109 protein-coding genes and 2 tRNA genes (1 of these 111 running past the window's edge) are annotated in these 113,531 nt (G+C 66.5%); 65 read left to right on the top strand and 46 right to left on the bottom strand.

Translation table 11 applies throughout. From position 1 onward, the window contains the following. The 3 genes from AU197_RS21560 to AU197_RS21550 form a co-directional block, all read left to right on the top strand. Positions 1-716, top strand: partial view of an enoyl-CoA hydratase/isomerase family protein gene (locus tag AU197_RS21560; protein WP_082696803.1) — the 3' portion only. It extends 79 nt beyond the left edge of the window; 716 of the gene's 795 nt are visible here — the last part of the coding sequence; its start codon lies beyond the left edge, outside the window; it ends in the stop codon at positions 714-716. After that, positions 709-1,854: a thiolase family protein gene (locus AU197_RS21555; RefSeq protein ID WP_064405283.1), complete on the top strand. Its 1,146-nt coding sequence runs from the start codon at positions 709-711 to the stop codon at positions 1,852-1,854. Before AU197_RS21560 ends, AU197_RS21555 begins: the two co-directional genes overlap by 8 nt. Positions 1,855-1,921: 67 nt before the next feature. Then, a complete protein-coding gene (locus AU197_RS21550; RefSeq protein ID WP_064405281.1) occupies positions 1,922-3,070 on the top strand; it encodes an acyl-CoA dehydrogenase family protein in 1,149 nt (382 codons plus the stop codon). A 4-nt stretch (positions 3,071-3,074) separates the two neighbouring features. Here AU197_RS21550 and AU197_RS21545 read toward each other — a convergent pair whose 3' ends face one another. The 3 genes from AU197_RS21545 to AU197_RS21535 all read right to left on the bottom strand — a co-directional run bounded on the left by AU197_RS21545 (position 3,075) and on the right by AU197_RS21535 (position 5,700). Continuing rightward, on the bottom strand, positions 3,075-3,995 hold the full coding sequence (locus AU197_RS21545) for a TIGR03619 family F420-dependent LLM class oxidoreductase (protein ID WP_064405279.1): 921 nt from the start codon (positions 3,993-3,995) through the stop codon (positions 3,075-3,077). 73 nt (positions 3,996-4,068) lie between these two features. Further along, entirely contained in the window at positions 4,069-4,908 is an 840-nt protein-coding gene (locus AU197_RS21540) for a mycofactocin-coupled SDR family oxidoreductase (RefSeq protein ID WP_064405278.1), read from the bottom strand. A gap of 135 nt (positions 4,909-5,043) precedes the next feature. Then, a complete protein-coding gene (locus AU197_RS21535) occupies positions 5,044-5,700 on the bottom strand; it encodes a TetR/AcrR family transcriptional regulator (RefSeq protein WP_082696793.1) in 657 nt (218 codons plus the stop codon). A 70-nt stretch (positions 5,701-5,770) separates the two neighbouring features. Between AU197_RS21535 and AU197_RS21530 the strand changes: the two genes are divergently transcribed. The 3 genes from AU197_RS21530 (at position 5,771) to AU197_RS21520 (ending at position 8,330) form a co-directional block, all read left to right on the top strand. Next, entirely contained in the window at positions 5,771-7,060 is a 1,290-nt protein-coding gene (locus tag AU197_RS21530; protein WP_064405276.1) for a cytochrome P450, read from the top strand. Positions 7,061-7,212: 152 nt separating this feature from the next. Beyond that, positions 7,213-7,830, top strand: coding sequence for a TetR/AcrR family transcriptional regulator (locus AU197_RS21525; protein WP_064405274.1), 618 nt, complete (start codon positions 7,213-7,215; stop codon positions 7,828-7,830). Next, complete coding sequence (locus tag AU197_RS21520; RefSeq protein ID WP_064405270.1) at positions 7,827-8,330, top strand: hypothetical protein; 504 nt, start codon at positions 7,827-7,829, stop codon at positions 8,328-8,330. Before AU197_RS21525 ends, AU197_RS21520 begins: the two co-directional genes overlap by 4 nt. 21 nt (positions 8,331-8,351) lie before the next feature. Here the strand turns inward: AU197_RS21520 and AU197_RS21515 are convergent, their stop codons facing one another. The 3 genes from AU197_RS21515 to AU197_RS21505 all read right to left on the bottom strand — a co-directional run bounded on the left by AU197_RS21515 (position 8,352) and on the right by AU197_RS21505 (position 11,323). After that, on the bottom strand, positions 8,352-9,344 hold the full coding sequence (locus AU197_RS21515; RefSeq protein WP_197415629.1) for a phosphotransferase family protein: 993 nt from the start codon (positions 9,342-9,344) through the stop codon (positions 8,352-8,354). 38 nt (positions 9,345-9,382) lie between these two features. Next, positions 9,383-10,684: an acyl-CoA dehydrogenase family protein gene (locus AU197_RS21510; protein WP_064405265.1), complete on the bottom strand. Its 1,302-nt coding sequence runs from the start codon at positions 10,682-10,684 to the stop codon at positions 9,383-9,385. A 69-nt stretch (positions 10,685-10,753) separates the two neighbouring features. After that, complete coding sequence (locus AU197_RS21505; RefSeq protein ID WP_064405582.1) at positions 10,754-11,323, bottom strand: TetR/AcrR family transcriptional regulator; 570 nt, start codon at positions 11,321-11,323, stop codon at positions 10,754-10,756. Positions 11,324-11,479: 156 nt separating this feature from the next. On the opposite strand from AU197_RS21505, the gene AU197_RS21500 reads away from it, so the two are divergent. Beyond that, positions 11,480-12,232, top strand: a complete 753-nt coding sequence (locus tag AU197_RS21500; protein ID WP_064405263.1) for an SDR family NAD(P)-dependent oxidoreductase — start codon at positions 11,480-11,482, stop codon at positions 12,230-12,232. A gap of 19 nt (positions 12,233-12,251) precedes the next feature. Continuing rightward, positions 12,252-12,698 (top strand): VOC family protein, encoded by a 447-nt coding sequence (locus tag AU197_RS21495; protein WP_064405262.1) that lies wholly within the window; start codon positions 12,252-12,254, stop codon positions 12,696-12,698. On the opposite strand, the gene AU197_RS21490 is transcribed toward AU197_RS21495, so the two are convergent. Genes AU197_RS21490 through AU197_RS21480 form a run of 3 tightly spaced genes read right to left on the bottom strand, consistent with a single transcriptional unit; the run spans position 12,650 to position 15,301 of the window. Next, on the bottom strand, positions 12,650-13,618 hold the full coding sequence (locus AU197_RS21490; protein ID WP_064405260.1) for an LLM class F420-dependent oxidoreductase: 969 nt from the start codon (positions 13,616-13,618) through the stop codon (positions 12,650-12,652). The genes AU197_RS21495 and AU197_RS21490 overlap by 49 nt on opposite strands. A 13-nt stretch (positions 13,619-13,631) precedes the next feature. After that, positions 13,632-14,375, bottom strand: coding sequence for a beta/alpha barrel domain-containing protein (locus tag AU197_RS21485; protein ID WP_064405258.1), 744 nt, complete (start codon positions 14,373-14,375; stop codon positions 13,632-13,634). Positions 14,376-14,386: 11 nt separating this feature from the next. Then, complete coding sequence (locus AU197_RS21480; protein WP_064405256.1) at positions 14,387-15,301, bottom strand: NAD-dependent epimerase/dehydratase family protein; 915 nt, start codon at positions 15,299-15,301, stop codon at positions 14,387-14,389. 56 nt (positions 15,302-15,357) lie between these two features. Between AU197_RS21480 and AU197_RS21475 the strand changes: the two genes are divergently transcribed. Then, complete coding sequence (locus AU197_RS21475; protein ID WP_064405253.1) at positions 15,358-16,536, top strand: acyl-CoA dehydrogenase family protein; 1,179 nt, start codon at positions 15,358-15,360, stop codon at positions 16,534-16,536. Here the strand turns inward: AU197_RS21475 and AU197_RS21470 are convergent. The 3 genes from AU197_RS21470 to AU197_RS21460 are packed head-to-tail and all read right to left on the bottom strand — an operon-like array spanning position 16,533 to position 20,207. Further along, the gene (locus AU197_RS21470; RefSeq protein WP_064405251.1) at positions 16,533-18,227 is read right to left on the bottom strand and encodes a nitric oxide reductase activation protein NorD; all 1,695 of its coding nucleotides are present in this window, start codon (positions 18,225-18,227) and stop codon (positions 16,533-16,535) included. The two genes, AU197_RS21475 and AU197_RS21470, sit on opposite strands and share 4 nt — an antisense overlap. Beyond that, the gene (locus AU197_RS21465; RefSeq protein ID WP_064405249.1) at positions 18,224-19,045 is read right to left on the bottom strand and encodes a CbbQ/NirQ/NorQ/GpvN family protein; all 822 of its coding nucleotides are present in this window, start codon (positions 19,043-19,045) and stop codon (positions 18,224-18,226) included. Before AU197_RS21465 ends, AU197_RS21470 begins: the two co-directional genes overlap by 4 nt. Position 19,046: 1 nt before the next feature. Then, on the bottom strand, positions 19,047-20,207 hold the full coding sequence (locus AU197_RS21460; RefSeq protein ID WP_064405247.1) for a spirocyclase AveC family protein: 1,161 nt from the start codon (positions 20,205-20,207) through the stop codon (positions 19,047-19,049). 103 nt (positions 20,208-20,310) lie between these two features. Between AU197_RS21460 and AU197_RS21455 the strand changes: the two genes are divergently transcribed. Beyond that, positions 20,311-20,913: a TetR/AcrR family transcriptional regulator gene (locus AU197_RS21455; RefSeq protein WP_064405245.1), complete on the top strand. Its 603-nt coding sequence runs from the start codon at positions 20,311-20,313 to the stop codon at positions 20,911-20,913. Positions 20,914-20,942: 29 nt separating this feature from the next. On the opposite strand, the gene AU197_RS21450 is transcribed toward AU197_RS21455, so the two are convergent. Continuing rightward, positions 20,943-22,388: an aldehyde dehydrogenase gene (locus AU197_RS21450; RefSeq protein ID WP_064405580.1), complete on the bottom strand. Its 1,446-nt coding sequence runs from the start codon at positions 22,386-22,388 to the stop codon at positions 20,943-20,945. Positions 22,389-22,584: 196 nt separating this feature from the next. On the opposite strand from AU197_RS21450, the gene AU197_RS21445 reads away from it, so the two are divergent. The 4 genes from AU197_RS21445 to AU197_RS21430 are packed head-to-tail and all read left to right on the top strand — an operon-like array spanning position 22,585 to position 25,921. Continuing rightward, positions 22,585-23,850: an aromatic ring-hydroxylating oxygenase subunit alpha gene (locus tag AU197_RS21445; protein ID WP_064405244.1), complete on the top strand. Its 1,266-nt coding sequence runs from the start codon at positions 22,585-22,587 to the stop codon at positions 23,848-23,850. A 1-nt stretch (position 23,851) separates the two neighbouring features. Further along, complete coding sequence (locus tag AU197_RS21440; protein ID WP_064350266.1) at positions 23,852-24,184, top strand: hypothetical protein; 333 nt, start codon at positions 23,852-23,854, stop codon at positions 24,182-24,184. Continuing rightward, on the top strand, positions 24,181-25,446 hold the full coding sequence (locus AU197_RS21435; RefSeq protein ID WP_064405243.1) for a metal-dependent hydrolase family protein: 1,266 nt from the start codon (positions 24,181-24,183) through the stop codon (positions 25,444-25,446). Before AU197_RS21440 ends, AU197_RS21435 begins: the two co-directional genes overlap by 4 nt. A 22-nt stretch (positions 25,447-25,468) precedes the next feature. Continuing rightward, entirely contained in the window at positions 25,469-25,921 is a 453-nt protein-coding gene (locus AU197_RS21430) for a MarR family winged helix-turn-helix transcriptional regulator (RefSeq protein WP_064405241.1), read from the top strand. A 5-nt stretch (positions 25,922-25,926) separates the two neighbouring features. On the opposite strand, the gene AU197_RS21425 is transcribed toward AU197_RS21430, so the two are convergent. Beyond that, positions 25,927-26,997: an NAD(P)H-dependent amine dehydrogenase family protein gene (locus AU197_RS21425; protein WP_064405239.1), complete on the bottom strand. Its 1,071-nt coding sequence runs from the start codon at positions 26,995-26,997 to the stop codon at positions 25,927-25,929. A gap of 80 nt (positions 26,998-27,077) precedes the next feature. On the opposite strand from AU197_RS21425, the gene AU197_RS21420 reads away from it, so the two are divergent. From AU197_RS21420 to AU197_RS21385, 8 genes are all read left to right on the top strand, one after another. Continuing rightward, positions 27,078-28,091, top strand: a complete 1,014-nt coding sequence (locus tag AU197_RS21420) for a ferredoxin--NADP reductase (RefSeq protein WP_064405578.1) — start codon at positions 27,078-27,080, stop codon at positions 28,089-28,091. Positions 28,092-28,106: 15 nt separating this feature from the next. Next, on the top strand, positions 28,107-28,850 hold the full coding sequence (locus AU197_RS21415) for an SDR family NAD(P)-dependent oxidoreductase (RefSeq protein ID WP_064405237.1): 744 nt from the start codon (positions 28,107-28,109) through the stop codon (positions 28,848-28,850). Positions 28,851-28,895: 45 nt separating this feature from the next. After that, the gene (locus tag AU197_RS21410; RefSeq protein ID WP_064405235.1) at positions 28,896-30,167 is read left to right on the top strand and encodes an aromatic ring-hydroxylating oxygenase subunit alpha; all 1,272 of its coding nucleotides are present in this window, start codon (positions 28,896-28,898) and stop codon (positions 30,165-30,167) included. 2 nt (positions 30,168-30,169) lie between these two features. Next, on the top strand, positions 30,170-30,499 hold the full coding sequence (locus AU197_RS21405; protein WP_064405233.1) for a hypothetical protein: 330 nt from the start codon (positions 30,170-30,172) through the stop codon (positions 30,497-30,499). 16 nt (positions 30,500-30,515) lie between these two features. Beyond that, the gene (locus tag AU197_RS21400) at positions 30,516-31,361 is read left to right on the top strand and encodes a TauD/TfdA dioxygenase family protein (protein WP_064405231.1); all 846 of its coding nucleotides are present in this window, start codon (positions 30,516-30,518) and stop codon (positions 31,359-31,361) included. Positions 31,362-31,515: 154 nt separating this feature from the next. Continuing rightward, positions 31,516-32,817 carry a cytochrome P450 gene (locus tag AU197_RS21395; RefSeq protein ID WP_064405230.1) on the top strand — a complete coding sequence of 434 codons (1,302 nt, stop codon included), beginning with the start codon at positions 31,516-31,518 and terminating at the stop codon, positions 32,815-32,817. Beyond that, positions 32,814-33,005, top strand: coding sequence for a ferredoxin (locus AU197_RS21390; protein ID WP_064350274.1), 192 nt, complete (start codon positions 32,814-32,816; stop codon positions 33,003-33,005). The genes AU197_RS21395 and AU197_RS21390 overlap by 4 nt, the downstream gene beginning before the upstream one ends. Before the next feature lie 43 nt (positions 33,006-33,048). Further along, a complete protein-coding gene (locus tag AU197_RS21385; protein ID WP_064405228.1) occupies positions 33,049-33,336 on the top strand; it encodes a DUF1330 domain-containing protein in 288 nt (95 codons plus the stop codon). Positions 33,337-33,437: 101 nt separating this feature from the next. On the opposite strand, the gene AU197_RS21380 is transcribed toward AU197_RS21385, so the two are convergent. From AU197_RS21380 to AU197_RS21335, 10 genes are all read right to left on the bottom strand, one after another. Beyond that, positions 33,438-34,217, bottom strand: coding sequence for an alpha/beta fold hydrolase (locus tag AU197_RS21380; RefSeq protein ID WP_064405226.1), 780 nt, complete (start codon positions 34,215-34,217; stop codon positions 33,438-33,440). Then, positions 34,217-35,422, bottom strand: coding sequence for a cytochrome P450 (locus tag AU197_RS21375; RefSeq protein ID WP_064405225.1), 1,206 nt, complete (start codon positions 35,420-35,422; stop codon positions 34,217-34,219). Before AU197_RS21375 ends, AU197_RS21380 begins: the two co-directional genes overlap by 1 nt. Next, positions 35,419-35,619 carry a ferredoxin gene (locus AU197_RS21370; RefSeq protein WP_064405223.1) on the bottom strand — a complete coding sequence of 67 codons (201 nt, stop codon included), beginning with the start codon at positions 35,617-35,619 and terminating at the stop codon, positions 35,419-35,421. The genes AU197_RS21375 and AU197_RS21370 overlap by 4 nt, the downstream gene beginning before the upstream one ends. Then, positions 35,616-36,818, bottom strand: coding sequence for a cytochrome P450 (locus tag AU197_RS21365; RefSeq protein ID WP_064405221.1), 1,203 nt, complete (start codon positions 36,816-36,818; stop codon positions 35,616-35,618). Before AU197_RS21365 ends, AU197_RS21370 begins: the two co-directional genes overlap by 4 nt. 113 nt (positions 36,819-36,931) lie before the next feature. Continuing rightward, on the bottom strand, positions 36,932-37,726 hold the full coding sequence (locus AU197_RS21360; protein ID WP_064405220.1) for an NAD(P)-dependent oxidoreductase: 795 nt from the start codon (positions 37,724-37,726) through the stop codon (positions 36,932-36,934). Continuing rightward, positions 37,723-38,541 carry an NAD(P)-dependent oxidoreductase gene (locus tag AU197_RS21355; protein ID WP_064405218.1) on the bottom strand — a complete coding sequence of 273 codons (819 nt, stop codon included), beginning with the start codon at positions 38,539-38,541 and terminating at the stop codon, positions 37,723-37,725. The genes AU197_RS21360 and AU197_RS21355 overlap by 4 nt, the downstream gene beginning before the upstream one ends. Beyond that, positions 38,541-39,398 (bottom strand): alpha/beta fold hydrolase, encoded by an 858-nt coding sequence (locus AU197_RS21350; RefSeq protein WP_064405576.1) that lies wholly within the window; start codon positions 39,396-39,398, stop codon positions 38,541-38,543. The genes AU197_RS21355 and AU197_RS21350 overlap by 1 nt, the downstream gene beginning before the upstream one ends. A 137-nt stretch (positions 39,399-39,535) precedes the next feature. Then, positions 39,536-41,179: a thiolase C-terminal domain-containing protein gene (locus tag AU197_RS21345; RefSeq protein ID WP_064405216.1), complete on the bottom strand. Its 1,644-nt coding sequence runs from the start codon at positions 41,177-41,179 to the stop codon at positions 39,536-39,538. Further along, the gene (locus tag AU197_RS21340; protein WP_231745156.1) at positions 41,176-41,475 is read right to left on the bottom strand and encodes a ferredoxin; all 300 of its coding nucleotides are present in this window, start codon (positions 41,473-41,475) and stop codon (positions 41,176-41,178) included. The genes AU197_RS21345 and AU197_RS21340 overlap by 4 nt, the downstream gene beginning before the upstream one ends. A gap of 8 nt (positions 41,476-41,483) precedes the next feature. Further along, the gene (locus AU197_RS21335; RefSeq protein WP_064405211.1) at positions 41,484-42,785 is read right to left on the bottom strand and encodes an NADH-ubiquinone oxidoreductase-F iron-sulfur binding region domain-containing protein; all 1,302 of its coding nucleotides are present in this window, start codon (positions 42,783-42,785) and stop codon (positions 41,484-41,486) included. A gap of 36 nt (positions 42,786-42,821) precedes the next feature. Here AU197_RS21335 and AU197_RS21330 point away from each other — a divergent pair, with 36 nt between their 5' ends. Further along, entirely contained in the window at positions 42,822-43,295 is a 474-nt protein-coding gene (locus tag AU197_RS21330) for a hypothetical protein (protein WP_064405209.1), read from the top strand. A 109-nt stretch (positions 43,296-43,404) separates the two neighbouring features. Here AU197_RS21330 and AU197_RS21325 read toward each other — a convergent pair whose 3' ends face one another. From AU197_RS21325 to AU197_RS21310, 4 genes are all read right to left on the bottom strand, one after another. Beyond that, positions 43,405-44,313: an alpha/beta fold hydrolase gene (locus tag AU197_RS21325; RefSeq protein WP_064405207.1), complete on the bottom strand. Its 909-nt coding sequence runs from the start codon at positions 44,311-44,313 to the stop codon at positions 43,405-43,407. 94 nt (positions 44,314-44,407) lie between these two features. Beyond that, positions 44,408-44,800, bottom strand: a complete 393-nt coding sequence (locus AU197_RS21320; protein WP_064350287.1) for a Rieske (2Fe-2S) protein — start codon at positions 44,798-44,800, stop codon at positions 44,408-44,410. A gap of 1 nt (position 44,801) precedes the next feature. After that, positions 44,802-45,944, bottom strand: a complete 1,143-nt coding sequence (locus AU197_RS21315) for an amidohydrolase family protein (protein ID WP_064405205.1) — start codon at positions 45,942-45,944, stop codon at positions 44,802-44,804. A gap of 37 nt (positions 45,945-45,981) precedes the next feature. Continuing rightward, a complete protein-coding gene (locus AU197_RS21310; RefSeq protein WP_197415627.1) occupies positions 45,982-47,064 on the bottom strand; it encodes an amidohydrolase family protein in 1,083 nt (360 codons plus the stop codon). Between the two features lie 283 nt (positions 47,065-47,347). Here AU197_RS21310 and AU197_RS21305 point away from each other — a divergent pair, with 283 nt between their 5' ends. The 10 genes from AU197_RS21305 (at position 47,348) to AU197_RS21260 (ending at position 58,037) form a co-directional block, all read left to right on the top strand. Then, on the top strand, positions 47,348-48,340 hold the full coding sequence (locus AU197_RS21305; protein WP_064405574.1) for an acyl-CoA dehydrogenase family protein: 993 nt from the start codon (positions 47,348-47,350) through the stop codon (positions 48,338-48,340). Then, a complete protein-coding gene (locus tag AU197_RS21300) occupies positions 48,340-49,515 on the top strand; it encodes an acyl-CoA dehydrogenase family protein (protein ID WP_064405200.1) in 1,176 nt (391 codons plus the stop codon). The genes AU197_RS21305 and AU197_RS21300 overlap by 1 nt, the downstream gene beginning before the upstream one ends. Position 49,516: 1 nt before the next feature. Next, complete coding sequence (locus tag AU197_RS21295) at positions 49,517-50,743, top strand: acetyl-CoA C-acetyltransferase (protein WP_082696791.1); 1,227 nt, start codon at positions 49,517-49,519, stop codon at positions 50,741-50,743. 1 nt (position 50,744) lies between these two features. Then, a complete protein-coding gene (locus AU197_RS21290; RefSeq protein WP_064405197.1) occupies positions 50,745-51,521 on the top strand; it encodes an enoyl-CoA hydratase/isomerase family protein in 777 nt (258 codons plus the stop codon). Positions 51,522-51,542: 21 nt separating this feature from the next. Then, positions 51,543-52,838, top strand: coding sequence for an acyl-CoA dehydrogenase family protein (locus AU197_RS21285; protein WP_064405195.1), 1,296 nt, complete (start codon positions 51,543-51,545; stop codon positions 52,836-52,838). Between the two features lie 17 nt (positions 52,839-52,855). After that, the gene (locus AU197_RS21280) at positions 52,856-53,632 is read left to right on the top strand and encodes an SDR family NAD(P)-dependent oxidoreductase (RefSeq protein WP_064405193.1); all 777 of its coding nucleotides are present in this window, start codon (positions 52,856-52,858) and stop codon (positions 53,630-53,632) included. Between the two features lie 124 nt (positions 53,633-53,756). After that, entirely contained in the window at positions 53,757-54,884 is a 1,128-nt protein-coding gene (locus AU197_RS21275; RefSeq protein ID WP_064405191.1) for an LLM class flavin-dependent oxidoreductase, read from the top strand. Between the two features lie 23 nt (positions 54,885-54,907). Continuing rightward, complete coding sequence (locus tag AU197_RS21270; protein WP_502687899.1) at positions 54,908-56,050, top strand: sulfotransferase family protein; 1,143 nt, start codon at positions 54,908-54,910, stop codon at positions 56,048-56,050. 1 nt (position 56,051) lies between these two features. Continuing rightward, a complete protein-coding gene (locus tag AU197_RS21265; protein ID WP_064405188.1) occupies positions 56,052-56,819 on the top strand; it encodes a sugar phosphate isomerase/epimerase family protein in 768 nt (255 codons plus the stop codon). Positions 56,820-56,828: 9 nt separating this feature from the next. After that, on the top strand, positions 56,829-58,037 hold the full coding sequence (locus tag AU197_RS21260; RefSeq protein ID WP_064405186.1) for a DUF1214 domain-containing protein: 1,209 nt from the start codon (positions 56,829-56,831) through the stop codon (positions 58,035-58,037). 8 nt (positions 58,038-58,045) lie between these two features. Here AU197_RS21260 and AU197_RS21255 read toward each other — a convergent pair whose 3' ends face one another. From AU197_RS21255 to AU197_RS21235, 5 genes are all read right to left on the bottom strand, one after another. After that, on the bottom strand, positions 58,046-58,447 hold the full coding sequence (locus tag AU197_RS21255) for a hypothetical protein (RefSeq protein WP_197415624.1): 402 nt from the start codon (positions 58,445-58,447) through the stop codon (positions 58,046-58,048). 104 nt (positions 58,448-58,551) lie between these two features. Continuing rightward, the gene (locus AU197_RS21250; protein ID WP_231745139.1) at positions 58,552-59,934 is read right to left on the bottom strand and encodes a cytochrome P450; all 1,383 of its coding nucleotides are present in this window, start codon (positions 59,932-59,934) and stop codon (positions 58,552-58,554) included. A 43-nt stretch (positions 59,935-59,977) separates the two neighbouring features. Next, the gene (locus AU197_RS21245) at positions 59,978-60,169 is read right to left on the bottom strand and encodes a ferredoxin (protein WP_064405182.1); all 192 of its coding nucleotides are present in this window, start codon (positions 60,167-60,169) and stop codon (positions 59,978-59,980) included. 17 nt (positions 60,170-60,186) lie between these two features. Beyond that, on the bottom strand, positions 60,187-61,047 hold the full coding sequence (locus AU197_RS21240) for a mycofactocin-coupled SDR family oxidoreductase (protein WP_064405180.1): 861 nt from the start codon (positions 61,045-61,047) through the stop codon (positions 60,187-60,189). A gap of 30 nt (positions 61,048-61,077) precedes the next feature. After that, the gene (locus AU197_RS21235; protein WP_064405178.1) at positions 61,078-61,776 is read right to left on the bottom strand and encodes an SDR family NAD(P)-dependent oxidoreductase; all 699 of its coding nucleotides are present in this window, start codon (positions 61,774-61,776) and stop codon (positions 61,078-61,080) included. Positions 61,777-62,066: 290 nt separating this feature from the next. Here AU197_RS21235 and AU197_RS21230 point away from each other — a divergent pair, with 290 nt between their 5' ends. Genes AU197_RS21230 through AU197_RS21175 form a run of 12 tightly spaced genes read left to right on the top strand, consistent with a single transcriptional unit; the run spans position 62,067 to position 76,652 of the window. After that, positions 62,067-63,563, top strand: a complete 1,497-nt coding sequence (locus AU197_RS21230) for an aldehyde dehydrogenase family protein (RefSeq protein ID WP_064405566.1) — start codon at positions 62,067-62,069, stop codon at positions 63,561-63,563. A gap of 28 nt (positions 63,564-63,591) precedes the next feature. Further along, positions 63,592-64,800 (top strand): CaiB/BaiF CoA transferase family protein, encoded by a 1,209-nt coding sequence (locus AU197_RS21225; RefSeq protein WP_064405176.1) that lies wholly within the window; start codon positions 63,592-63,594, stop codon positions 64,798-64,800. A 19-nt stretch (positions 64,801-64,819) separates the two neighbouring features. After that, positions 64,820-65,995: a Zn-ribbon domain-containing OB-fold protein gene (locus AU197_RS21220; RefSeq protein WP_064405175.1), complete on the top strand. Its 1,176-nt coding sequence runs from the start codon at positions 64,820-64,822 to the stop codon at positions 65,993-65,995. Beyond that, positions 65,992-67,161, top strand: coding sequence for a thiolase C-terminal domain-containing protein (locus AU197_RS21215; RefSeq protein WP_064405173.1), 1,170 nt, complete (start codon positions 65,992-65,994; stop codon positions 67,159-67,161). Before AU197_RS21220 ends, AU197_RS21215 begins: the two co-directional genes overlap by 4 nt. Positions 67,162-67,216: 55 nt before the next feature. Continuing rightward, complete coding sequence (locus tag AU197_RS21210) at positions 67,217-67,960, top strand: MlaE family ABC transporter permease (protein WP_228768705.1); 744 nt, start codon at positions 67,217-67,219, stop codon at positions 67,958-67,960. Positions 67,961-67,973: 13 nt separating this feature from the next. Next, positions 67,974-68,831, top strand: coding sequence for an MlaE family ABC transporter permease (locus AU197_RS21205; protein WP_064350308.1), 858 nt, complete (start codon positions 67,974-67,976; stop codon positions 68,829-68,831). Between the two features lie 8 nt (positions 68,832-68,839). Then, positions 68,840-70,036: an MCE family protein gene (locus tag AU197_RS21200; RefSeq protein ID WP_064405171.1), complete on the top strand. Its 1,197-nt coding sequence runs from the start codon at positions 68,840-68,842 to the stop codon at positions 70,034-70,036. Then, a complete protein-coding gene (locus tag AU197_RS21195) occupies positions 70,033-71,058 on the top strand; it encodes an MCE family protein (RefSeq protein ID WP_064397015.1) in 1,026 nt (341 codons plus the stop codon). The genes AU197_RS21200 and AU197_RS21195 overlap by 4 nt, the downstream gene beginning before the upstream one ends. Next, positions 71,059-72,168 carry an MCE family protein gene (locus AU197_RS21190; protein WP_064405169.1) on the top strand — a complete coding sequence of 370 codons (1,110 nt, stop codon included), beginning with the start codon at positions 71,059-71,061 and terminating at the stop codon, positions 72,166-72,168. Beyond that, positions 72,152-73,633, top strand: a complete 1,482-nt coding sequence (locus AU197_RS21185) for an MCE family protein (RefSeq protein ID WP_064405167.1) — start codon at positions 72,152-72,154, stop codon at positions 73,631-73,633. Before AU197_RS21190 ends, AU197_RS21185 begins: the two co-directional genes overlap by 17 nt. Then, complete coding sequence (locus AU197_RS21180) at positions 73,630-74,961, top strand: MCE family protein (RefSeq protein ID WP_064405165.1); 1,332 nt, start codon at positions 73,630-73,632, stop codon at positions 74,959-74,961. The genes AU197_RS21185 and AU197_RS21180 overlap by 4 nt, the downstream gene beginning before the upstream one ends. Next, the gene (locus AU197_RS21175; RefSeq protein ID WP_064405163.1) at positions 74,961-76,652 is read left to right on the top strand and encodes an MCE family protein; all 1,692 of its coding nucleotides are present in this window, start codon (positions 74,961-74,963) and stop codon (positions 76,650-76,652) included. The genes AU197_RS21180 and AU197_RS21175 overlap by 1 nt, the downstream gene beginning before the upstream one ends. 14 nt (positions 76,653-76,666) lie before the next feature. Here the strand turns inward: AU197_RS21175 and AU197_RS21170 are convergent, their stop codons facing one another. Continuing rightward, on the bottom strand, positions 76,667-77,206 hold the full coding sequence (locus AU197_RS21170; protein ID WP_064397006.1) for an Rv2253/PknI dimerization domain-containing protein: 540 nt from the start codon (positions 77,204-77,206) through the stop codon (positions 76,667-76,669). Between the two features lie 78 nt (positions 77,207-77,284). Between AU197_RS21170 and AU197_RS21165 the strand changes: the two genes are divergently transcribed. Next, the gene (locus AU197_RS21165; protein ID WP_064405162.1) at positions 77,285-77,692 is read left to right on the top strand and encodes a hypothetical protein; all 408 of its coding nucleotides are present in this window, start codon (positions 77,285-77,287) and stop codon (positions 77,690-77,692) included. An 88-nt stretch (positions 77,693-77,780) separates the two neighbouring features. Here AU197_RS21165 and AU197_RS21160 read toward each other — a convergent pair whose 3' ends face one another. Continuing rightward, positions 77,781-79,061: a cytochrome P450 gene (locus AU197_RS21160; RefSeq protein ID WP_064405160.1), complete on the bottom strand. Its 1,281-nt coding sequence runs from the start codon at positions 79,059-79,061 to the stop codon at positions 77,781-77,783. A 182-nt stretch (positions 79,062-79,243) separates the two neighbouring features. Here AU197_RS21160 and AU197_RS21155 point away from each other — a divergent pair, with 182 nt between their 5' ends. Continuing rightward, the gene (locus AU197_RS21155; RefSeq protein WP_064405158.1) at positions 79,244-79,906 is read left to right on the top strand and encodes a TetR/AcrR family transcriptional regulator; all 663 of its coding nucleotides are present in this window, start codon (positions 79,244-79,246) and stop codon (positions 79,904-79,906) included. On the opposite strand, the gene AU197_RS21150 is transcribed toward AU197_RS21155, so the two are convergent. The 3 genes from AU197_RS21150 to AU197_RS21140 are packed head-to-tail and all read right to left on the bottom strand — an operon-like array spanning position 79,864 to position 81,949. Next, a complete protein-coding gene (locus tag AU197_RS21150; protein ID WP_064405156.1) occupies positions 79,864-80,310 on the bottom strand; it encodes an Rv2576c family protein in 447 nt (148 codons plus the stop codon). The genes AU197_RS21155 and AU197_RS21150 overlap by 43 nt on opposite strands. 52 nt (positions 80,311-80,362) lie before the next feature. Further along, on the bottom strand, positions 80,363-81,508 hold the full coding sequence (locus tag AU197_RS21145; protein ID WP_064405153.1) for a thiolase family protein: 1,146 nt from the start codon (positions 81,506-81,508) through the stop codon (positions 80,363-80,365). A gap of 18 nt (positions 81,509-81,526) precedes the next feature. Next, positions 81,527-81,949 (bottom strand): Zn-ribbon domain-containing OB-fold protein, encoded by a 423-nt coding sequence (locus tag AU197_RS21140; protein ID WP_064405151.1) that lies wholly within the window; start codon positions 81,947-81,949, stop codon positions 81,527-81,529. A gap of 84 nt (positions 81,950-82,033) precedes the next feature. Between AU197_RS21140 and AU197_RS21135 the strand changes: the two genes are divergently transcribed. The 3 genes from AU197_RS21135 to AU197_RS21130 are packed head-to-tail and all read left to right on the top strand — an operon-like array spanning position 82,034 to position 83,123. Beyond that, the gene (locus tag AU197_RS21135) at positions 82,034-82,453 is read left to right on the top strand and encodes a nuclear transport factor 2 family protein (RefSeq protein ID WP_064405150.1); all 420 of its coding nucleotides are present in this window, start codon (positions 82,034-82,036) and stop codon (positions 82,451-82,453) included. Next, the gene (locus tag AU197_RS26345) at positions 82,450-82,593 is read left to right on the top strand and encodes a hypothetical protein (RefSeq protein WP_156434512.1); all 144 of its coding nucleotides are present in this window, start codon (positions 82,450-82,452) and stop codon (positions 82,591-82,593) included. Before AU197_RS21135 ends, AU197_RS26345 begins: the two co-directional genes overlap by 4 nt. After that, positions 82,593-83,123, top strand: a complete 531-nt coding sequence (locus AU197_RS21130) for a VOC family protein (protein ID WP_064405148.1) — start codon at positions 82,593-82,595, stop codon at positions 83,121-83,123. Before AU197_RS26345 ends, AU197_RS21130 begins: the two co-directional genes overlap by 1 nt. A 94-nt stretch (positions 83,124-83,217) precedes the next feature. Here the strand turns inward: AU197_RS21130 and AU197_RS21125 are convergent, their stop codons facing one another. Next, on the bottom strand, positions 83,218-83,934 hold the full coding sequence (locus tag AU197_RS21125) for an enoyl-CoA hydratase/isomerase family protein (RefSeq protein ID WP_064405146.1): 717 nt from the start codon (positions 83,932-83,934) through the stop codon (positions 83,218-83,220). A 90-nt stretch (positions 83,935-84,024) separates the two neighbouring features. Here AU197_RS21125 and AU197_RS21120 point away from each other — a divergent pair, with 90 nt between their 5' ends. The 6 genes from AU197_RS21120 (at position 84,025) to AU197_RS21095 (ending at position 90,962) form a co-directional block, all read left to right on the top strand. Next, positions 84,025-85,632, top strand: a complete 1,608-nt coding sequence (locus AU197_RS21120) for an AMP-binding protein (RefSeq protein WP_064405143.1) — start codon at positions 84,025-84,027, stop codon at positions 85,630-85,632. A 261-nt stretch (positions 85,633-85,893) separates the two neighbouring features. Beyond that, on the top strand, positions 85,894-87,084 hold the full coding sequence (locus AU197_RS21115; RefSeq protein ID WP_064405140.1) for an amidohydrolase family protein: 1,191 nt from the start codon (positions 85,894-85,896) through the stop codon (positions 87,082-87,084). Continuing rightward, positions 87,081-88,547, top strand: a complete 1,467-nt coding sequence (locus AU197_RS21110) for a FadD3 family acyl-CoA ligase (protein WP_082696789.1) — start codon at positions 87,081-87,083, stop codon at positions 88,545-88,547. The genes AU197_RS21115 and AU197_RS21110 overlap by 4 nt, the downstream gene beginning before the upstream one ends. Positions 88,548-88,685: 138 nt before the next feature. Further along, positions 88,686-89,624, top strand: a complete 939-nt coding sequence (locus AU197_RS21105; RefSeq protein ID WP_064405137.1) for an Rv1363c family protein — start codon at positions 88,686-88,688, stop codon at positions 89,622-89,624. Continuing rightward, a complete protein-coding gene (locus AU197_RS21100; protein WP_082696788.1) occupies positions 89,621-90,250 on the top strand; it encodes an Rv1363c family protein in 630 nt (209 codons plus the stop codon). The genes AU197_RS21105 and AU197_RS21100 overlap by 4 nt, the downstream gene beginning before the upstream one ends. 10 nt (positions 90,251-90,260) lie before the next feature. Next, complete coding sequence (locus tag AU197_RS21095; RefSeq protein WP_064405135.1) at positions 90,261-90,962, top strand: IspD/TarI family cytidylyltransferase; 702 nt, start codon at positions 90,261-90,263, stop codon at positions 90,960-90,962. Here the strand turns inward: AU197_RS21095 and AU197_RS21090 are convergent. Further along, the gene (locus AU197_RS21090) at positions 90,937-91,671 is read right to left on the bottom strand and encodes an IspD/TarI family cytidylyltransferase (RefSeq protein WP_502687897.1); all 735 of its coding nucleotides are present in this window, start codon (positions 91,669-91,671) and stop codon (positions 90,937-90,939) included. The genes AU197_RS21095 and AU197_RS21090 overlap by 26 nt on opposite strands. 57 nt (positions 91,672-91,728) lie before the next feature. Here AU197_RS21090 and AU197_RS21085 point away from each other — a divergent pair, with 57 nt between their 5' ends. Then, a complete protein-coding gene (locus AU197_RS21085; RefSeq protein ID WP_064405133.1) occupies positions 91,729-92,148 on the top strand; it encodes a ChaB family protein in 420 nt (139 codons plus the stop codon). Positions 92,149-92,161: 13 nt separating this feature from the next. Here the strand turns inward: AU197_RS21085 and AU197_RS21080 are convergent, their stop codons facing one another. Beyond that, a complete protein-coding gene (locus AU197_RS21080) occupies positions 92,162-93,436 on the bottom strand; it encodes an MFS transporter (protein ID WP_064405130.1) in 1,275 nt (424 codons plus the stop codon). 320 nt (positions 93,437-93,756) lie between these two features. Here AU197_RS21080 and AU197_RS21075 point away from each other — a divergent pair, with 320 nt between their 5' ends. Then, positions 93,757-94,521 carry a MerR family transcriptional regulator gene (locus AU197_RS21075; RefSeq protein WP_064405559.1) on the top strand — a complete coding sequence of 255 codons (765 nt, stop codon included), beginning with the start codon at positions 93,757-93,759 and terminating at the stop codon, positions 94,519-94,521. Here AU197_RS21075 and AU197_RS21070 read toward each other — a convergent pair. Then, positions 94,511-95,719: an ABC transporter substrate-binding protein gene (locus AU197_RS21070; protein ID WP_064405558.1), complete on the bottom strand. Its 1,209-nt coding sequence runs from the start codon at positions 95,717-95,719 to the stop codon at positions 94,511-94,513. The genes AU197_RS21075 and AU197_RS21070 overlap by 11 nt on opposite strands. A 164-nt stretch (positions 95,720-95,883) precedes the next feature. Here AU197_RS21070 and AU197_RS21065 point away from each other — a divergent pair, with 164 nt between their 5' ends. From AU197_RS21065 to AU197_RS21050, 4 genes are all read left to right on the top strand, one after another. Further along, on the top strand, positions 95,884-96,609 hold the full coding sequence (locus tag AU197_RS21065) for a DUF1906 domain-containing protein (RefSeq protein ID WP_064405129.1): 726 nt from the start codon (positions 95,884-95,886) through the stop codon (positions 96,607-96,609). Between the two features lie 524 nt (positions 96,610-97,133). Then, a complete protein-coding gene (locus tag AU197_RS21060) occupies positions 97,134-106,436 on the top strand; it encodes a type I polyketide synthase (protein WP_064405126.1) in 9,303 nt (3,100 codons plus the stop codon). Between the two features lie 43 nt (positions 106,437-106,479). Next, positions 106,480-106,872, top strand: coding sequence for a holo-ACP synthase AcpS (gene acpS, locus AU197_RS21055; protein ID WP_064405125.1), 393 nt, complete (start codon positions 106,480-106,482; stop codon positions 106,870-106,872). 125 nt (positions 106,873-106,997) lie between these two features. Then, on the top strand, positions 106,998-108,353 hold the full coding sequence (locus AU197_RS21050) for a dipeptidase (RefSeq protein WP_064405123.1): 1,356 nt from the start codon (positions 106,998-107,000) through the stop codon (positions 108,351-108,353). Here AU197_RS21050 and bcp read toward each other — a convergent pair. Continuing rightward, a complete protein-coding gene (gene bcp, locus AU197_RS21045; protein ID WP_064405120.1) occupies positions 108,330-108,803 on the bottom strand; it encodes a thioredoxin-dependent thiol peroxidase in 474 nt (157 codons plus the stop codon). The two genes, AU197_RS21050 and bcp, sit on opposite strands and share 24 nt — an antisense overlap. 110 nt (positions 108,804-108,913) lie before the next feature. Between bcp and AU197_RS21040 the strand changes: the two genes are divergently transcribed. Then, the gene (locus AU197_RS21040) at positions 108,914-109,138 is read left to right on the top strand and encodes a DUF3618 domain-containing protein (RefSeq protein WP_064405556.1); all 225 of its coding nucleotides are present in this window, start codon (positions 108,914-108,916) and stop codon (positions 109,136-109,138) included. A gap of 515 nt (positions 109,139-109,653) precedes the next feature. On the opposite strand, the gene AU197_RS21035 is transcribed toward AU197_RS21040, so the two are convergent. Further along, a tRNA-Lys gene (locus tag AU197_RS21035) sits at positions 109,654-109,729 on the bottom strand. Positions 109,730-109,886: 157 nt separating this feature from the next. On the opposite strand from AU197_RS21035, the gene AU197_RS21030 reads away from it, so the two are divergent. After that, entirely contained in the window at positions 109,887-111,104 is a 1,218-nt protein-coding gene (locus tag AU197_RS21030; RefSeq protein WP_064405118.1) for a L,D-transpeptidase, read from the top strand. A gap of 190 nt (positions 111,105-111,294) precedes the next feature. On the opposite strand, the gene AU197_RS21025 is transcribed toward AU197_RS21030, so the two are convergent. Beyond that, a tRNA-His gene (locus AU197_RS21025) sits at positions 111,295-111,367 on the bottom strand. Positions 111,368-111,408: 41 nt separating this feature from the next. Next, a complete protein-coding gene (orn, locus tag AU197_RS21020) occupies positions 111,409-112,056 on the bottom strand; it encodes an oligoribonuclease (RefSeq protein WP_064405117.1) in 648 nt (215 codons plus the stop codon). An 82-nt stretch (positions 112,057-112,138) separates the two neighbouring features. Between orn and AU197_RS21015 the strand changes: the two genes are divergently transcribed. After that, positions 112,139-113,531, top strand: a 1,393-nt coding sequence (locus tag AU197_RS21015; protein WP_064405555.1) for a helicase HerA-like domain-containing protein, incomplete at its 3' end; no start/stop codon positions are given.

Raw genomic sequence — 113,531 nt, 5'->3', positions numbered from 1 at the left:
AGATGTGGGAGGACCTGGCCGACGCCCTGCGGGCGGCGGCCCGCGACACCGAACTTCGCGCATTGGTGATCACCGGCGCGGGTGGGGCCTTCTGCTCGGGCGCCGACATCGGCACACCCGAGAACATTCACCCGCGACACAAGCTACGGCGGCTCACCGACGTCGCGCTCGCACTGCACGAATTGTCCGTACCCACCATCGCCAAGGTGACCGGGGTTGCGGTCGGGGCCGGCTGGAACCTGGCGCTCGGATGCGACTTCGTGGTGGCGACACCGGAAGCCCGTTTCTGCCAGATCTTCTCGAAGCGCGGCCTGTCCGTCGACCTCGGCGGTTCGTGGCTGCTGCCCAAACTGGTGGGCCTGCAACAGGCCAAGCGGCTGGTGTTGCTGGCCGACATGATCGACGCCGCGGAGGCCCACTCGCTGGGGTTGGTCACCTGGGTGAAGCCCACGAACGAGATCGACGGCTTCGTCGGCGATCTGGCGGCCCGGCTCGCAGCGGGCCCACCGGTCGCCTTGGCGCAGAGCAAGGCGCTGCTCAACGACGGGGCCAACGCGACGCTGCGTGAGGCGCTGGCCAATGAGGCCCGCGCACAACCGGGCAACTTCGCCACCGCGGACTCGGCGGAGGCCTATGCCGCGTTCGCCGCCAAACGCGAGGCTGTATTTACTGGTCGATGGGCGCTAGGGCCCGGATCGGAGAAGAACAATGCGTGAAACCGTGATCGTGGAGGCGGTGCGCACGCCGGTCGGCAAGCGCAATGGCGGACTGTCGGAGATGCACGCCGCCGACCTGTCGGCGATCGTGCTCACCGCACTCGTCGAGCGTGCGGGTATCGATCCCGAGATCGTCGACGACGTGGTGTGGGGCTGCGTGTCTCAGGTCGGCGACCAGTCGAGCAACATCGGCCGCTACGCGGCTCTTGCCGCGGGCTGGCCCGAGACCATCCCCGGCACCACGGTCAACCGCGCCTGCGGGTCGAGCCAGCAGGCGCTGGATTTCGCGGTCCACGCGGTGATGTCGGGTCAGCAGGACGTCGTCGTCGCCGGCGGGGTCGAGGTGATGAGCCGGGTGCCGCTGGGTTCGGCGCGGGCCACCGGAATGCCCTACGGGCCCAAGGTCCTCGAACGCTACGGCGATTTCTCGTTCAACCAGGGCATCTCGGCGGAGTTGATCGCCCAGAAGTGGGGCTTCTCCCGAACCCGGCTCGACGAGTACTCGGTGCGCTCACACGAGCTGGCCGCTGCCGCGCAGGACAAGGGCGCGTTCGAATCGCAGATCATGCCGGTCTTCACCGACGGTGAACCAGTCGTGGCTGACGAAGGGGTGCGGCGGGGGAGCACGGTGGAGAAGCTCGCGGGGCTCAAGCCGGCCTTCAAGGACGACGGCGTCATCCATGCGGGGAATTCGTCACAGATCTCCGATGGTGCCGCGGCGCTGCTGGTGATGGCAGCCGACAACGCTGTGGCGTTGGGACTGAGCCCAATTGCCCGCTACCGTGCGGGCGCGGTCACCGGTGCCGACCCGGTTCTGATGCTGACCGGTCCGATCCCGGCGACCGAGAAGGTCCTGCACAAGGCCGGAGTGACCCTCGACGAGGTCGGGGTGTTCGAGGTGAACGAGGCGTTCGCGCCGGTGCCGCTGGCATGGCTGGCCGAGACCGGCGCCGACGAAGCCAAACTCAACCCGCTCGGCGGGGCGATCGCCCTGGGGCATCCACTCGGGGCGTCGGGTGCGGTGCTCATGACGCGCATGCTCAACCACATGCGCGACAACGGGATTCGTTTCGGTTTGCAGACCATGTGTGAGGGCGGCGGAACCGCCAACGCGACTTTGGTAGAACTCATCGCCTAGCGATGGCGGCAGAACTCATCGCCTAGCGCAGCCGACGCACTAAGCCTGATTCCACGGGAGGACCCGCGTGCAGAGAACCCTGTTCACCGAAGACCATGAGGCATTCCGCGAACTCGCCCGTGACTTCGTCGAAAAGGAAGTGGTGCCGCACTATCCCGAGTGGGAGAAGGGCGGCCGCATGCCTCGCGAGGTGTTCAAACGGATGGGGTCGCTGGGCATGCTCGGCATGGCCATCCCCGAGGAGTACGGCGGAGGTGGGACCCCCGACTACCGCTACAACGTCGTGCTGCAGGAGGAGGCGGCGCGCGCACTGGTCACGCTGTCGACCGTGCGCACCCAGCTCGAGGTGATCCTGCCGTACTTCCTGCACTACGCGAACGAAGAGCAACGCAAGCGGTGGTTTCCCGGGCTTGCCGCCGGTGAGCTGCTGACCGCCGTCGCGATGACAGAACCGGGCACCGGATCCGACCTCGCCGGTGTGCGCACCACCGCTGTGCGCGACGGTGATGACTGGATCCTCAACGGCGCCAAGACGTTCATCACCGGCGGTATGCAGGCCGACCTCGTGATCGTCGTCGCGCGGACCTCGACCGACCCGGACAACCGGCGCAAGGGGCTCACGCTGTTCGTCGTCGAGGACGGCATGGCCGGGTTCACCCGGGGCCGTGAGTTGGAGAAGATGGGCTGCAAGGTGCAGGACACCGCCGAACTCTCATTCGTCGACGTCCGCGTGCCCGCGACCAACATGCTGGGCGAAGAAGGCGAGGCGTTCAGCTACCTCGGCCACAATCTGCCCCAGGAGCGGCTCACCGTCGCCGTCGGGTCGGTCGCGCAGGCGCGCTCGGCGATCGCCGCCGCCATCGATTACACCAAGAGCCGCAAGGCATTCGGTACCCCGGTGGCGTCGTTCCAGAACACGAAGTTCGAGCTGGCCGCCTGTTCGGCGGAGGTGGAGGCCGCGCAGGCGATGCTCGATCGCGCGGTGGCCCTGCACGTCGACGGCGAGTTGTCGGGCGCGGATGCGGCCCGGGTGAAGCTGTTCTGCACCGAGATGCAGCAGCGGGTGGTGGACCGCTGTCTGCAGTTGTTCGGCGGCTACGGCTACATGATGGAGTATCCGATCGCACGGTTGTACACCGACGCCCGGGTGGCCCGCATCTACGCCGGCACCAGCGAGGTGATGAAGGTGATCATCGCCAAGTCGCTGGGCCTGTAAACCACTAGGGGAGCTGGGGTTTGACCTCCTCGATCACCCACTGCGCGTAGTCGAGATACTCGTCGACCCCGCTCACCGGCGGCAGGGGCACAGCGCTCACGGTGACGCCCTGCTGCGCGAGCCAACCGAGCCGGTCGACGATTTCGGCCGCACTCATGCCCGGTCGCCCGTCGGGGTCGTCCTGCACGGTATGGCCCTCGCCGACCCGATTCGTGCCCAGCCCGTGCACCACGTCGAATGGCCGACCGTCGTAGCCAGGTTGGGACTTGATGAAGTCGAGGCGCTCGGCGATCTTGTCGGGCGGCGTGAGGAATGACCACCATCCCGACGCGTACTTCGCCGCCCGGCGCAGCGCCGCGTCCGCATCGCCGCCGATCCAGATCGGCAGATGCGGCTTCTGGACCGGCTTGGGCTCGAAGGCGATGTCATCGAAGGACACGTACTTGCCGTCGAAGCTGGGCGATTCACTGGTCCACAGTTCGACGATCGCAGCCAGATACTCGTCGGCGATGCGGCCACGTTCATGGAAGGGCACGCCCAGGAGTTCGAATTCGCGTTCTAGCCAGCCCACGCCGAACGTCACCATCATGCGGCCGCTGCTCATCCAGTCGGCGGTGGCCAGCGACTTCGCCAACACGAGAGGATGTTGCAGCGGCAGTACCGTGATGCACGAATTGAGCATGATGCGCTCGGTGGCACCGGCGAGATACGCCTGCGCGACGGTGGACTGCAGATAGTGCGGTCCGGACAATTCGACGTGATCGTTGGGAATCGCGAAATGCTCGGGCACGGCGATCATGTCGTAGCCCCACTCGTCGGCGCACTTGGCCATCCGCGTCTGGTCGGCACCGGTCACCGATGCTTCCCACGGCTGCATCATGGCCTTGAGCCGCAGCATGTGCGGAAGGTTGAAGACGAGTTTCACTCGGAACTCCAGTCACGTGAATTGGGTGTGATCGATTGCGCTACACGCTAGCGACTCCACCCGAGTTGCCCGGCTACTTCAGCATGCTGCCCGCGTCGATGGTGACCGGAAGACCGGTGATGTAGCGGGATTCGTCCGAGGCCAGGAACAGCACGGCGTTACTGACATCCTCGGGCTCCACCCAGCCGACGGGGAGAACATGCATGAACTGTGCGGCGACGGCGAGATCGTCGGGTCCGGGATTCTCGAGGTCGGGCCGGAACAGCTTCATGGTTCCCTCGTTCATGAACAGCGGTGTGTTCACATTCGTGGGGCAGACGGCGTTGACCCGGATCGAGTGCTGGCCGAGTTCGACGGCGAATGTGCGCATCAGGCCGATCACGCCGTGCTTGGCGGCGATGTAATGGCCGGTATGGGGATAGGGCTTGAGGCCCCCGACCGAGCTGGTGAGGATGATCGAACCGCCACGACCTGCGGAGAGAAGATGGGGGACAGCGGCTTTCACGGTCTTCCACACACCAGAGAGGTTGACGTCGATCATGTCGCGCCAATCGTCTTCGCTGGTCTTGTCCAGCGTTGCCCCGCCGTTGCCGATGCCGGCATTGGCGACCACGATGTCCAACCCGCCCAACTGTTCGACGCCCCCGTCGACGACCGCCTCGAGAGCGTCGTAGTCACGCACGTCGACCTCGGCGGTGACGATCCGGCGGCCCAGGTTCTTGACGAGGTCGGCCGTCTCGGCGAGGTCGTCCGGTGTGGCCCATGGGATGTCGTCGTTGCTGGAGATCCGCTTGCAGACATCCACGGCGATGATGTCGGCACCCTCCGCGGCGAGGCGCACCGCGTGGCTGCGGCCCTGACCCCGCGCCGCACCGGTCACGAACGCGACTTTGCCCTCGACTCGTCCACCCATGTGTCCACCTTCTGGCCGCTCGAATTGTTTGGTCGATCGATCAGGAGCGTGGCACCGATCGGCCCACATGTCAACAGTCGGGCCCGCGAGGCGGGCGGATCGCGGTGTCGCGGCGACGCCGGCCGGCGTGCGAGCTCAGCCGGGCGGAGGTAGCGACCCGCCCGCGGTCAACGACTCCTTCAGCGATTGCATCCAGCGCCGCATGAAGTCGCGCATCTCGTCGTGTCCGAGCGTGAGGCCGACCGCGTCCTCGTTGCACAGGCTGCGCGCGATCTGCACGATCAACATCGAAACGGCGACCGGCGGGTAGTCGTCGAGATCGACACCGTTGGCCCGCAGTGCCACGGTGACCGCGGCGGTCTCGATGTCGCGCACGCGCTCCGCATAAGCCTTCAGCTCCGCGCGAATCACCTTGCGGTGGTTGGCCAGTGCCATGAACTCGGTGTTGAGGCCCGTCCTCCGCAAATCGCTGTTGATGAGCCACAGCGTGTGCAACGGGTCGTCATCGGTGAGCGCGGCGCGCATGTTCTCCAGGGACGCCTCGGCACCGGCCCGCAACACCTCGACGAACAGGTCATCCATCGTGGGGAAGTAGTAGTAGACCAGCGCTTGTTTGACCCCGGCCTCGGCCGCCACGCGTCGTGACGTCGCGGCGGCATAGCCCTCGTCGCGCATGATCTTCGCGGTGGCCTCGATGAGTCGCTGGCGCGCCCCGACCTCGGCGCGCTTGGCGTTCCCGGCGCGCCCCTCCGCCCGAATGCTTGACCCTCTGTCGCGAGCCGTGATAGGCATGGCGCATCCTAACAGTTTGATCGATCGATCAGACTGGCTACGGGCGCCAGGACCGAAAGGACGGCCGTCGATGACCGATCTCGCCTCGGTGGACTACTTCTCCGACCACGCGATCAGTCAGGATCCCTATGACTACTGGGACCACCTTCGCGAGCAGGGCCCGGTGTTTCGGGAACCGAACTACGGCGTCGTCGCCGTCACCGGTTACGCCGAAGTGGTGGCGGCTTTCAAGGATCACGATTCCTTCTCGGCGGTGAACGCGATCGGTGGGCCGTTCCCGCCGCTGCCGTTCGTCCCCGAAGGTGACGACATCACCGGGCAGATCGAGGCGCACCGCCACCTGTTTCCCATCTACGAGCACATGGTCGTGATGGACCCGCCGGCCCACGAACGGGCCCGGTCGCTGTTGACCAAGCTCCTGACGCCGCGCCGGCTCAAGGAGAACGAGGACTACATGTGGCAGCTGGTCGACAGCCAGATCGACCAGATCATGGGCCCGGAATCCTCTGAGGGGCAGTGCGAGTTCCTCTCGGAGTACGCCAAGCCCTTCGCCACGTCGGCGATCATCGACCTGCTCGGCGTGCCCGACGAGGACCGGCCCGAGTTCCTGGCCGCGCTCGGGGTCGAGGAGCGCTACGGCACCCGCGTCGGCGCGCTCGACGGCGCCCCGGTGGGGCGGGACCCGCTGCAGTATCTCGACGACAAGTTCGCCGGCTATCTCGCCGAGCGTCGCCGCGAACCGCGCGGCGACGTGCTGTCGGGGATGGCGACGGCGCTGTACCCCGACGGTTCGACACCGGAGCTGATCGAGGTCGTCAAGCCGGCCACGTTCCTGTTCGCCGCGGGGCAGGAGACCGTCACCAAGCTGCTCAGCGCGGCGGTGCAGACCCTCGGAGACCGGCCGGACTTCCAGCAGATGCTGCGCGAACACCCCGAGCGGATTCCGGCGTTCATCGAAGAGGCGCTGCGCATGCACTCGCCGACCAAGGTCGACTTCCGGCTCGTCCGCAAGAGCACGACGCTGGGCGGGGTGCCGCTCAAGGCGGGCACGATCGTGATGTTGTGCCTCGGCGCGGCCAATCGGGACCCGCGCAAATTCGACGATCCCCACGAGTTCCGCCCGGACCGTAAGAACGTGCGCGAGCACATCGCGTTCGGTCGTGGAATCCACTCCTGCGCGGGCGCGCCGCTGGCCCGGGTGGAGGGCCGCATCACCGTGCAGAGGTTGCTCGAACGCATGCGCGACATCCGGATCAGCGAGGAGGTCCACGGTCCGGCCGGTGAGCGCCGGTACGCATACGAGCCGACGTTTTTGCTGCGCGGCCTGACCGAGCTGCACATCGAGTTCACGCCTCGGTGAGGGAATCGCCGCCCCGCCGCGCGTTAGCGCCCGAAACACGCGCTGACCTGGCGATGTGACGGCGGTCTAAACCCAATTTGTCTGAGACGCTTGTCACAGCGCCCAAACCTACCTACTGTGTGTTCACTAGGTTGGTTGAACGAAGGAGTTCGGTGTCCGCCACGGAGCCCGCGCGGCCGTATGCCACGCTCCTCGCCAAGGGTGAGGATCGTCGTCAGCGCATCCTGGCGGTGGCCGAACGCCTGCTCGCGCGCAACGGGTGGCGCAACACCTCACTGGCCCTGATCGCCAAGGAAGCCGGGGTCACGCCCGCCGGTCTGCTGCACCACTTCGAGTCCAAAGAGCAGCTGCTCAACGCGGTGCTCGATGCCCGTGACGCCGACGACGCGATCCACGCCGACTACCGCTCGGGTGATCTGGTCACCGAGCTCGGCCGGGTCCCCGAACGCTTCAACCGAGCGCCCGAACTCGTCGGGACCTTCACCGTGCTGCTGGTGGAGAACATCGCGCCCGACGCACCTCTGCACGACCGCTTGGTCAAGCGTTACCGCGACGCGGTCGACATCATCACCGCGATCATCGAGCGCGGTCAGCGGAGCGGAAAGTATCGCCAAGACGTCGACGCGGCCACCAAGGCCGTGGAAATCCTCGCGTTCACCTATGGAATGGAGACCCTATGGTTACTCGACCCATCGATTCAATTGGCCGAGGTGTTCAAGGGGTACGCCGAGTCGCTGGGGCGCGAGTTGGCGCCGCGGAGCTCGACATGAGGTACCGGCTCGACATCGTCGCCCCGACGGTGTCGGACGCGGTGAGGTATGCCGGCGGCTGGATCTACGACCGGGTGATGGCCGGGTGGGATGTCACCGTGCTCGTCGGTGGCGCCGAAGACGTTCGCCCGCTGACGATTCTCGGAGCCGAGACTCTCGACCTGGAAACGGTTCTCGCGGACTGGGAGGAACGACCGCACCCGCAGACCGTCGCCGTCGCGGCGAACATGATCGACCGTGACGCGCGTGTTCTCCAGCATGTGCGCAACGCCCTGGATCAGGGCGCCACCGAGGTGACGCTGTGGGGTGAGCGGGTTCCCGCAGAGCTCGACAGCAGCGTCGATTCGGTCGAGCACCGCCTGAGCGCGGCGGCCAGGGCGTTCAAAGCCAAGGCGCTGGCCGCAGCCGGTGATCCCACAGCTGCCGACGTCGGCGGCTGTGAGATGTTCCGCTGCGGGATGATGGTGTCGGTGGCTGCGGACCTGGTGCCCGCCAGCTGATTTCGGCAGGCGCCAGTCCCGTCACCGATAGTCGCTGGACTCGGCCAACTCGGCCGCCGAACGCATCAGCTCGACGATGACCGGGCCGTAGGCGAGCAGTTTCGGGTTGTCGCCCGCGCGCTGATAACCCTGCTCGAGCACGATCGCCAGCTTCCACTTCGCCAGCACCAGGTAGTAGTCGAGGTCGTCGACCTGGCGCCCGGACACCTTGGCATAGTGGTCGACGATGGCTGCGCGCGACGGCATTCCGCGCATGTCGACGTAGCCCATCTCGGACTCCGTCGGTGCCGCGGTGTCCTCGGGCCAGCTCTGCACCATCCAGCCCAAGTCCAGCTTCGGGTCCCCGACGGTGCCCATCTCCCAGTCGACGATCGCCGCCAGCCGGGCGGGAGCCCCGTGCCGGTACATCACATTGGCGAATTGGTAGTCGCCGTGCATCAGGCCGGGGACGTAGTCCAGCGGGCGGTGTGTGCGCAGCCAGTCGGTGGCGATGTCGAGGCCCTCGATCTCTCGGCCCTTGATGCGCTCGAAGAACGCCGTCCAGCGGTCGACCTGGCGCTCGTGGAACCCGTCGGGCCGGCCCAAATCGTGCAGCGCCTTGGCTTTCCAGTCGACTTGCGACAGCAGGGCGATGCCCTCGGCGAGCTGATAGGCCAGTTCTGCGCGCGCGGAGAGGTCGGAGTCGAACGGTTCGGGCCACGTGCGATTCTCGAGATCCATCGGCGACCATCCGTCGACGAACCCCATCAGATAGAACGGGCGTCCGAGCACCGCGGCGTCCTCGCACACGGCGACGGCCTCGGTGTGTGGAACGTCGGTGCCGTCGAGCGCCTCGATGATGCGCCATTCCCGCAGGATTCCCTTGTCGCGGTCAGCAGGGGCGCCGGGCGGCGGCATCCGAAGCACACAGCTGTGTTCCCCGCGGCGCAACTCGTAGATGACGTTCTGGGTGCCGCCCGACAGGAACCGGGTCTGCAGCGGCTCACCCTTGCCGGGCAGGGCGGCCGCGTCCATCCAATCGGTCAGGCGCGCAACGTCTATCGCGTTCTCGCTCACAGATTCCCTACTTCATGGTCTAGGTACTCGGCGAACTTGGCCCTGGCCTTTTCCCGCTTGGCCGGGATCCACTCGCTCGGCCATGTGTCGGTGCTGGGCGCATAGTCGCGCAGCACCTGCTTGGCCACCGTCGCTTTGTGCACCTCGGTCGGACCGTCGGCTAGGCCCATCACCGCGGCGCCGGTCACCATGCCCAGGAACGGCATCTCGTTGGTGACGCCCAGCGCACCGTGGACTTGCATTGCGCGCCAAGCGATATCATGCAGCACCGTCGGCATCACGACCTTGACCGCGGCGATGTCCTTGCGGACCTTCTTGTAGTCGTTGTACTTGTCGATCTCCCAGGCGGTGTAGAGCACCATCAGCCGGAACTGCAACAGCTGTGCGTACGAGTCGGCGATGTAGCCCTGGACGAACTGCTTGTCGGACAGCTTGCTGCCCTGGGTCTCCCGGCTCAGCGCGCGTTCACACATCATGTCCAGGGCTTTGCGGGACAGCCCGATCGTGCGCATCGCGTGGTGGATACGGCCGCCGCCGAGGCGCGTCTGGGCGATGACGAATGCCTGGCCTTCGCCGCCCAGCAGCGCATCGGCGGGCACCCGCACGTTGTCGTAGTGGATGAGCGCGTGCGAGCCTTCGTCGTCACGCTCGCCGTGCAGACCGACGTTGCGGACGATGTTGACGCCCGGGGTGTCGGTCGGCACCAGGAACATCGACATGCCCTGGTAGGCGCTCACGTCGGGGTTGGTGACGACCATGACAATCAGAAACGATGCGGTTCTGGCGTTGGAGGAGAAGAACTTCCAGCCGTTGATCACCCAGTCGTCGCCGTCACGGACGGCGGTGGTGTTGAACAGCGTAGGGTCTGCACCGGCATGGGGTTCGGTCATCGAATAACACGAGAAGATCTCACCCTCCAGCAGTGGGCGCAGATAGCGCTCCTTCTGGGCCTCGGTGCCGTAATGCGCGATGATCTCGGCGTTGCCGGTATCGGGCGCCTGACAACCGAATACGATCGGCGCCCACTGGGAGCGGCCGAGGATCTCGTTGAGCAGCGCGAGCTTGAGCTGTCCGTAACCCTGTCCGCCGAGTTCGGGACCGAGGTGGGTGGCCCACAGACCCCGTCGGCGCACTTCGTCCTTGAGTGGGTCGATCACCTTGCGGCGGTTGGCGTCCAAAGGAACGAACTGCTGATCGGGAAACGCCAAGTCCAGCGGTTCGACCTCCTCTCTGACGAATTCGTCGGCCCAGTCGAGCACCTTCTGGTACTCGGGGTCGGTCTCGAAATCCCACGCCATCGTGGTCTCCTTTCTCTTTGTTCAGGTTTGCGCCGACTGCGACGCCCTACGCGCACTCCACCGGGATCCTCATCCCGGCCCCCTTCTCGAGTCGAATCCGGCGATCAGCGCGGCGATGTCGTCGGTCACGACATCGGCGAATGACCGGTCACCGAAATTGCCTCCGGCCCAGTGCCGCACGCCCTCGCTGACATGCATGCCCGCCAACCGGGAGAGGTGCTCGACGTCGACGTGCGCGCCGATTTTCCCGTCTTGTTGCGCACGCGCGAAGAGTTCGCCGAACATGTCGGCGTCGGCGGTCTCGTCGACCGACTCACCCGCGAGGATGCGGTGTTCATGGCGATAGCCCTCGAGGATCGTCTGAATGATCAGCTCGGGCGGATTGCGTGCCATCGATCGTTCGAGGCTGCGCAACGCATCGCCGATGACGGCTTCGACGTCGTAGTCGGAGCGCAGTAGCGCACGCACTTTCTTCTGCGCCGCCCTGGTCGACAGCAGGCCGACTTCGAAGAGGATGTCCTCCTTGGCCGGGAAGTAAAAGTAGAACAACCCCCTCGATACGCCAGCGGCCCGGCAGATGTCGGCGACGGTCGTCTTGGCGTACCCATTCGTGCGCCACAAGGCCATGGCGGCCTGCACGAGCGCTCGCTTCGTCTCGTGCGAACGGGCCCGCTGGTAGGATGCCCGCCGTTGACCACCGTTAACGGCGATCTCTCCGCCGAGTTTGGACACTCCGGCACTCTAACAGGGCAATTGAGGCTTGCAAATAGTTGACGTTTGTCTAACTATCTAGGGATGGTCGCATCATTGGACGGCAGGCGCATCTTGGTGACCGGTGGCGCCACGGGCATCGGCGCGGCGGCGGTGCAGGTGCTCACCGCAGCGGGGGCACGCGTCGTGGCCACCCGCCACACCACGGCACCACCCGATGTGGCGGGCGTGCCCTGGGTGCAGTGCGACGTGCGTGACGCCGAAGCGGTCGAGGAGACGGTGCGGGCCGCGGCTGCGCAGATGGGTGGCCTCGACGTTCTGCTCAATGCGGCCGGACTGTGGCAGCCAGGCATCCCCGGTCAGATCACCACGGACGACATCGACTCCCTCCTCGACACCAACGTCAAGGCCACGATCCTGACCAACCAGTCGGCGTACGCGGTGATGCGCGAGAACGGCGGCGGCCGCATCATCAATTTCGGCTCCGCGGAGGCTGTGATGGGCAGTCCGCTCTCGGCGGTTTATGCCGCCACCAAGGGCGCGGTCGCGGCGTGGACCCGATCGGCCGCCAGGGCATGGGCGGCCGAGAAGGTCACGGTGATCGCGCTGGCGCCCGCGGTGCAGACGCCGGGCGCCGAGAGGCTGCGCGAATTCCTCGGGCCCGCAGCAGAAATCCTGGACGACCAACTCAAGACATCGATTCCACTCGGGGGATCACTCGGTGACCCCGTCGCTGATCTCGGACCCGCGTTGGTGTTCTTCTGCAGCGAGGGGTCACATTTCATGACCGGACAACTCGTGGCCGTCGACGGCGGCCTGATCATGCTCGGGTCATAGGCCTACGGAAGGGAAAGACATGGCCAACCTTCACCACGTCGTGATGCGCAGCCATTCGGCGCATACCTTCACGGCGTTTCTGACCGAGGTGATGGGGATGGCGGTGCAGTTCCAGATGCACGTGCCCGGTGAGGTGTTGGAGAGGACGCTCGGGTGGCCGGCGTCCGACGGGGCGGAGGTCACCATGCTGGGCACCGGCGACACCGGGCTCATCGAGGTGCTCGACGTTCCCGAGCACCTTCGCGATGTGGTGCCCGAGGGGCTGGCCGCGTTGTCGTTCATGGCCCCCGACTTCGCCGAAACACGCGCGAGAGCCAGCGCCTTCGCCGACGATGTCACGATGCTGGACACCGGTGTGCCCGGTGTGGATTTGTTCTTCTGCACGATGGGCGGTGTGCCGATAGAGTTCATGGGAAGCTATGTGCCCGAGGCGAACTCGGAAGCCAGCGACGCGACGAACTCCTGAGTGCGCCGGCGCGACGCCTGCCGTTGGGCGGGATCCTGCCCGAGCGGAACCACCCGCGCTGCCAGATCGGTGACACCGGCGTCGCGGTAGCGGCGCAACCGTGCCGCGACGGTCGCTTCGTCGCCGACCGCCATGGTGTCACCGACGTCCTCGGCGTCGCCGTGTTCGAGCAGGCGTACGTAGTTGGGGGAGAAGTCGGCGTGTCCCAGCACCTCGCTGGCGTACGCCCGGGCATCGTCGACCTCACCGTCGGCGCAGAGCGCGACAGGGACACCGGCGACGACCCGAACACCCTGGCGGCCCGCACCTTTTGCCGCCGCCGTGATGCGGGGCACCACGTAGTCGCCGATCGCGCGTTCGTCGGCCATCCACAGGATGGTCCCGCCGGTGCGCTCGCCGGCGATCCGGAGCATCGTCGGCCCGAGCGCTGCCACCAACACCGGCACGGTGAAGGCGTCGGTGACGTCGACCGGGCTGTGTACGCGGTAGGTGTCGTTTTCGACGGCCGTGGTGCCCGGTCCGCCGAACGCCGCGTCGAGCACCTCGAGATAGTCGCGCACCAACCGGGCGGGCTTGTCGTATGGCAGGCCGAGCTGGTCGGTGATGATCCAGTGGTGCGACGGGCCGATGCCCAGCGTGAACCGGCCACTGCAGGCGATCTGGGTGGTCAGTGCCTGCTGGGCCATGATGAGTGGATGGCGGGTCTGGATCGGCACCACGGCTGTTCCGATCTCGATGCGGTCGGTGGCGTTCCCCAGCAGCGCCACGGCCGTCAACGCGTCGAGGTAACCGGGTACCTGCGGCATCCAGAAAGTCGCGAAACCCTGTTTCTCGGCGGCTCTTCCGTCGTCGATCAGCCCACTCAGCCGCTCAGCTCGCGGACGCTCCTTGTCGGAGCCGACCATCAAACCGATGCGCATTCACACCTCCGTGTCATGGCACATACCGGTCCCATTCGTACGGGACGACGGCGTGAAACGGCGCGGCGAAAAGCGGTGCGACACCGTCCCTGCCCCATCGGGCCCGCAGAACCGGCCGGAGCCGCTGCCCGACCGCGACGGGGTCGTCGTCGAGGAAGCAGTACGTAATCGTCTGCCCGGCGGGGGCACTGGCCAGTCGGCCCTCGACCGTCAGGGACGTCGCCGCCCATGCGCCTGCCACCCCGTCGACATCCAACAGTTCGCCAAGAGGGCCTGCGCCTCGTTCCAGCAGTAGATACATGCCTCGGTTCGGCCACCACGGCAGCACGTCGGCGCCGGCCCTGATCTGTGGGTTCGCGACACGCTCCCGCACGTCGTACACACCGCGTTCGACGGGCGGCAGCAGCGGCAGTTTGCGGCCCGCTTCACCGAGCGCCTTGGACAGCGCGAGAAACGGCTCCATGCCCTCGACCCCGGTGAAGAAGTACGTCATCACGTGATCGATCGCGTCGTAAGGACTTTCATCCGTTCCTCGTGCGGCGTGGCACTGGGGCGTGGACACCAGCCGAAGGGATGCGCGCACCGCGGACATCCGGTGCTGTTCGGGGCGATGGTCGAGGGTGTGCCAGCGCAGATAGTCCGCGTCCGCGCCGTCGGGATGTCGTCGCGCCATCGAGACGAACATGGTGGTGATGTCTCCGTCACCGTTCGCGAGCACCTCGGGAACCTCATCCGACGGCCGGCCCGGCAATTGCATCGACGGCTCCCCTACACCGAATCCGGCTGTGACAGCGCGATTTCGGGGTGTCGGGCCTCGATCATCCTGCGGAGGCCGTCGCGCCAGCCGATCGTCGTGCGCCCCAGCACCTCGTGCATATGGGTGACGTCGGGCCACAGCGGCGTGTGGGCGTCGGGTGTGTACTCGAAAATCGGATCGACGCCGACCAGCTCGCCCATGTATGTGCAGTACTCCTCGGCGCTGACCGTCGCACTGCCGGCCCAATTCACCACGACCGGCGGCGTGTCGGCTGCCTCCATCGCCCTGATTCCCAGCGCAACATAGTCGTCCTCGTAGATCGGGTTGTAGTTGTTCGGCCGGTCCGGGTGCAGCCTTATCGGCCTACGAGCCAGTATCGCGTCGAGACGGTCGGCGGGGGCGCCGCCCTCGGGCCCGTAGGTGGAACAGATCCTGATGATCGTCAACGGAATCTCGTATTGTCGGGCCACCCACGTACAGACCGCCTCACCGGCGACCTTGGAGAAGCTGTAGTTCGCCCGCAAGGGCACCCCCGGCGGATCGGATTCGGTCAGCGGCCGCTGACCCTGGTACGCGTAGATCGAACCGGTCGAACAGAACACGAACCCTTTCGCGGTGCGATACCGGTGCAGCAGGTCGCCCGAACGCTGCGCGTTCGTCTCCAGGCACCGCGCCCACTCGCCGGATCCCGGGTCGACCGCGGCGTGGAACACATAGGTGAAATCGTCGGGGAGCGCCGAGAAGTCGCCGTCACTGACGTCGAGTGCGACGGGGACGACACCCGCGTCGACCAGCCGATCGCGGTCGGCCGAATCCCGCAGCCGGGCCGCGCCCCACACCTCGTTGTTGCGCGCCAACTCCCGCGCCAAGGGGAACGCGATCTTGCCGGTGGCGCCGGTGATCAGGATCTTCTCGCCGTCGAGCATCCCTTAAGTCTTAGCGCACCGCGCCCCAAATGTTAAGTACTTGATATGTTGGCGGGATGCAGCTCACCTTCGATGCCGAGGTGGAGGCCTTCCGCGCGGAGTTCGTCGCCTTCCTCGACGAGCACCTACCGTCGGAGGCCGAAGCGACGCTCGAGCGTTCCCGGTCGACGGCCCATGTGCCGGAGTGGGCACGCCGTTGGCAGCGCCTGCTGTTCGACCACGGATGGTTGCTACCCGGAAACCCGCCGGAATTCGGCGGCCGCAACGCCGGCGTGCTCGAACAGTTCGTCCACCGCGAGGAGTTGGCGCGGCGCCGCATCTACCACGCGTTCAATCCGCAGGGTGTCGGGATCATCGCCGCGTCGCTGCTGTCCTTCGGCACCGACGAACAGAAGCAGCGGTGGGCGGTGCCGATACTGCGCGCCGACATGACCGCATCGCTCGGCATGAGCGAACCCGGGGCCGGTTCGGACCTGGCGGGACTGGCCACGCGAGCAGTGCGCGACGGTGAGGACTTCATCGTCGACGGGCAGAAGGTGTGGACATCGGGCGCACACGACGCCGACGTCATCCTCGCGTTCGTGCGCACCGACCCGGATGCGCCCAAGCACAAGGGGATCAGCGCATTGTTGATCCCCACCGACCTTTCCGGGGTCGAGCGCAGGCCCTTCGCCTCGGTGTACAGCCGTGACGACCTGGATTTCAACGAGGTGTTCTTCTCCGGTGTCCGGGTGCCCGCAGAGAATCTCGTCGGTCCGCTGCACGAAGGCTGGCGCGTGGCCAACGGATCGCTGGGCCACGAACGGACCATGATGTGGATGGCGTTCGCCAACCGCCTGGATCAACTGCTGCAGGACTTCGGCCCGGTGGGAGCGGTGAACCAGGACCGGTACGCGACGATCGCGATGGACCATCAGGCTCTGCGCCTGCTCGGTTCCGTCGCGCTGGGACAGGCGGCCCGCGGCGAACGCGACATCCCCGGCATCTCGGTGCTGAAGCTGTTCGGGTCGGAAGCCGAACAGAAGGCGTTGGGGTACGGTCTCGACGCCGCCGGCGCAGAAGGCCTGCGCAGCCCGGGGCTCACCGCGCCGTACAACGCCTACAGCCCAGACCTTTTCACCGCCGACTGGTTCACTCGCTACATCAGCTCGTATGCCGGGACCATCTCGGGCGGCGCGTCGGAGATTCAGCGCAACATCATCGCGCAGCGGGTGCTCGGCCTTCCGCCGCGCTAGGCGTGTCGGCGGGGTGCGGGCGCGGCGAGTTCCCTCAAAGACGCCATGAACAATTCGTCCATCCGTGGACTCAGCTCGGCCAACGAGGCGGCACCGGCATGGCCGACCGAACCGAAGACGCGGTCAAGCGCATCGGCATCAGCGGAGGAACCGATCGAAAGGCACAGGCAGGCAATGCCGTCGGCGCGCAGTTCCTCGAGTGCCTTGTGTGCATCGGCCTCCGCATAGCGGCCTTCGTAACCGTCGTCATACGGGTGGCCGTCGGACAGGACGAGCAACAGCTTGTTGGGGGTGCCCGCCTCCTGCTCGAGGATCTCGGCCGCGCCGCGGATCGCCGCGCCGAGTCGGGTGTAGTTCGATGGTTGCAGTTGATTGAGGCGAGCACGGCACACCGCCCCGAAGCGCTGATCGAATTTCTTGACAGCCGGAAGGTGAACCGCGTGACGGCCGCGGGACCGGAACGCGTACACCGCGACCCGATCGCCGAGCTCCTCGAGCGTCGCCGCCAGCGTGGCGGCCGCCCGCCGCTGGTGCTCGTGCACGGCAAGGCCGTACGGGTCGGCGTCGGTCACCGAACCGGACGCGTCGAGCAGGATCAGCACCCCGAGGTTCCTGGCGACCTTGCGGTGTTCGGAGAAGATGTGCTCGGGTGGGGAGAAGCCGGAACGTAGGTCGACGGACAGGTCCACAAGGGCTTCGATGTCGAGTTCGTCCCCGTCGGGCCGGCGTCGTAACACCCTGGGGCCCAACCCGATCCGGGAGAGACGGCGGCGAAGGACGTCGTCGGGGGTGACGGCGGCAGCGGCGACGTCGGCGGGTGTGGTCAGCGGATAGTCGATCACCCGGCACCAGTCCGGCCGGTACCGGCGCCCGAAGACGTCCCACTCGGGATGCAGCGCTCCGCCCACCCCGACCGCGGCGCCCGGGCGTTCGTCGTCGGTGAAGTGGATTTTGGTGGGCAGCGGCCTGGCGTGCGACCCGGCCGCGCGGACCCGCCGTACGGCTTCGGCCTGTGGATCCCCGCCGGCTCTGTTTCCGGACGACCCCGATGTGCCGAGCAGCTTGCGCAGGAAGTCCCCCACCGTCTTCGAGTTGAACAGCGGGTTGTCGAACATCTTGAGGATCTTGCTTTCCTCCGATGGCCCCTCGTCATCGTCATGGTCATCGACCGGGATGGCGGCCGGATCGGGTGTGAACCGCAGGTCGCGATCGGAGGCGCGTGAGCCGGACGACTCCGCCGTGCTCAGCAGCGCCGACGGCTTGAGGACGCCGAACCAGTCGGGTGGATCGCTGACTCGTGTTCGGCTGCGCGCGATTTCGAGAGACTCGGCGGCCGATGTGGAGCCGTGCGGGTTCTCGGGGTGTAGCGCGGCCGCCAGCGGCAACCGGCGGGCCAGTTCGAAGAGCACCCGGTGACCCTCGATCGCCAGGTAGCGACGCGCGAGAGCCGCACGTGCACGCAACGGACGGACCAGTGGCTCGCGCAGGCTGCCCGCCCCGATGAGCGCGCAGTGCAACATCACCTCCCGCCGATTCTGTTCGGCCGAAGCGCTGTCCGTGACGAAAATGACCGTGCCGTTGGTGTGGGCGGGTTGGCCCTGCGGCGCCGCCGCGATGTCGATTGACCGACCGGCGAGGAACGTCGCCAGCAACCGGAACCGATCGAGTTCGGCTGCGCCGGAGGCGCTCACGGGCTGGGAAGCAGCGCGTCGACGAGTTCGCCGAGCGCGCGCACGACGTCTTTGTCGTCGGACAGCGCCTCCACGATCGCGGCCTGTACGGCGCGCCGCAGAGCGAGCCCCTCGGCGGCGAGGCCGCCGGCGAGGATGAGCATCCGCGTCGAGGACGCCTCGCGCAGCGGTGAGCCGTCGATGCCGCGGATCGCGTTGCCGATCGCCACCAGGGTGCGTGCCGTGTCGGCGTCGACTCCGGCCTCGTGCGCGACGATTTCGGTCTCCACCTCGGGCGGGGGGAAATCGAGTTCGATCGCGACGAAGCGTTGGCGCGTGGACTCCTTGATGTTCTTCAGCACGCTCTGGTAGCCGGGGTTGTAGGAGATCACCAGTTGGAACCCCGGTGCCGCGGACAGGGTGGTGCCCAACCGGTCGACCGGGAGCTCACGGCGGTGGTCGGCCAGCGGGTGGATCACGACGGTGGTGTCCTGGCGTGCTTCGACGATTTCGTCGAGGTAGCAGATCGCGCCCGTCCGAACGGCTCGGGTCAATGGGCCGTCCACCCAGACCGTCTCGCCGCCCTTGAGCAGGAACCGACCCACCAGGTCGGCCGAGGTCATGTCCTCGTGGCCGGCGACGGTGATCAACTCGCGGCCCAGTTCGTGTGCCATCGCCTCGACGAACCGGGTCTTACCGCATCCGGTGGGACCCTTGAGCAGCACCGGCGAACCCCGCCGCGCCGCGGCGCGGAACACCTCGGCCTCATCGCCGACCGTCCGGTAAAACGGTGCCCGCGAACGGTTGTCGATGGTAGCGGCGTGGTTGTTGGTCGACACCTCATTCGCTCCGCTCGTGCGGCACCACCGCGGGCATCTCCACGCCCTCGGGCAGCACGAGTTCGCAGTCGGTGTTGATGTAGCCCGAGTGTCTGGTCGGAATGGGCAGCGACGGGTCGGGGCACGGCCGGTCGGTGCCGTCGCCGCACAGGCCCGACGTGAAGTAGGAGCGCTTCTGGACGTCCTCGGGCCACGGGTCGGCGTGGGTCGCCATGAACTGCGCGGGAATGATGTAGAAGACGAAGAACGATGCGCTGATGGCAGCGAAGATCGCGAGGAAACGCACGAACTGCTGTTTGGCGAATCCGCCCCGGACGTTGTCCAGTCCCTTCTCGACGACCGTGCGGCCGCGGTCGTCGGTGAAGAACCGTAGGCAACACAGCGCCGCCTGCACGCCGCCCCACATCAGGCCCTCGTAGATCGGCCACTGGTAGTAGGTGCCCGCGTTGATCGACAGCGCCTGGATGGCGCCGGGGAAGGTGTACATCCCCAGCGGCATCAGGACCAGGCCCTCCATCACGAAGTCGAACACGAAACCCCATGCGAAGGCGACGCCGATCAGACCCTTGGTGCCGAGGTTGGGCCAGCGCTGCTGGGCCTTCCGCATGACCCAGCAGCCCAGGATCGTGCACAGCAGCACACCGTAGGCGTATCCGGAAACGTTGATGCCCAACGGTTCTGCCACCTGTGCGCCGGGCCTCTCGGGTGACAGCCACCCCGGGACATGCGGAGCCCACGAACCCATGTTGAACGCCCACGCGTTGTAGGTGCACCAGGTGTTGATGTAGTTCAACAGCGGGTCCTGGAAGAAGAACAGGCCCGTGGACACCATGATCATGCCGTCCAACGTGATACGGCGTTCGCGTCGCCACGGCCGGATGATGAACCACCAGATGGCGACCGGGAAGAGCACCGGCGAGCCGATCTGCCACATCATCAACGCGACCTTCATGAAGGTCGGCGGCTCGGTCGGGCCGGGATCGACCGGCGTGAAGTACGGGCCGGTGATCCACCGGATCCAGACGTAGACCTGAAGTGCCAGAATCAGGCCGCCCGCCGTCGCCCAGATCTTGACTCGGCGCGAAGCCTGCGGCGACGCCTCGTCGAGTCGACCCACGGAGCTCAGCGACTCAGTGGCTGGCTTGTTCGACAGTTCGCTCACGACGCCTCCTCGACCGCGCCTCGTCATCGCGATCCCGGGAAATATACCGGCTGGTATCTGGAGAACTCAATGGGATCTCAGATTCTTATGGCAGAATTCCGGCATGGCGGAGCGGTGGACCCGGGAGCGGCGACTCGAACACACCCGGTCGCTGCTGCTGGACGCCGCTGAGGACGTGTTCGCCGAAAAGGGCTTCACGGCAGCCACTGTCGACGACATCGCCTATGAAGCCGGCTACACGAAGGGCGCCATATACAAGCACTTCGCCACCAAGGAGGACTTGTTTTTGGCCGTCAGCGACCGCTACTGGCGGCGCTACTTCGACAACTTCGCCGAGGTGATGTCGTCGTCGAAACAGGTGGGGGCCCGCGAGCGCGACGAGATCGCGCAGCGGTGGCGTCAGCTGAGCCGCGACCGCGGCGCCGAACACGCCGCCCTCGGTCACGAGTTCACGCTGTACTTGCTGCGCAATCCGGATGCGCGGGAGCGCGTGGTCGGCAAGCGCACCGAGGTGGTCGAGGCCTTGGCGAAGTTCATCGTCGACGGCCTCGACCGGCTCGGTGCAACACTGGTGATCCCGCCGTTGACGTTCGCCCAGGTGCTGATCGCCACCAGCGACGCCATCGTGCTCGGCAGTGAGCTCGACGACGTCGACCTGTACCGGCCGGTCATCGACATGTACGTCTCGGCGATCAAGTTCCCCTGACGTGAGCCCACGCGAGTACAGGGCGAAAACTACGCTGTGGCAATCGATATGGATTTCGTGTCGGTGTACCCGTCGATTCCTTCGCGCCCGAGTTCGCGGCCGTAGCCGCTGTCCTTGACGCCGCCGAACGGTGCGAACGGATCCATCGTGTAGCCCTGGTTGACGCCGAATGTGCCGGTGCGGATGCGCTCGGCGACAGCGACCCCGCGCTCGGTGTCGGTGGTCCACACCGATCCGGCCAAGCCGTAGTCGGAGTCGTTGGCGATGGCCACCGCTTCGTCCTCGTCGGCATACGCTATGACGGTCAGAACGGGGCCGAAGATCTCCTCGCGCGCGATGGTCATGTCGTTGTCGGCGTCGGCGAACAACGTCGGCTTCACATACCAGCCCCGCTCGAGCCCGTCGGGCATGTCGGCGCCCCCGACGACGAGGCGGGCACCTTCGGACTGGCCCTTCTCGATATAGCCCCGCACGCGCTGCTGCTGACGTTGTGCGACGAGTGGTCCGACCTGTGTGGCCGGATCCGTCGGATCGCCGACGACAAGCGACGTCATCTCGGCAACCAGGGCCTCGGTGAAATCCCCCGAACGTTGCGCAGGCACCAGAATCCTGGTGAGCGCGTTGCAGATCTGACCGCTGTTGGACAGGCTCGCCGAGCGAACGCCGGCAGCGACGGTAGCGGGATCGGCATCGGGGAGCACGATGGCCGCCGACTTGCCGCCGAGTTCGAGGCTGACGCGTCGCAAGTCGATGGCACACGCGGCGGCCACCGCCTTGCCCGCCGCCGTGGAGCCGGTGAACGAGACCTTGTCCACCCCGCGATGTTTCACCAGGTACTCGCCCGCGGAGCGATCGCCGGGCAGCACGCTGACCACGCCTTCGGGCAGCCCGGCCTCGGCGATCATGTCGGCGAGCAGCAGCGCGTCCAGCGGTGATTCGGGTGCCGGTTTGAGCACGACCGTGCAGCCCGCGAGTAGCGCCGGGATCAGCTTGGTGACGATGAGGAACTGCGGCATGTTCCACGGCACGATGGCGGCGACGACGCCCACCGGCTCGCGACGGATGCGGACATCGGTTCCATACATCCCGGGGCGCGATTCCTCCCAGGGGTACTTGTCGGCCAGATCGCAGAACGCCGACATCATCATCGCGGGCAGCCCGACTTGCGCGCGCTGCGCGAAGCTGATCGGCGCCCCGATTTCGGTGGTGATCGTCTCGGCCATCTCGGCGCGCCGTTCGCCGTACCGCTCGGCCAGCCGGCGCACGGCCGCGATGCGTTCGGTGGGGGCGAGGCGCGGCCATGGGCCGGAGTCGAACGCGGAGCGCGCGGCGGCGACGGCCCTGTCGATGTCCGCGGGTCCGGCGGCGGCGACGCGCGCGACGGGTTCCTCGGTGTGCGGGGAGACGACCTCGATGTGGTCACCGGCGCTCGCCGGGGACCATCGGCCCCCGATGAACAATTCGTCCGATCGCATTGTCTGCTCACCCTTCTGCGCCGATTTCTGCGCCCGCGGTTGCGCTCCGAGCACCAGCCCGACTGAGCTGCAGAATTCGGTGGTGCTGCCCGGCGCCGGCCGGCCTATATCAACTACTTGCGATTGTGACATGGAGCATATACCGTCGGCGCTGCAGCTCCCGGCACGGTCCAGGCCGGGCGGACAGGAGTAGGCAATGGCTCGCTTTCCCAAACCGCCAGAAGGAAGTTGGACGGAGCACTATCCCGAACTGGGGACCGATCCGGTCTCCTACGAGGACTCCATCAGCCCGGAATTCTACGAGAAGGAACGCCGCGCGATCTTCAAGCGCGCTTGGCTCAATGTCGGTCGGACCGAACAGGTTCCGCGCAAGGGGAGTTATTTCACCAAAGAGTTGAAGGTCGCCAACACGTCGATCATCGTGGTGCGCACGACCTCGGGTGAGGTCAAGGCGTATCACAACATCTGCCGACACCGGGGCAACAAGCTGGTGTGGAACGACATGCCGCTGGAGGAGACCAGTGGGGTGTGCAGGCAGTTCACCTGCAAGTACCACGCCTGGCGCTACGACCTCGACGGCAACCTCACCTTTGTGCAGCAGGAGGGGGAGTTCTTCAACCTCGACAAGAGCCGCTACGGGTTGGTGCCGGTGCACTGTGAGGTCTGGGAAGGGTTCATCTTCGTCAACTTCGCCAAGGAGCCCGAGCAGTCGCTGCGTGAGTTCCTCGGTCCGATGATCACCGCCCTGGAGGGCTATCCCTTCGACAAGATGACGTCGCGGTTCTACTACCGGTCCGAGGTGAAGGCGAACTGGAAGCTCTACATGGACGCCTTCCAGGAGTTCTACCACGCGCCGGTGCTGCACGCGAACCAGTCGCCCACCGCCTACTCGAAGGCCGCCGCCGAGGCGGGCTTCGAGGCCCCGCACTATCGCATCGACGGGCCGCACCGGCTGGTCAGCACCTCCGGTGTGCGCGCCTGGGAGATGGCCGATGAGATGCGCAAGCCGATCGAGGACATCTGTCAGAGCGGATTGTTCGGCCCTTGGGACAAACCGGATCTGGGGGAGATGCCCGCAGGCCTGAACCCCGCGAAATGCGATCCGTGGGGCCTGGATTCGTTCCAGTTGTTCCCGAACTTCGTGATCTTGTTCTGGGGGCAGGGCTGGTACCTGACCTACCACTACTGGCCGACGTCGTACAACACGCATCTGTTCGAGGGCACCGTGTACTTCCCGCAACCGCGCACACCCAGGGAACGCATCGCGCAGGAACTGGCCGCGGTGTCGTTCAAGGAATACGGGCTGCAGGACGCCAACACGCTGGAGGCCACCCAATCGATGATCGAGTCGCGGGTGCTCGACGACTTCCTGCTCTGTGACCAGGAGGTGCTGATCCGCCACCTGCACAAAGAGACGGCGGCGTGGGTGGAGGACTACGAACGCAAGACGGCGGGTGTGTGAGATGACGACCGCCAAGTTGCCACCGGAATTCGCCGACCTGGAACAATTTTCGGACTGGTGTCTGGGGTCGGAGGCCGAACGCTATGCCAAGCGGCTGTCCTCGACGATGACCGAGATGCAGGCCTTTTACGACGCGATCACCGCGCGCGCGGAGGAGGCCATCGCCTACTGCGACAAGTTCTCGCTGGACGAGTTGCCCGAGGACGTGCTCAACCTGATGCATCTGCTGTACTCGATGATTCAGGTGTCCTTCCCGGTCGAGTGCTGGAAGCAGCCGAAGGTGCCCGATTCGGGTGCCACGACGCTCGACTGCGTTTCCGAACCGGTTCCGTGACGGCGCGCACCGTCCTGCGCGCCGCGCGCTGGGCCGACGTCGAGACCGGAGAGGTGCGTTCGCCGGCCGTGGTGGTCGTCGAAGGCGACCGCATAACCGCGGTCAATCCACCGGAACCGCAGGTCGATTCGGCCACCGAGGTCGACCTCGGTGATGTCACCCTGTTGCCGGGCCTGATGGACATGGAGCTCAATCTCCTCATAGGCGGGCCCGGCGGGCCGGAGGGCTTGCCCAGCCCGATGCACGGTGTGCAGGACGATCCCGTCTATCGCACGTTGCGCGGGGCGGTCAATGCCCGCACCACGCTGGAGGCCGGGTTCACCACCGTGCGCAACCTCGGTCTCATGGTCAAGACGGGTGGCTACCTGCTCGACGTCGCGTTGCAGCGGGCGATCGACCAGGGGTGGCACGTCGGTCCGCGGATCTACCCCGCCGGGCACGCGGTCACCCCGTACGGGGGCCACCTCGACCCGACGGTGTTCCAACGGCTGGCGCCGGGGATCATGCCGCTGTCGGTGGCCGAAGGCATCGCCAACGGCGTCGGCGACGTGCGCGCATGCGTGCGCTACCAGGTCCGCCACGGCGCCAAACTGATCAAGGTGTCGGCCTCGGGCGGAGTGATGTCGCACAGCACCGCTCCCGGTGCCCAGCAGTACAGCGACGAGGAGTTCGCCGCGATCGCCGACGAGGCGCATCGAGCCGGTGTCCGTGTCGCCGCACATGCGGTGGGGGACAGCGCGATCCGTGCGTGCATCAAAGCGGGTATCGATTGCATCGAGCACGGATTCCTGGCCAGCGACGACACCATCCAGCTGATGGCCGACACCGGCACCTTCCTGGTCTCGACCACCTACCTGACCCAGGCGATGGCGATCGACCGCATCGCGCCCGAGCTGCGCAAGAAGGCCGAGGAGGTGTTTCCCCGCGCACAGGCCATGCTGCCCAAGGCCATTGCGGCCGGTGTGCGCATCGCTTGCGGCACCGACGCTCCGGCGATCCCGCACGGACAGAACGCCAAGGAACTGTGTGCGCTCGTCGAACGGGGGATGACGCCGATGCAGGCGATCCGGGCCGCCACGGTGACCAGTGCCGAGCTGATCGAGGCCGACGACGAGCTGGGCCGCCTGGCGCCGGGATACCTCGCCGACATCATCGCGGTGCCGGGGGATCTGTCCGAGGGCATCGCCGCCACCCTCGACGTGTGCTTCGTGATGAAGGACGGTCGCGTCTACAAGCACGAAGGGAACCGGGACGGTGGCTAGGCAGACAAACCCAGAACTGGGCATGGAACTCGGCGACAACATCCTGTGGCATCTGAAGCAGGCCTGGTACTTCGCGCTCACGGCCGTCAACGACGCGGTCAGCCAGCACGGCGTCAGCACCGCCCAGATCGGTGTGCTGCGCCAACTCACCAATGAGCCGGGGCTGTCCGGAGCCGAACTCGCGCGCCGCCTGCTGATCACCCCGCAGGGGGTGCAACTGGCGGTCAAGTCGCTGGAGCAGCGGGGACTGGTCGAACGTCGACCCGATCCTCAGCATGCGCGAATCCTCAAGGCCTACCTGACTTCTGAAGGACGTAAGGTCGCCGGCGCGGTCGTCAGCGACGCCATCGCCGCGCACGAAGCCGTTTTCGGTGTCCTCACGCAAGAAGAGCAGCAGACGCTGCGTGACCTGCTGGCCCGGGTGGTCGTGAAGGGCACCGGACACACGATGGCCGACGACCACATCGGCGACTGATCAACTCATCCGTTGCCGAAACCAATGTGGCTGCGAATCAACGGAAGATCGGCCGTCGTCGCGAATCCGGCGGGTGCGCCGACGATCGCGGGCACCGCATTGAGCACCTGCATCGCCGTCGCGACGTTCGCCGAGCGCACGTGCTCGGCCATGCTCGCGTCGCGGCTGAAGCTGGCGAGGGAGAAGAAGTGGGTGCGCATCGAGGGATCACCCTCGATGGTCAGCGTCCAGCCGTGCTGTGGTTTCGGCCAATGCCCGGGGTATTCGTTGCCGACCGTCCACAGCGTCTCGATCTCGACCAGCGTCTCACCGTCGCGTCGGCCCGACCAGGTCCACCGCTGGCCCGCCGTCGTTCCCGCCGCCAGCATCCGGTCGAAGATCTGATGGTCGGACGTGGCGGGGACGGCGTCGACAGCGGCGGTCACCTCGTCGATGCCGGCGTTGAGCGCATCGGCGATGAGCCAGACTTGCTCGCTGAAGATCGCGCTGTTGAACGCGAGGAAGTCGCTGCCGGTGGGGCTGATGGTCTCGACGGGTTCTCCGAAGCACATGTTGTCGAACGTGATGGCGGTGCTGTCGTAGACCGACCAGTCGGCGCGCTCCTGCAGGGTGATCTTGTCGATGGTGCGGCTCATGCCCGACAACGCCACAGGCAGCACGCCGGAGAGGTTGCCCGGATTCAGGCCGCTGCCGTGCACGGTGCTGTTGCCGGTCTGGCACGCGTCGAGCAACCGTTCGCGGTCGGCGGGCCGGGTGCGCCGCGGGTGGAACAGGAATGCGGTCGTGGCCACGTTCTTACCGCTGGCCAGGATCGCGCACACCTCGTCGACATCGGTATTGCGTGGCGTGTACAGGACGCAGTCGGCGTCGACGGCGAGGATGCGATTCACGTCGGTGGTGGCGGCGACGCCGATGGGGGCGAGGCCGGCCAGCGTCCCGACGTCGACGCCGTCCTTGTCCGCCGAATACACGCGTGCCCCGACGAGATCGAACGCCGAGCGGTTGTCGAGTATCGCGGTGATCATCTCGACGCCGACGGCGCCGGTGCCCCATGCGATGACGCGATGCGGTTGCATCCGGTCACGCTACGTCACCGGCGTATCCGGGGGCTTCGACTGGTTGAGATCAATCACAAGTACTTGATACTGTGGTGACGATGTCCGAAGACGAGTTCGCCCCGCTGCGCATCAAACGCGTGGTGCCCGAGACCAGCGACGCCGTATCGCTGGTTCTCGATGTTCCGGCGGACTGCTCGGATCGCTTCGTCTACAAGGCGGGGCAGTACCTGACGCTGCAGGTCAGGGTCGGCGGAGACGACCATCGGCGGTGTTACTCGATGTCGTCATACCCGCACAACGGGAACGACCTGCAGATTACCGTCAAGCGCGACCCGGGTGGCCTGGTCTCGAACTGGCTCAACGACACCGCGCAGGTGGGCGGCGAGGTCCACGCCGCGCCCCCCGACGGCCGCTTCCTGCTCGGTGACACCGACCGTGACATCGTCGCGTTCGCGGGCGGTAGCGGTATCACCCCGATCTTCTCGCTGATCGGGGCCGCGTTGGTGAGCACCCGCCGGCGGGTCAGGCTGTTCTACGCCAACAGAAGCCGCGATTCGGTGATCTTCGGCGAGCCCCTCGCGACGCTGGCCGCCGACAACGCCGAGCGCCTATCGGTGACCAATCACTTCGACGACGAATCCGGCGTCGTGCAACCCTCGGCGGTCGAGGCATTCGCATCGGCGGGCGGTGAGGTCGACTACTACATCTGCGGGCCAGGGCCGTTCATGGACACGGTGGAGAACACGCTGCTGGGCATGGGTGTGCCGCGCGAGCGGCTTCACCTCGAACGGTTCACGGTGGCACCGGTTCCCGCCGAGGTCGCCGCCACCTCGGAGCGAACCGAGGAGGTGGTCATCGAACTGGATCGCAAGACCACCACCGCGCCCTACCGGTCGGGTAACACGCTGCTGCAGACCGCGCGCATGGCGGGGTTACGTGCCCCCTCGTCATGCGAGACCGGTTCGTGCGGAACGTGTATGGCGCGCATCGTGTCCGGAAGCGCCCGCATGCTGAACAACGATGCGCTCGACGACGACGAAGTCGCCGAAGGTTGGGTGCTGACGTGTCAGTCGCTGCCGACGAGCCGGACTGTCCACGTGAGCTATGAGTAGAAGACGAGGTTAGTGATGACCCGTGTCGCGGTGGTGACCGGCGGTGCTTCGGGCATGGGGGAGGCGACGTGCCACGAGCTCGGTCGTCGTGGGCACAAGGTGGCCGTGCTCGACGTCAACGGTGAAGCGGCGCAACGGGTCGCCGAAAAGCTGCGGGCCGACGGCGTGACGGCTCTGGGGGTGGCCGCCGATGTCAGCGACCGCGCGGCCGTCGAGGAGGCGTTCGCCAAAGTGCGTAGCGAGCTGGGGCCGGTACGCATCCTGGTCACCAGCGCCGGGGCCGTGGACTGGGCGGCGTTCACCGATATCACTGTGCAGGCGTGGCAGCGGCTGATCGACGTCAACCTCACCGGGACCTTCCACTGCTGCCAGGTGGCCGTGCCCGACATGCTCGACGCGGGCTGGGGTCGCATCGTGATGATCTCGTCGTCCAGCGCGCAGCGGGGCTCACCCAAGATGGCGCACTATGCCGCGTCCAAGGGCGCATTGCTTTCGCTGACCAAATCGCTTGCGCGCGAGTATGGCCCGGCCGGCATCACGGTCAACAACATTCCTCCGTCGGCCATCGAGACACCGATGCAGCACGCCGGTCAACAGTCCGGACACCTGCCGTCGAACGAGCAGATGGCCGCAACCGTCCCGCTCGGCCATCTTGGCACCGGTGACGACATCGCCGCGGCCGTGGGCTTCCTGTGCTCTGACGAGGCCGGTTTCATCACCGGTCAGATTCTCGGCGTCAACGGCGGGTCGGTGCTGTGATGACCGCCCCGCTATCCGCACACCAACCACGACACGGAGGTTTCCATGGCTAAGTGGCCCAAGCCGGCCGAGGGCAGCTGGACTGAGCACTATCCGGAGCTGGGAACCGGACCCATCTCGTTCCGCGACTCGATCTCACCGGAGTTCTACGAGCTCGAACGGGAGGCCGTCTTCAAGCGCGCATGGCTCAACGTCGCGCGTGTCGAGGAACTGCCGCGCGTCGGAAGCTACCTGACGAAGGAGATCGACGTCGCCAAGACGTCGGTGATCGTGGTGCGAGGCAAGGATCAGCAGATCCGCGCCTTTTACAACATCTGCCGTCATCGTGGAAACAAGCTGGTGTGGAACGACTTTCCTCATGAAGAGGTCAAGGGCACCTGTCGACAGTTCACCTGCAAGTACCACGGGTGGCGCTACGATCTCAAGGGCGATCTGACGTTCGTCCAGCAGGAGGGCGAGTTCTTCGACCTCGACCACGAGCAACGCGGCCTGAAGCCGGTGCAGTGCGATGTCTGGAACGGGTTCATCTTCATCAACTTCGATCCCGAACCGCGGTGGACCCTGCGCGAATTCCTCGGCCCGATGATCACCGCGCTCGACGACTACCCGTTCGAATTGATGACCGAGCGTTACGAATTCGAGGCGCGCAACAACAGCAACTGGAAGATCTTCGCCGACGCATTCCAGGAGTACTACCACGTACCCTCGCTGCACTCGCAGCAGGTGCCCAGCGCGGTGCGCCAGCCCAACGCGACGTTCGAGTGCGGCCACTTTCAGATCGACGGCCCCCACCGGCTGGTGTCGACGGCCGGCACCCGTCGTTGGCTGTTGGCACCGGAGTACATGTATCCCGTCGAACGGGTCACACGCAGCGGGCTGGTCGGGCCGTGGCGCACTCCGGAGACGCATCAGTCGGCCGGGCTGAACCCGGGCGGCATCGAGCCCTGGGGCATCACCAACTTCCAGATCTTCCCGAACCTGGAGATCCTCATCTACCACGGCTGGTACCTGCTGTACCGGTACTGGCCGACATCGCACAACACCCATAAGTTCGAGGCCTACAACGCATTCCATCCCGCCCGGACCGTGCGCGAACGCATCGAACACGAGGTCGCCTCCGTGGTGCTCAAGGAGTTCGCGCTGCAGGACGCCGGAATGCTCGGCGGCACGCAGGCGGCGCTGGAGTACGGCCTGGGTGAACCCATAGTCGACGACTACCCGCTCAGCGACCAGGAGATCCTGGTGCGTCACCTGCACCACGAGGCCGTCAAGTGGGTCGAGCAGTACAAAGCCGAGCGCTCGCCGGTGGGGGTTTGACCATGACGCGTCTGCCCAGTGCGTTCGCAGAATTCGAGTCGTTCGCCGAGAAGTGGTGCCTGCCAACCGAAGCCGAGAGGTGGGCGACCCGGATGGCCACCCCCATGCCGGAGATCCGGAAGTTCTATGACGCGTTCACGCCACGATTCGAAGAAGCGATCGAGTACTGCGACAAGTTCCCGCTCGACGATCTGCCCGAGGACGCGCTGAACCTGTTGCATCTCATCTACTCGATGATCATGGTGTCAATGGCCGTCGAGGTGTTCGGTACACAAAAACCCGCCGACTCCGCCGACGCGGTGATGAACCGCGTCAGCGCGCCGGTGCCATGACCAAGGAGACGACACCATGAGCCTGCTGACCATCAACAAGCTCACCGCATCGGTCGGCGCGGAGGTGACCGACGTCGACTCCGAGGCTTTGGCGCACGACGACGCACTGGGCACCGCGATTCTGGATGCGTTGGAGGACAACGGTGTACTGGTGTTTCCCGGACTCGGGCTGACCCCGGAGGCGCAGGTCGCGTTCTGTGCGCGGCTGGGCGAGATCGACCACTCGTCGGACGGCCACCATCCGGTTGCCGGCATCTATCCGGTGACACTCGACAAGTCGAAGAACGCCTCGGCGGATTATCTGCGGGCCACCTTCGACTGGCACATCGACGGATGCACGCCCACCAACGACGAGTGCCCGCAGAAGGCGACTGTGCTCTCGGCCAAGCAGGTGGCCGAGACCGGCGGCGAGACCGAGTTCGCGAACTCGTATGCGGCCTACGAAGCGTTCACCGACGAGGAGAAGGAGCGCTTCGGGGCACTGCGGGTGGTCCATTCCCTGGAGGCATCGCAGCGCCGGGTCACTCCCGACCCGTCGCCCGAGCTGGTGGCCAGGTGGCGGTCCCGCCCGACCCACGAGCACCCTCTGGTGTGGACGCACCGCAGCGGGCGCAAGTCGTTGGTGTTGGGCGCGTCGGCGGACTATGTCGTCGGTATGGACCTCGACGAGGGCCGGGCGCTTCTGGCCGAGCTTCTCGACCGTGCCACGCAGCCGCACCTGGTCTACAGCCACCACTGGTCCGTCGGCGACACGGTGATCTGGGACAACAACGGGGTTCTGCACCGCGCCGCACCGTATGACCCGGACTCGCCACGCGAAATGCTGCGCACGACGGTGCTGGGTGACGAGCCCATCCAGTGAGCGACTTCGGTGCTCTACCGGTGGCTGCTCGACCGCTGGAGCACCGGAGTCGCCCCGGGGGGTCTCGTTGACGACGCCGTGCCACTATGGAAATCTGATACCCAGATATGAGAATCACGTTCTCGTTGCCTGAGATCGTCGAAACGGAGGGCGCATGACCGAGGACCTCACCGAGGACATGACCAAGGTCGACTTCTTCCGGGACGGGCGTCTGACCGACGACCCGTACCCGTTCTACGAAGCTCTGCGCAACAAGTGCCCCGTCGCCCGTGAGGACCACTACGGCGTGACGATGGTGACCGGCTGGCAGGAGGCCGTCGACGTCTACAACGACGCCGAGACGTTCTCGTCGTGCATCTCGGTGACCGGCCCGTTCCCGGGCTTTCCCGTTCCGCTCGAAGGGGACGACGTCACCGACCTGATCGTCGAACACCGCGACGAGATCCCGTTCAGCGACCAGCTGCCGACCCTCGACCCGCCGACGCACACCAACCACCGGGCCTTGCTGATGCGGCTGATCACGCCCAAGCGCCTCAAGGAGAACGAGGACGCGATGTGGCAGCTCGCCGACGACATCCTCGATGAGTTCCTCGCGCCGGGGCAGGGCGAGTTCATCAGCGGTTTCGCCGGGCCGTTCACCCTGCGGGTGATCGCCGATCTGCTCGGGGTACCCGACGAGGACCGACCTGAGCTGCTCGAGCGGCTGGCAAGGGGCACACACGGCGGCGGGCTGGGCAACGCCGAGAAGACCCTGACGAAGACGCCCCTGGAGTACCTCTACGAGGTGTTCGCCGAGTACGTCGAGGACCGTCGCCGTGAACCGCGTGACGATGTGCTGACCGGTTTGGCGACCGCGACGTTCCCGGACGGCACGGTGCCCGAGGTCGCCGACGTGGTCCGCGTCGCCACCAACGTGTTCTCCGCCGGCCAGGAGACGACGGTGCGGCTGCTCTCGACCGCGCTGAAGGTACTCGGCGACCGACCCGATATTCAGCGCAAGCTGCGCGACGACCGCAGTCTGCTGCCGAACTTCATCGAGGAGTGCCTACGCATCGAGAGTCCGGTCAAGGGCGACTTCAGGTTGTCGCGAGTGCCGACGACGGTGGGCGAGCAGGCCCTCGGCGCCGGCTGCACCGTGATGGTGATCAACGGTGCCGCCAACCGCGATCCGCGCCGCTTCGAGGATCCGGACACCTTCGATCCCGAGCGCAAGAACGCCCGTCAGCACCTGGCGTTCGGCCGCGGCATCCACAGCTGCCCGGGCGCGCCGCTGGCCCGGGCCGAGACCCGGGTCGGACTGGAACGACTGCTGGACCGCACCACAGACATTCGGATCAGCGAAGCGCATCACGGCCCCGCGGGGGAGCGTCGGTACAACTACATCCCGACCTACATCCTGCGGGGGCTGACCGAACTGCATCTGGAGTTCGACGTGGTTTCGGGTGATGCCGGATGAAGGTCACCGTCGACGAGGATCGTTGCGCAGGGCACGGCATGTGCCTGACGCTGTGCCCCGAGGTGTTCGAGCTCAACGACGACGGCTGGGCGGTGGCGAACCCGGAGGAGGTTCCCGCCGAGCTGGAGTCCGCGGCGCGCGACGCGATCGCAAACTGCCCCGAACGCGCGATCCGCGAGATCGACTGACAAGCACGCCGGCGGTGCCGGCATTCAACACGAAGGAGCTCGAATGGCGAAGGCGTACATCCTCATCACCGAGGACGTGAAGGATCCGGAAGGTATGGCGGAGTACGGCAAGGTGGCCAGCCAGACGATGGCGAGCGCGAACCTGCTGGCGTTCGACCAGAAGGCCGAGGCGATCGAGGGCACCTGGCACGGTACGCAGACCGTGCTGCTCGAGTTCGAGTCCGAGGAAGCGGCCAAGGCTTGGTACTACTCCGACGAGTACCAGGCCGCGGCGAAGCTGCGTCAGAGCGCTGCTGACTGCAACGGCGTCATCCTGCACGGGCTGGGATAGTCGCGCGCGGCCGATGCGCACACTCGCGCGGCCGTGAACGTGCACAAAGTGCGGCTACCGCGCGGTGTGTCGTGTGCAAACACGCACGCTCAGCAGAACTTTCAGGCGGAAACCAGCGGGCCGGTGGGCTTTGTCGTGGTGGCGTGCACCAGCAGCTCAGCAAGTTCGCGCGGCCGCGACAGAAACGGCGAGTGCGACGTGTCGATGGTCAACTGTTCGACGCCGAGGCGGCGCGTGACCGTGTCGGCCAGCCAGCGCGGCATCGACTGATCCTGGAGACAACGAATGAAGCTGCGGGGGAGATCGGCCTCCCAGAACCGCGGCACGGACACCGGCGTCACGGTCGTGTCGCCGAAGCGCTCGGGGCCCAGGAGCTCGAAGGCCCAGCGCGCGGTGGCCTCGTCGCAATCATGGTAGAAGTAACGCCACGCGCCGTCGAAGTCTGCGAACCACATCGCGCCGTCATCGTCGAACTTCAAGTAGCCCAACATCTCTCCGACATCGGCGTCGAAGTCTTCGCCTAGTTCGTCGCCGTCGTCGCGCATCGCCATCGCTTCGGGATAGGTGCGGCCCTCACGGGGCAGCGCCGCCGCGAGGTAGGTGATGTGACTGACCAGATGCGGCGCTGCGTCGGCCGCCAGCGTGGCGTCGAAGCCGCCGCCGGAATGGCCGACCAGCACGCTCTTGGCCGAACCGGCTGCCCGCAGCGCCGCCACGATCGCGTCGCGGCGGTTGGCCAGCGTCGACTCCTCGTCGACCCGTGCGCCGTGTCCCGGCAGATCCACCGCGACCGCGTCATGGCCCATGGCCGTCAGCTCGTCGATCACCCGCTCCCAGCACCAGGCGGCGTGAAAGCCGCCGTGTACCAAGACGAACCGCATCAACTCAGGGCGCGCACCGGAACATGCGACCAACCCGCGACGTTCTGCATCGCCACCCGCCGGCAGTCGTCCCACAGCACTTCGTAGCGGGGGATCAGGTCGAGCAGCCGCTCCAGCGCGATCGCTGTCTCCATCCGCGCCAACGCCGCGCCCAGGCAGCTATGGATGCCGTAGCCGAATCCCAGGTTCTGCGCCTCGGTGCGGTTGCGGTCGATGTCGAAAGTGTCAGGGTCGGTGAATGCCTCGGGATCGCGGTGCGCCGAAGCCTGCAGCAGGAACACCGGCTTGCCCTCAGGAATCGTCACGCCGTGCAACTCGACGTCGCGCATCGAGCGTCGCACGTTGTAGTGCACCGGCGGCTCGTAGCGCAGCAGTTCCTCGACCGCGGCGGGAATCTTGTCGCGGTCGTCGAGGAGCTTCTGCCACTGATCGGGGTGGCGGGCGAACGTGACCGCCGCGTTGCCGACCAACTTGGTGACGGTCTCCGCGCCGGCGCCGCCGAGAAGCGTTGCGAATCCGGCGATCTCGAAGTCGTCGAGCGACTCCTTCTCACCGTCCTCGCGGGTGATCTCGGCGGCCACCAGGCGGCTGAACATGTCGTCCTGCGGGTTGGCGCGCCGCTCTCCGATCAGCTGGAAGTACAGCCCCATGGCTTCGCCGATGGCCTGCATGCCCTCTTCGGACATGTCGACCTGGCCGGGCTCGCGATGCAGCGACTTGTCCACCCATTCTCGGACCTGCTGCCGATGTTCCTCTGGCACGCCGAGCATTTGGGTGATGACCTCGACCGGGAAGAAGGCGGAGAAGTCGCTGACGACGTCGAAGTGCGCGGGGTCGGCGTTGGCGATGTACCTGTCGATGGTCTCGGTCACCATCGGCCGCATCGCCTCGATCGCGCGCGGGGTGAACACCTTGTTCACCAGGCTGCGCATGTGCCGGTGTTCGGGCGGATCCATCAGGATGATCATCTTCGCCGGCATCGGCTCGTCGGAGCGGATGGTCGCCAGATCCAGACCGTATGCCGACGAGTAAGTCACGAAATCCTTGTAGGCGGCCGCCACGTCCTCGTGCCGCGACAACGCGTAGAAGTCGAGTTCCTCGTTGTAGTAGACCGGCTCTTCTTCCCGCAGACGCCGGTAGATCTCCCACGGCCCGTCGAAGTACTCCTGCGAGAACGGATCGAAGACGACTCTCGACTTCGTCATGCGTCTTCGATCGAGATCGCCTGGCGCGGGCACTGCCGCACGGCTTCTCGCACCTGTTGCTCGTTCTCCGGCGTCACTTCTTCCTGAAGGACGTGCAGGTAGTCCTCCTCGTCGAGATCGAATACCTCGGGGATGATGCCCATGCAGACTCCGTTGCTCTCACAGAGCCCGAAGTCGACGATGATCTTTTGAGTCATTTCAACACCTTCACCGGGACGTGGTGGTATCCGGCCACATTCTGCATGTGCACACGTTCGAGGCCGTCGAAGTTCACCTCGTAACGCGGCATGAAATCGAGTAGGTGCTCGAGTGCGATCGTGGTCTCCAAACGGGCCAACGCGGCGCCCAGGCAACTGTGGATGCCGTATCCGAGACCGAGGTGCGGCGCCTGGGTGCGGTCGCGGGTGATGTCGAACGTCTCGGCTTTGTCGTAGGCGCGGGGATCGCGGTTGGCCGCCGCTTTCATCAGGAACACCGGCTTGTGCGTCGGGATGGTGCCGCTGGGCACCTCGGCCTCTTTCAGCGTGTAGCGCACGTTGTACTGCACCGGGCCGACGTAGCGCAACAACTCTTCGACGGCGGCGGGCACCAGGCTGCGGTCGTCGAGCAGCAGCTGCCACTGTTCGGGGTGGCGCGCGAACTCCACCACCGCGCTGCCGACGAGCTTGGTGACGGTCTCGGCGCCTGCCCCGCCGAGCAGCGCGAGGAATCCGGTGATCTCCAGGTCGTCGAGTTGGCGCATCTCGCCGTTCTCGCCGGGAATCTCGGCGCGGATGAGGCGGCCGATCATGTCGTCCTGCGGATTGCCCCGCCGTTCCTGAACGAGACCGTAGTAGTACATGCCCGAGTCGATGTTGGCCTGCATGTTCTCTTCGGACAACTCAAGCTGGCCCGGCTTGCGCTGGAGGCTGATGTCGATCCAGCGCCGGACCTGCTGGCGGAACTCCTCGGGCACCCCGGCCATCCGGGTGATCACCTCGACCGGGAATGGCCCGGAGAAGTCCTGCACGACATCGAAGTTGTCGGGATCGACCTTGGACAGGTACTGCTCGACGAGCTCGGTGATGGTTTCGCGCTGCGACTGGATGGCCCGCGGTGTGAACGCCTTGTTGAGCAGGCTGCGCATGTGCCGGTGCTCGGGCGGATCCATGAAGATGATCGACTTGTGCGGACCCTCCTCGGAGCGCACCATGGCCAGGTCGCACCCGCGCGACGAGGAGAACGCCTCGTGGTCCTTGAGCGCCGCGGCCACGTCGGCGTGCCGCGTCAGCGCATAGAAGTCGCCGTCCTCGTCGTAGTAGATCGGCGCTTCGTCTCGCATCCGTCGGTAGATCTCGTACGGGTTGTCGAAGAATTCCTGCGACACCGGGTCGAACACGAGTTTGGGCTTGGTCATGGTCTCCTCTTTCGCGGCGGGCTGTCGACCGCTTCCGTTACGCGAGGGCGCAATAATGTAACGCCTCTAGTATGCCTCACCGGATGCCTCCTGGTAAGGGGAATCGCCGCTGTTTATGGCCGGATCCCGGCATCGATGACCCCGTCGAGCAGGCCCAGGTCGCTGCCCAGTTCGCCCGCGATCTGGCGAACCACCGCGACGTCTTTACCGATGAACTCTCCGACGTCGGCGACGAAGCCCCGAACCGAGCCGCGCGCGGCGACGAACTCGCCGACCCGGCTGGCGCCGCTGCCGTGGGTGAGCGACGTGAGCAACTGTGCCTCGCCGACGCCGAGCCGGGCACCGAGGTCGACAGCGGTGCGCAGCAGGCCGATCTGGGCGGCGAACAGGCTGTTGTTGACGAGCTTGACGGCCTGGCCCGCGCCGAGCTCGCCGACGTGCAGGATCGGGTCGCCATAGCCGGCCAACACCGGTCGGACTTTGTCGACCGCGGCGGGGGCGCCGCCGAGGAACAGCGTCACCTCGCCGGCCGCGATGTTGTGCGGGCCGCCGCTGACCGGCGCGTCGACGACGTCGATGTCGGCGAACTCGGCCGCCAGCTTTCGGGCGGTGGCCGGGCTTCCCGTCGTGTGGATGACCAGCACACTGCCCGGCCGCATGCCCGCCGCCAGGCCGTCGTCCAGGCAGACCTGCCGGACCTGCTCGTCGGTGAACACGCAGACGACCACGACGTCGGCCCCGTCGGCGACATCAGCCGCACGGGTTACTGGCTGTGCGCCGATATCGCGTAGCGCGGCGCATTTCTCGTCGGTCCTGCCGAGCGCGCGCACCTCGTGGCCGGCGTCGACGAGACGGCGCACCATCGGCGTGCCCATCCGGCCCGCCCCGACGAAGCCGACACGCGTCACCGCGGATGGTCCATGTTGCGCAACGCCGTATCGGCCACGGTGAATACGGACCCCTCGGGTACCGATGCGGTCGCCGCGATGCTGGCCGCATGCCGAACATCCTTCTGCAGCAATGCACCCGCGATCGGGGCCAGCCCTTCGACCGTGCCGCCGAATATTGCAATGCTGCCCAATGCCTTGCTGGTGGCCGAACCGCCGTTGAGCACCTCGGCCAGGCGCACACGCGGAATACCCAGGGACTCGCCGAGGTCGAGCGTGCTCAGCGCGCTGCCGAGGTTGGCGGTGAACAGCAGGTTGTTCAGGATCTTCGTGACCTGTCCGCTGCCCAGGGGGCCGAGATGCACGATCGGGTCGGCGTACGTCGCGAACACGGGGCGGCAGCGTTCGACGACGTCCTCCTCGCCGCCGACCATCACCAGCAGCTTGCCTTCCTCGACGGCGGGCCCACCGCCGCTGACCGGCGCATCGATCACCGAAACGCCCTGCTGGGCTGCGACTTCGGCGATCTCCCTGCAGGTGTCGGGATGCACGGTGCTGTGAATGGCGATGACCGCTCCGGAGGCAAGGCCGGCGAGCACACCGGTTTCACCGTTGAGGACCTCTCGCACGTCATCGTCGCCGACCACGCACAGGCAGACCAGGTCGCTGGCCGCGGCCAACTCCGCCGGCGTGCTCGCGGTCTTGGCGGCCGTGCCGGCATACGGTTCGAGGCTGGCCGCTCGACGTGCCCACAGAGTGGTCTCGAATCCGCCCTCGACGATCTTGCGGGCCATGGGGCCGCCCTGGCTGCCCAGCCCGATGAATCCGACGCGCATCAATCCGCCTCCACTTTCTGCTCGGCCTTGTCCTGAGCACCTTTGCGAGCCGCGACGCATTCCGCGACGAATGACAGCACCCGGTCGTGATAGTCCGCGGCCGCGAACGACAGCGACAGGTTGTGACCGGCGCCGGCTTGTTCGTTGAGTTCGAAGCGCGGTGACGCAATGAACGCCGCCGCGACATCGGCCAGCGCTTCGGGGTCGGTTCGCCACACCCTCTCGTGTTCGGCGACGGTGAACTGCACCGGCACCTCGACCTGGGCTGCCAGCGCCGGAAAGTCCCGCCGCGGCCAGTTTTTCGTCGTCTCCGACTCGTAGGGCGCGCCCGTCGATGAGTTCGTGATGCCCGAGAGCACCTCGGGCGGATACGAGTCGGCGGGTTCCCACAAAAGTTCGCGCAGTCCGACCGGTCGCCGGGTGAGCGTCGTCGTCTTCAAGATCTCGGCCGCGGCGTCCGCGTACCGTAACCCGGTGCCGGCCAGGCCGAGTCCGAGCACCCCCGCCTGTGCGGCACGGGCGTCGGCGGCCATGCGCACGGCCAGTTCACAGCCCGCCGAGTGGCCGAGCAGGAACAGCCCTGCGCCGCGCGGGTTCTGGCCCAGGACCTTGTCGACGGCGCCGTAGGCGAGTGCCACCCGCTGCTCGGGTTGGTGCATAGCGTCGGGATACGGTGCCGAACTGCCGTAGCCGGGACGGTCCAGCGCCACGACCGTGATACCGCGGGCCGGGCCGGCGCGTAGCAGCGACAGCTCGGGATGGCCGGGGCAGTCGAAATACGCTGCGGTGCTTGCGCCCCCGTGGAAGGCGACGACGACGGCGGTCGGGTCGTCGGCCTCGGCGATCAGTGCCGACATGGGCACGCCGTCGACGAGGACGACGCGGGGGCGGGGAGCCGCGCCGGCGGCGACATCGGGGCGGGGAGCCGCGCCGGCGGCGACATCGGGGCCGGGAGCCGCGCCGGCGGCGACATTGGGGCCGGGAGCCGCCCCGCTCACCCGTCGGTCCGCATCAAAATCGCCCCGCTCGGTGTGAGCCCGCCGCTGCTGACCACGGCGACCTTTGCGTCCTTCACCTGGCGCTCACCCGCGTCGCCGCGAAGCTGGGTGACCGCTTCGTGAATGAGGCCCATCCCGTGGGTACGGCCGTGCGAGAGCTGACCGCCGTGGGTGTTCAACGGGATCACCCCGTCACGCGCGATGGCCTTGCCGCCGTCGAGGAAGTCCTTGGCCTCGCCGATACCGCAGAAGCCGAGTGCCTCCAGCCACGACAGGCAGTTGAATGAGAAGCCGTCGTACAGCTCGGCCACATCGACATCCTTGGGCCGCAACGAGGTCCGGGTCCACAGGTGGGCGGCCTGACCGAGTACCTGAGGTTCGTGGGTGAGCGTGCTCTGGTCCCAGTCGGTGCGTTCGACGATCTGCGTGCCGACCGCCTCGAACAACACCGGCTTGTGCGGCATGTCTTCGGCGGTTTCCACGGCTGAAACGATGACCGCGACGGCGCCGTCGCAGGGGACGTCGCAGTCGTACAGCCCGAACGGCGTCGTGATCATCCGTGCGTTGAGATAGTCGTCCATCGTCATGGGGTCGCGGTAGATGGCGGTCGGGTTCAGCGCCGCGTTCGCCCGCTGGTTGAGCGCGATCCACCCGAGTGTCTCGCGCGTGGTGCCGTAGCGCTCGAAGTGGCGCTGGGCGTTGAGCGCCAGCGTGTGGGCGGCCGACATCGCACCGAAGGGCATCTGCCAGCTCGAGGTTCGCGCGCCGCCCGGCGGTGACGCCTTGCCCTCCTTCATCAGCTGCTGGAACGTCGCCTCCCACAACGTGCGGAAGCACAGCACGTGACGCGCCATGCCCGTGGCCACGGCCATCATCGCCGCGATGACCGAGCCGCCGGGCCCGAAGGTGTCCATGCCGCCGTTGATCCACACGGGGCGAAGACCGAGTGCACCTTCGAGCGCGGCGACACCACCTTCGCCCATACCCGCGACGTCCAACCCGGGATAGGTCGACAGGCCGTCGATGTCGTCGAATGTCAGGCCTGCGTCGGCGACCGCGGCCTCGCACGCTTCGATCGTCAGCGACAGCGGCGCTACCATCAGTCGCCGACCAAGCCGCGATGCACCGATACCGGTGATCGCCGAATGTTCTTCGAACCGTTGGCGAGTCAGTGGAGGGCTCACGTGCCGGGCGAAGTCCTGGGGCGCGATCTCGTCCTCGGCGACCGGACCGCTCTGCCCGTCGGTTCCCGGTTTGAAGACCGGCAACCACACATCGTCGATCTGCTGGAAGGTGACCTCGACGAGTTGACCCGGCTTCAGGTCGTCGGGATCGCAGTCAACGATGTTGGTGGTGAGCCGAACTCGCGGATCTTCGACGATCGCCACCTGGGCCACCACGTAGGGCGGGGGCAGGTCCGGGAAGCCGAACCGATGGTTGACGGTGAAGGCCGAGAGCGTGGCCTTACCCGAGACGTCGCGAACACCCATGTTGCGACTCCGGCAGTACCGGCACACGGGTTGCGGCGGATGGATCAGCGCCGTGCAGTCTCGGCACTCCTGGATGCGCAGGACACCGTCGGCGCCGGCGGTCCAGAAGAACTCGTTGAGTACCGTCAGCTCGGGTAGTGGCCTTGTCACCGCACGAATCCCGAGATCGCCTCGTTGCCATCGGTTTTGGGCTCGGGTTCGGGCACCTCGTGCGCCTCCTGATGCACTGCGGCGTCGTCGGAGGGCCGGTGTTCACCCATGTAGATGATGGCGTGCACCGGGCAGTCCAACAGTGCGCGCATCACCGCGTCCCTGTCCTTCTCCGGTACCGTCCCATCACCGATGAGGGAGGCATAACCCCAATCGTCGAGGGAGAAGTAACCCGGGGCGTGCTTGGCGCAGATTCCGAAGCCGTCGCAGATCGTCCGGTCGAGCCGGATTCGCAAGCCGTCACTCATGATTGAGCCACTGCCTCCACTTCGTAAGGCCGCAGGGCGGCGAACGCGTCGGTCCGACAGGCCGTGCAGTCATCGGCGAGGTGGCGAGCCACCACCTGGGGGAACTGTCGCAGCAGGCTCGCAGCGACGTTGGTGGCGCCGTCGAGAGTGCCGCAGGCACCACGGCCGCGAAGCACCACCGACCACCGTTCCAGGCGGGTGACATCCTCCTGGGTGGCCCCGCCGTCGCGCAGCGCCGACGTGACCGCAGCCATGGCGGCGGTGCCGTTGAAGCAGGAGCCGCACTGGCCGGCGTTCTCCCGGTCGAAGTACGACATCACCGCGGCCGCGACGGCGACGGGACAGTCGTCGGTGAGGATCGAGATGGCCCCGCAGCCCAGACCGCTACCGAGCCGGCGTATCGACTCGTGGTCGAGCGTCGCGTCGAGGATGTCGGTGTTGACCAGTCCGGCGAAGTAGCCCCCCATCAGGACGCCGGTGACCGCATCGTTGGCGAGACCATGCAGGGCCAGCAAGTCGGAGAACGATGCGCCGTGGGGGATTTCGTACAGCGCGGCGGGCTGTCCGCCGCCGGTGATGGTCGCGAGAAACGTTCCCGGAGACATCGGCGTGCCGACCGACCGGAACTTCTCGGCGCCGTGCTCATGGATGTAGGGCAGGTTGGCCAGCGTCTCGACATTGCTGACCATGGTCGGAACACCGTCGACGCCCTCCTCGAAGGGCCGTGGCGGTTTGTCGGTCGGCTTTGCGGGTCCGCCGTTGATCCGGCGAACGGCGGCGGTCTCTTCTCCGGCCACATAGCCGGGTTCGACTGTGACGATGGCGATCTCGGTCGCACCGAATGTCTCCGGCGGCACCTCGCTCAGCGCGGCGGTGACGGCGTTCGCGGCAGAGCCGTCGGAGACGTAGACGTATGCACGGCGGGCGCCTGCGAGGGCCGTCGCCAGGCGCAGACCATCGAGCACGAGATGAGGCCGGTTGCGCAGAAGCCAGCGATCCTTGACCGACGCGGGTTCACCTTCTTCGCCGTTGGCGACGACGACGGTCTCCGAACCGCGCTGGTGGGCATTGTGCACGGTGCGCAGTTTGGTGCCGATGGGGAACGCGGCGCCGCCGCGACCCAAAAGACCCGACAGATCGACCTGCGTCAGCAGCGCATCGGCGTCGATCAGCGGCCGGTATCCGCCCGCCTTGGTGTATTCGACGTAATCCTCCGTGCCGGCCTGCGACGGACGCAGCAGCCGCGGCGCGCAATCCGGCCATGCGGCGACGGCGAGTTCGGTGGCAGTAGAGGTCATGACTGGTCCTTCCGGCCCGCGGATAGGCTGACGGACATGAGGACTGCGGTCGTGCGCGTCGGTGTCGACTCGGCGGGCGAACTCGGTGCGGCCCAACTCGACGACGGCCTTGCTCGGCTGAGGGATTCGGCGGCTGCGCACGGTATCGAGGTGGTGGCCAACAATCTGGCGGGATTGCCGCCGAAACGCCGTGAGGTCGAGCTGTTGATCCTCGGCGAGGATCCCGAGCAGCTCCGTCGGGTCGCGCTCGAACTGTGCGGCAACGCATTCGGTACCACTCCGGTGCCCGGTGTGGTGACGTTCATCAGCCGCGGCACCGACGACGATGCCCACGGTGTGCTGGCTGGGCTCGGGCTCTCCGGGGAGATCGAACGGGTACCCGGCGACGACGGCTGGGACGTCGTGTACGTGACGTTGCGCAGAGCCGACCTCGACCGCGTGCCCGAGAGCCGGGTGCACACCGCGCTGGAGGCCTCGCTCAACTGCGAGGTCCACATCCGCACGACGTAAGCCGACGCCACGAGCGCGCGTTCGGGTACGCGACTCGCCGAAGCGGCCGTAGAAGGATGTGCGTCCCCTTCTGATGCGGGGGCCCACGCGGTTGTGGTGGACTCGGCCATCAACTGTCCAGGAACTTCAGGATCGCGGGGGCGGCCTGCACCCAGGTGTCGAACAGGCAGAAGTCCTTTCCGCCACTGGCCGCGAACTTCTCACCGGCCCGTTCCCAGGCATCCTCGGGCCAGGGCGGGTCGATCAGCGTCGAGCCCTTGATCAGGCAGCTGACCTCCAGCGACGTGCGTTTGGGATGGTCCCAGTCGTTCTCGCCGCCGCGGATGATCAGTGTCGGCACCGTGATGTTGTCGAACATCTCGTCTTCGACACCGGGAATCGTCTGACCGGGCTTGGGCACGAAAGCGTTGAGCCAGCGCAACATCACCTTGAGGAACTCGTCGACGTCAAGGGCTCTGAACCGCTGCTCGTTGCGAGGATTCTCGGCGATGCGCTCCTTCCACTCGGCGACGTGCAGGACGCCGTCGATGCCCGCACCGCGGGCGGCCAGGATGCTCGGAACCACGTAGTGTCCGCCCAGCACGAAGGACCCGTAGACGCCGCCGACGATGTTCCACACCACCAGCTTTCGCACGATCTCCGGATACAGCATGGTGGTCAGCATCGAGTCGCGCGCGCCCCCCGATCCGCCGGCGATGATGCACTGCTCGATGCCGAGTCCGGTGATCAGCGCGTGCAGAGTTTCGGCGCGCATGTGAGATTCGCTCTTACCGTAGAACTGCACGTCGGACTTGCCGCAGTTCGGCCGATCCCACAGCAGCACGCGGTAACCGCCCGAGGCCAGCGCCTCCGCCAGTGGCCGTAGACCGGGAATGTCCTTGCTGAACCGGCCGCCGGGCGTCAGCGCGATGAAATCGCCTTCTTTGCCGAGGATTTCGTAGACAACGTCACCGCCGTTGATCTCCATCGTTTTCTCGCCGGGCTTGAGCTCGGGGCCCGCGGACTCCGTTGTGGTCATCGCGAGCCTCCGCGAACGTGCGTAAATTGCTGATTTTCCGCGGCGTGTCGGGTGCAGACACGCACGCTCGCAGTAGTTGTGCGGGGGCCCGTCATCATGCCTGCACCAACACCTCGTTGCCGACCACCCGCACGGGGTAGGTCCGAATGCTCCACTCCGGCTTGACCGCCGTCGTACCGGTCGCCAGTTCGAAACCCCACTGATGCCATGGGCAGTAGATGTACTCCATATCGCGGACCATCACCGAATCACCGGGGACGCTCTCGTCGACGATCGTGCGGCCGCGGGCCCGCCCGGAACACAGCGGACCACCCTCATGAGGGCAGTAGTTTGCGATCGCGTAGAAGGTGCCGTTGACGTTGTAAACCCCGACGCCGTGGCGTCCGATCGGGACGAGTTTGTGCTTACCCGGGGGGATTTCGTCGACCGTGGCGACGACGTGTTCACGCCCCTGGGCCAGCCGGGGCGTCTTCTCCTGTTCGCTCAACTCAGAACACCCGCACCTGGCCCTCGAGGGCCGGAACCGTGTCGGGAAGGTGGTAGGTCGCGATGCCGTTGCGGAACATCACCGCTTCGCGGGCGTGCTCGGGCAGGTGCTTGACCAGCCAGCGCGGATCGTCGAACGTCCAGTGCGGGTAGTCCGACGAGTAGAGCAGGATCTTCTCGCACTCCATCCACTCGAACGCGCGCGACAACTCCGTCTTGTCCTCGGGGTAGTCCAGCGGTTGGGTGGTGAACTTGATGTGGTCCTTGACGTATTCGGACGGTTTGCGCTTGATGTCCAGCCACGACTTACGGGCTTCGTAGATGGCGTCCATCCGCCACATCAGCGGCAGGATCCAGGTGAATGCGTGTTCCACCAACACGATTCGCAGCGTCGGGAACCGATCGAAGAGTCCGTCGAAGATCATGCTCATCACCTGGTTCGCGGCCAGCAGCGAGTAGGTGACCATGAAATCGTGGTTGTAGCTGGGGAATCCGACCGGGGGGATCGGCAGCTCCTCGTGGTGGCTGCGCGACAGGTGGCAGCTCACCGTGATGTCGTTTTTGGTCGCGGCCTCCCAGATCGGGTTGTACTTGGGATCACCCCACGCCGGGCGGGGTTCGGCCTTGATCAGGATTTGCCCCATGTAGGGGTGCCCGGCCCAGCGCTCGATCTCGCGGGCCGAATCCTCCGGCGCCTCAATGGCCACGCAGATCGATCCGCGCCATCGCTCGTGCCAGTTGTTCTTGCTGTCGAGCCAGTGATTGGCCTGCCAGTCGTTGAGCGCGACGCTCATCGCGTGGTTGACCTCGGGGAAGCGCGCCGGGTAGGCGGCGGGCTCCAGGATCGCGATATCGGCGCCGGCCTCCATGATCAGCTGCTTGAACGCCAACTCGGGGTCGCTGCCCGCGAAGTTGCCGTCCGACGGGAAGGTGTCGACCCGCATCGCGTAGGCATGCGCGTAGTCGGGGGCGTCGTAGTAGATCTGGTCGCCGATCCGCCGCGTCAGGAAGTACTTGCTGCGCCACGGCTCCGGGATGTAGGGCGTCAGCTCACCTGCCCTCGGCGTGGGATGAACGTCGGAGTCGACGCAGCGCACCGCGACGCGCTCCGCGGCGGGCTTGCGCTCTGTCACTGTCACCGTCATCGTGGCTCCCTGCCTTTCAACTGCGTCCCAAGCTCTATCACTGTGCGCCCACTGCGGCCGCGACGTCTATGCCGTAGAGCTCGGCGGCATTGCGCCAGCACAGTTTGTCGCGCTGCTCGTCGGAGTACGCGGAGGGCACCATCAGCTCGTTGAGCTGCCAGTGCGGGTAGCTCGACCCGTACATCACCATGTCGTCCTTGCCGGTGAAGCTCAACCACTCACCGGCGTAGTCCACGTCGCCGGGCCCGTCCATCGCGCCCTGCACGAAGTAGGTGTGCCCAGGCAGATAGTCGCTCGGCATCCGGGGCGCCCACGGCGTCTGCTCCAGATGGGGGCGCCCGAAACAGTCCATCCGCCAGATGAACGGCGTCAGCAGGTCGGCCGCACCGTCGGCCCAGACGAACTTCAGCGTGGGCATCCGTTCGAATACCCCTTCGACGATGAGATTCATCAGGTGATACAGGTAATTGAGCGCCATGAAGCTGACGTAGTTCTCGTAGGTCCTGGGCACACCGGACGGCGTCGGCGCGTACTGGACGCCCGCTCCCACCTCGATGTGCACCGCGACGGGCAGGTTCGCCTCGTTGGCCGCCTCCCACAGCGGCCAGTACTGCGGCTTGCCGTACAGCTCGCGGGACTGCAGGGGCACGCCGACCTGCACGACGCGGGGATGGTCGGCGTATTTGGCGATCTCGCGCAGTGAACCGGTGACGTCGTCGGGGTTGATCCGGATGGTGCCGCGGAACTTCTCGGCGTACGGGTTGTCCTCGAGCCAGCGGCTGACCAGCATTTCGTTGTGCCCTGCCGCGATCGCGGTGCCCAGATGCCGGTCGGGCATGATGCCGCGGGTCATCGGGTGCAGGATCGCGACGTCGACGCCGCGCTCGTCGAACAGCTGGGCGCCGACGAAGTCGGGATCTGAGCCCGGGTAGCGGCGCTCGCCCTCGGTGCCGGGGGCGTATTCGCCGCCGGGCGCGCCGTACCAGTCCATCTCGTAGTCGGGGAACCCGCGGCTCTTGAAGGGCTCGCGAAGGAAGCCGCGGAAGTCCTTGTTCGACTTGCTGAAGATGTGCACGCTGGCATCGATGACGGGAGTTCGCGTCCCGTCCGGGTTCTGCATCACCAAGGCTGTTCCTCCGATGTCATCCGGCCCGTCGGCAGGCGCAGAAGAGCGTTGCGCGAGCGCCGAACACCTCCCAGTGTAAAGCGTTGTTCTTCAATCGCAAGAATCCAGTTCTCGACAAAACGCTTACTTTTGCGCAGGTCAGGGTGTCTGCTGGTCAACTGCATGACACGCGGCAGGCGAAACGTGGTAGTCACATCGTGAGAACGGTTACGCCTCGATTGGAGAATGTTATTCTCGCAGCGACGCGTTGCTCATCTTCGACGCCCCGGGAGGCTTGGTGTTACTGGAGTTCGACGCCGATCAGCGGCTCTGGCAGGAGACCGTGCGCGACGCGGTCACCAAGCAGTGTCCCGCCTCGCTGATCCGCGGCATCGCCGAGAACGGGGTGGACCCGACACCGTTGTGGAAGACCTACGTGGACGCCGGATGGACCGAATTGGCGGACCCGGAGAACGCGGTCGAACTCGCCATCGTGCTGGAGGAGTTGGGCCGGGCCACCGACCCCACGCCGTTTTTGGCCACGCTGACGCAGTTCGCGCCGTTGGCCGGCGACCGCTTCGATGCGCAGCAGGCCGGCACCGCGGTGTACGACGGCGTGTCCGCATACCGGGTTGCCGACGGTTGGGTGCTCGACGGCACCGCTCACCACGTGCTCGACGGTGACCGCGCCGAGCGCTTCGCCGTCGTGACCGACGCCGGTGTTTTCGTCGTCGACGCCGATCAGGTCACCTCGCGGCGCAGCCCGATCTTCGACCCGGTGCTGCACGTCGCCGAGGTGTCGTTCGTCGACGTCCGCGTGCCGGACACGGTGCGGGTGCCCGCGGACGCCGAACGGGCCCGCCACGTCGCGCTGACCGGTATGGCGATCACCACGGTCGGTGCCTGCCAACGCATCCTGGACCTGGTGTTGGAGCACGTCAAACAGCGCCAGCAGTTCGGCGTCGCGATCGGTTCCTTCCAGGCGGTGCAGCACAAGGCCGTCGACATGCACGTCGCCATCGAACGAGCCAGGGCCCTGGCCTATTTCGCCGCGCTGACCATCGCCGAAGACGATTCGCGGCGACGTCTGGCCGCCGCCATGGCCAAGGCGTCGGCGGGGGAGGCGCAGGCGGTGGTTTTCCGGCACGGGCTGCAGCTGTTCGGCGCCATGGGATTCACGTGGGAGAACGACCTTCAATTCGCGCTGAAGCGGGCGAAAGCCGGCGAGCTTCTGCTCGGTGGCGCCGCCGAGCATCGCGCGGTGATCGCGGCGGAGTACAGGACCAACTGATGCAGCTGACTTTCGATTCCGAGGTCGAGCAGTTCCGTGCCGAGTTCGCGGCGTTCCTCGACGAGCATCTGCCGCCCGAGTCGCAGACCCTGGAGCGGCCGAAGTCGGTGTCGCACATGCCGCAATGGGCCCGCGACTGGCAGCGCCTGCTGTTCGACAACGGCTGGCTTCTTCCGGCGCAACCGCCCGAGTTCGGCGGCCGCAATGCGACCGTGGTGCAGCAGTTCGTCCACCTCGACGAGCTCTGCCGGCGGCGGATCTACCACAGCTTCAACCCCCAGGGCGTCAACATCGTTGCCGCGTCGCTGATCACGTTCGGCTCCGATGAGCAGAAGCACCGCTGGGCGGTGCCGGTGCTGAAGGCCGAGATGACCGCGTCGCTGGGCATGAGTGAGCCCAGCGCCGGTTCGGACTTGGCGTCGCTGCGCACCCGGGCGGTCGCCGACGGCGACCATTTCGTCGTCAACGGCCAGAAGGTCTGGACGTCGGGGGCGCACGACGCCGACTTCCTGCTTACGTTCGTGCGCACCGATCCCGACGCGCCCAAACACAAGGGCATCAGCGCGCTGATCATCCCGACCGACACGCCGGGTGTCGTGTGCCGGCCGTTCGCCGACATGACCGGTCAGGAGAACCTCGATTTCAACGAGGTGTTCTTCACCGACGCGCGGGTGCCCGCCGAGAATCTCGTCGGCCCGCTCAACGGCGGCTGGGGCGTTGCGAACGGCTCACTCGGCCATGAGCGCACGATGATGTGGCTCGGCTTCGCCGACCGCATCGACAACATGATCGCCGACTTCCGGCCCCGCACCGAGATCGAACGCGACCAGTACGCCACCACGATCATGGACTACCAGGCGTTGCGGGCGATGGGTTCGGCGGCGTTGTCGCGAGCCGCGCGCGGGGAGATGGACACCGCCTCGGTGTCGGTGCTCAAACTGTTCGGCTCCGAAGCCGAGCGCCAGGCCATGGAGAACGCGTTGGCCGCCGCCGGCGCCGACGGGCTGATCCACCCGTCGACCTCGGGACCCTACGAGCACATGAACCTCGACCATTACTTCGCGAGCTGGTTCGAGCGCTATGCGCGCAGCTTCGGCGGAACCATCGCCGGCGGCACGTCGGAGATCCAGCGCAACATCATCGCCACGCAGGTCCTCGGGCTGCCGCGGCGCTGACATGGACGCCTGGATCGTCGACGCGGTACGCACACCGAGGGGGCGTGGCCGGGCCGACGGCGCCCTGCACGGGATCCACCCCCAGGCGCTGTTCGCCCAGTGTCTGCAAGCATTGTGTGCCAGAACCGGTTTCGATCCGGCCGACGTCGACGACGTGATCGCGGGCAACGGAATCCTCGCCGGCGAGCACGGCGACGACATCGCGCGCCTGTCGGCCCTTCTCGCCGGCTGGCCGGAGACCGTGCCCGGTATGACGCTCAACCGGTTCTGCGGGTCGGGGCAGCAGGCGATCACGGTCGCGGCGACCGGGGTGGCGGCCGGCGCGCAGGACCTGGTGGTCGCCGGCGGTGTCGAATCGATGTCGCGGTGGAAGGCCAGCGTCGGGGTGCCGACGATCGACGGCGACAATCCCGCGTTCCGTCAACTGCATCCCACGGTGCCGCAGGGCATCTCGGCGGACCTGATCGCCTCGCTGGAGAAGTTCGGTCGCGAGGACGTCGACGCGTACGCCGTCGAGAGCCAGCGGCGCGCCGCCGACGCGATCGCCGAGGGGCGCTTCGATCGCTCGGTCATCGCGGTGACCGACGCCGCCGGTGACGTCGCCTTGGCCACCGACGAACATCCGCGGCCCGGCACGACCCTGGAGAAGCTGGCCAAGCTGCCACCGGCGTTCGAGCGGATGGGCGCGGCGCGCGTCGAGGGTGAATCCGCCACGTTCGACGAGATCTGCCTCGCCCGGTATCCCGAATTGACCGCCATCGACCATGTCCACCATGCGGGGAATTCGTCGGGTGTTGTCGACGGCGCCGCGGTGGCGATTGTTGCGTCCCGACGGTGGCTCGACGTCAACGGCGTTGCCGCGCGGGCGAAGATCCGGTGCACCGCGGCGATCGGCAGCGAACCGGTCATCATGCTCACCGCCCCCGGGCCCGCCGCGCAGCGGTGCCTGGACAAGGCCGGCATGCAGGTGGCCGACATCGACCTGTGGGAGATCAACGAGGCGTTCGCCGCCGTACCCTTGAAGACCATTCGCGACCTCGACCTCGATCCCGAGCGCGTCAACGTCAACGGCGGGGCCATCGCGCTGGGCCACCCGATCGGGGCGACGGGTGCGATGCTCATCGGCACCGTGCTCGACGAGCTCGAACGTCGCGATTTGACCACCGGACTGGTCACAATGTGCACCGGCGGCGGCATGGGCACCGCCACCATCATCGAGCGGGTCTGACATGGCCGAGACGCTGGTCATCGACCGGGAGCACCCGGGCATCGTTGTCCTGCAACTCAACCGGCCCAAGCAACTCAACGCGATCAACGAGGTCATGCGCGACGAACTGTCGCACACCTTCGACGAGATCGGCGCCGACACGTCGGTCAACGCCGTCGTGCTGACCGGCGCGGGGCGGGGGTTCTGCGCCGGCATCGACGTGCGCAACTTCGGTTCGCCCATGGAGGCGTCGGCGCCGGCGATCGAACGCATGCGGTTCCAGGAGGCGATGGCGGCGTTACCGCAGGCGATCCGGGCGCTGCCGCAACCGGTCGTCGCCGCCGTGAACGGGCCGTGCGTCGGCGCCGGGCTCGCGCTCTGCCTGGCGTCGGACATCCGGATCTGTTCGACCGCCGCGACTTTCGGCAACGCCGCGATCCTGCTCGGACTCTCGGGCGCCGAGATGGGCATGAGCTATCACCTGCCGAGGATCGTCGGCACCAGCGTCGCGGCGGACTGGATGTTGACCGGCCGCACGGTCAGCGCCGAGGAGGCCGACCGTCGCGGGTTGGTCAGCGAGGTCGTCGCGCCGGAGCGGTTGACCGAACGCGCGCTGGAGATCGCGGCGACGATCGCCGGCCTCTCCCCGCTGGGTGTGCAGTTGACGAAGCGGGCGCTGCAGACCAATACCGACGCCTCCGGCCTCGACGCCGCGATGGAACTGGAGAACCGCAATCAGGTGCTCAGCCACGCCACCGAAGAGGCCGCGCAACGACGGCGGAAGTGGTCGGATAGCTGAAAGCGGACGGAAGGACGGACAGTGGCCTGGGATTTCTCGACCGACCCGGAGTGGGCCGAACAGCTGGCGTGGGTGGAGGACTTCGTCCGCAACGAATGCGAACCCATCGATCTGATCGTCAAGGAGTCGCACGATCTCAACGATCCGGTGCGCCAGGCGCTGATTCCGCCGCTGCAGCAGATCGTCAAGGAACGCGGGCTGTGGGCCACCCATTTGGGCGCGCACCTCGGCGGTCCGGGCTACGGCCAGGTCAAGTTGGCGCTGCTCAACGAGATCCTCGGCCGGTCCGAATGTGCGCCGATCGTGTTCGGTTCGCAGGCACCGGATTCCGGTAACAGCGAGATCCTCGCCCACTACGGCACACCCGAACTCAAACAGCGGTATCTGGAACCGCTGCTGGACAACCGGATCGTGTCGTGCTTCTCGATGACCGAACCCCACGGCGGCGCCGATCCGAAGGTGTTCACCACCACCGCCACCCGCGACGGGGACCACTGGGTGATCAACGGCGAGAAGTGGTACTCGTCGTTCGCGTCGATGGCTTCGTTCATCATCGTGATGGCGATGACCGACCCCGACGCGCCACCGTACCAACGCTATTCGATGTTCGTCGTGCCCGGTGACACCCCCGGCATCAACGTGCTGCGCGACGTGGGTCTGGGATATCAACCGATCGGCGGCGGGCGCGAGGGGTATGTCCGTTACGAGAACGTGCGGGTGCCCGACGATCACATGCTGGGGCCGCGCGGCGGCGCGTTCGTCGTGGCCCAGACCCGGCTCGGCGGCGGGCGGATCCACCACGCCATGCGAACCGTGGGCCTGGTTCGCCGGATCTTCGACATGCTCACCGAACGGGCGGTCTCGCGCTACACCCAGGGCTCGATGCTGGCCGACAAACAGATGGTCCAGGAGATGATCGCCGACTCCTGGATGGAGATCGAGGCGTTCCGGCTGATGACCTTGCAGACCGCGTGGAAGATCGACCAGTACAACGACTACAAGTCGGTGCGTGCGGACATCTCGGCGGTCAAGGCCATGATGCAGAAGGTGCTGCACGATGTTTCGGCGCGGGCGCTGCAGCTGCACGGGTCGCTCGGCACCTCCCACGAAATGCCGTTCGTGCAGTACCTGACGGAGTCGTTCGTGCTGGGGCTGGCCGACGGCCCGACCGAAGTGCACAAGGTGACGCTGGCGCGGCTGCTGCTCAAGGACGTCAAGCCGGCGCCGGACGTGTTTCCCTCCGAACACCTGCTGCGGCTACGCGAAGCCGCCGAAGCCAAGTTCGCCGACAAACTCGCGGGCATCCCGCGGGGCTGACGCCAGGAGGTCCCACAATGTCGTGTGACGGCAAAATCGCCCTGGTGACCGGGTGCAGCCGGGGGCTCGGCAAGGCGATCGCGCAGCGACTGGCCCGCGAGGGCGCGACGGTCGCGCTGACCGCGCGCACGCTCGAGCCCGACCCGAAATATCAAGGGTCGCTGCGGCAGACGCTCGAGGAGATCGAGGCCGTGGGAGGATCGGCCATCGCCGTGGCGGCCGATCTGTCCGACAGCGAGCAGCGCGCCCGGTTGTTCGCCGAGGTGGTCGACCGCATCGGTGCCCCCGACATCCTGGTCAACAACGCTGCCGTGACGTTCCTGCGGCCCCTCGACGAGTTCCCCGAGCGGCGGGTCCGGCTGATGATGGAGATGCACGTCATGGCGCCATTGCATCTTACGCAGATGGCGATCCCGGCGATGCGCGAGCGCGGGCGCGGCTGGGTGCTGAACGTGACGTCGGTCGGCGGCGACCTGCCCGAGGGGCCACCCTTCTCGGAGTTCGACCGTAGCGCCGGCTTCGGTGTGTACGGCACCGTCAAAGCCGCATTGAACCGGCTGACGAAAAGCCTTGCGGCCGAACTGTACGACGACGGTATCGCCGTCAACGCCGCCGCGCCCACCAACCCGGTCGCCACCGAGGGCGCCGGCACGCTCGATCTCGCCAAGAGCGACACCGAAGACATCTCGCTGATCACCGAGACGGCGTTCCGCTTGTGCACCGGCGATCCGAAGACGTTGACCGGTCGCATCGCGCACACCCAGTCGTTCCTCGCCGAGATGGGCGCGCTGTGACGCGCGGCGGGCCGGCTGTGACCCCCGACGAGCCGGCCACGACCCGCGAGTGTGGGGTTGTGTCACGCCAATCGGCGGTTCGGCGTGACGGTAACCCACGTTCGGCGCACATCGGGGGCGGCGGGTGAGGGTTCAGCCGGCTGCGTATCTGCGGACCACGCTGCCGCTTGACCTGTCGGTGCTCGACGACCTCGACAGCGGGCGATATCACTCGATCTGGATGCCCGATCACATGGTCAGCTTCTGGCCCGACTCGATCTGGACGCCCGAGTTCACCGACCTGGCAACGGTTTCGCCGTCACCGCACCGCCACCTCGACGGTATGGCCGTCGCGGCGGCCGCCGCGGTGCTGACGACGAACGTGCCGCTGGCGACCAGCGTCGTCGACACCGTTCGCCGGCACCCGTCGTTGCTGGCACAGAGCGCGCTGACCATCGACCACCTGGCCGGCGGCCGGTTCATCCTCGGCCTGGGCAGCGGGGAGACCGAGAACACCGTGCCGTACGGCTTCGACTTCACCGCGCCGGTGAGCCGGTTCGAGGAAGCGCTGCAGGTGATCCGGCTGCTGTGGAACAGCGACGGCCCTGTCGATTTCGACGGCCGGTTCTACCGGCTGCGCCACGCCCGGCTCGACACCGAACCCTACGAGGGACGCTTCCCACGGATCTGGATCGGCGGCAGCGGACCGCGCACCCTGGACATCGTCGGCCGCTACGCCGACGGATGGTGGCCGACCGGTGCGTGGTCGCCGGACGACTATGCCGAAAAGCTCGCAGCCGTCCGGCTTTCCGCGGAGAGGGCCGGACGCGACCCCTCAGCGATCACGCCGTGCTTCATCCAGGTGTGTCTGGTGGGCCGCGACGACGCCGCGCTTGCCGAGATCCTCGAGGCGCCCCTGGTGAAGTCGTTCCTGCTGCAGGTGTCGGCTGAGGTTCTGCGCAACGTGGGCTTCGAACATCCGATGGGGGAAAACTGGCGCGGATACCAGGACATCGACCCCGCGGTGCTCACCCGCGAGCGGATCGTCGACTTTCTGGATCGGGTCGAACCGGAGATGATCCTGGCGATGGTCCCGCACGGTACGCCCAAACAACTCGCCGGCGTCATCAAGGACTACGTCGACGCCGGCCTGCGCGTGCCCAAGATCATGGATTACGGCGCCATGGCCGGCCTGCGGTACACCGCCCAATCGGCGCAGAACGTGCGGGAGGTCGAAGACGAACTGATGACACTGTGTGGGGACATCCGGTGACCGCGCAGTTGGTGGCAGAGGACATGCTCGCCCGCGCGCAGGCCGAGACCGGGTTGCATGACTACGGCGATCTCACTCTGCCGGAACGCTTCTCGTTAGTCGTCGACCACCTGAACACGATCGGGATGGATGACGACGGCAGGCGGCGCGCCGCCGAGGTGTGCCACTGGCTGCTCACCTCGCGACTGGAGTTCTTCGCGGACCGCCGGCGCCACCCGGTCGCCGAGGAGGTCATCGAGCGGCCGATGTTCGTCACCGGTGAGCCTCGGTCGGGCACCACGCTGATGCACGCGCTGATGTCCGTCGACCCGGACTCCCGCGCGCTGCGGTTCTGGGAGGTGATGTATCCGTCACCGCCGCCCGGCACCGTTGCGGGCGAGGACCCGCGTCGCGCTCGGGCCGATGCCGACTGGCGCGAAATCAACACGAAGCTGCCGAAATGGCTACACAGCCACCCCTACAACGACATGCTGGGCGGCGGGCTCCCCGAGGACGAACGGACCTGGGCCTTCGACTTCCGGGTACTGACACCGACCGCGTGGTGGCGTGTGCCGATGCAGACCGTCGTCGGAGGGCTGCCGACCGACCCCGCCGCGCAGTACCGCATCCACAAGGCGATGCTGCAGCAGTTCCAGTACCGCCGGCCCCGCAAACGGTGGGTGCTCAAGGGATTTCACGGATTTCGGCTGCGAGAGCTTTTCGACGCCTATCCGGACGCCACGCTGATGTGGCTGCACCGCGACCCGGTGCAGGTCGCGGCGTCGCGCACGATGATGATGGCCGACATTCTCGAAGGCATCGTGGGACCGGTCGATCTGCACGCCGCGGCGAAGATGCACCTGGCGCTGACCCGCGAGAGCATCGCCAACACCATGGCCCATCCGCTGGTCGACGATCCCCGGATCCTGCACGTGCGCTACGCCGACTTCATCGCCGACCAGGTCGGCACCGTGCGCCGCTACTACGAGTTCTGTGGCCGAGAGTTGACCGTCGAGGCCGAGGCCGCCATGCGGCGATACCTGGCCGACAACCCGGGCGATCGGCACGGCAAGTTCCGCTACTCCACCGCGCTGCTCACCGACATCGGTGAGGATCTCGGCGCCCTGCACGACGAGTTCCGCCCGTTCCGAGAACGTTTCGGCGTGCCGATCGAGAACCGGGGCTGAGGTGCCCGACGAGCGGCTCTCGGTACACAGCGTCACGTTCTACGGGGCGCCGCTGAGCCAACTGGTGCAGCATTGGCGAGCGCTGGGAGTGTGGCGGCTCAGCCTGATCGACTCGCAGCTGTCCGAACCAGAGCTGCCGACGGTGGTTGCCGGCGAGGGCTATTCGGTGGAGACGGTGTACCACCTCTTCTCGTCGCGCGACGCGCTGCTGCGGGTGATCGACGCGGCCCACGCCCTGGGTGCGCGGGCGGTGTACATGCTGACCGGCGGGCGAGGCGACCTCACCTGGGAACAGGCGGCGGACCGGTTCGGCGAGGCCGTGACGCCCTGCGTCCAGGTGGCCGAAGACGCGGGTGTGGCTCTGGCGATCGAGAACGCGTCGAGCCTGTACGCCGACATCCACATCGCGCACACCCTGCGCGACACGATCACCCTCGCCGAGGCAACCGGACTCGGCGTCTGCATCGACCTGTTCCACTGCTGGGCGGAGGCGGACCTGACCGCGCTGGTGCAGCGGGCCCTGCCCCGAACCCAGATGATCCAGTTGAGCGACTACGTCCTCGGCGATCGTGCACTGCCCGCACGCGCCGTACCCGGCGACGGCGCCATCCCGATCGTGCCGTTCCTCTCGGCGGTACTGGGCGCGGGCTATCCGCACGGTTTCGACCTGGAGCTGATCGGGCCGCGCATCGAGAAGGAAGGTCGCTTCGAAGCGGCACGCCGCGCCTGTGACGTGGTATCGACCATGCTGGAAGAACTCGACGGCTAGGGGAACCGAATGGCGTTCGGAGACGGCCCGGATGACGCCGCGCTGAGATCGGCGTGGGACGCCTTCTGCGATCGGCTGAAACAGGCGGGGGAGCGCGTCTTCAAGGACCACAATGCGGCTTCCGCCATCCACCGGGCAGACGGTTTCCGCTTTCTCACTCAGAACCTCGGGCAGGCGTTCGACCTCGCGTTGGAGACCCGCAACACCCGGTATCCCGAGATCCACACGTTCTGCCATCCGGGTCGCAAGCTCGGTGGCGACTGCGCGGACTTCCTGTACCAGCAGGCGTGGATCGACGGGACGTCGGTGTACCGGATCGTGGGAGAGCGCGGCACCGCCCCCTTCCTCAACATCACGGTGCAGGGACCGCGCCCCGGCGGGCCCGGTGTCCTGCACGAACCGTTCGGAGACGTGCCGGAAGCGAATCTGACTGGTGCGCAACTGAAGACAGAGGGCAACGGAAACTTCGAGATCTACATCGGGGGGCCGCAACGAGGACCGAACTGGCTGCCCACCACCGCGGGGTCTCGAAAGCTGTTCATCCGCCAGGGCTTCGACGGCTGGGAGGAGCGACCGGCCCGCATGCGCATCGAACGCGTCGACATGGCCGAGCCCAGGCCGGTGCCGAACCCTGCGGAGATGATCTCGGCCATGGAGTGGGCGGGTGACTTCCTCACCCAGATGATGTCTGACTGGCCCGAATTCCCGTTCACACTCGGCGGTGTCGACGCCGAGCACCCCAACCGGTTCCCCGACATGGCCGCGACCGGCGCCGACGCCCGCCGCGGCCGCGCGGCGGTGAACATGCACTGGCGGCTGGCCGGCGACGAATCGCTGATCGTCGAGTTCGACGCCCACGACGGATTGTGGATGTTCACCAACATGGGGCCGTTCTTCACCAGCATGGATTACCTCTATCGCCCGGTGAGTTACACGCCGAACCGCGCGAAGGCCGATTCGGACGGCAAGGTGCGTCTGGTGTTGTCACACGACGACCCCGGTTACCACAACTGGCTGGACACGCAGGGTTTCGAGCGAGGCAACCTCACCTACCGGCACATGCTCGACGGGCATCCCGTTCCCTTGCACACCCAACTGGTCAAGCGCGCCGACCTCGCCGACGCGCTGCCGCCGGACTGCCCGGTCGTGACACCGGCCGAGCGCACGGCACAGATGTGGGCCCGTTTCAACGGGATTCGTCGACGCTACGGTTGGTAGGGCAGGGCCTAGAGTCGCTGCAGCTTGAACGTCCAGAACTGCATGCCCGGCGGGCCGTTGAAACAGCCGACGTTGTAGTGGGACTCGATGGTGCCGACCAGCGACACCTCGTCCCACGAGTACGTCTCGCGGGTGGGGAGTCGTTGACCTGGACAGATCAAGCCGTCAGGGACGTCGACGGTCATGGTGTACCGGCCGTTGACAAGCTGCGCCTCTCCACCGTAGTACGCGTAGAACTTCAACCGCGGCGCTGCGCTGACTTTGACGCAGTCCGGCTGCTTGTCCGGCCAGCAGTTGCTGACGAACCAGAACCACGACGCTTGCGTGTAACGGTTGGTCTGCAGATCGTAGTTGCCCAGCGGCATCATGGCATGGGCTTGCTGTGGAGCGACGATGCTCACCGAGACCATGAGCGCAGCCGCTGCGACTAAGATCCTGAATCGGATCACCGGTTTCCTCCCATGTCCCCGCCCGCTGCCCATCAAATCACCTTTGCGCCCGTGGTGAGCGCGGATCAGGAGATGACTGCGGCTTCCTTGCGTTCCGTGATCGGCCGGGCCAGTCCCTGTTCATTGCAGATTCGCTGAAGCTTCTCCAACGTCTCGTCGAGACCCGGTCCCAACGGCTTGCTCGGAGTGAAAGTGGCGGGCAGGTTCCGCATGCCCTGGATCACCCCGATCGTGTCGTAATGAACCGTGCCCTCCGGATCGCACACGTAATCCGGCATCCGGTCCAACACGGCGGTCAGCATCGACTTGAAGACCGTCCGCGCCACATTGGATCCCACACAGCGATGCACACCGATGCCGAAACTGAAGTGCCGGTTGCCTTTCCGGTCGAGCATCACCTCGTTCGGCTGCTCGAACACGGCGGGGTCACGGTTGGCCATCGCCCACGACAGCCACAGCCGCTCATACTTCTTGAACTGCTGGCCCTCGACCTCGACATCCTCGGAGAACGTCCGGCCGTCACCGGGCGCCGGCGTGAAGAATCGCAGAAACTCCTCGGTGGCCGGGTGCAACAGCGTGTCGCGTTCGCGGCTGAGGCGCTCCCGCTCATCGGGGTGCTCGCCGAGCCATTCCAGGGCGTGCGCGGTCAGTGCGGTGGTGGTGTCGAAACCGCCGCCGATGATCAATCCCAGGTTGCCCAGAATCTCCATGTCCGGGGCCGGTTCACCGTCGATGCGCAACTGCAGCAGTGCGTTCACCAGGCCCGGGCGCGGGTTCTCCCGGATTTCCATCATGTTGTTGATGAGGTCGATGCCCATCTCGCGGTGCTGCTCGTTGATCTTCTCCCGTTCGGGAGCGTGTTCGGGCGTGTACACCGAGGCGTGGGTCGGCTCGCTGTAGACGTTCCACTTCTTGAGGTCGATACCCATCATCGCCAGCGTGAACACCGCCGGCACGACGTTGGCGAGGTGCTCGACGAAATCGATGCGGCCCGACTCGATGTGCTCATCGAGTGCGGCGCGGGTGATCTCGTCGACGAACGGCTCCCAACGTTTGATCGCCGCAGGCGACAGATACGGGTTCAGCGCACCGCGGTAGGCGCTGTGTTCGGGTTCGTCCATCTCCAGGATGCCGCCGCGAACCACGGTGGCACGACTGGCCTTCGGGATGGTGATGCCCTGAAACGGCGTTTCGCCGGTGATGTCGTGGTGGTTGGATACCGCGGGGCAGCGGGCCAGTTCGAACACGTGCTTGCTGTCCGCGGCGACCCAGTGTCCGTTGTAGGTGTCCGTCCACGCCATCGGGCACCGAGCGTGCATCTCCTCGGTGATCTTCTCGAACTGCAGCCGGTATTCGGGGGTGTGCCGGTCGAAGTGGTATCTGTTCTTCTTGCGGTCGTCGTCTCCGGTGGCTCTTCGCGCCAGCGGCTCATCGCTGTGGACAGTCACGGCGGTGTCTCCTATTGCTTTTCGACGGTCTACGCGGCCCGCGTCATTCGATGACGATGGCCTGTTCCGGGCAGGAGTGGGCGGCCTCCCGCACCAGATCCTCCTGGTCCGGGGGAACCACTTCGTTCACCGCAGAAGCGTGGCCGTCGACGTCGTCGAGTTCGAACGAGTCGGGTGCGATCATCGCGCACAGGGTGTGGCCCTGGCAGCGTGTTCCGTCAACCCAAACCTTCACTGTCACAACTCCTTTGCTCAGTTGTGGTAGTCATACCACTTCAGGTAGCCGCCGGCGTCGACGCGCAGCTGGGCGCCGGTGACGAAGCGTGCTTCGTCGGAAGCCAGCCAGAGCACCGCGTTGCTGATGTCCTCGGGCTCTACCCACGGCACCTTCATGGCCTGCTGCACGTAGAAGACCGGCTCGGCGTCCTTGAGTTCCGGCTTCTCCAGATCGGGCCTGAATGACCGGTACATCGGCTCGCTCTGCAGCATGTTGGTGTTGCAGTTGGTGGGATGCACGACGTTGGCGCGGATCCCCCGGGGCGCGAGCTCGGTGGCCAGGTCGTGCACGTAGGCCGACAGCGCGCGCTTGGAGTGCACGTAAGCCATGCCACCGGGGTCGTTGCCCGGGTCGTTCTTCTGATGGGTGTCCATCAGCGCCGCGGTGGAACCGGTCGCGATGATCGATGCGCCCTCCTTGAGGTGCAGCAGCGACACCTGAATGGCGTTGATCGTCCCGATGAGGTTGGTGTTGATGACGTCGATCCACGCCTGCAGGGGCGGTTGACCTTTCATGCCCGCGACACCGGCCTGCGCGACGACGATGTCGAGCCCGCCGAGTTGCGCGATGCCCTCCTCGACCGCGGCCTTGAGCTGTGCGGCCTCGCGTACGTCGGCCTTGGCCGTGTACACACGCTGGCCGGTCTTCTCGATGAACGCCGCGGTCTCCTCGAGATCCTCCGGCGTGGCCATCGGATAGCCGATGGTGTCGATGTTCTCGCAGAGGTCGACCGCGATGATGTCGGCGCCCTCCTCAGCCAGCCGTACCGCATGGCTGCGTCCCTGCCCACGAGCCGCACCGGTGACGAATGCGACCTTTCCCTGTACGCGTCCCACTGAGGATCCTTTCCTTATTACTTGTCGCCGCTACGTGTTTCGGCCGCCGTTGACGCCCAAGATCTGTCCGGTGATGTATCCGGCCTCCTCGGAGACCAGAAATGCGCAGGCCGCCGCGATGTCCTCGGGCTTGCCGATGCGCCGCACCGGTGTCGAGTCGATGTTCTGTTGCACCACCAGGTAGCCGCGCTCCTCGGACTTGCGAAGCATCGGGGTGTCGATGAACCCGGGCGGTACCGCGTTGACCGTGATGCCGCTGGGCCCGTACTCCAGCGCGAGCGACTTGGTGAGCCCGTTGACTGCGGACTTGGCGGCCACGTAGGGCGCCATGTAGGGCTGACCGGAATGGGTGCTGGACGACGAGATGTTCACGATGCGCCCCCACCCGGCTTCGATCATGTCCGGCAGGACGGCCTGGACGCAGTGAAAGACACCGTTGAGGTTGACGTCGATGACGCGCTGCCAATCCTCGAATTTCAAATCCGTGAAGCGCTTGAACTTCTCCAGCCCCGCGGCGTTGACGAGCACCGTGATCGGGCCGAGCTGCGCGCGTACGGCGTTGAGTGCCTCCTCGACCTGGCCACGGTCGGTGACGTCGGCGGTATAGGCGAAGTCGGCGTCCGACGGGTTGATGTCGATGGTCGCGACGTGCATGCCGTCGGCGCGCAGACGCTGCGCGACGGCCAGCCCGATTCCCGAACCGCCCCCAGTCACGACGGCGTTCTTCATGCCATTGCCCGAGCTTGTGTCATTTCGCTCCCCGCGTGCGTGCGCGACGCCATCAAGAATCGTCCTTTCGATTATGAGAACCGTACTCTCGCGTCTTGCAACTCCGCAAGACACGGGGGCGTGGCGATTCGCACTGGTGAGACGTTCGACGGAAGATTGTCGCACCGTTATGTGCAGGCAGTGGCGATTCCGATCATTTCCTTGAGTTCTCTTCGTGCGAATGTATGATTCGCCGGGGATGAGAATGAAGTTTCCATCACACCACGAAAACCCCACGTCTGAGGAGGATGATGCAGGAAGCGACCCTCGTCTCGAGCTCCGAACCTGCCGCAGGAACAGTCGGCGTCGATCGCCGGTTGCTGATCGGCGGACAGCTGCTCGAAACCTCCCGGACGTTTCCCTCCATCAACCCGGCCACCGGCGAAGTGCTCGGGCACGCACCGGATGCCACCGTGGCCGATGCCGAAGCGGCCGTCGCAGCCGCGCGTCGCGCCTTCGATGAGACCGAGTGGTCGACCGATGTGGACCTGCGTGTCCGGTGCCTCGAGCAGTTTCACCGGGCGCTCGTCGAGCACCGTGACGAGCTCGCAGCGCTGACGATCGCCGAAGTCGGCGCCACCGAAGCGCTCTGTCAGGGTGCGCAGCTGGACCAGCCGATCGAGATCGTGCGGTACTACGCCGAGCTGCTCAAGACCTATCCGATGACCGAGGATCTCGGGAACATCGAAAGCCGCGGTATGCAGCACCACCGGTGGGTGGAGAAGGAAGCCGCGGGCGTGGTCGCCGCGATCATCGCCTACAACTATCCCAACCAGCTCGCGCTGGCGAAGCTGGCACCGGCGCTGGCCGCCGGCTGCACGGTGGTTCTGAAGTCAGCGCCGGACACTCCGTTGGTCACGCTCGCTCTGGGTGAGCTGATCGCCAACCACACCGACATCCCCGCCGGTGTGGTGAACGTGCTCAGCGGCGCCGATCCTGAGGTGGGCGCCGCGCTGACCACCAGCCCGGACGTCGACATGGTGACGTTCACCGGGTCGACCCCGACCGGGCGCCGGATCATGGCTGCCGCCAGCGAAACCCTGAAGAAGGTCTTCCTCGAGTTGGGCGGCAAGTCGGCGGCGATCGTGCTCGACGATGCCGACTTCAACACGGCCGCGTTGTTCAGCGCATTCAGCATGGTCAGCCACGCCGGTCAGGGCTGCGCGCTGACGTCGCGGCTGCTGGTGCCGCGTACCCACCACGACGAGATCGTCGAACTGGTCAAGAACAACTTCGGTCTGGTCCGCTACGGCAACCCGGCCGAACAGGGCACCTACATGGGACCGCTGATCAGCGAGAAGCAGCGCGACAAGGTCGACGGAATGGTCAAGCGCGCGATCGAGGCCGGGGCGAAGCTGGTGACCGGCGGCGAGAAGGTCGACCCCGGCTACTTCTATACGCCGACGCTGCTGACCGACGTCGACCCCGACAGCGAGATCGCCCAGGAGGAGGTGTTCGGGCCGGTGCTCGTCGTCATCGCTTACGACGACGACGATGATGCGGTCCGCATCGCCAACAACTCCATCTACGGCCTGTCCGGCGCGGTATTCGGCAGCGAGGACCGCGCGCTCGCGGTCGCCCGGCGCATCCGTACGGGAACGTTCTCCATCAACGGAGGCAACTACTTCAGCCCCGACAGCCCGTTCGGCGGATACAAGCAGTCCGGCATCGGCCGCGAGATGGGCAGGGCCGGCCTCGAGGAGTTCTTGGAATCCAAGACGTTCGCAACGGTGGTGACCGGCGGCTGATGAGCGCTTGCGCGAGGAGGAGACAGCTGTGAGTGGACCGTTGGACGGCATCCGCGTCCTGGAAGTAGCGATGTACGGGTTCGTCCCCTCCGCGGGTGCAGTGCTGCGGGAGTGGGGCGCCGACGTGGTCAAGGTCGAACACGCGGTGACCGGCGACCCGCAGCGGGGGCTGCGGCAGACCGGCCTGCTGCGCGTCGAAGGCGATCCCAACCCGAACATCGAGCACGCCAATCGAGGCAAGCGCAGCATCGGCCTCGACATGTCGGTGCCCGAAGGTAAAGAAGTCCTGCTCGAACTCGCCCGTCGGGCCGACGTCTTCCTGACCAGCTTCCTGCCGGGGCACCGGCAGCGGTTCGGCATCGACGTCGACGACATCCGGGCGGTCAACCCCGCCATCATCTACGCCAGGGGTAGCGCCCTCGGCCCGCGGGGCGAGGAGTCCGTGAAGGGCGGTTACGACATGACCGCATTCTGGTGTCGCGCGGGTACCGCGGCCACCATCACCCCGCCCGGCACACCAGGCATGGTCGGCCCGCCGGGACCCGCCTACGGGGACACGATCTCGGGCACGAACCTTGCGGGCGGCATCGCCGCGGCGCTGCTCAAACGCGAGCGCACCGGCGAGCCGTCGGTGGTCGACGTGTCGCTGCTCGGAAGTGGCCTCTGGTCGCTCGGGCACACGGTCGCGCTGACCAAGCACCTCGGCCAGCGCATGGAGGCCTTCCCGCCGGGTGTGCACGGTTCGCCGATCAACCCGCTCGTGGGGCTGTACCCGACGGCCGACGACCGCTACATCTCGTTCGTGATGATGCAACCCACGAAGTTCTGGGCCGACGTCTGCAAGCACATGGGCCTCGACGAACTCGCCGACGACCCGCGCTTTGCCACAGCGGAGTCGATCGCCGAGAACACCGAGGCGGCGGCGGAGATCCTGAAGGAGACGATGTCGAAGCGTCCGCTCGCGGAGTGGAGCGAACGGTTCGCGACGTTGCTCGGGCCCTGGGCGCCCGTCCAGGACACGCTGCAGGCGGCCGAGGACGCCCAGATTCGCGCCAACGACTATCTGGTGCAGGCCGGCGAGCTCGAACTGGTTGCCAATCCGGTCCAGTTCGATGTCAGCGCACCCCAGAGCGGGCCCGCCCCGGGGTTCGCCGAGCAAACCGACGAAATATTGCTGGAACTCGGCTTGGATTGGGACCGCATCATCGAACTGAAGACGGCTGGCGCCGTCACCTAGAGCACCCGAAAGTCAGCCCATGCCCTACGTCGCCTCGATCGGCACATACCTGCCGTGTTGGGGTGCGCCGCTACACCGCGAACCCGGTGACGACGAGGACGCGGTAACCCTCGCCGTCGAGGCGGGACGTGCGGCGTTGCTTGCCAGCGGGGCGGTCGAGCGGGTGGTGCTGGTCAGCCGCGATCTGCCCCTGCTCGACAGCAGCAATGCGGCGGTCCTGCTGGCTGGGCTCGGGCTGGACCCGGAACTCGAGGTCGACGAGCGCCTCGGCGGTGCGCCCGCGACGCTCGACGCGCTCAGTTCCGCGCGGCCGCGCACGTTGATCATCGGCACCGACCTCCATCCGGCCGGAGCGGCGGCGATACTCACCGCGGAGCGGGGGCTGCAGGTGCGCACCGCGGCCCGCGTGTCGCGCAGCCTTCCGGTGCGCACCCGCAAGGCCACCGGTGATGTGCACGACTACGGCGACCCCCGACTCCTGCACGAGCGCGGGCTCATCGCCTCTCTGGAGGCGGCGTGGCTGGACACCCCGGCCGCGGTCGCGGGTGTCGACCATTCGTGGGCGGCCGAGCTGACGATCGGGGATCCGCCCCCGCTGTCGACCACCGGCGCGAGCGCCGGGTTGTTCGCGTTGGCCGGTATGGCCGAACGGAGATCGACGGGTCCGCTGGTCGCCGTCGAACAGGCGAGCCTGTCCGGAATCACCGTCACCGGCGGCGTCGCGGAGTTGAACCGGCGCGAGCCGGCCGCGCGCCCCCAACCCGAGGGCACGATCGTCGGCGATGCCCAGATCCCCATCTCACTCGCCGCATACGAGCGCGCATTCGAGGCCAAGGTGCGCTGGGAGGCCGGCCGTCACCCGGGTTCCGACGAGCTCGACTTCCCGCCCCGGTACCGGCTAGCCGACGATGCCACGCTTTCGAGCGGGTACGAGCTGATTCCGTTGCCGCGCACCGGAACCGTCTACACCGAAACCACCGTGCACATCCCGGTGCCCGGTTTGCGCTCGCCATACTCGCTGGTGATCGTCTCGCTCGACGGTGTCGGTGTGCGGGCGCTGGTGAAGGTGACCGGCGCCGAGCCGGGATCCGTGGACATCGGCACGCGCGGCCGACTCGCGTTGCGCCGCGTCGCCATTCGGTCCGGAGTTCCGGACTACGGGTACATGTTCGAGCCGGAATCGGTGGCGGCATGAGGAGGGTCGCGATCGTCGGCGCCGGGATGACCGCGTTCGGTGAACATTTCGCGCTGGGCCTCAAGGATCTTCTGCCGATGGCCTTCGCCGAGTGCGCGGCCAGCGTGGACAAGGGCTTGAGGAAGTCGGATCTGCAGGCGGCCTGGTTCGGCGCCATGGGCACCGCCGACGGTTTCCCGGCAGGCATCCTGGCCGACTCGCTCGGTCTTCCCGACCTGCCGGTGACCCGTGTCGAAAATTCATGCGCGACAGGCAACGACGCCATTCGCAACGCGCTGTTCGGTGTCGCGTCGGGAGCGTTCGACGTCGCGCTGGTGATGGGCGCCGACAAGCTGCGCGACACCACCTCCAGAGACATGTTGTGGGAGTGGGAGGCGATGGCCCGCGACATGGCATGGGACTACCCGCTCGGCGTCGTGTCGCCCGCCGGATTCGCGTTGCACGTCCGGCGATATCTGCACGAGTCGCCGGCCACCGAGGAGCATCTGGCGATGGTGGCAGTGAAGAACCACCGGCACGGGGCCAACAATCCCAAGGCGCGGCTGCGATTCGAGATCACCGTCGAACAGGCGCTGGCAGCACCCGTCGTCGTCACCCCCTTTCGGCTCTATGACTGCGCGCCGCAAAGCGACGGCGCGGCGGCTCTGATACTGGCTTCCGAAGACGTCGTGGACCGATTCACAAACCGCCCGGTATGGATTCGTGGCATCGGCCTCGGCCTGGACTCCGTGATGCACCAACACAAAGCGGACATGACCACGATGCCGGCGACGGTGCGGGCCGCCAAGCAGGCTTTTGAGATGGCCAGTCTTGTTCCTGGCGAAGTCCATGTGGCAGAAGTTCACGATTTCTTCACGGGCATCGAGCTGATCAGCTATGAAGATCTGGGATTCGCCGAGAGGTTCGGGGGCCACAAACTCGTCGAAGCCGATGTCACGACTATCGGCGGGGAGCTGCCCGTGAACCCGAGTGGGGGATTGAAGGCCAAGGGGCATCCGCCCGGCGCGACCGGAGTCGCGCAGTGTGTCGAGCTGTTCGCGCAACTTCGCGGCGAAGCCGTGAACCAGGTGGACGGTGCTCGGATCGGCCTTGCCCATAACATTGGCGGGCCCACCGCGGTCGCGGCGGTCACCATCCTGGAAGGAGACGGCAGTGGCGCAAGCTAGCGGGCCGGAGCGGTGGTCTGCGGGTCTGCCGCCGTTGCGAAACCTGGCCGGGCCGATGCAGGCGGTCGGTGCGTTGTTCGCGATGTCGGCCGATGCGGTGCGGTTTGTGTTTCGTCGGCCGTTTCAGTGGCGGGAGTTTTTGGAGCAGTGTTGGTTCATCGCTCGGGTGTCGTTGGCGCCTACGTTGTTGGTGGCGATTCCGTTCACGGTGTTGGTCTCGTTCACGCTCAACATCTTGTTGCGCGAGTTGGGTGCCGCTGATCTGTCGGGTGCGGGTGCGGCGTTTGGTGCGGTGACCCAGGTGGGTCCGATCGTGACGGTGTTGATCGTGGCCGGTGCGGGCGCCACGGCGATGTGTGCTGATCTGGGGTCGCGCACGATCCGCGAGGAGATCGATGCCATGGAGGTGTTGGGCATCAACCCGGTGCAGCGGTTGGTGACGCCGCGCATGTTGGCCTCGGGCCTGGTGGCGTTGTTGCTCAACAGTTTGGTGGTGATCATCGGGATCCTGGGTGGTTACACGTTTTCGGTGTTCATCCAGGATGTGAACCCCGGCGCGTTCGCTGCGGGGATCACGCTGTTGACCGGGGTGCCCGAGGTGATCATCTCGTGTGTGAAGGCGGCGTTGTTCGGATTGATCGCGGGGTTGGTGGCGTGTTTTCGCGGGTTGACGATCACCGGCGGTGGTGCCAAGGCGGTCGGTAACGCGGTCAACGAGACGGTGGTGTATGCGTTCATGGCGCTGTTCGTGATCAACGTGGTCGTCACCGCCATCGGTATCCGGATGACCACGGGCTGATCGGGAGCTATCGATGGGAACGGTACAAGTTCTGCGTAGCACCTATCCGCGCCTGTCGCGGGGGGTTCGCAAGCCGGTCGACTTTCTCGGCCGCATTGGCGATCACATGCTGTTCTACCTGCGGGCGCTGGCGGGGGTGCCGCATGCATCGGTGCACTTCCGCAAGGAGATCGTGCGGTTGATCGCCGAGATCTCCATGGGCGCCGGGACATTGGCGATGATCGGCGGCACGGTGGCCATTGTCGGCTTCCTGACGCTGGCTGCCGGCGGCACCCTGGCGGTGCAGGGGTATTCGTCGTTGGGCGACATCGGTATCGAGGCGCTGACCGGGTTCCTGGCCGCGTTCATCAACGTGCGCATCGCCGCACCGACGGTGGCCGGGATCGGGCTGGCGGCCACGTTCGGCGCCGGGGTGACGGCACAGTTGGGCGCGATGCGCATCAACGAGGAGATCGACGCACTCGAGTCGATGGCGATCCGGCCGATCGAGTATCTGGTGTCCACGCGGCTGATCGCGGGGATGGTGGCGATCACCCCGCTGTACTCGATCGCGGTGATCCTGTCGTTCGTTGCCAGCCAATTCACCACGGTGGTGTTGTTCGGCCAGTCCGGCGGGCTGTATGACCACTACTTCGACACCTTCCTCAATCCGATCGACTTGTTGTGGTCATTCCTGCAGGCGGTGCTGATGGCCATCACCATCCTGTTGGTACACACCTACTTCGGATACTTCGCCTCCGGTGGCCCCTCGGGTGTGGGCGTCGCGGTCGGTAACGCGGTGCGCACCTCGCTGGTGATCGTCGTGTCGGTCACCCTGCTGGTATCCCTGGCCGTCTACGGTTCCAACGGCAACTTCAACCTGTCGGGATAGAGGCGCCGGTGAAAAGCAGTGTGGTACGTCCCCTGACAGGGTTGGCCCTGATCGTCACGATCGTTCTGATCGTCGCATTGGCGGTTGCCCTGTTTCAGGGCAGTTTCACCAAAACCGTTCCCGTGACGGTGATCTCGGAGCGGGCCGGCCTGGTGATGAACAACGACGCCGAAGTGAAGATGCGGGGCGTCGACGTCGGCAAAGTCGAGTCGATCGAGACCCGCCCGGACGGCACGGCAGCGCTACACCTGGCGATGGATCCGGCGCAGATGCACCTCATCCCGTCGAACGTCGATGTCGACATCGCGTCGACGACGGTGTTCGGCGCGAAGTTCGTTCAGTTGAAGCCGCCGGAGAATCCCTCGGCCGAAAAATTGCGTCCGGGTCAGGTCATTCAAAGTGGCAGCGTCACTGTCGAAATCAACACCGTGTTCCAACAGCTGGTCAACGTGCTCGACAAGATCGACCCTGCGAAGCTGAACCAGACGCTGGGTGCGATCGCGACAGCATTCAACGGCCGAGGGGAGCAGTTCGGCCAGACGTTGGTCGATGTCAACGAGCTGCTGGCCAAGATCGAGCCGAGCCTGCCTAATCTGGAAGCCAGCATCGAGGCCTCGGTACCGACGTTCAACGCTTACGCCGACGCGACGTCGGATCTGATGTCGACGATCCGTAGCACCACATCGGTGAGCAACTCCATCGTCGACCAGGAGCAGAATCTCGATACATTCCTCGTCAGCGCAATCGGGCTGGCAGACATCGGCAACGAGGTGATCGGCGGAAACCGTGAGGCGCTCGGCGATGTGCTGGAAAATCTGGTCCCCACCGCCGAGTTGCTCAACCTCTACAAGAAGTCCCTGTGGTGTGGCATCGGCGGCTTGGTGCCCTTCGCGAAGTCGGCGCCGCAGTTCTCGGGCGTCATGGTCAGCGCGGGACTCACGCTCGGCGTCGAGCGGTACCGCTATCCAGGGGATCTGCCCAAGGTCGCCGCCAAGAGCGGCGGCCGCGACTACTGTAAGGAACTCGGCCTGCCCGAGTTGCCGCCGGAGTTCGTACCGCCGGCGCTCGTCGGGGACGTGGGCGCCAACCCAGCGCAGTACGGAAACGCCGGAATCCTGCTGAATTCCGAGGGGCTGAAGAACTGGTTGTTCGGGCCACTCGACGGGCCGCCGCGCAATACCGCACAGATCGGAATGCCGGGATGACGGGATCAACGGGCACACTCATCAAGTTCGCCGTCTTCGGGGTCGTGATGACGGTCCTGACGGCGTTCCTGTTCTTGATTTTCAGTGACTCCAGAGGCGGTGACACCGAGGGGTACAGAGCGGTCTTCACCGATGCCTCCCGGCTCAAGACGGGCGATACCGTCCGAATCGCGGGCATCCGGGTCGGCACCGTGCAGAGCGTGTCGCTGCAGCCGGACCGAAATGTCCTCGTCGAGTTCGACGCGGACAAGAGCACCAAGCTGACCACCGGAACACGGGCCGCCGTCCGGTATCTCAATCTCACCGGGGACCGTTACCTGGAGCTGCTCGACACCCCGGATTCCACCCGAATCCTGCCTGCCGGTGCCACAATCCCCGTCGACCGGACTGCGCCGGCACTCGACCTCGACCTTCTGCTCGGAGGGCTCAAGCCGGTGATCGAAGGTCTGAACCCGGAGGACGTGAACGGGTTGACCTCATCGCTGATCCAGATCCTGCAGGGTCAGGGCGGCACGTTGGAGTCGCTGCTGTCGAAGTCGTCGTCGTTCACCAACTCGCTGGCCGACAACAATCAGGTGATCGAGCAGTTGATCGATGATCTGCGAACGGTGCTCGACACATTGTCCAAAGACGGCGAGGAGTTCTCCGGCGCCATCGACCGGCTGGACAAGCTGGTCGAAGGGCTGTCCGCCGATCGCGATCCCATCGGCGAGGCCATCGAGCAACTGGACAACGGCACATCGTCGCTGGCGGATCTGCTCGGGCGTGCCCGCCCGCCGCTGGACCACACGGTCAACGAGTTGCACCGGCTGGCTCCGCTGGTCGGCAACGACCTTCCGCGCTTGGACGCGACTTTGCAGCGTCTTCCCGAGATCTACCGCAAGCTCGCACGCGTCGGGTCGTATGGCGCCTTCTTCCCGTACTACATCTGCGGCGTCACGTTCCGCGCCAGCGACCTGGAAGGCCGCACCGTGGTGTTCCCCTGGATCAAGCAAGAAACGGGAAGGTGCGTTGAAGAGTAGATGGATAAGTACCGCGGCTCCCATCTGATCAGGGCCGGCGTCATCGGCGTCGTGCTGATGATCCTTGTGATCACCGTCGGGTTGCAGCCCGAGCGGTTGTTGTCGTACGCCACCGGGCTGCGATACCAGGCGCTGTTCACCGAAGCCGGTGGCCTTGCGAGCGGTAACGACGTCACGCTGTCCGGGATCAAGGTCGGCTCGGTCTCGTCGGTCGAACTCGTCAACGGCGATGTCTTGGTCGGGTTCACGGTTCAGAGCAAATACGCGCTGGGCTCCGAAACCACCGCGCACATCCGCACTGGGACGCTGCTCGGAGAGCGAGTTCTGGCGCTCGAGTCAGAGGGCAGCGGAACGCTCGATCGCAGCCAGACCATTCCGACCACACGAACATCGTCCCCGTACTCGTTGACCGACGCGGTCAGTGATCTCACCACCAACACCGCGGCCACCAACACCGACACGCTGAACCAGTCGCTGGACACGCTGGCCGCGACGCTCGATCAGGTTGCGCCGCAACTCGGTCCGACATTCGACGGACTGTCCCGGCTGTCGCAGTCGCTCAACAACCGCAACCAGAGCCTCGCCGATTTGCTGAGGACCGCCGGCGATGTCACCGGAATCTTCGCCGAACGCAGCAAGCAGGTGAACTCGCTGATCCTCAACGCCAATGACCTGCTGGCTGTGCTCAACGAACGTCGGCATGCGATCGTCAGCCTGCTCAACGCCACCTCAGCGGTTTCGCAGGAGCTCACCGGCGTGGTTGCCGAAAACGAGCAGGAGCTCGCGCCCACGCTCAACAAGCTCAACGAGGTGGTGGCGGTGCTGGAGAAGAACCGGGACAACCTGGCCAAGATGCTGCCAGGAGCGGCGAAATACTATCTGACGCAAGGCGAAATCGTGTCCAACGGTGCCTACTACAACGCGTTGGTTCCCAACATGATCCCACTACCGGGGCAGCTACTGCAGCCGTTCATGGACTACGCCTTCGGGTTCCGTCGCGGCATGGACGCGGGCCAGCCGCCGGACAACGCCGGACCGCGGGCGGAACTACCGTTCCCCGTCAACGCCATTCCTCAGCCAGGAGATCTTCCCGATGATGGCACCCCGTAAGCGATTGGTGGCCGCCACGGCGGTCCTGCTGGCCATCGGACTGGTTGCCGGCGCAGCGTTCCTCGTGCGTCAGGTGTTCTTCGGGCCGAGGACCATCACGGCCTACTTCCCGACCGCGACGGCCATCTATCCGGGTGACGACGTGCGCGTGTCCGGAGTGCAGGTGGGCACGATCGAATCCATCACGCCTGAAGGCACCCAGACCAAGATGGTCCTCAAGGTGGACAGCGGTGTGCCTATTCCGGCCGACGCCAAGGCGGTCGTCGTCGCCCAGAACCTGATCGCGGCCCGCTATGTCCAGCTCACGCCTGCATACCGCAACGGCGACGGACCCAAGATGCAAGACGGCGCGGTGATCCCCATGGAGCGCACCGCCGTTCCCGTCGAGTGGGACGAGGTCAAGACGCAATTGATGAGGCTGGCAACGGAACTGGGGCCGGACACCGGGGTGTCGGGCACGTCGATCTCCCGGTTCATCGACAGTGCCGCGAACGCTATGGGGGGCAACGGCGACAAGCTCCGGCAGACGCTGGCCCAGTTGTCGGGCGCGGCGAGGATCTTTGCCGAAGGCAGCGGCAACATCGTCGACATCATCAAGAACCTGCAGATTTTCGTCGGTGCGCTGCGCGACAGCAAGCAGCAGATCGTGATGTTCGAGAACCGGTTGGCCACCCTCACCAGCGTCCTGAACGACAACAGGTCCGACCTCGACGCGGCGCTGACCGACCTATCGGTGGCGCTCGGGGAGGTACAGCGGTTCGTGGCCGGCATCCGAAACCAGACCTCCGAGCAGTTCCAGCGCCTGGCCAACGTCACCCAGGTTTTGGTCGACCACAAGCTGGCTTTCGAAAACGTCCTGCACATCACGCCGAATGCGATCGCCAACTTCGCGAATATCTACTATCCCAACGGCGGTGCGGTGACCGGCGCTTTCTCGCTCGTGAATTTCAGCAATCCGGTTCTGTTCATCTGCAGCATGATCGGTGCCGTCGCGAACGTGACCGCCCCCGAGACCGCAAAGCTGTGCGCGCAGTACCTCGGTCCGGCGCTGCGCCTGCTCAACGTCAACAACATCCCGTTGCCGATCAACGCCTACCTGCGGCCCGCGATCAACCCGGACCGGTTGATCTACACCGACCCGAAGCTCGCGCCGGGGGGTGCGGGGCCGGGAGATCCGCCCGAGCCCTTCCCGGACGTGTCCGCCTACCTCGGCAACGGCGACGTCCCGCCGCCGCCGGGGTGGAATGCGCCGCCTGGTCCGCCGGGGCTGTATACGCCGGACAATGACGCACCGGCGACACCGTCGCCGCCGTTGTTCCCGGGCGCGCCGATCCCCGGACCTCCGCGGGTGTTGAGCAACATCCCTGCGGGCCCTACGACGGTGGAAGGCATGCTGCTGCCGCCGACTCCCGCGCCTCCCGGCCCGCCGCCGGGACCACCCTTGCCTGCGGAGGCCCCGCGATGATCAGCAGGAGCAATGTGAAGCGATTGACGATCGCCGGGGCGTGCGTTGCGCTGACAGTGACCGGCTGCTCATTCCAAGGTCTGAACTCGCTGCCGCTGCCCGGCGCGGTGGGACGCGGACCCGACTCGGTGACCTACCGGGTCGAGGTCGCGAATGTGGCCACGCTGGAATCCAATTCACCGGTTCTCATCAACGACGTTGTCGTCGGCAGCGTCGGCGAGATGACGGTGGAGGACTGGCACGCCAACGTGCAGATCTCGATCAAACCCGATGTGGCGGTGCCCGCAAACGCCGTGGCAACGGTCGGGCAGACCAGCCTGCTCGGCTCGATGCACCTGGCGCTCAATCCGCCACTGGGCGAGGAGCCGAGGGGTCGGCTGCAACCCGGCGCGACGATCCCGTTGGCTGACTCGTCGACATATCCGTCCACTGAGCGGACGCTGTCCGCATTGTCCACTATCGCAAACGGGGGCGGGCTCGGGCAGATCGGCGACATCATCTCCAACTTCAACGTCGCGTTGAACGGGCGGGAACCTCAGATTCGCGAATTGCTCACTCGACTCGACAATTTCGTCGGAGTGCTCGACCGCCAGCGCGACAACATCATCGCCTCGATTCAGCAGTTGAATCGCGTCGCGGGTACGTTTGCCTCGCAGCGCGACGTGCTCGACCGGGCGCTCAAGGAGATTCCACCGGCGCTCGACGTGCTGATCCGGGAGCGGCCGCGGCTGACGACCGCGCTGCAGAAGCTGGGGCAGCTCAGCGACACCGCCGATCAGTTGGTCGACGACGCCGGTGACGACCTGGTGAGAGACCTCGAGAACCTGGGTCCGGTGTTCGGTGCACTCGCCGACATCGGGCCGGATCTGAACCTTGCGCTGTTGTGGGCCACCGCATTTCCCTACGGGCCTACCTTCGCCGACCGGATCACCCGGGGCGACTACATCAACCTGTTCGCCAGCTTCGACCTCACCTATCCGCGTCTGAAGAAGACGCTGCTGCTGGGCACGCGGTGGGGTGACGAGAATGCCAAACTCATCCCGGCGCCCGGTGATCCCTACTACATGAACTACTCCTACAGTCCGATGGCGATCGGCGTCGCGCCGCCGCCGCAGGGTCTGCCGCCGGCACCCGGGGCGCCGCTGGCTCCGGCGATGCCGCCGGTGAGCGAGCCACTTTTACCGGTCGCGCCGCCGCCGCCGGCGGCGCCGTGGCTGCCTCAGTCCCAGCCGATCACGTCTTCGCAGGTATTCGCGGGGCCGTACGGGCCATCGGCGCCACCGGCACCTCTTCCACCGGCTGAACCGACACCGGGAGGCGGTCGCTGATGCTGACTCGCTTTGTCCGAAATCAGTTGATCATCTTCACGATTGCGTCGATCCTGGGCGTCACCGTGATGATCTTCACCTACATGCAACTGCCCACACTGCTCGGTATCGGCCGCTTGAAAGTCACGCTGGAGCTACCCGCCGCGGGCGGCCTCTATCGCTTCAGCAACGTGACCTACCGCGGGGTGCAGATCGGCGAGGTGACCTCGGTGACCTTGACGGAGAACGGTGCTGAGGCGCACCTGTCACTCGACACTTCACCGAAGATTCCAGCAGACCTGCAGGCCGAGGTGCGCAGTGTGTCCGCCGTCGGTGAGCAGTACGTGGATTTGCGGCCCCGCACCGACTCAGCACCGTATCTCGAGAGCGGACAACGCATTCCGGCCTCGCGAACCACCCTTCCGCAAGAGGTCGGCCCGATGCTGGACCGGCTGAGCGCGCTGGTGAACAGCATCCCGGGCGACCGGATCGCCGACCTGCTCGACGAGTCGTTCAAGGCCTTCAACGGAGCCGGTCCGGACTTCCAGTCCCTGCTCGACTCGGCCGCCAAGGTGACCGACGAGGTCAGCGGCGTCTCCGACCAGACTCGCGGACTGATCGACGACAGCAGGCCGCTGCTGGAATCGCAGGCCGAGACCACCGAGGAGATCCGTACCTGGGCGCGGAGCCTGGCCGGCGTCACCGGCCAGCTGGAACAGAATGATCCGGAGATCCGCACCATACTGCAGCAGGGGCCCGGTTTCGCGCAGGAAGTGTCGGCGCTCCTCAACGACGTGAAGCCCACGCTGCCGATTCTGCTGGCGAACCTCACCACCGTCACGCAGGTCCTGCTCACCTACAACCCGGCCCTCGAGCAGTTGCTGGTCATCTTCCCGGGCATCATCGCCGCCCAGCAGTCGTTCGGCCTCCCGGGCAACAATCCCACCGGCTTGCCGAGCGGCGATTTCGCGCTCACCATCAGCGACCCGCCGTCATGCACTGTGGGATTCCTCCCGCCGTCGCAGTGGCGCTCCCCGGAGGACCAGACCACCATCGACACGCCTGACGGGTTGTACTGCAAGCTGCCGCAGGATTCACCGATCAGCGTGCGTGGAGCCCGCAACTACCCCTGCATCGAACATCCCGGCAAGCGGGCGCCGACGGTCGAGCTCTGCAACGACCCAAGGGGTTTTGTTCCGCTCGCCATGCGCCAGCACACGTTGGGGCCGAACCCGATCGACCCGAACCTCATCTCTCAGGGTGTCCCGCCCGACGACAGGGTCGACTTCGAGGAGCGGATCTACGCGCCGGTACAAGGTACGCCGCTGCCGCCGGGCGCGGTCCCAGCTGGAGCGCCACCCGGCCCATCGGCACCGGACTCCCCACCGTTCCCGGCGCCGGACGTGTTGTCACCGCAGCCGACGCCTACGGGAGCCCCGCCGGCACCGGTCGCGCCCCCGCCACCTCCGGCACCCATTGCACCCCCGCCGCCGGGCAACTCGCTCAACGGGGCGCCGCTTCCGCCGGCGCCGGGAGCCGTTCCCGCAGCGCCGGCCGCTCATGCCGCCGAGGCGTCAGCGGATGGCCCATCGGTGGCGGTGGCGACATACGACCCCGGGACGGGGAAATATCTCAGTCCGGACGGCTTCCTGCAGCAGGAGACACTGCCCGGCAAGGGCCCGAGGTCCTGGAAAGACCTCTTGCCGACCTGACCGCGCTCGGGCGGTCAGGACAGCTTCTGCATCTTCACCGGCATCTCAACGGAGGTGGTCTGATTCCTGCCACAAGCGCCGCTTGCCGTCTTTGTCATGTCGCGGCCGGCCAGAAAGGTGGTGTTCTTCGTGAGGCGTTCGTTCCGCGCGGGATCGAACCCCCACAACATGAACTTCTGGTGCCCCGGGGCGAATGTCCCATTGGGGCAGGGCATCCAATTCGGAATGTCGCGATCGACGTACCAGAAGTCGTCGAGCCGAATGGGGGCGGTCCAGCCGCGGTCGCTGCTCACCGTTCCGGTGCATTCGATCGGACTCACGCAATCTGTGCTGACAGTCCAGGTTTGGACCACGGTCACATCGTCGCGGAAGACGTCAGCGCCACCGGCGCCATGCGGGCCGATACTCTTCTTCGCCCATTCGCCGTCCGACATCACCAGGTAGGTGCCATTCAACGCGACACCAAAATCATCGGCATGTGCCGGTGTTGCGGTCCCCACGCTCGCCGCGAAAGCGATCGCCGCCACACCCGCGGCCCAATCAGCACTACGCATGCGGAAAGCCTATCGCGCATAGCAGCTCTGCTCTCTAATAGGGAGAATTTCGTTCCGCCGATATGTGAGAATGACTGAATGCGGTCCCCCGTCGCAGTGTTAGCTGCCCTGCTGTCGTTCGCGGCGCTCACAGCGGCCCCGCCGGCCGCCGCTCAGCCGCCGCTGCCACCGCTACCCCCGCCGGGCGCCGAGTGCAATCACCCCAACTGCACGCCAGGCATCAGGCCGGGCGTCATCCTCGGGTCGTACTGCAACAACACGACCTACTATGCCTTCGGCGTCACAGAATGGGGCCGATTGGTGTTCTGCGGTTCGCCGCGGCGGTACGAGCCGCGCTGGTTCCGGTCACCCGAAATGCACGGCGTGAAGAACGAATTCGACCTGTGCCCGCTGCACGTGGGCGAGGTGGCTCAAGCGCCAGATGGACTGTTCCTCACCTGCGTAGCCAAGGACGGCCGCTCGTATTGGGAACGTGGCGATCTGTAGGGGCCGTTTCCCCGTGGAGCCTGCGCGCAGATCGCCGAAACTGCGGCGAATTATGTGATCTCCGCAGTTTCGGCGACCGTGGTAACGCTCAGCCGATCGGCTTGAACTCGATGTTGATCTCGGTGAGCCCGCGCAGGATGAACGTCGGCTCGTACACGTAACGGCGGGCGTCGATCGGTCCGTGCTTCTCCTCGTCGACCGTGACGTCGCCCAACCGGTCGAGGAGCCGTTCGATCGAGACGCGGCCCTCCACGCGGGCCAGCGGTGCGCCAGGGCAGGAATGGATACCGCGGCTGAACGCGATGTGCTCGCGAACGTTCTTGCGGTCCAACTGGAACTCGTGTGGATCGTCGAACCGCTTGGGATCGCGGTTGGCCGCTCCTGGGCTGACCATCACCGTGGTGCCCGCGGGCACCGGGATTTCGCCGAGAGCCGTAGTCTTACGGGCCATCCGGAACACGCTCTTGACCGGGCTGTCCATCCGCAGGCACTCCTCGATGAACACCGGGATCAGGCTGCGGTCGTCGCGCAACTGCTGCTGAATGTCGGGCCGGTCGGACAGCACCCGCATCGCGGCGCCGAGCAACTTCGCGGTGGTCTCCTGGCCGGCGGCGAACAGGAAGGTCGCCGTACGCACCACATCGATGACCTCGGGTGTGGAGCCGTCCGGATACTTTGCGGTGGCAATTGAGGTGAGCACGTCGTCGCGCGGGTTCTCACGGCGTTCCTCGATGTAGCGCGAGAACTTCTCATCCGCCCACTCAAGAGGATTGGTGGCAATCACCTCGTGATCGAGGGCGCCGATGTTCGCTCCGGGGCGCTGGGCGCCGAACGACTCACGAAAGGCCTCGTGGTCTTCTTCGGGGACACCGAGCAGGTCGGCAACGACCAACAGCGAGAACGGCTTTGCGTACGCGGCGAGGAACTCGCATTTGCCGTCGGCGATGAACTCGTCGATGTGGCGGTCCGCCAGCCGCCACATGAAGTCCTCGTTCTCTTTGAGGCGCTTGGGAGTCAGCAAACGGGCCAGAATCGAACGCGCATCCGTGTGCTGCGGCGGGTCCATCGTGACCATGTGCTCGAACATCGGAATCTCGGTGCGGTGCTTCTCGAGTTGTTCGCAGATGTCGTCACCCTCGGGCGTGAACGGCATCGGTGTGAACGGACCCATGACCGCGACACAGGACGAGAAATTCTCGCTGTCCTTGTACACGGTATTGGCGGCTTCCCAACCCGTGACGGCCAGCACGCCGTTGTTGATCGGACAACAGACGGGATCCTTCGAGCGGATGTGGTCGTAGTACGGGTGCGGGTCGGGGACGAGGGAGGGATCGGTGAAGTAGTCAACCGAATCGAAATCTGTGGTCATGGTGTGGAAGCCCTCCAGGGGTCGACGCTGGCCCGCGTGATGGTGAGCGGACGCTGCCGCTCTTGAATCTGGCTGAATATGCTGAGCACTTGCTTAGCATGGGGTTAAGGTCGTGGTCAAGATCGAACGGCGGGACGCCACTACGATCGGCGTGTCGGAAGGGCGGGAAGAGAAGTGATCGGATGACTGGCGTGTCTGGGCCAACGCGGCGTATTGGCGCGCCCGACGCGAAAAACCGCGGCGTGCTGCTGGACGCCGCCGAGCAGCTGTTGCTCGAGGAGGGTTACGCCGCGGTCACATCGCGACGCGTCGCCGACAAGGCGGGGCTCAAGCCGCAGCTCGTGCATTACTACTTCCGCACCATGGAGGACCTGTTCCTCGCCGTCTTCCGTCGGATGGCCGAGGCGGGCCTCGAGGCGCTGACGCACGCGCTCGCGTCGCCCCAGCCGCTGTGGGCGTTATGGCGGTTCAGCACGCAGCCGGAGGCCACGCGGCTCACGATGGAATTCATGGGCCTGGCCAATCACCGCAAGGCGCTGCGGGCCGAGATCATCTACTACGCCGAACGGTTCCGCGAAGAGCAGAACAAGGCCATCACCGCCGTGCTCGCGCGCTACGGCGCTGCTGCGCAAGAGGTTCCACCGGTGGTGTGGACCGTATTCGCAACCGCCGTGTCCCAGGCATTGGTGGTCGAGCGGGCGCTCGGCATGACCACCGGGCATGCCGAGACATTCGCGTTCTGTGAGAACTGGATTCGCCGGCTGGAGGGCGATCCACTCGATCCGAGCAGTCCCAGCGGCAGTCACCAGCTCCGAATGGAGCAGAGCGCGCCCTTCGGGCCTTGATGCGTCTTCACGACCACTCCGTCGACCGCGAGCACGCAGTGGATATTCGGTTTCGCGTCGCCAGGTCCGCTGGTCGCCGTGACCATCGCCCATTCATCGGGGTTGGCCAGCTGTACGTCGAGGTTCCACTGCTGGTCCGGGCCGATCTGCGCCTCGACCTTCGGGCTGAACTGGTACGGGTTGTGGCTGTAGGCGGCCCAGTTCGGCGGATCGACGTCGCGGTAGTAGATGTCGACGAAGAACGGTTGCTCGGAGAACACCGAGTACTTGACGTTGTGCAGCACCGGCGGCGGTGGACCCTGCGCGACCGCCGGCGCACCCACCGACAACACGCCACCGGCGGTCACCACGATTGCCGAAGCGAGGGCCGACAGCGAGGTACGGGCCGAGCGACCGAAGATCATTTCCGGATCTTAAAACGATGAGCGCGACCCAGGTCGCGAATCGCCAACCGCATCAGACCGACAGGATCGTCGCCGATGCGGTGCCCGGTGCGCCGTACACCTGCGCCAGGCCCACTTGGGGCTCGCCGGGGACCTGACGGTCGCCGGCCTCGCCGCGCAACTGCCGGACCAGTTCGTGCACCTGCCGCAGCCCCGAGGCCCCGATCGGTTCCCCGTTGGCGATGAGCCCGCCGTCGGTGTTGATCGGCATCGACCCGTGGATCTCGGTAGCGCCGTCGGCGAGCAGCTTCTCCTGCTCACCGTCGGCGCACAGTCCGGTCTCCGCCATGTGGATGACCTCGGCGCCGGCGTCGGTGTCCTGAAGCTGTGCGACGTCGACGTCCTCCGGTCCCAGGCCCGCCGACTCATACGCCGCCTTGGCGGCATAAACGGTCGGGGAGGCATCCTCGTCGAGCGGCGCCGACGTCGCGTGAACCTCGTAGGCGCCGAAGCGTCGGGTGCGAATCTCGGTGGCGCGCACGTAGACCGGCTTCTTCGTGAAGCGGTGCGCGATGTCGCCGCGGCACATGATCACCGCGGCGGCGCCCTCGTCGGGCGCACAGAACATGTATTGCGTCAGCGGATAGTTCAGCACCGTCGAGTTGAGGATCTCCTCCTCGGGGATCGGCTTGCGTCGGAACGCGTTCGGGTTCAACGCGCCGTTGCGGAAGTTCTTGGCCGCCACCTTGGCCAGGGTGGCCTGCGAGATGCCGTGCTTGTGGATGTAGTGGTTGGCCTTCATCCCGAAGAACTTGGTGGTCACGAACTGACCGTTCTCGGCATACCACTGCGGCAGCGCGAGTTTCGCCGGATCGTCGGTGAACGCGCCGCGCGGGTGCTTGTCCAGGCCGATCGCGATACCGATGTCGTACTTGCCCAGCCGAATGGTGTCGGCGGTCTGCTGGATGGCGCTCGCGGCGGTGGCGCACGCGTTGAAGACGTTGGTGAAGGTAATGCCCGTCAGGCCGACGAGGCGCGTCACCGCGTCGGGATTGGACACCTCGTAGCTTCCGCCGAACCCGAACTGGATGTCCTTCCATTCCAGGCCGGCGTCGGTGAGCGCGGACTGGATGGCCTCGGCGCCCATCTCCATCGCGGTCTTGGGGAACCGGCCGAACGGGTGCAGCCCGACGCCGATGATCGCCACGTCGTTGGTCATTGCGATGCTCCTGTGTGTCTAGACGGGCTTGAAGGCGAAGGTGACGACCTCGTTGCCGTCGTCGTCGGTGGTGAACGGCACCATCGTCAGCTCGACCTCCATGCCGAACTCGAGCTTGGCTGGGTCGTTCTCGGTGAGGCGGCCCTCAACGCGGATGACGTCCTCGAGCTGGACCAGCCCGACACCGAAGGGTACGAAGTCGTTCCCGGACGGACCCTTGTACGGGGCGCCGGGCGGGAAGCCCTGCGTCGTCCACGCGACCAGGGTGCCGCGGCGGGGCAGCTTGAGCTCGGACATCTCACCGGCACTGCACCTGGGGCAGCGCTGCTGGACCGGGAAAGCGGTGGCGCCGCACGCGCCGCATCGGCTTCCGATCAGCTGCGGATTGTCATCGGGCCAGGTCGAGATTTCGGGCGCGAGGGCCACTTGCTGTGTCGGCACGCGCCGACGATAACTGGAAATGACGTTCTCGTCTAGAGAGAACCGGGGTCGTCAAGCGATCAACTCGCTGCTAGCCTCCCCGATGTGGACGCCGACAAAGCGCAGATCGCCGAGATCTTGATTCGCTACGCGACGGGGATCGACTTCAAAGACTGGAAGCTGTTCCGCACGTGCTGGGCCGATGAAGTCGACATCGACTACGGCGACCTGGGGACCTTCACCGACCCCGACGCCTTCACCACGCTGATGGAGCAGATCCACGGCGGCATGGGGCAGACCTACCACCGCATCTCCAACATCGTCGTCGACGTGAACGCCGACCGGGCGACGGCGCGGTCCTACGTGCGTGCGGTGCTGCAGGCCGTACCGGACGACAACGGAAGCTGGATCGACGCACTCGGCCACTATGACGACGAGCTCGTCAGGACCGCGGACGGTTGGCGAATCGCCAAGCGCACCACCAACATCGCGCGGGTGATGAGCGCTGCCGGCGTCGCACCGTGAGCACCGAGTCCGCCGCTTGGTACGGGCCGCGGGCCGTGATCGCGGGGGCGTCGGAGGGCATCGGCGCCGAGATGGCCGACCAATTGGCTTCGCGCAGAGGGGCGGGTCCCCCGGGCGTTGTGGTTCATCCGGAGGTGTGATGAGGATTCTTCCCGGCCCGATCCGCCAGATCGGTTATGTCGTCGCCGATATCGACCGGGCGATCGCGGGTTGGCTCGAGCTCGGTGTCGGGCCCTGGTTCGTCATGCGGGATCTGACACTGACCGCCCGCTACCGCGGTGAGCCGTGCGAGATCACCCAGTCGCTGGCGCTGAGCAACAGCGGCGATATGCAGCTCGAGCTCATCCAGCAGCAGAGCGAGGCTCCGAGCGTCTTCACCGAGTTTCTCGACGCCCACGGCGAGGGATTTCACCAGTTCGCCTATTGGGCAGACGATTTCGATGCCACCATGCGCGGCGTGACCGACGCGGGATGGCCAGTCGTCTGGTCGGGCGGTGAGGACGTCGGCACCCGCTTCGCCTATGTCGAACCACCCGCTGGTCCCGGACATATCGCACAGATCATCGAGATCATGGAACTCACCGAGATCACCAGCGGTATGGCGGCTTTCGTCCGCGACGCCGCCGCGAACTGGGACGGCAGCGACCCGATACGCGTACTGGGCGGGTGATCGCGGCGCGCGAGCGTCCCCTTAGTACCGACAAACCACGGCGTGTCGCGTGCAAACGCGGGCGCTCGCGGCCTGGGTGAGGTGGGGCGCCGGCTTACTTGTTGCGGTTCATCGCCTTGTCCGCGGCGGCCCAGTGCTCGTCGGACACCCACAGCCGCGCGAACGCATCGACGGCCTCGTCGGTCGAGGCGCCCTTCATCACCCGCTTGATCTCGCCGGCGGGCCGGTGCGCGAGTTTACGGGCGATCGCGCGCCAGTCGTCGTCGAACGACTCGCGCGCCAACACCCGGTCGATCAGTCCGATGCGCTCGGCCTCGTCGGCCGACAGGATGGTGCCGGTGCCGGCCAGCAGGAGCGCCTTGCTGTAGCCGACGATCTCGACGAGCCGCTCCGCGCCACCCCAGGCCGGCATGATCTCGAGCGCTACCTGGTTGAAGCCGATCTTGATGTCGTAGGCGGCGAGCCGAATGTCGGCGGCGGTCGCGAACTCCGCCCCGCCGCCGAGCGCATGCCCGTTGAGGACCGCAATGGTCACGCCGGGAAACGCGACGATGCGGTCGCACACCGCACGCATTTGCCTCGCCATCGCGGCGGCATCGGCCTCGGTGCGCAGCGCGGCCAGTTGTTTGAGGTCGCCGCCGGACACGAACGCCCGGTCGCCGGCGCCCTTGACCACGAGCGCCGTCGCACCCTCCGCCGCGTCGAGCGCGGCGTCGAGTTGCTCCATGGTCTCGGGCGCGATTGCGTTGCGCGCTTGCGGACGGTCGATGGTGACGACCGCCAAGCCGTCCTCCAACTCGAGGTCTACCATCGATCGTTCTCCATTTGCGATATTGGCATTCTCGGTTTGAGAGAATAGCATCGCCTCGAGTCGGAGCAGCCGCCTGAGTGTGGGGAGTCCATGCGCAACATCCCGGTCGAGCTGACCAAACGCTACGAGAAGGAAGGCTGGTGGACCCGGGACACGCTCGGTGAGCTGTTGGCCCGTCATCTGGCCGCCAATCCGGACACCGGCTTCTGGGTGCACTCCGAAGTGCGCCCGTTTGCCGGCACGTTCGCCGATGTGGAGTTGCGGGCACGTCGTCTCGCGGCCGGCCTGCACAAGCGCGGGGTCGGGCCCGGGGACGTGGTCGCACTGCAGTTGCCCAACTGGATGGAGGCGGCGGTCGCGTTCTGGGCCTCCACGTTCCTGGGCGCGGTCGTGGTGCCGATCGTGCATTTCTACGGTCGCAAGGAACTCGCCCACATTCTGTCCACCGCGCGGCCGAAGGTCTTCATCACCACACGCAAATTCGGCCGGATGCAATTTCAGCCCGACCTGGCGTCCGACGTCCCGATCGTGGCGCTGGTGGGAGCCGACGAGCGCCTGCGCGAGGAGCATGTCTACAGCTTCGATGACCTACTCGACGTCGATCCGATGACGGGCACGCTGGCCACCGATCCGGCGGGCCCGGCGCTGATCGCGTTCACCTCGGGTACCACGAGCAAGCCCAAAGGCGTTGTGCACAGCCATCAGACGCTGGGTTTCGAAACCCGCCAACTGTTGGAGAACTATCCCAAGGACCGAGGACGACAACTCACGGCGACGCCGATCGGCCACTTCATCGGAATGCTCGGCGCGTTCCTCATCCCGGTGCTCGAGGGCGCCCCGATCGATCTGTGCGACGTATGGGATCCGGGCAAGGTGCTCAAACTCATGGAGACGCAAGACTTGTCGATCGGCGGGGGACCGCCGTACTTCGTCACCAGCCTGCTCGACCATCCCGACTGCACCGATGCGCACCGTTCCCGGTTCACCACCGTCGGCCTCGGCGGGTCAACCGTTCCCGCGGCGGTGACCCGCCGGCTCGCCGACTTGGGGTTCTTCGTTTTCCGTTCCTACGGCAGCACCGAACACCCGTCCATCACCGGTTCGCGGCCGAGCGCGCCGGAAGAGAAACGGCTCTACACCGACGGCGACCCGCGTCCCGGTGTGGAGATCAAGCTCACCGAGGACGGTGAAATCCTCTCGCGCGGACCGGATCTGTGCCTGGGTTACACCGACGACGAGATGACCGCGCGGGCATTCGACGACGACGGTTGGTATCACACCGGCGACGTCGGGGTGCTCGACGAGGACGGCTACCTGACCATCACCGACCGCAAGGCCGACGTGATCATCCGTGGGGGAGAGAACATCTCCGCCCTCGAGGTCGAGGAGGTGCTGCTCGGTATGCCCGGTGTGGCCGAAGCCGCGGTGGTCGCCGCGCCCGACAACCGGCTCGGTGAGCGGACCGCAGCGGTGCTTCGCATTCGGGCGGGCAGCAGCATGCCGTCGCTCGAGGAGGTGCGCACCCACTTCAAGCACGCGGGTGTCGCGGTCCAGAAGTGGCCCGAGGAACTGCACGAGGTGCCCGAGGGGCAGGACTATCCGCGCACCGCGAGCGGAAAGGTCCAGAAGTTTGTCCTGCGGGAGCAGGTGCGAGCCAGCAGCGCCGCGACCCTCGCGAGGCGTACAACAGGGTCGTGATCCGGGCCGATCGACAGCCCTGGTGTAACTCTCGCGAGGCGTACAACGGGGTCGTGATTGGGGTCGATCGACAGCCCTGGTGTAACTCTCGCGAGGCGTACAACGGGGTCGTGATTGGGGCCGATCGACAGCCCTGGTGTAACTCTCGCGAAGGAATTTGGGACTGTCGCGAACGAATTCGGGCCGCGATCGGATCGTCAGCGCATTGCGAACCGGACACCAATGAGAATAGGATTCTCCCGAGAAGAAAAGGAGTGTTCCATGGGACAACTTTCACACCGGGTCGACATCCCGTTTCCGCTGTTCGATGCGGACAACCATCTCTACGAGCCGCCCGAGGCGATGACGAAGTACCTGCCTAAGGAGTACAAGGACATCGTCCAGTACGTCGAGGTCAACGGGCGCACCAAGATCGCCATCAAGGGCCAGATCAGCAACTACATCCCGAACCCGACGTTCTCCGTGGTGGCCAAGCCGGGCGCCTGGGAGGAGTACTTCAAGTTCGGCAACCCGGACGGCAAGAGCAAGCGCGAGCTGTTCGGAGAGCCGATGCGTTCGATCCCGGCGTTCTTCGAGCCCGCCCCGCGGCTGGAGCTGATGGACGAGCTGGGCGTCGACCGCTCGCTGATGTTTCCGACGCTGGCCAGCCTCATCGAGGAGCGGCTGCGCGACGATCCGGTCGCCATCCACGTCATCATCCACTCGCTGAACCAGTGGCTGGACGAGGTGTGGGGCTTCAACTACCAGAACCGCATCTTCACCACGCCGGTGATCACGCTGCCCATTGTCGAGAAGGCGATCGAGGAACTGGAGTGGGCGGTCGCCCGCGGAGCCCGCGCCATCCTCATCCGCCCGGCGCCGGTGCCCGGCTTCCGCGGTCCCCGCTCGTTCGCGCTGCCGGAGTTCGACCCGTTCTGGGAGCGGGTGGTCCACCACGACATCTTCGTCGGTATGCACTCCTCGGACAGCGGCTACTCCCGCTACACCTCCGAATGGGACGGCGCAGCCCAGGAGATGCTGCCGTTCCAGACCAACGCGATGTCGATCCTCAACGAGTGGCGCCCCATCCAGGACGCGGTGGCCTCGTGGGTGATCCACGGTGCGCTGTTCCGGCACCCGAAGCTCAAGGTCGGCATCGTCGAGGCCGGTTCGAAGTGGATGTTCCCGCTGCTGGACTCGATGGCCGAGGTGTACAAGAAGGCCCCCGAGGCGTTCTTGGGCAATCCGATCGAGGAGATCAAGAACCGCATCTTCGTCAGCCCGTTCTACGAGGAGGGCATCGACGACCTGATCAACCTGATCGGTGTCGACCAGGTGCTGTACGGATCGGACTGGCCGCACCCGGAGGGCCTGGCCGAACCGACGCACTACGTCACCGCGCTCGAACACCTTTCGGTTGAGGATCAGGCGAAGATCATGGGCGGCAACCTGGGTCGCCTCGTCACCGTGTGACGTCAAGCCCCTGGGAGACCATCCCCGAGATGGTCTTGAGCGCAGCGGACCGTTTCGGCGACGCGGAAGCGGTCGTCGACGGTTCGCTGCGCTTGTCCTTCGCCGAGTTGATCGAGCGGATACGCTGCGCGGCAGGCGCTTTCGCTGATCTCGGTATCGCCAAAGGTGATCGACTTGCGATCTGGGCGCCGAACTCCGCCGACTGGATCGTTGCGGCGTTCGGCCTACTGGTCGCCGGTGGTGTGCTCGTCCCGGTCAACACCCGGTTCAAGCCGGAGGAGGCGGCGGACGTCATCGGCCGCAGCGGCGCCAAGGCCGTGCTGGTGCAGAAGGACTTTCTCGGCCTGGACTATTCGGTGAGCACGGAAGTGCCGGTGATCGACTTCGGTTCGGGGTTCCTGTCCGCCGGCGCGCCGTTCGACGACCGCGTCGGCGACCTCGCGGGTACCGACATCGCGGATGTCATCTTCACCTCGGGCACCACGGGCAGGCCCAAGGGCGCGATGATGAACCATCTCCAGACGCTGCGCGCGTACGAGGAGTGGGCGACGCTCGCCGACCTCCGCGAGGGCGATCGCTATCTGATGATCAACCCGTACTTCCACACGTTCGGGCTCAAGGCCGGACTCGTCGCCTCGTTCTTACGGGGCGCCACCATGCTGCCGGTGGCCGCCTTCGACGTCGACCGGGTGGTCGATCTCGTCGAGCGCGAGCGCATCACGATGCTGCCCGGCCCGCCCACGCTGTATCACTCGTTGCTGACCGTGGCCGACAAGGACCGGCTCGCATCCCTGCGGGCGGGCGTGACCGGCGCCGCCGACATCCCGGTGGAGCTGATCCGCCGGATCCGCGACGAGTTGCCGTTTCAAAGCCTCATGACCGGCTACGGGCTCACCGAGGCCGGCAATGTGACATTGTCGCGCCCGGACGACACCCCCGAGGACGTCGCGATGACCGCGGGCCTGCCGTGCGAGGACGTCGAGGTCCGCATCGCCGACGACGGCGAGGTGTTGGTGCGCGGCTACAACGTGATGCAGGGCTATCTCGACGACCCCGCTGCGACGGCCGAGGCGATCGACTCCGACGGCTTTCTGCACACCGGTGACCTCGGCGAGTTCACCGAGTCGGGCCGGCTGCGAATCGTCGGGCGGAAGAAGGACATGTTCATCGTCGGCGGATTCAACGCCTATCCGGCCGAGATCGAGGGATTCCTGCTCGAACATCCCGCGGTGGCTCAGGCCGCGGTCATCGGCGTTCCCGACGACAGGCTGGGCCAGGTGGGCAAGGCGTTCGTCGTGCTCGGGGCGGGTCACGACGACGTCACGGGTGAGGACCTCATTTCGTGGAGCCGGGAACGAATGGCGGGTTTCAAGGTGCCACGCTCTGTAGAGTTCCTCGACAGCATGCCGTTGAACGCCACCGGCAAGGTGATGAAGGACCGCCTTCTGGACAATCGCCGCTGAGCGTGTGCGCAGCGCGTAAATAGCATTTCCGCAGGAAGACGCTGTTTGCCGGGCGGTGCCCACGCAGGTATCGTCGCGGCGATACTCAAAAATCGATAATGGCATTCTCACAAGTGTGAAGCAGACAAGGAGGGCGCTGTGCCGTCATTCCGGCGCCGCGAGTCGGTGATCGACGCGGACCGCGTCGAAAAACCGCCGCAGGACGACCCTGAGCAGCGGTCGGCGGACTCGGAGGAGGCGCTGCGCCTCGCCGAGGAGGCGGAGGCCGAAGCGGCAGAGGCCGAGGCCATCGCGGCCGCCGCCCGCGCTCGCGCCAAGGCCATCCGGTTGCGCAGGCAGGCCGCCCAGACCGAGGACTCCAAGACCCGGGAGGCGCCAGGTTCGGAGGCGGACGAGGTCGCCGAACCGGCCGCGGGGCGGGCGTCCGAGGCGACGACCACCGACACCGTGCCCGACGACGAGGTTCGCTCGGAGGCGGACGCCGCGGCGACCGAGACCGCTGACGACGCGGCCGAGACCGACGTGGCCACGGACTCGGCCGAGTCCGACGAGACGGAGGCGCCGAAGCGATCCCGCCGTCTGCGCATGCCGCGATTCAGGTGGAAGATCGTCGCCGCGGTGGTGGCCGTCATCCTGATCCTGGCGTTCGGCGCCGCGAGCGGATTCATGGTGTGGCAGCACCGGCTGGTGCAGCAGGAGCAGCAGCGCACCGCCGAATTCACCGCCGCCGCGCGGCAGAGTGTCGTGACCCTGATGTCGTTGGACTTCAACCGGGCCCAGGAGGACGTGCAGCGGATCATCGACAACTCGACGGGTCAGTTCAGGGACGACTTCGAGGCCCAGGCCGAGGACTTCACCCAGGTCGCCAAGGATTCCAAGGTGGTCACCGAGGTCACCGTCAACACCGCCGCGCTGACGTCGATGACGGACACCAACGCCACCGCGCTGGTGTCGGCCACCTCGAGGGTCACCAACACCGCGGGTGCCAACCAGGAGCCTCGCTCATGGCGCCTGAAGGTGGATCTGGTCCGCGAGGGTGACCAGATCAAGATGTCGAAAGTCGAGTTCGTACCGTGAGCGCCGAAGCCAAACCCGACGACACCGACGTGAAGACCGCGGTCTCCGACGAACCGGAATCGACAGCCGTCGAACCGGAGTCGACGGCGGCCGAAGAGACGCAAGCCGCCGAGACGAGCCGGCCGAAGCCGCTGAATGGCGTGCGCAGGCATCTGGGTGCGATTCTGCTGACGCTTCTGCTGGTGATTTCGGCGGGTGTCGCCGCATGGCTCTACTTCTTCCAGTTTCGAGCCGACCAGCAGGTCGACGCAGACGCCCAGCGTGTCGCACTGGAAGCGGCGAAGTCGGGCACGGTGGCACTGTTGTCGTACGCCCCGGACTCGATGGAGCAGGACTTCACGAACGCCAAGTCGCAGCTGACGGGTGACTTCCTGAACTACTACACGCAGTTCACCGAGCAGATCGTGACCCCGGCGGTCAAAGAGAAGCAGGTCAAAACCAGCGCTGCCGTCGTGGAAGCCGGCGTCGCCGAAATGCATCCTGACACCGCGGTGGTGCTGGTGTTCGTCAACCAGACCACGGTCAGCAAGGAGAACCCTGACGGGGCCTTCGCGGCGAGCGCGGTCAAGGTCGGCCTGACCAAATCCGATGGGCGCTGGCTGATCAACAAGTTCGACCCCGTGTAGCGTCGCCGCCGTGACGGCGCTCCCGGGCCAATCCTTCGCGGCGGTCGTGACGGTGCTGGCCGTCGACAACGCGGCACCGTCGCTCGAACCGGTGGCGGGGCGGTCGCCCCTGTCGCGCGTCGTGCGCGACTGCCTGCAAGCGGTCGCCGATCCTGCCGCCGTCGTGGTGGCGGTCGCCGAACATCTCGCCGACGACGCACGCGCCGTGCTCGACCGTGACGGATCGGGTGCCGTCGGCCTCGTGGTGGTCGCCGGTGCCGCCACCCGGGCCCACTGCTTGACTGCGGCACTGAAAAAGGTTGCGGCCGAGCCGGTTTCGGCGTCACTCGTGCTCGTCTACGATGTCCGCCAGCCCCTGACGCCTCCGAATTTGCGGGATCGGGTCGTCGAGCGCCTGATGCAGGGAGCTTCCGTCGTGCTGCCGGTGCTGCCGGTCACCGACAGCGTGAAGGCGATCGACGAGCGCGGTGTCGTCACCGCCTCACTGGATCGCTCGACGCTTCAGACCGTGCAATATCCCCGAGGTTTCGCCGCCGACCACCTCGGCGGGCTGCTCGCCGGGTCGGGCGGGGAGTTCGACGAGGTCGCCGAGGCGATCCGATCGCCCGTGCCGGTTGACACGGTCGACGGTGATGCCGAGGCCGTCACGGTCGACCTCCCACACGACGGTCTGCTGCTGGAGGCCGTCATCGCGAGCCGCGACGCACGCTGAGTGTCGCCAACAGATGTTCGGCGGTCGCGATGTCGCGGGCGTAGGTGACCTTGATGTTGTGCGGCTCGCCCGGAAACGTCTGCACCGCAATGTCGGTGAACGCCTCGACGCACGACGACGTGTCCGTGCCCTCGAACCGGTGGCGTTCCGAGTTGCGGTACGCGGCGAGCAGGGGTGCGGCCCGGAACGCCTGCGGTGTCTGAACCCGGACCAGCGCGGCTCCGCCGGCCGGCCGCCGCAGTGTGGTGGTCACCGCGTCCGGGAGCGGCAACGCCGGTATCGCACCGCCGGATTCGCGGGCGACCGCGAGTGCGCGGGTGAACATCTCGGGGCCGGCCATCGGTCGCGCCGCGTCGTGGATGAGCACGACGTCGATGCGTGCGGACTCGATGTCGGTCTGTAGATGGCGGAGGACGTTGAGCTCGGAATGATGCCGGGTGTCGCCCCCCTCGACGAGTTCCACATCGGTGGTGGGCAATTCGCGTGCAACCATGGCCCGTGCCAGCGCGAGCTCACCCTTGCGGTGCACCAGCACGATGCGATCGACTTCCGGCACCTTCGTCAGCGTTTCGAGCGACCACGCGGCCATCGGTCGACCCGCGACGGGGAGATAGGCCTTGTTGCCATCGGCGCCGACCCTGGTGCCCAAGCCCGCCGCGAGCACGACGGCCACGGCGGACGGCGGCGCTTCGGGCTCCCGCACAGTCACCTGTGTATCTTGGCACCGATCGTTTCGGCGCCTCATGGCCCGGGTACGCCGTTTCGCATGCCGAAGACATCCAAGAGCGGCAGCGCCCGCAAGAGTGAACTGCCCAGCACACTGCAGAAGTCGGACGCCAAGGCCCAGCGGACCTTCGCCAAGGCCCATGACGCCGCTGCCGAAGAGTACGGCGAAGGCGAACGCGCGCACCGTGTCGCCTACAGCGCGCTCAAGCACAGCTACGAGAAGGTCGGCGACCACTGGGAGGCGAAGTCCGAGAAGGGCCCCTCCGATGAGCGCGCGCGCAGCGGCGGCCCGAACGCCAAGGGCGACACCGCCGAGGGCGTGGACGCCAACGCCTCCAAGAAGCACCTCATGGAACTCGCCCGGCGCCTGGACATTTCGGGTCGGTCATCCATGACCAAGGATGAGCTGGTCTCGGCGATCAAGAAGGCCAACCGCCGCGAAACCGCCCGCGGCCGCTGACGGATCGCTCCAGTCAGTCGCCGCCGCCGCTGCGAGTATCCAGCCCCTCCAGCAGCATCCGCTCCTGCTCGATCCTCATCACCCGGCGGGCTTTGCCCCCGGTGATGAGGATGCCGACGACTGCGAACGCCCAGATCGCGTACTGCACGGTCCAGGCCACCCGGAACGCGTCGTGGGAGAAACCGCCCGTCGCGTCGAGGATCGCGCCCATCGCCTGCATCACCAGCAGGGACGCGATGAAGCCACCCATGTTGACCAGGCCGGAAGCGGTTCCGAGCGTGGCGCTGGGGTTGAAGGTGCGGGCGAAGTCGAAGCCGACCATCGAGCCGGGTCCGCCCACCGAGATCACGACGATCAGCACCACGAGCAGCCACAGCGGCGCCCTGTCGGGTAACGCCAGCACCACCGTCCACATCACCGCGTTGCTGGCGATGATGGCCAGGACCAGGCGCGAGCGCCGGTGTGGCCGGCGCCCGGTGAAGATGCCGATCAGCACCCCCGCCGAGATCGCGGCTACGACAGAGACCGTCAACAGCAGCCCGGCCACACCGGCCGACAGGCCTTGCGCATTGGTCAGATAGGGAACTCCCCACATCAGCGCGAACACGGTCACCGAGAACTGGGTGCCCATGTGGGTGAAGAACCCGAGTCGGGTACCGGGTCGCAACCAGACGGTCTTGACGCTGGCCAGCGTCTCCCGCACGGACACGGTGTCGATGTCGATCGCGTTGCCGTGCGGGGTGTTCTTCACCAGCGCCGCGGTGAGAGCCATCGACATGACACCGACCGCGGCCACCGACACGTAGGCCGTGGTCCAGCCCCATGCGTTCAGGACCGCGAAGAACGGAACCGCCGACAACACCTGGCCCAGCTGGCCGCAGATGCCGGTCAGCTGTGTCACCAGCGGAACCTGGCGGGGGGTGAACCAGTGCGGGACGAGCCGCAGGACCGAGATGAACGTGAAGGCGTCGCCGAGGCCCACCACCGCGCGCGCCCCGATGGCGGTGGGCAGCGATTCGGTGAACGCGAGCGTGAGTTGGCCGCCCGACATCAGCGCGGCACCCACCAGGATCAGCGTCTTGGAACCGAAGCGGTCCAGCAGAACCCCGGCAGGCACCTGTGCCGCGGCGTAGACGATGACCTGCAGCACGACGAACGTCGAAAGCACGCTCGGGCTGGCGTGGAACCGCTCGGCCGCATCGAGGCCGGACACGCCCAACGTGGTGCGGTCGAGAACCGCGACGATGTACGCCAACAGGCCGGTGGCCCAGACGATCCAGGGACGCACACCGAACCTTCCTCGCCGGCGATCAATAAGTCTGACTTTTCCATGGTTCCGCACCGCCGTGCGACAACGCCAATCCCGTGGCGGTGAATTCCCTCACCGTGCGACCGCGTCACTGAATATAGTTGGCTGGCAGCGCGCCTTGCGTGCACATTTTTTCGGGCGCGTTGATTATCAGCCCTGATAGAGGCGGTGCAACCGGCCGGTCGGCGGGCTGCAGTCGCCGCGACCATAATTCGCTCGCAAACCTGTGAGCCGTTAAAGTGATCGCATGAACCGTCGCGTGGCCGCACCGGCACGTGCTGCGGCCGGGGTTCGCGACGTTGGCTGAGTACCGCCTCGACGAGCTGGCGCGAATCTCCGGTGTCAGCGCCCGCAACATTCGTGCGTATCGCGAGCGGGGATTGCTGGACCCGCCGCGGCGCGTCGGCCGGTCGGCGTTCTACGACGACTACCACTTGTCGCAGTTGCGCACCATCAAACAGCTGCATCGCCGCGGCTTCAACTCCACCCATATCGCCGAGTTCTTCGCCAGCCTGCGTGAGGGCGCAGACCTTGCCGACATCCTCGGAATCCAGCGGACCGTGTTGGAGCCGCAATCGGAAGCGGACGTCCGGGGAACGTCCGAGGCCGCAGCGGCGGACGAGGACGGGCTCGGGATCGGCGCCGACAGCGAGGAGGCGCGGCGGCTGGTCGAGTACGGCTTGGCGCAGATGGTCGACGGCGTTGTGGTGGTGTCCGACACCGCGGTCAGAGACGCGGTGGCGCAGTCGGCGGATCCGCTCGTGTCCGTTCGCGCGCTGCTGCACATCGCCGAGGCCACCGGCCCAGCGGTCGACGCTTTGGCGGTTCAGTTCGTCGCCGCCCTCGACGACTTCGTCGCGGCACGCCTGGGCGCGGATCACGCGCCGACGCCGGAGGGCGGCGATGAGCTCGCGCGGACGGTGCGCGAGTTCGGCGACCTGTGGACCAGCGTCGTGTCCTCACGGGTGGACGAGGCGCTGCAGCGCCACATGTCCGCCGCCGACCCGAAATACAGCGGGGGCCGCATGCTCACACCGCGGCAGCGCGGGCCGCTCACCCGGTGATCTGCCGCCATTTTTCGACCCACTCGTCATAGTCGGTGCAGTCGTCCCCGCGGCCGTCGACGCACTTGCGCTGCGGTGTGGTCCAGTAATGGATCTTGGCGGCGAATCTCGCGTCGGTGGCGTGGTAGAGGTCGCAGAAGTCGCGCTCGGTGGTGTGGTCGCACGCTTGCGCATTGGCCGGCGCCTCGCCGAAGAACTCGGCGGCCTCGGCGTTGACCTCCGGTGAGGAGATCCAGTTCAACCACTTGTACATGCAGTTCGGGTGCGCCGCCTTCGACGAGATCATCCAGGTGTCCGACCAACCCGTGGACCCCTCGACGGGCAGCACCGTGTTGACCGGAACCCTGTTGCGCGCACCGATCGTGTTGGCGATCACCTGCCAGGTGGTGCCGATGACCGACGCGCCGGACTCGAAGGCCTCCACCTCTTTGAGGTAGTCCGACCAGTACACGCCGATGTTCTCGCGTTGTTTTTCGAGCAGTTGCACTGCGGCGTCGAGCTGCCGGTCGTCGAGTGAATACGGATCGTCGATGCCCAACTCCGGTCGCTTCTTCGACAGGTAGAGCGCCGCGTCGGCGATGTAGATGGGCGAGTCGTACGCGGTGACCTTGCCGCGGTACTTGTCGGCATCGTCGAAGACGGCCGCCCAGGAGTTCGGCGCGTCCCGCACGACCGCGATGTTGTACATCAGCAGATTGGCGCCCCACCCGTGCGGGATGCCGTACATCTGGCCGTCGACCGAATTCCACGGCTGGTCCTTGAGGAACCCGGAGATCGATTCGTAGTGGGGAACCAGTGCGGTGTTGACGGGGGCCACATCGCCCGCGTAGATGAGGCGAAGGGTCGCGTCCCCGGAAGCCGACACCCCGTCGTACCGCCCGCTGCGCATCAACTCGACCATTTCGTCGGACGTGTCGCCGAGCGTCACCTCGGTCTGGCATCCGGTCTGGCGCTCGAACGGCGTCACCCAGTCGGCTTGCGCGTCGTTGGAGCCGTCCTCGGCATAGCCGGCCCAGGCGATCAGGTTGAGTCGACCCTCGCCCTCGCCGACCGAGCTGAGCGGTTCCATGTTCGGTGGCTCCTGGCCGCCGGGGGACCGCTCCGCACGCGAACATCCAGAAGTCAGCGCGAGGACCAGAACGGCACAGCAGATGAGCGTCAAACCGGTTCGCGCGGCGGTGGCCGGCCTGCGCGCCATGGGTTTCACTCCTCGGTCGATCGGCGGATCGTCGAACCGTGCCACCCGATGATTTCGCGTTTCGGCTTAGCTCGGCAACGCCGCGCCGCAACACCGAAAATTGATGCAGCTGTTGCTGGTGACATCGGAGTGAATGCTGTGACAGCTGTCGTATCCTGTGGCACGTGTCAGGATCACGGCCGGTTTCGCGGCGGACCGTCCTCAAAGGCGCGGTTGCCGCGCCGGCCGCGCTCGTCGTCGGCACCGGCGTGCCCGCCGGTCCCGCGTCGGCGGCGCCGCTCGGCATTCTCCTCGACTACGCCGCAGGTGTGCTCAAGGCCAGCGACATTCGAGCGGCGGGCGCCATGGGGGCGATACGTTACGTCTCCGACCGGCGACCCGGAGGGGCCTGGATGCTCGGCAAGCCGATCCAATTGGCCGAGGCGCGCGACCTGTACCAAGCCGGTCTCAAGATCGCGTCCTGCTATCAGTACGGCAAGAAGGACACCGCCGACTGGCTCGGCGGCCAGAACGCGGGCGTCGCCCACGCGAAGCGCGGATGGGAGCTGCACGTCGCCGCCGGCGGGCCCCAGGGTGCCCCGATCTATGCCTCGATCGATGACAATCCGACCTACGAGCAGTACAAACAGCAGGTGGCGCCGTATCTGCGGGGCTGGGAAGCGGTGCTTGGCAAGCAACGCGTCGGCGTCTACGCGAACTCGAAGACGATCGAGTGGGCGCTGCAGGACGGCATCGGGACGTACTTCTGGCAGCACAACTGGGGATCGCCGGGGAAGGTCGCACACGCGGCCGCCCATCTTCATCAGGTCGAGATCGACAGCCGGTCGATCGCAGGCGTCGGGGTGGACATCAACCACATCCTCAAGCCGCAATTTGGGCAGTGGGACTAAACCTTACCGATCAGTAAGTACGTTCAGCAAACTTTTCTCGGTGGCCGGGGGCGCCGAGAAGACAAATCGCACCCGACTGTCTCGTCTGAGCTCGACGCTGCCGCTGGTGAGGCGCGTCGAAAATTTCTTTATAACGATTTGGTAACAAAACTGCCTTGATCAGGGCACTTCTGCCTACTCGACCGTAACCACCTTCATGCAGGACGTTTGTCCGGAATGTCTTCGGCCGGTGCCGAACCGCACGTTATCCAACGGCTGGTTACCCGAGCGTAGAACCCGTCAGTAACCATTTCGGGCGCGAAATCGAGCGTCCTTCTTATGACACTCTTAGTACGGCTGGAGTGCACGGAAGGCGGTTCGGTGGGGTCACGAGACACCTCGGAAGACCGCAGAATCGCCCGACCGGGCCAGCCGGATTCGACGCCGAATCGCGTGGCGCCGCGGCAGGAAGCCGGGAGCCATCGGAGCTTCTGAGACGACAGCCGACGAAGAGCATGACGCGGGACAGAGGGAGACAACGAGACGTGACGATCAACGAGCAGCACCGGGTGACCACCAACCGCACGGCTGGAGCGGCCCATGCCGGTAATCAGGCCCTCGTCGATCGACTGAACGCCGGTGAGCCCTACGCCGTGGCCTTCGGCGGCCAGGGCGGCGCGTGGCTGGAGAACCTCGAGGAGTTGGTCAGCTCGGCCGGCATCGAGTCGGAACTCAGCGAGGTGGTCGGGGAGGCCGCACTTCTCCTCGAGCCCGTGGCGCGCGAATTGGTCGTGGTGCGCCCGATCGGTTTCGAGCCGCTGCAGTGGGTGCGTGCGCTGGCCGCCGACGAGCCGCTGCCGGCGACGAAGCAACTCATCACCGCGGCCATCTCCGGGCCGGGCATCCTGCTGGCACAGATGGCCGCGATCCGCGCCGCCGTCCGCCAGGGTCTCGATCTGCACGGCGCCCCGCCGGTGGCGATGGCCGGGCACTCGCAGGGGATCATGGCCTGCGAGTCGTTGCGGTCGCGAGGCGCCAATGACGCCGAACTCCTGGCGCTGCTGCAGCTGATCGGCGCGGCCGGGTCGCTGGTCTCCCGCCGGCGCGGCATGGTGGGGCGCGGCGACAAGTCACCGATGGTGTCGGTGACCAACGTCGATCCCGACCGCATCGCCGAGCTGCTCGAAGAGTTCTCCCAGGATGTGCGCACGGTGCTGCCCCCGGTGCTGTCGATCCGCAACGGCAGGCGTTCGGTCGTCATCACCGGCACCCCTGAGCAGCTCGGGCGGTTCGAGCTCTACTGCTCCAAGATCACCGAGAAGGAAGAAGCCGAGCGCAAGAACAAGGTTCGCGGTGGCGCAATCTTCAGCCCGGTCTTCCACGGCGTGCAGGTCGAGGTCGGCTTCCACACGCCGCGGCTGGCAGACGGCGTAGAGGTGGTCGACGGTTGGGCCGCCAAGTGCGGAATCGACCCCGATCTCGCCCACGAGATGACCGAGGCGATCTTCGTGCGCCCGATCGACTGGGTCGCCGAGGTGGAGCGCCTGCACGAGGCCGGCGCGAAATGGATCGTCGACCTGGGCCCCAGCGACACCGTGACCCGGCTGACCGCCCCGATCATCCGGGGACTTGGTGTGGGCATCGTGCCGGCTGCCACGCGGGTGGGACAGCGCAACCTGTTCACCGTCGGCGCGGAACCCGAGGTGCCGCCGGCGTGGTCGAGCTACGCGCCGACCACCGTGCAGTTGCCCGACGGTGCGGTGAAGCTGTCGACGAAGTTCACCCGCCTCACCGGGCGCTCGCCGATCCTGCTCGCGGGCATGACCCCCACGACCGTCGACGCCAAGATCGTCGCGGCCGCGGCCAATGCGGGGCACTGGGCCGAACTCGCCGGCGGCGGACAGGTCACCGAGGAAATCTTCACCGAGCGCATCGCGGAGCTGACCGCGCTGCTCGAGCCGGGCCGCGCGGTCCAGTTCAACTCGCTGTTCCTCGATCCCTACCTGTGGAAGCTGCAGCTGGGCGGCAAGCGCCTGGTGCAGCGGGCCCGTCAGTCGGGCGCCCCCATCGACGGTGTCGTGGTCTCCGCGGGCATCCCCGAGCTGGAGGAAGCCGTCGAGCTCATCGACGAACTGAACACCGTCGGCATCAAGCACGTGGTGTTCAAGCCCGGCACGGTCGACCAGATCAAGTCGGTCATCAAGATCGCAGCCGAGGTGCCGAACAAGGACGTCATCGTGCACATCGAGGGCGGCCGCGCCGGTGGGCACCACTCGTGGGAGGACCTCGACGACCTGCTCCTGAGCACCTACGGCGAGCTGCGCAAGCTGTCGAACATCACCGTCTGCGTCGGTGGCGGCATCGGCACCCCCGAGCGTGCGGCCGAGTACCTGTCCGGCCGCTGGGCCACCGAATACGGGTTCCCGACGATGCCGGTCGACGGCATCCTCGTCGGCACCGCGGCAATGGCCACGCTGGAGGCCACCACGTCACCGGCCGTCAAGCAGATGCTGGTCGAGACCACCGGAACCGACCACTGGATCAGCGCCGGAAAAGCCCAGGGCGGCATGGCTTCCAGCCGCAGCCAGCTCGGTGCGGACATCCACGAGATCGACAACGCCGCCTCGCGGTGCGGCCGGCTGCTCGACGAGGTCGCCGGGGACGCCGACGCGGTGGCGGAGCGGCGCGACGAGATCATCGCGGCGATGGGCACCACCTGCAAGCCGTACTTCGGCGACATCGGGGAGATGACCTACCTGCAGTGGCTGCGGCGCTACGTCGAGTTGGCCATCGGCGACGACGACAGCACCGCGGACACCAAACTGCCCGGCAGTCCCTGGCTGGCCGACACCTGGCGCGAACGGTTCGCCGAGATGCTGCACCGCGCCGAAGCCCGACTGCACCCGCACGACTCGGGCCCCATCCCGACGCTGTTCAATGACGCTGCGCTGCTGGACGATCCGGCCCGCGCGATCGCGACTCTGGTGTCGCGCTATCCCGAGGCCGAGACGCTGCGGCTGCACCCGGCCGACGTACCGTGGTTCGTCACGCTGTGCAAGAAGCCGGGTAAGCCGGTCAACTTCGTCCCGGTGATCGATAAGGATGTGCGGCGGTGGTGGCGCAGTGACTCGCTGTGGCAGGCCCACGACGCCCGCTACACCGCCGACCAGGTGTGCATCATTCCCGGAACCCAGGCCGTCGCGGGCATCACTCGCGTCGACGAGCCCGTCGGTGAGCTGCTCGACCGTTTCGAGCAGGCCGCCATCGACGAGGCGGTGGCCGTCAACGGCCAACCCGTGCCGGTGGTGTCGCGCCGGCAGGCGCGCGCCGACGTCACCGGTCCGCTTGCGGTGGTGCTGGATTCGCCCGACGTGTTGTGGGCAGGCCGCGTCGCGATCAACCCGGTGCATCGGATCGGCGGCCCGGACGAGTGGCAGGCCAACGAGAACAGAAGCGCGACCCACCCGTCCACCGGTGCTCGTCTCGAGCTCAGCGGTGAGCGCGTGACGCTGAGCGTCCCGCTGTCCGACATCTGGATCGACATCCCCTTCACCTTGCCGTCATGCACGGTCAACGGCGGCATGCCGGTCGTCACCGTCGAAGACGCCTCGGCCGCAATGCGTTCCGTGCTGGCCATCGCCGCCGGTGTCGATGGCCCCGACGCTCTGCCGCCGGTGCACGACAACACCGCGACGGTGACCGCGGACTGGGACCCCGAACGGGTCGCCGACCACACCGGGGTCACCGCGGCGTTCGGCGCCCCGCTGGCGCCGGGCCTGACGCTGGTGCCCGACGCGCTCGTCGGCTACTGCTGGCCCGCGGTGTTCGCGGCCATCGGATCGGCGATCACCGACGACGGTTTCCCCGTCGTCGAGGGGCTGCTGAGCCTGGTCCACCTCGACCACGCTGCTCACCTGCTGACGCAGATGCCCAAGGAACGGGCCGAATTGACCGTCACCGCAACGGCTTCGGCTGCCAGCGACACCGAGTATGGGCGTGTCGTACCGGTGACGGTGCAGATCCGCGACGCCGAAGGCGCGTTGCTGGCCAAGCTCGAGGAACGCTTCGCGATCCGCGGACGCACCGGCGCCGCCGAACTCGGCGACCCGCCGCGCGCGGGCGGTGCGGTCACCGACAACGCGACCGACACCCAGCGTCGTCGCCGCCGTGACGTCACGGTCACCGCACCCACCGACATGAGCGCGTTCGCCGTCGTGTCGGGAGACCACAACCCAATTCACACCGACCGCGCCGCCGCCCTGCTCGCGGGGCTGAAATCGCCCATCGTGCACGGCATGTGGCTGTCGGCCGCTGCGCAGCACGTCGTGGCCGCGACCGACGGCAGGCCCGCCCCGCCGGCCCGCGTGGTGGGCTGGACGTCGCGGTTCCTCGGCATGGTGCTGCCGGGAGACGACATCGAGTTCCGCGTCGACCGCGTCGGAATCGACCGCGGCGCCGAGATTCTCGAGATCACCGCCAAGGTCGCCGGCGAGCTCGTGATGTCGGCGACGGCCCAGTTGGCCGCGCCGAAAACCGTCTACGCATTTCCCGGCCAGGGCATCCAACACAAAGGCATGGGCATGGAGGTGCGGGCCCGGTCGAAGGCGGCCCGCAAGGTGTGGGATACCGCCGACAAGTTCACCCGCGAGACGCTGGGCTTCTCCGTGCTGCACGTGGTGCGGGACAACCCGACCAGCCTGATCGCCAGTGGTGTGCACTATCACCATCCCGACGGTGTGCTGTTCCTGACGCAGTTCACCCAGGTCGCCATGGCGACCGTGGCCGCTGCCCAGGTCGCCGAGATGCGGGAACAGGGCGCGTTCGTCGAGGGCGCGATCGCCTGCGGTCACTCCGTCGGCGAGTACACCGCGCTCGCGTGTGTCAGCGGCGTCTACGAGCTCGAGGCGCTGCTCGAGGTGGTGTTCCACCGCGGCAGCAAGATGCACGACATCGTGCCGCGCGACCACCTCGGCCGGTCGAACTACCGGCTGGCCGCTATCCGGCCCTCGCAGATCGACCTGGACGACGCCGACGTCAAGGCGTTCGTCGCCGAGATCTCCGAACGTACCGGTGAATTTCTGGAAATCGTGAACTTCAACCTGCGCGGTTCGCAGTACGCGATCGCCGGCACGGTGCGCGGGCTCGAGGCGCTGGAGGAGGAGGTCGAGCGGCGTCGCGAGATCAGCGGCGGCAAGCGTTCGTTCATCCTGGTGCCCGGTATCGACGTGCCCTTCCACTCCTCGGTGCTGCGGGTCGGCGTCGCTGACTTCCGCCGCTCACTGGAGCGGGTGATGCCCCGTGATCAGGATCCGGACCTGATCGTCGGCAAGTACATCCCGAACCTGGTGCCGCGGCCCTTCACGCTCGATCGCGATTTCATTCAGGAGATCCGGGATCTGGTGCCGGCCGAACCGCTCGACGAGATCCTCGCCGACTACGACACCTGGCGTAACGAGAAGCCGCGCGAGCTGTGCCGCAAGATCGTCATCGAACTGCTGGCGTGGCAGTTCGCCAGCCCGGTGCGCTGGATCGAGACCCAGGACCTGTTGTTCATCGAGGAGGCCGCGGGCGGTCTGGGGATCGAGCGCTTCGTCGAGATCGGCGTGAAGTCCGCGCCGACGGTCGCGGGGCTGGCCGCCAACACGCTCAAGCTGCCCGAATATTCGCACAGCACAACCGAAGTGCTGAACTCGGAACGGGACGCGGCGGTGCTCTTCGCCACCGACGCCGACCCCGAACCCGAAATCGACGAGACTCCGGCTCCCGCTTCCGGGGCCGGCCCCGCATCCGTCGAGGCGGCCGCACCGGCCGCACCGGCCGCACCGGCCGCATCGGCACCGGCACCGGCAGCGCCGGCCGGCGCTCCCAGCCCGTCTGTCGCGCCCGCCGGCGCTCCCAGCCCGTCTGTCGCGCCCGCCGGCGCTCCGCGCCCCGACGACCTGACCTTCGATGCCGCCGACGCCACCATGGCGCTGATCGCGCTGTCGGCCAAGATGCGCATCGACCAGATCGAGCCCTTGGATTCCATCGAGTCGATCACCGACGGTGCGTCTTCGCGGCGTAACCAGTTGCTGGTCGACCTCGGCTCCGAGCTCAACCTCGGTGCCATCGACGGGGCGGGCGAGGCCGACCTGGCCGCGTTGAAGGGGCAGGTCACCAAGCTGGCCAGGACCTACAAGCCGTTCGGGCCCGTGCTGTCCGACGCGGTCAACGACCAGCTGCGCACCGTTTTCGGGCCGTCCGGTAAACGTCCGGCCTACATCGGCGAGCGGGTCACCAAGACCTGGGAGCTGGGTCCGGGCTGGATCAAGCACGTCACCGTCGAGGTGGCGTTGGGAACCCGCGAGGGCACCAGCGTGCGCGGTGGCGAGCTGGGTGGCCTGCACGAGGGTGCGCTGGCCGACGCGGGAACCGTCGACAAGGTCATCGACAGCGCGGTCGCCTCGGTGGCGGCCCGCCGCGGTGTGGCGGTGTCTCTGCCGTCGGCGGCGGGAAGCAGTGGGGGCGTGGTCGATTCCGCGGCGCTGACCGAGTTCGCCGAAAGGGTCACGGGCCGCGACGGTGTGCTGGCCTCGGCGGCGCGGATGATTTTGGGTCAACTCGGACTCGACACCCCGACCCCGGTGCCGGAGGCCACCGATGCCGAGCTCATCGATCTGGTCAGCGCCGAATTGGGTTCGGACTGGCCACGTCTGGTGGCGCCGGCGTTCGACGGCCGCAAGGCGGTGCTCTTCGACGACCGCTGGGCCAGCGCCCGCGAGGACCTGGCTCGGCTGTGGTTGTACGACGAGGACGAGATCGACAGAGACTGGCAGCGGCTCTCGGAACGCTTCGAGGGCGCCGGCCACGTGGTCGGAACTCAGGCCACCTGGTGGCAGGGCAAGGCGCTGGCGGCGGGGCGCAACATTCACGCCTCGCTGTACGGTCGCGCGGCCGCGGGTGCCGAGAATCCGGGCACCGGCCGTTACCACCACGAGGTCGCCGTCGTCACGGGTGCATCCAAGGGTTCGATTGCCGCGTCGGTGGTCGCACAGTTGCTCGACGGTGGCGCCACCGTCATCGCGACGACGTCGAAACTGGACGACGACCGGCTGGCGTTCTACCGCACTCTCTATCGCGACCATGCCCGTTGGAACGCCAAATTGTGGGTGGTGCCCGCCAACATGGCCTCCTACACCGACATCGACGCGCTGGTGCAGTGGGTCGGCACCGAGCAGACCGAAAGCCTTGGGCCGCAGTCGATCCACATCAAGGATGCTCAGACGCCGACGCTGCTGTTCCCGTTCGCCGCGCCGCGGGTCGCGGGCGACCTGTCCGACGCCGGGTCGCGCGCCGAGATGGAGATGAAGGTGCTGCTGTGGGCGGTGCAGCGGCTGATCGCCGGCCTGTCCCACATCGGCGCCGAGCGCGACATCGCCGCACGCCTGCACGTCGTGCTACCGGGTTCGCCGAACCGCGGTATGTTCGGCGGCGACGGCGCCTATGGCGAGGCGAAGTCCTCGCTCGATGCGCTGGTCTCGCGATGGAAGGCCGAATCGTCGTGGGCGCAGCGGGTTTCGCTTGCGCACGCGCTGATCGGCTGGACCAAGGGGACGGGCCTGATGGGCCACAACGACGCGATCGTCGGTGCGGTCGAAGAGGCCGGTGTGCGCACGTTCACCACCGACGAGATGGCGAGCATGCTGCTCGGGCTGTGCGATATCGAAGCCAAGGTCGCCGCGGCGCGTGAGCCGCTGCAGGCGGACTTCACCGGCGGGCTGGCCGATGTCGACATCGACATGGCCGAGCTGGCCGCCAAGGCCCGCGAAGAGATGGTGGCCGAGAGCCACACCGAGGAAACCGATCCCGAGGGCACCGTGCGCGCCCTGCCGTCGCCGCCACGCGGTTACAAATCCGCGCCGGCGCCCGAGTGGGCCGACCTCGACATCGATCCCGCCGACATGGTGGTGATCGTCGGCGGCGCCGAACTCGGGCCGTACGGTTCCTCGCGCACCCGTTTCGAGATGGAGGTCGAAAACGAGCTGTCGGCCGCCGGTGTCCTGGAGCTGGCATGGACGACCGGACTGGTCAAGTGGGAAGACGATCCCACGCCGGGCTGGTACGACACCGGGACCGGTGAGCTGGTCGACGAGGGCGAGTTGGTGGAGCGCTACCACGACGCCGTGGTCGATCGGGTCGGCATCCGCGAATGGGTGGACGACGGAGCGATCGACCCGGATCACGCCTCACCGCTTCTGGTTTCGGTCTTCCTCGACAAGGACTTCACCTTCGTGGTGTCGTCGGAGGCCGAGGCCCGCGGATTCCTGAAGTTCGATCCGGAGCACACAGTGATCGCTCCGGTGCCTGACAGCGGCGATTGGCAGGTGACCCGTAAGGCGGGCACCGAGGTGCGGGTCCCGCGCAAGGTCAAGCTGTCGCGCACCGTGGGCGCCCAGATCCCGACCGGGTTCGACCCGATGGTGTACGGCGTCAGCCAGGAGATGATGAACTCCATTGACCGGCTGGCGATCTGGAACCTCGTCACCACGGTCGACGCGTTCCTGTCGGCGGGCTTCAGCCCGAGCGAGCTGATGCGCTGGGTGCATCCGAGTCTGGTAGCCAGCACGCAGGGCACCGGCATGGGCGGTATGACGTCGATGCAGACGATGTACCACGGCAACTTGTTGGGCCGGAACAAGCCGAACGACATCCTGCAGGAGGTCCTGCCGAACGTCATCGCCGGACACGTCGTCCAGAGTTATGTCGGCAGTTACGGAGCCATGATCCACCCGGTCGGGGCCTGTGCGACGGCGGCCATCTCGGTCGAGGAGGGCGTCGACAAGATCAAGCTGGGCAAGGCCGAGTTCGTGGTCGCCGGCGGATACGACGACACGACCCTCGAGGCGGTCATCGGGTTCGGCGACATGGCCGCGACCGCGGACACCGCGATGATGCGGGCCCGCGGAATCAGCGACTCGAAGTTCTCCCGCGCCAACGACCGTCGTCGGCTCGGGTTCGTCGAGGGACAGGGCGGCGGCACCATTCTGCTGGCCCGCGGTGATCTCGCGCTCAAGATGGGGCTGCCCGTGCTGGCCGTGGTGGGCTACGTGTCGTCGTTCGGCGACGGTGTGCACACCTCGATCCCGGCGCCCGGCCTCGGTGCGCTGGCGGCCGGCCGCGGGGGTCGCAAGTCGCAGCTGGCCAATTCGCTAGCCGAGCTCGGCGTCGGACCCGACGACATCGCGGTGGTGTCCAAGCACGACACCTCGACGCTCGCCAACGATCCCAACGAGACCGAGCTGCACGAGCGGCTGGCCGACGCGCTGGGCCGCTCCGAGGGCGCACCGCTGTTCGTGGTGTCGCAGAAGAGCCTGACCGGTCACTCCAAGGGCGGCGCGGCAGCATTCCAGATGATGGGGCTGTGCCAGATCCTGCGCGACGGCGTCATTCCGCCCAACCGCAGCCTGGACTGTGTCGACGACGAGCTCGCCGGCTCCGCGCACATGGTGTGGCTGCGGGAGACCTTGCACTTCGGCGGTTCGTTCCCCCTGAAGGCGGGGCTGATCACCAGCCTGGGCTTCGGCCACGTGTCCGGTCTGATCGCGCTGGTGCATCCGCAGGCGTTCCTGGCCGCGCTGAGCCCCGAGCAGCGCGCGGACTACAAGCAGCGTGCCGATGCCCGGGTACTGGCCGGTCAACATCGGCTCGCATCGGCGATCGCCGGGGGCAAGTCGCTGTACGAGCGGCCGGCCGACCGTCGGTTCGGCCACGACGCACCCGAGAAGCGGCAGGAAGCCGACATGCTTCTCGATCCGGCATCGCGGCTCGGCGACGACGACGTGTACGTGCCCGGCGGAAGCGGGCGATGAGCGCTTGCGCGACGAGCGGAGGGTATGAGATAGCGTTCGGCCCATGGCGATAGTCGGGGTGGGGATCGACCTGGTCTCCATTCCCGAGTTCGCCGAACAGGTCGACCAGCCGGGGACGGTTTTCGCCGAGACGTTCACCCCCGGTGAGCGGCGCGACGCCGCCGACAAGAGCTCGTCGGCGGCGCGGCATCTGGCCGCGCGGTGGGCGGCCAAGGAGGCGGTCATCAAGGCGTGGTCGGGGTCGCGGTTCTCCAAGCGGCCGGTGCTGCCCGAGGGTATCCACCGCGACATCGAGGTCATCACCGACATGTGGGGTCGGCCGAAGGTGCGGCTGTCCGGCGCGATCGCCGAGCACTTGAAGAACGTGACGATTCACTTGTCGTTGACCCACGAGGCCGACACCGCCGCCGCGGTCGCCATCCTCGAAGAGCGCTGACCCTCCACTGCCGCGAGCGGCCGCGTTCCCCTCGCAAGCGGTGGGCCCAGCACGTCGACACGCCGCACCTTGCTGGCAGTTTGCGGTCGCTCGCGGTGGATGACTGACCAGCTAGTGTCGTCGCCATGAGCGATCTGGTGCAGCGGGTGCATGAGGTGTTGCCCGAGGTTCGGCGCGATCTGGAAGATCTGGTGCGCATCGAGTCGGTGTGGGCGGACCCGACGCGGCGCAGTGAAGTGCAGCGCAGCGCTGAGGCGGTGGCGAAGCTGTTGACCGACGCCGGTTTCGGCGATGTGCAGATCGTCAGTGAAGGCGGTGCGCCCGCGGTCATCGCACGTTATCCCGCGCCGGCCGGTGCGCCGACGGTGCTGCTGTACGCGCATCACGATGTGCAACCCGAAGGCGATCCGGCGCAATGGCTTTCACCGCCGTTCGAGCCGACCGAGCGCGACGGGCGGCTCTACGGTCGGGGCACCGCCGACGACAAAGCCGGCATTGCAACGCATTTGGCGGCTTTCCGGGCGCACGGCGGCAAACCGCCCGTCGGCGTCACCGTCTTCGTCGAAGGGGAGGAGGAGTCGGGCTCTCCGTCACTGTCGCGGCTACTGGCCGCCCACCACGACACCCTGGCCTCCGATGTGATCGTCATCGCCGACTCCGACAACTGGAGCACCGACGTGCCGTCGCTGACGGTGTCGCTGCGTGGGCTCGTCGACTGCGTGGTCGAGGTGGCCACGCTCGACCACGGCCTGCACTCCGGGCTGTGGGGCGGCGTGGTGCCCGACGCGGTGAGCGTGCTGGTGCGGCTGCTGGCCAGCCTGCACGATGACGACGGCAACGTCGCGGTGGCCGGCCTGCACGAAGGTGTGGCCGCCGACGTCGACTTTCCACCCGAGCGTGTCCGAGAGGAGACCGGCCTGCTGCCGGGTGTCTCCGAAATCGGTTCCGGCTCAGTGCCGCAACGGTTGTGGGCCAAACCGGCGATCACCATCATCGGCATCGACACGACGCCCATCGACAAGTCGTCGAACACCTTGATCCCGCGGGCGCGGGCCAAGGTCAGCATGCGCATCGCGCCCGGCGCTGAAGTTGAACAGCACATGGCGGCGCTGACGAGCCATCTCGAGCAGCACGCCCCGTGGGGTGCCCAGGTGACCGTCACCCGGGGCGATCACGGACAGCCCTACGCCATCGACGCCACCGGCCCGGTCTATGACGCCGCCCGCGCGGCCTTCACCGAGGCCTGGGGCGCCGAGCCCGTCCACACCGGTGTCGGCGGTTCGATCCCGTTCATCGCCGAGTTCGCCGACGCTTTCCCGTCGGCGAAGATTCTGGTGACCGGCGTGGAAGATCCTGCGACACAAGCGCACAGCGTCAACGAGAGCCTGCACCTCGGGGTGTTGGAACGCGCCGCCGTGTCCGAGGCCCTGCTGCTGGCCCGATTGGGCGAGAACCGGTCAAACGGACAGGTCGCGCCGTAGCTTGGCGACATGTCCGGTCGCGCGGACGTTGTACTGCGCCTCGGCGATCTTGCCCTTCTCGTCGACGACGAACGTCGACCGGATCACGCCCTGAACGGTTTTGCCGTACATCGTCTTTTCGCCAAAAGCGCCCCACGCGGTGAGCACCTCGCGATCGGGGTCCGACAGCAGCGGGAAGGTCAGCTTCTCCTTGTCGCGGAACTTGGCCAGCTTCTCCGGCGTGTCCGGTGAGATGCCGATGACGTCGAGCCCGGCGTCGTTGAGCTCATGGAGGTTGTCGCGGAAGTCGCAGGCCTGTTTGGTGCAGCCGGGGGTTGAGGCCGCCGGATAGAAGTACACGATGACCTTGCGGCCCTTGAAGTCGGAGAGCTTCACCGTGTTGCCGTCGGCGTCGGGCAGGCTGAAAGCAGGGGCTCTGTCGCCGACCTCGAGTCGGGGAGTCTGTGGCACGCGCGGGCATCCCTTCTGTCGACCGGTGCGCTACGGCGAGCGCGGGCTGCTCTAGGGTAGATCGGCAGGCTCTATCGCAGGGCACCGACTTGGACGGCTTGGAGGCGCACGTGGCAGATCGCGATCCCGAGACCATCAAGCGGGACATCGATCAAGCTCGGGAGCAACTCGCGGCGACGGTGGACACCCTCGCCGAACGTGCCAACCCCAGCCGGTTGCTCGACGATGCCAAGTCGGCGGCAATCCGATTTGTGACCAAACCCGCAGTGGCGGCGTCGCTTGCCGGCGTTGGAATCGTGGCGCTCGTACTCGTGGTGCGCCGGATTCGGGACTGAGCGAGCGCTCTCAGCGCCGTCGCGGAGAGCGGAACAGGTCGGAGAACGAGAAACCAGGGGGATTGGCGACCCGGCCGAGCCGGTTGCAGCTGTAGACCGCGACCGGGATCTGGGCAGTTACATCGGCCGACGCTCCCGCGCCCGCCGCGTCTGCCGCAAATGAACCGCTTGGCTGGGCCATCAGCTAAGTCCCTTTTTCCTTCCGGCGTTTTGCTGTTCTCGCGCTTCTCGTAGGTCAGCTAACGTGACTGTAGCAGACCGACTTCTTTCATTGCAGCTCGAACCGTAGAAAGTCGAGTCGAACAGCGTCTCCGCAACGGCACAGAAGGTGAGACATTCGTCTCCATAAGGTTGCTTATGTAGTCCGCAGCACACTTCGAGGGTCGGCCAGCAAATTTGTGGCCAGAATTTACGCGACTGTGATCTGGCAACGTCGGCCACCGACGGTGCGTGCCAGGCGTCGCACAAAAAGAACGCGACCGTGACGGTTTGTCACGGTCGCACTCGATCGAAGCTGGTGCGCCGTCAGGGTTTCGAACCCCGGACCCGCTGATTAAGAGTCAGCTGCTCTACCAACTGAGCTAACGGCGCGCGGGTGCGACAATAACAGGACTTGCTGTGCAGGACGAAATCTCTGTCGCCGACGTCGCTTCGACGACGTCCACGTCGCAACCCGGACTCGAATTTGCCCCTAGACTGTTGCTGATAACCATCGATCCGTAGTCCCTGGTTGTGAGGTGTGTGAGCAATGTGGCGAGTCCGTTCAGTGGCCCGTCCGCGTCGACGTGCATGGTTGGTGACCGTTGCGCTGATCCCGGTGCTGGCGCTGGGGTTGTCCGCGTGCGGGGGTAACTCGGCGCCATCGCAACCCCAGGTGATCGACGACAAGGGCACGCCGTTCGGAGACCTGCTCGTCCCCAAGCTGACCGCGTCGGTGACCGACGGCGCCGTCGGCGTGAGCGTGGACTCGCCGGTGACCGTCAGCGCGGAGGACGGGGTGCTCGAAGCGGTCACCATGGTGAACGAGTCCGGCAAGTCCGTCGCGGGCGCGTTGAGCCCCGACGGGCTGACGTGGTCGACCACCGAGCCGCTGGGCTACAACAAGCGCTACACGCTGACGGCGGAATCGCTCGGGCTCGGCGGCGCCACGACCAGGCGGATGTCCTTTGAGACCCATTCGCCCGAGAACCTGACCATGCCGTACGTGCTGCCCAACAACGGCGAAGTGGTCGGCGTCGGACAACCGGTCGCCGTCCGGTTCGACGAGAACATCACCAACCGGGTGGCCGCGCAGAAGGCCATCAAGATCAAGACCGATCCTCCGGTCGAGGGCGCCTTCTACTGGCTGAACAACCAGGAGGTGCGGTGGCGGCCCGCGAACTACTGGAAGCCCGGCACCAAGGTCGACGTCGCGGTGAACACCTACGGCGTCGATCTCGGGGACGGCCTCTTCGGCCAGGAGAACGTCAGCACGAGCTTCACGATCGGCGATGAGGTGATCACCACCGTCGACGACAGCACCAAGACGCTGACGGTCAAGCGCAACGGCGAGGTCGTCAAGACGATGCCGGTGTCGATGGGCAAGAACAGCACGCCCACCAACAACGGCGTCTACATCGTCGGTGACCGGCGCTCGCACATGGTGATGGACTCGTCGACCTACGGCGTTCCGGTCAACTCCGCCAACGGGTATCGCACCGAGGTGGATTGGGCCACCCAGATCTCCTACAGCGGCATCTATGTCCACGCCGCGCCGTGGTCGGTGGGCAGCCAGGGCTACAGCAACGTCAGCCACGGCTGCATCAACGTCAGCACGAGCGACGGCCGGTGGTTCCATGACAACTCCAAGCGCGGTGACGTCGTCGAGATCATCAACACGGTCGGGTCGACGCTGCCGGGCACCGATGGTCTGGGCGACTGGAACATCCCCTGGGATCAGTGGAAGGCCGGCAACGCCAACCTCTGATGTGAGTGGCTGACGACCCCACCGCCCCACGACGCCCAGCGCCGAAGCCGATCAGCGTCGCGCCGATCGTGAAACCCGGACGGAAAGCGCCGCGCTGGATTTGCCATGGGTTCACACATGAATGTCGTGAAGCCGCCCAGCGCCCGAAAAAAGGGTCAGGGAGCGAACATTCGCTCCCTGACCCAGTCGGGGTGGCTGACGGGACTCGAACCCGCGACAGCCAGGATCACAACCTGGTGCTCTACCAACTGAACTACAGCCACCATCGCCGCGAACCCGGGTGGGCAGAGCGGCGACGTCGATACTAGCCGCTCGAACGCTCGGCGGCCGAATCGATGTCTTCCGGGCTCTCGTCCGGCGGCCCCAATTCCTCGGCGACGGCCGCGATATCGCTGGTCGACGGCCCGGGCGGGGCTACGAACGCGGTGCGGCGGTAGTACTTCAGTTCACGGATCGACTCGTGGATGTCGGCGAGCGCCCGGTGCGCGAGGCCCTTTTCGGGCTGACCGAAATAGATGCGCGGATACCAACGTCGGCACAGCTCCTTGATCGAGCTCACGTCGATCATCCGGTAGTGCAGGTAGTCGTCGAGCTTGGGCATGTCACGGGAGATGAAGCCGCGGTCGGTGGCGATCGAGTTGCCGGCCAACGGCGCCGTCTTGGCCTGTTTGACGTGGGTGCGGATGTAATCGAGGACGAGCTCCTCGGCCTCGGCCACGGTGACGCTGGACGCGCGCACCTCGTCGATCAGCCCCGACTTGGTGTGCATCTCGGTGACCACCGGGATCATCGACGCCAACGCTTCGTCGTCGGTGTGGATGACGACGTCGATGCCGTCGCCGAGGATGTTGAGGTCAGCGTCGGTCACCAGCACGGCGATTTCGATGAGCCGATCGGTCTTGAGATCCAGCCCGGTCATTTCGCAGTCGATCCACACCAGTTCGTCGCGCACGACGATCACAGTAAGCCTTGCCGGGGTGTGCGGCCCGTTGCACCCGTCCGTCGGGTACGTCGCGGGCGTTAGGGTGCCGGTCATGGCCAGTGAGTCCACGTCCACGCCGGCACAGCAGATCGCAGCAGGTTACGCCGCCGAGGGGGCGGCTCTGGAGCTCGGCGCGGTCGTCGTCGACGGGGTGTGCGACCCGGCCGCCCCGGTACGAATTCCGCTGGCCACCGTCAACCGCCACGGGCTGGTGGCCGGCGCAACCGGCACCGGCAAGACGAAAACTCTTCAGGTGCTGGCCGAACAGCTCTCGGCAGCGGGCGTGCCGTGCGTGATGGCCGACGTCAAGGGGGACCTCTCGGGGCTCTCGCGGCCCGCCGAGCCCAACGACAACATCGCCGCGCGCGCGGCCGAGACCGGCGACGACTGGGCGCCGACGGCCTATCCGGTCGAGTTCCTGTCGCTGGGCACCGCGGGAATCGGGGTGCCGGTGCGGGCGACGATCTCCAGCTTCGGCCCCATTCTGCTGTCGAAGGTGCTCGGGCTGAACGCCACCCAGGAGTCGACGCTGGGCCTGATCTTTCACTGGGCAGACCAGCAGGGGCTGTCGCTGCTCGACCTCAAGGACCTGCGCGCGGTGATCCAGTACCTCACCAGCGACGAGGGCAAGCCCGAGCTCAAGGCGCTCGGCGCGGTGTCCACCACGACCGCGGGGGTGATCCTGCGGGCGCTGATCAACCTGGAGGCCGACGGCGGCGACACCTTCTTCGGCGAGCCCGAACTCGAGCCCGAGGACCTGCTGAGGGTCGACGAGCAGGGCCGCGGCATCATCACGCTGCTCGAGCTCGGCAGCCAGGCCGCACGTCCGGTGATGTTCTCCACCTTCCTGATGTGGGTGCTCGCCGACCTGTTCGCGACGCTTCCGGAGGTCGGCGATCTGGAGAAACCGAAGCTGGTGTTCTTCTTCGACGAGGCCCACCTGCTGTTCACCGACGCGTCCAAAGCGTTTATGGAACAGGTCGAGCAGACCGTGAAGCTGATCCGGTCCAAAGGAGTCGGCGTGTTCTTCTGCACACAACTGCCGACCGATGTTCCCAACGACGTGCTCTCCCAATTGGGTGCCCGTATCCAGCACGCACTGCGCGCGTTCACGCCCGACGACGACAAGGCGTTGGCCAAGACGGTGCGAACGTACCCGAAAACCGATGTGTACGACCTGAAGTCGGCCTTGACGTCGCTGGGCATCGGCGAGGCGATCGTCACCGTGCTGTCGGAGAAGGGCGCCCCGACCCCGGTGGCGTGGACCCGGATGCGAGCGCCGCGCTCGCTTATGGCCACCATCGGTCCCGAAGCGATTTCCGCCGCCGCGAAAGCCAGTGCGCTGCAGGCAGAATACGGCCAGACCATCGACCGCGAGTCGGCTTACGAGCGGCTCAACGCGAAACTGGCCCCGCCACCCGCCCCCGAGCCCGATCCCGTGCCGC

This window comes from Mycobacterium sp. IS-1590, assembly GCF_001500025.1.
GTDB lineage: Bacteria > Actinomycetota > Actinomycetes > Mycobacteriales > Mycobacteriaceae > Mycobacterium.
The sequence above is the reverse complement of the archived record's forward strand: the minus strand, read 5'-3'. Positions and strand labels throughout refer to the sequence as shown.

What these genes read in the sequence shown, in the direction of transcription:
- AU197_RS21330 (WP_064405209.1), top strand. Translation starts at nt 42,822, where the DNA reads ATGAGGACTGCGGTCGTGCGCGTCGGTGTCGACTCGGCGGGCGAACTC.
- AU197_RS21405 (WP_064405233.1), top strand. Translation starts at nt 30,170, where the DNA reads ATGACGCGTCTGCCCAGTGCGTTCGCAGAATTCGAGTCGTTCGCCGAG.
- AU197_RS21390 (WP_064350274.1), top strand. Translation starts at nt 32,814, where the DNA reads ATGAAGGTCACCGTCGACGAGGATCGTTGCGCAGGGCACGGCATGTGC.
- AU197_RS21495 (WP_064405262.1), top strand. Translation starts at nt 12,252, where the DNA reads ATGGCCAACCTTCACCACGTCGTGATGCGCAGCCATTCGGCGCATACC.
- AU197_RS21355 (WP_064405218.1), bottom strand. Translation starts at nt 38,541, where the DNA reads ATGCGCGTCGGATTCATCGGGCTGGGCAGCCAGGGCGGCCCCATGGCC.
- AU197_RS21145 (WP_064405153.1), bottom strand. Translation starts at nt 81,508, where the DNA reads ATGACCAACGACGTGGCGATCATCGGCGTCGGGCTGCACCCGTTCGGC.
- AU197_RS21155 (WP_064405158.1), top strand. Translation starts at nt 79,244, where the DNA reads ATGACTGGCGTGTCTGGGCCAACGCGGCGTATTGGCGCGCCCGACGCG.
- AU197_RS21380 (WP_064405226.1), bottom strand. Translation starts at nt 34,217, where the DNA reads ATGCGGTTCGTCTTGGTACACGGCGGCTTTCACGCCGCCTGGTGCTGG.
- AU197_RS21555 (WP_064405283.1), top strand. Translation starts at nt 709, where the DNA reads ATGCGTGAAACCGTGATCGTGGAGGCGGTGCGCACGCCGGTCGGCAAG.
- AU197_RS21365 (WP_064405221.1), bottom strand. Translation starts at nt 36,818, where the DNA reads ATGACCAAGCCCAAACTCGTGTTCGACCCGGTGTCGCAGGAATTCTTC.
- AU197_RS21445 (WP_064405244.1), top strand. Translation starts at nt 22,585, where the DNA reads ATGGCTCGCTTTCCCAAACCGCCAGAAGGAAGTTGGACGGAGCACTAT.
- AU197_RS21385 (WP_064405228.1), top strand. Translation starts at nt 33,049, where the DNA reads ATGGCGAAGGCGTACATCCTCATCACCGAGGACGTGAAGGATCCGGAA.
- AU197_RS21165 (WP_064405162.1), top strand. Translation starts at nt 77,285, where the DNA reads ATGCGGTCCCCCGTCGCAGTGTTAGCTGCCCTGCTGTCGTTCGCGGCG.
- AU197_RS21455 (WP_064405245.1), top strand. Translation starts at nt 20,311, where the DNA reads ATGGCGGAGCGGTGGACCCGGGAGCGGCGACTCGAACACACCCGGTCG.
- AU197_RS21335 (WP_064405211.1), bottom strand. Translation starts at nt 42,785, where the DNA reads ATGACCTCTACTGCCACCGAACTCGCCGTCGCCGCATGGCCGGATTGC.
- AU197_RS21395 (WP_064405230.1), top strand. Translation starts at nt 31,516, where the DNA reads ATGACCGAGGACCTCACCGAGGACATGACCAAGGTCGACTTCTTCCGG.
- AU197_RS21315 (WP_064405205.1), bottom strand. Translation starts at nt 45,944, where the DNA reads ATGACGGTGACAGTGACAGAGCGCAAGCCCGCCGCGGAGCGCGTCGCG.
- AU197_RS21180 (WP_064405165.1), top strand. Translation starts at nt 73,630, where the DNA reads ATGATCAGCAGGAGCAATGTGAAGCGATTGACGATCGCCGGGGCGTGC.
- AU197_RS21480 (WP_064405256.1), bottom strand. Translation starts at nt 15,301, where the DNA reads ATGCTCGACGGCGAGAAGATCCTGATCACCGGCGCCACCGGCAAGATC.
- acpS (WP_064405125.1), top strand. Translation starts at nt 106,480, where the DNA reads ATGGCGATAGTCGGGGTGGGGATCGACCTGGTCTCCATTCCCGAGTTC.
- AU197_RS21530 (WP_064405276.1), top strand. Translation starts at nt 5,771, where the DNA reads ATGACCGATCTCGCCTCGGTGGACTACTTCTCCGACCACGCGATCAGT.
- AU197_RS21230 (WP_064405566.1), top strand. Translation starts at nt 62,067, where the DNA reads ATGCAGGAAGCGACCCTCGTCTCGAGCTCCGAACCTGCCGCAGGAACA.
- AU197_RS21375 (WP_064405225.1), bottom strand. Translation starts at nt 35,422, where the DNA reads ATGACGAAGTCGAGAGTCGTCTTCGATCCGTTCTCGCAGGAGTACTTC.
- AU197_RS21030 (WP_064405118.1), top strand. Translation starts at nt 109,887, where the DNA reads ATGTGGCGAGTCCGTTCAGTGGCCCGTCCGCGTCGACGTGCATGGTTG.
- AU197_RS21190 (WP_064405169.1), top strand. Translation starts at nt 71,059, where the DNA reads ATGGATAAGTACCGCGGCTCCCATCTGATCAGGGCCGGCGTCATCGGC.
- AU197_RS21290 (WP_064405197.1), top strand. Translation starts at nt 50,745, where the DNA reads ATGGCCGAGACGCTGGTCATCGACCGGGAGCACCCGGGCATCGTTGTC.
- AU197_RS21270 (WP_502687899.1), top strand. Translation starts at nt 54,908, where the DNA reads ATGCTCGCCCGCGCGCAGGCCGAGACCGGGTTGCATGACTACGGCGAT.
- AU197_RS21370 (WP_064405223.1), bottom strand. Translation starts at nt 35,619, where the DNA reads ATGACTCAAAAGATCATCGTCGACTTCGGGCTCTGTGAGAGCAACGGA.
- AU197_RS21535 (WP_082696793.1), bottom strand. Translation starts at nt 5,700, where the DNA reads ATGCCTATCACGGCTCGCGACAGAGGGTCAAGCATTCGGGCGGAGGGG.
- AU197_RS21500 (WP_064405263.1), top strand. Translation starts at nt 11,480, where the DNA reads ATGGTCGCATCATTGGACGGCAGGCGCATCTTGGTGACCGGTGGCGCC.
- AU197_RS21310 (WP_197415627.1), bottom strand. Translation starts at nt 47,064, where the DNA reads ATGCAGAACCCGGACGGGACGCGAACTCCCGTCATCGATGCCAGCGTG.
- AU197_RS21510 (WP_064405265.1), bottom strand. Translation starts at nt 10,684, where the DNA reads ATGGCGTGGGATTTCGAGACCGACCCCGAGTACCAGAAGGTGCTCGAC.
- AU197_RS21490 (WP_064405260.1), bottom strand. Translation starts at nt 13,618, where the DNA reads ATGCGCATCGGTTTGATGGTCGGCTCCGACAAGGAGCGTCCGCGAGCT.
- AU197_RS21260 (WP_064405186.1), top strand. Translation starts at nt 56,829, where the DNA reads ATGGCGTTCGGAGACGGCCCGGATGACGCCGCGCTGAGATCGGCGTGG.
- AU197_RS21400 (WP_064405231.1), top strand. Translation starts at nt 30,516, where the DNA reads ATGAGCCTGCTGACCATCAACAAGCTCACCGCATCGGTCGGCGCGGAG.
- AU197_RS21050 (WP_064405123.1), top strand. Translation starts at nt 106,998, where the DNA reads ATGAGCGATCTGGTGCAGCGGGTGCATGAGGTGTTGCCCGAGGTTCGG.
- AU197_RS21415 (WP_064405237.1), top strand. Translation starts at nt 28,107, where the DNA reads ATGACCCGTGTCGCGGTGGTGACCGGCGGTGCTTCGGGCATGGGGGAG.
- AU197_RS21185 (WP_064405167.1), top strand. Translation starts at nt 72,152, where the DNA reads ATGATGGCACCCCGTAAGCGATTGGTGGCCGCCACGGCGGTCCTGCTG.
- AU197_RS21085 (WP_064405133.1), top strand. Translation starts at nt 91,729, where the DNA reads ATGCCGAAGACATCCAAGAGCGGCAGCGCCCGCAAGAGTGAACTGCCC.
- AU197_RS21325 (WP_064405207.1), bottom strand. Translation starts at nt 44,313, where the DNA reads ATGACCACAACGGAGTCCGCGGGCCCCGAGCTCAAGCCCGGCGAGAAA.
- AU197_RS21295 (WP_082696791.1), top strand. Translation starts at nt 49,517, where the DNA reads ATGGACGCCTGGATCGTCGACGCGGTACGCACACCGAGGGGGCGTGGC.
- AU197_RS21195 (WP_064397015.1), top strand. Translation starts at nt 70,033, where the DNA reads ATGACGGGATCAACGGGCACACTCATCAAGTTCGCCGTCTTCGGGGTC.
- AU197_RS21450 (WP_064405580.1), bottom strand. Translation starts at nt 22,388, where the DNA reads ATGCGATCGGACGAATTGTTCATCGGGGGCCGATGGTCCCCGGCGAGC.
- AU197_RS21280 (WP_064405193.1), top strand. Translation starts at nt 52,856, where the DNA reads ATGTCGTGTGACGGCAAAATCGCCCTGGTGACCGGGTGCAGCCGGGGG.
- AU197_RS21120 (WP_064405143.1), top strand. Translation starts at nt 84,025, where the DNA reads ATGCGCAACATCCCGGTCGAGCTGACCAAACGCTACGAGAAGGAAGGC.
- AU197_RS21150 (WP_064405156.1), bottom strand. Translation starts at nt 80,310, where the DNA reads ATGATCTTCGGTCGCTCGGCCCGTACCTCGCTGTCGGCCCTCGCTTCG.
- AU197_RS21425 (WP_064405239.1), bottom strand. Translation starts at nt 26,997, where the DNA reads ATGCAACCGCATCGCGTCATCGCATGGGGCACCGGCGCCGTCGGCGTC.
- AU197_RS21515 (WP_197415629.1), bottom strand. Translation starts at nt 9,344, where the DNA reads ATGGACGCGGCCGCCCTGCCCGGCAAGGGTGAGCCGCTGCAGACCCGG.
- AU197_RS21115 (WP_064405140.1), top strand. Translation starts at nt 85,894, where the DNA reads ATGGGACAACTTTCACACCGGGTCGACATCCCGTTTCCGCTGTTCGAT.
- AU197_RS21210 (WP_228768705.1), top strand. Translation starts at nt 67,217, where the DNA reads ATGCAGGCGGTCGGTGCGTTGTTCGCGATGTCGGCCGATGCGGTGCGG.
- AU197_RS21410 (WP_064405235.1), top strand. Translation starts at nt 28,896, where the DNA reads ATGGCTAAGTGGCCCAAGCCGGCCGAGGGCAGCTGGACTGAGCACTAT.
- AU197_RS21205 (WP_064350308.1), top strand. Translation starts at nt 67,974, where the DNA reads ATGGGAACGGTACAAGTTCTGCGTAGCACCTATCCGCGCCTGTCGCGG.
- AU197_RS21430 (WP_064405241.1), top strand. Translation starts at nt 25,469, where the DNA reads ATGGAACTCGGCGACAACATCCTGTGGCATCTGAAGCAGGCCTGGTAC.
- AU197_RS21540 (WP_064405278.1), bottom strand. Translation starts at nt 4,908, where the DNA reads ATGGGTGGACGAGTCGAGGGCAAAGTCGCGTTCGTGACCGGTGCGGCG.
- AU197_RS21070 (WP_064405558.1), bottom strand. Translation starts at nt 95,719, where the DNA reads ATGGCGCGCAGGCCGGCCACCGCCGCGCGAACCGGTTTGACGCTCATC.
- AU197_RS21300 (WP_064405200.1), top strand. Translation starts at nt 48,340, where the DNA reads ATGCAGCTGACTTTCGATTCCGAGGTCGAGCAGTTCCGTGCCGAGTTC.
- AU197_RS21520 (WP_064405270.1), top strand. Translation starts at nt 7,827, where the DNA reads ATGAGGTACCGGCTCGACATCGTCGCCCCGACGGTGTCGGACGCGGTG.
- AU197_RS21235 (WP_064405178.1), bottom strand. Translation starts at nt 61,776, where the DNA reads ATGAAGAACGCCGTCGTGACTGGGGGCGGTTCGGGAATCGGGCTGGCC.
- AU197_RS21440 (WP_064350266.1), top strand. Translation starts at nt 23,852, where the DNA reads ATGACGACCGCCAAGTTGCCACCGGAATTCGCCGACCTGGAACAATTT.
- AU197_RS21220 (WP_064405175.1), top strand. Translation starts at nt 64,820, where the DNA reads ATGCCCTACGTCGCCTCGATCGGCACATACCTGCCGTGTTGGGGTGCG.
- AU197_RS21350 (WP_064405576.1), bottom strand. Translation starts at nt 39,398, where the DNA reads ATGTCGGCACTGATCGCCGAGGCCGACGACCCGACCGCCGTCGTCGTC.
- AU197_RS21160 (WP_064405160.1), bottom strand. Translation starts at nt 79,061, where the DNA reads ATGACCACAGATTTCGATTCGGTTGACTACTTCACCGATCCCTCCCTC.
- AU197_RS21255 (WP_197415624.1), bottom strand. Translation starts at nt 58,447, where the DNA reads ATGGTCTCGGTGAGCATCGTCGCTCCACAGCAAGCCCATGCCATGATG.
- AU197_RS21170 (WP_064397006.1), bottom strand. Translation starts at nt 77,206, where the DNA reads ATGCGTAGTGCTGATTGGGCCGCGGGTGTGGCGGCGATCGCTTTCGCG.
- AU197_RS21125 (WP_064405146.1), bottom strand. Translation starts at nt 83,934, where the DNA reads ATGGTAGACCTCGAGTTGGAGGACGGCTTGGCGGTCGTCACCATCGAC.
- AU197_RS21485 (WP_064405258.1), bottom strand. Translation starts at nt 14,375, where the DNA reads ATGCAATTGCCGGGCCGGCCGTCGGATGAGGTTCCCGAGGTGCTCGCG.
- AU197_RS21130 (WP_064405148.1), top strand. Translation starts at nt 82,593, where the DNA reads ATGAGGATTCTTCCCGGCCCGATCCGCCAGATCGGTTATGTCGTCGCC.
- AU197_RS21420 (WP_064405578.1), top strand. Translation starts at nt 27,078, where the DNA reads ATGTCCGAAGACGAGTTCGCCCCGCTGCGCATCAAACGCGTGGTGCCC.
- AU197_RS21215 (WP_064405173.1), top strand. Translation starts at nt 65,992, where the DNA reads ATGAGGAGGGTCGCGATCGTCGGCGCCGGGATGACCGCGTTCGGTGAA.
- AU197_RS21175 (WP_064405163.1), top strand. Translation starts at nt 74,961, where the DNA reads ATGCTGACTCGCTTTGTCCGAAATCAGTTGATCATCTTCACGATTGCG.
- AU197_RS21475 (WP_064405253.1), top strand. Translation starts at nt 15,358, where the DNA reads ATGCAGCTCACCTTCGATGCCGAGGTGGAGGCCTTCCGCGCGGAGTTC.